The sequence below is a fragment of the Azospirillum thermophilum genome (assembly GCF_003130795.1).
GTDB lineage: Bacteria > Pseudomonadota > Alphaproteobacteria > Azospirillales > Azospirillaceae > Azospirillum > Azospirillum thermophilum.
The window spans coordinates 1-113,336 of sequence record NZ_CP029358.1 but is presented as its reverse complement, the minus strand read 5'-3'; the positions used below and the strand labels follow the sequence as shown (position 1 = coordinate 113,336).

Sequence of the window (113,336 nt, the reverse complement as noted above, 5' to 3'; positions counted from 1 at the left end):
ATGGCCGCCCCCACCGCGATGACGAAGGCGCGGTGCGCCGGAATCGCCTTCGGCCCGAGCTCGACGACTCCCACCAGCATGTCCGGCAGCGGCACCCGCTTCAGCGTCGGTCCGAAGATGTAGTTGATGCCGGCGACGATCACGAAGGTCAGGCCGATGGTCAGCAGCACCTGCTGCAGTTCGTTCGCCGAGCCGTAGATGCGGCGGTAGAGCAGCTTCTCCATCGGCAGCGTCGCCACGACGGTCAGCACCACCGCCACCGCGATCGCCGCCGGATAGGGCAGCCCCAGCCCCTGCGCGGCATAGGAGGCGACATAGCCGCCGACCATGGCGAAGGCGCCGTGCGCCAGATTCACCACGCGCATCAGCCCCAGCGTGACCGACAGCCCGACCGAGATGATGAACAGGATCATCCCGTAGGCGACGCCGTCCACGGCGATGCCGAACAAGGTTTCCATGATGCGAACTCCCATGGGGACGGCTCTCTCGGCTGGGGGTGGCAGGGCACCACCCTAACCCGAGCCGTTGTCCGGGGGGAGAGGCCGGATGACGGGCGGGCAGCGCGCCGGCCCGCCACCCCTCGCCCGTCCTTACTTCCCGGCCTTGTAGCCGTAGTCCGGCTGATTGGGGAAGGCGGCGACCTCCTTGTTGATCAGGCGGCCGCCCTCCTTCTCCACCACGCGCAGATAGATGGTCTGGGTGACGTGCCGGCTGTCGGGATCGATGGCGACCGGGCCGCGCGGGCTCTCCCAGCTCAGCCCCTTGATCGACTCCACCGCCTTGGCGCCGTCCATCTTGCCGGGACCGACCTTGCCCCCCGCCTTCTCGATCATCCGGTAGATGACCTCGACCCCGTCATAGGCGCCGACCGAGGTGAAGGTCACGGTGTCGGAAGAGCCGAACAGCTCCTTGTGCCTGGCGAGGAACCTGCGGTTCTTCTCCGAATCGTGGGCCTGGCTGTAGTTGAAGGTGGTGGTGAGGCCGAGCGCGGCATCCCCCAGCGCCGGCAGGTCCGGCTCCTGCGTCAGGTCGCCGGGCCCGAAGAACTTGATGCCCCTGTCCTTCAGCCCGTTGTCGTTGAAGGCCTTGACGAAGGCGAGCGTCGTCGGGCCAGCCGGCAGGAAGGCGTAGATCGCCTCGGCGCCGGAATCGCGGATGCGCTGCATGAAGGGGGCGAAGTCGGTGGACTTCAGCGGCATGCGGATGCTGTCCACCACCTGCCCGCCGGCCTTCTCGAAGGTGGTCTTGAAGGCGGTCTCGCCGTCGATGCCGGGGCCGTAGTCGCTGACCGCCGTCACCACCTTCCGGATGCCCTGCCTGGCCATATGCTCGGCCAGCGGCACCGTGTTCTGCCACAGCGTGAAGGAGGTGCGGACGTAGCGCGGCGACTTCTCGGTGATGGCGGAGGTGGCGGCGTTGAAGATCACGCAGGGAATGTTCGCCTCGTCGATCAGCGGGGCGACGGCGAGCGCGTCGGGGGTGAAGAAATAGCCGGCCAGGAAGCCGACCTTCTCCTTCACCACCAGCTCCTGCGACAGGGCCTTGCTCTGCGCCGGGTTGGCCTGGTCGAGGTCCTTGAAGACGAACTCGACGGTGGTGCCGGCGACCTCCTTGCCATGCTCGGCCTGATAGACGGCGATCGCCTCCTTGAAGGTCTTGCCGACCATGGCGAAGGGGCCGGAGAAGGGGGCCACGACGCCGACCTTGACGGTCGCCGCCCATGCCGCCCCGCCGGCAGCGCCGCAGGCCAGCCCGAAGGCGGCGCCGAAGGCCGTGGCGAGCAGCGCTCCACGCAGATAACCCCTCATGTTCCCTCCCGTTCGTGGTGCCGGTGCCGGCGGCCCCTGTCCGCCGCCGTCCGATCCTGTCGTCCGTCCCGCCGCCGCCCGGCCGTTCCCGGCTGTCGCGGTGACGATCCTGCGGACCATCGTTCATTGGGTCTGCGAATGGTAGTGTCACCGAACAGAGCCGTCAAGTGCGATATACAAACGTTCGTTCGATAAACGCCCATTACGGCCGCCCCTCCCCCTCCGGATTGCGATCATACCGCCTGTCCACCGGAGATTCCCTGGCATCTCCTGCCCGCCCGACAGGACATCCCCTCCAGTTTGTGCGATTATCGTACGTTACTCACGTTTTCCGCACTTGACAGTGTGGGGTGACAGGATCATCGTGGGCGCAAACGGAATTCAGGGTGCGGTATCCGCACATCAATCCGCACATCAATCCGGTGAGCGCCGGCACGACATGGTGGCCGGACGCACCGTCGGGAGGGTTTTCATGGCGTCCATCACGCCTCTGCGCGACGCGGTGGCGGGCCTGATCCGGGATGGCGACACGGTCGCGCTGGAAGGCTTCACCCACCTCATCCCCCACGCCGCCGGGCACGAGATCATCCGCCAGGGAAAGACGGACCTGACGCTGGTCCGCATGACCCCGGACCTGATCTACGACCAGATCATCGGCATGGGCTGTGCCGCGAAGCTGATCTTCTCCTGGGGCGGCAATCCCGGCGTCGGGTCGCTCCACCGCTTCCGCGACGCGGTGGAGCAGGGCTGGCCGCACCCGCTCGCCTATGAGGAGCACAGCCACGCCGGCCTCGCCAACGCCTATGTGGCGGGGGCCTCCAACCTGCCCTTCGCGCTGCTGCGCGGCTACACCGGGTCCGACCTGCCGAAGGTCAATCCCAACATCCGCTTCATCGAGTGTCCCTTCACCGGCGAGACGCTGGCCGCCATCCCGTCGATCCGGCCGGACGTCACGGTGATCCACGCCCAGAAGGCCGACCGCCGCGGCAATGTCCTGCTGTGGGGCATCATCGGCGTGCAGAAGGAGGCGGTGCTGGCCGCCAAACGCTCCATCGTGACGGTGGAGGAGGTGGTGGACAGCCTCGACGCCCCGCCCAACGCCTGCGTCCTGCCGGGCTGGGCGGTGTCGGCGCTCTGCCCGGTGCCGGGCGGCGCCTATCCCTCCTACGCGCAGGGCTATTCGGCGCGCGACAACCGGTTCTACAAGGAATGGGACCCCATCGCCCGCTCGCGGGAGGGCTTCGCCGCCTGGATGAAGCGCCACGTCCTCGACACCGACGACTTCGACGGATTCAAGCGCGTGCTCGCCGAGACGGCGGGCCGGGAGATCGGCTGATGACTGACCGGCAACCGGACTTCACCGCCACCGAGATCATGACGGTGGCGGCCAGCCGCCTTCTGCGCGACGGCACGGTCTGCTTCGTCGGCATCGGCCTGCCCTCCACCGCGGCGAACCTCGCCCGGCTGACCCACGCGCCGGACGTCGTGCTGATCTACGAATCGGGACCGATCGGCGCCAAGCCGACCGTGCTGCCGCTGTCGATCGGCGACGGCGAGCTGGCGGAGACCGCCGACACGGTGGTCGGCACGCCGGAGATCTTCCGCTACTGGCTGCAGGGCGGGCGGATCGACGTCGGCTTCCTCGGGGCGGCCCAGGTCGACCGCTTCGCCAACATCAACACCACGGTCATCGGCCCCTACGACAAGCCGAAGGTCCGGCTGCCCGGCGCCGGCGGCGCGCCCGAGATCGCCGCCCAGGCCAGGGAAGTCTTCATCGTCCTCAAGCAGAGCCCGAAATCCTTCGTCGACAAGCTGCCCTTCATCACGTCGGCCGGCTATCTCGACGGCGGCGACGCCCGGCAGAAGGCGGGCATCCCCGGCGCCGGCCCGACCGCGGTCATCACCGACCTCGGCATCCTCACCCCGGATCCGGTGACGCGCGAGCTGACCTTGACCAGCATCCATCCCGGTGTGACGGTGGAGCAGGTGACGGCGGCAACCGGGTGGGACCTGAAGATCAGCCCGGATCTGCGGACCACCCCGGCGCCCGAACCCGACGCGCTGGCGGCCCTGCGCGACCTGCAGGACCGCACCGCCCGCGCCCATGGCCAAGCGGCCGGCGGCGAGGGCTGACGCGGCGGCAGACACGAAGACCAAGAACGACGAAGAGGAACACGCCATGACCGACGCCTTCATCTGCGACGCGATCCGCACGCCCATCGGGCGCTATGCCGGCGCGCTGTCGTCCGTGCGCACCGACGACCTGGGCGCCGTGCCCCTGAAGGCCCTGATGGAGCGGAACCGGTCGGTGGACTGGGCCGCGGTGGACGACGTGATCTACGGCTGCGCCAACCAGGCCGGCGAGGACAACCGCAACGTCGCCCGCATGGCCTCGCTGCTGGCCGGCCTGCCGGACGCGGTGCCGGGCGCCACCATCAACCGGCTGTGCGGCTCCGGCCTCGACGCCGTCGCCACCGCGGCCCGCGCCATCAAGGCCGGCGAGGCCGAGCTGATGATCGCCGGCGGCGTCGAGAGCATGAGCCGCGCCCCCTTCGTCATGGGCAAGGCGGAGAGCGCCTTCTCCCGCTCCGCCGAGATCTACGACACCACCATCGGCTGGCGCTTCATCAACCCGCTGATGAAGGCACAGTACGGTGTCGATTCCATGCCGGAGACGGCGGAGAACGTCGCCGACGACTTCGGCGTCGCCCGCGCCGACCAGGACGCCTTCGCCCTGCGCAGCCAGCAGCGCGCCGCCCGCGCCATCGCCGACGGCACGCTGGCGCAGGAGATCGTCCCCGTCACCATCAAGGGCCGCAAGGGCGAGACGGTGGTCACCACCGACGAGCACCCGCGCGCCACCACGCTGGAGACGCTGGCCGGGCTGAAGCCGGTGGTGCGTCCGGGCGGCACGGTGACGGCCGGCAACGCCTCCGGCGTCAATGACGGCGCCTGCGCGCTGATCATCGCCTCGGAAGCCGCCGCCAGGCGCCACGGCCTCACCCCGCGCGCCCGCATCCTCGGCGGCGCCACCGCCGGCGTGCCGCCGCGCATCATGGGCATCGGCCCGGCCCCGGCCACCCGGAAGCTGCTGGAGCGTCTCGGCCGCCCGCTCTCCTCGGTCGACGTGATCGAGCTGAACGAGGCGTTCGCCGCGCAGGGCCTCGCGGTGATGCGCGAGCTCGGCCTGCCGGACGACGCCGAGCATGTGAACCCCAACGGCGGCGCCATCGCGCTCGGCCACCCGCTGGGCATGAGCGGCGCCCGCCTCGCCACCGCCGCCCTCTACCAGCTCGAACGCACCGGCGGCAAGACCGCGCTCTGCACCATGTGCATCGGCGTCGGCCAGGGAATCGCCCTGATGATCGAGCGGGTGTAACGCCCCGCTCCCCGGGGAGGGGCGGCATCCCCTCCCCCTCGCACACCGGGGAGACACCCCATGCCCTTCATCGCCGCGAACGGCATCACCGTCCATTACGACCTCGCCGGACCGGACGACGCGCCGGTCCTGCTGTTCGCCAACTCGATCGGCACCAGCTTCCACATCTGGGACGCCATGGTGCCGGCGCTCGCCCGGCGCTGGCGGCTGCTGCGCTACGACATGCGCGGCCACGGCCTGACCGAGGCGGCGCCGGCCGGAGAGGGCGACGGGACCGGCGGCTACAGCATGGATCTGCTGGCCGACGACGTGCTGACGCTGATGGACGCGCTCGGCGTCGCCAGGGCGCATGTCTGCGGCCTGTCGATCGGCGGCATGGTCGCCCAGCGCCTCGCCGTCAAGGCGCCGGAGCGGGTCGACGCGCTGGTGCTGTGCGACACCGCCGGGCTGATCGGCCCGCCGTCGGTCTGGACCGAGCGCATCGCGGCGATCCGCGCCCGCGGCCTGCCGGCCATCGCCGAAGGGGTCATGGCCCGCTGGTTCACCCAGCGCTTCCGGACGGAGCGGCCGGACCTCGTGCGCGGCTACGTCACCATGCTCGGCCGCACCGACCGGGAGGGCTACATCGGCTGCGGCATGGCAATCCGCGATGCCGACCTGCGCGCCGACAACGCGCGCATCGCCGCCCGCACCCTGGTGGTGGTCGGCGACGAGGATGCCGCCACCCCGCCGGCCCTGGCGCGCGAGCTTGCCGAGGGCATCCCCGGCGCCATCCTCGCCGCCATTCCGAACGCCGCCCACCTGCCCTGCGTCGAGCAGCCGGCGGCCCTCGCCACCATCATCGACGATTTCCTGACGAGGGGAGCCGGCCATGGCCGATGAGACGCCGCCGATGCCGGATCGCGACCTCGACCGGGACCTCTACGGCCGCGGCATGGCGGTGCGCCGGTCGGTGCTGGGGGCGGCCCATGTCGAGCGCGCCACCGCCCGCGCCACCGACTTCGACCGCGACTTCCAGGACTTCATCACCCGGCAGGCCTGGGGCTCCGTCTGGACCCGGCCGGGGCTGGATATCCGGACCCGCAGCATGCTGACCATCGCCATGATGGCGGCGCTCGGCCACGAGGAGGAGCTGAAGCTGCACATCCGCGCCACCCGCAACACCGGCGTGACGCTGGACGAGGTGAAGGAGATCCTGATCCAGGTCGCCGTCTATGCCGGCGTGCCGGCCGCCAACACCGCCTTCCGCCTCGCCCGCGAAGCCTATGAGGAGATGGCGGCCGATGACCGGATGGCGGACCGGCAGGCCGGGACGGCGCGGGGAGACTGATGCCATGGGCAGCCCTTACGCCGACCCGCTGCTCGACCCGCTCTTCACCACCGCCGAGGCGGCCGACGCCTTCGGGCCGCGCGCCCGGCTGCAGGGCATGCTCGACTTCGAGGCGGCGCTGGCGCGGGCGGAGGCCAGGGCGGGCGTCGTCCCCGCCGCCGCCGTTCCCGCCATCGCGGCGGCCTGCGACGCCGCCCTCTACGACCTCGACGCGCTGGGGGCCGAGGCGGCGCTGGCCGGCAACACCGCCATCCCGATGGTCGGGCACCTGACCCGCAAGGTGGCGGAGGCCGATGCCGAGGCCGCCCGCTTCGTCCATTGGGGGGCGACCAGCCAGGACGCCATGGACACCGGGCTGGTGCTGCAGCTCCACCGCTACTGCGACGGGCTGGAGGCCGACCTTGCCCGGCTGGCCGACGGGCTGGCGGCGCTTGCCGACCGGCACCGGGCGACGCCGATGGTGGCGCGCACCTGGCTGCAGCACGCCCTGCCGACCAGCTTCGGGCTGAAGGCGGCGGTGCTGCTCGACGCGCTGGGCCGCGACCGGCAGAGGCTGGCGGCAGCGCGCGGCCGGCTGGCGCTGCAGTTCGGCGGGGCGGCGGGCACGCTGGCGGCGCTCGGCGACGCCGGGCTGCGGGTGGCCGCGGCGCTGGCGGCGGAGCTGTCGCTGCCCCTGCCCGCCCTGCCCTGGCATTCCAGCCGCGACCGGGTGGCGGAGATCGCCGCGGCGCTCGCCATCCTGGCGGGGACGCTCGGCACGCTCGGCCGCGACGTGTCGCTGATGATGCAGATGGAGGTGGGCGAGGCCTTCGAGCCCGCCGGCCCCGGGCGCGGCGGCTCCTCCACCATGCCGCACAAGCGCAACCCGGTGTCCTGCGCCGTCCTGCTGGCGACGGCGTCGCGCGCCCCCGCCCTGGCCGGCGGCCTGCTCGCCGCCCAGGTGCAGGAGCATGAGCGCGGGCTCGGCGGCTGGCACGCCGAGTGGCAGGCCCTGCCGGAGCTTGCCCGCCTGGTCGCCGGGGCCACCCGCCACGCCGCCGGGCTGGTCGCCGGGCTGACCGTCGATGCGGAGCGCATGCGCGCCAACCTCGACCTCACCCGCGGCCTCATCATGGCGGAGGCGGTGACCATGGCGCTGGGGGAGCGGCTGGGCCGCATGGCCGCCCACGAGCGGGTCGCCGAGGCCAGCCGCCGCGCGGCGGCCGAGGGGCGCCGGCTGCGCGACCTGCTGGCGGAGGATCCGGCGGTGGCGGCGGTGCTCGACGGGGCGGCGCTCGACGCGCTGTTCGACCCGCTGCACTACACCGGCTCCGCCGCCGCCTTCATCGACCGTGCGCTGGCCGGTCATCGCGGGGGCTGATCCCTCCGCGCACATATCCGGTCCGGTCTTCGTGCTTCTTGGGAAACGGGCCACCGGTCCGCAGTCGCAGACAACCAAGCCCCGCCAGGGGAAGACCATCCAGAGGAGGAGACGTCCATGACGGACAGCACTGCCGCGGCGCCGGGCGGCTTCGCCCCGCGCGACTGGGCGCAGCATCCGCCCTATCTGTCGCCGGAGTACAAATCGACGGTCCTGCGGTCGCCGCGCAAGCCGCTGATCCCGATGGCGCAGACGCCGTCGGTTCTGACCGGCCCGGCGTTCGGCCAGGACGCGGTGGATCCGCTCGACGCCGACCTGACGCGCAACGGCCGGGTGAACGGCGAGCCGCTGGGCGAGCGCATCATCGTCACCGGCCGCGTGCTGGACGAGGACGGGCGCCCGGTTCCCGACACCCTGCTGGAGATCTGGCAGGCCAACGCCGCCGGCCGCTATGTCCACAAGTGGGACCGGCACGAGGCGCCGCTCGACCCCAACTTCTTCGGGGCCGGGCGCTGCGTGACCGACGGCCAGGGGCGCTACCGCTTCACCTCGATCAAGCCCGGCGCCTATCCCTGGGGCAACCACCACAATGCCTGGCGGCCGGCCCACATCCATTTCTCGCTGTTCGGGCCGTCCTTCCTGACCCGGCTGGTGACGCAGATGTATTTTCCCGGCGATCCGCTGCTGCCGCTCGACCCGATCTACAACGGCATCCCGGACGGAGCGCGCGAGCTGCTGATCTCCCGCTTCTCCATCGACGTGACCGAGCCGGTGTGGGCGCTCGGCTACGAGTTCGACATCGTCCTGCGCGGCCGCAAGGCCACCCCGATGGAGGGTTGATCCATGCCGAGGCAGACCCCGTCCCAGACCGTCGGCCCCTATTTCGCCTATGCCCTGACCCCCGGCCTCTACGGCCGCCGCGCCATCGCCGGCAACCGCCTTGCCCTCGCCGATGCGCCGGGCGAGCCCATCCGGATCGAGGGGCGGGTGCTGGACGGCAACGGCAGCCCGGTGATCGATTCCCTGGTCGAGATCTGGCAGGCCGGCCCGGACGGCCGCATCGCTCCGGGCGCCGCCGGCTTCGGCCGCTGCGGCACCGACGACACCGGCACCTACCGGTTCGAGACGGTGAAGCCCGGCGCGCCGGGCGACGGGCAGGCGCCGCACGTCATGATGACCGTCTTCGCGCGCGGCATGCTGTCCCACGCCTTCACCCGCCTGCTCTTCTCCGACGAGGAGGAGGCGAACGCCGGCGATCCCGTCCTCGCCGCCGTACCGGAGGAGCGCCGCGCCACCCTGATCGCCCGCCGGCAGGAAACGGCGGCCGGTCCGGTCTACCGCTTCGACATCCATCTCCAGGGCGAGGCGGAGACCGTCTTCTTCGACGCCTGACGGCCGTTCCGGGGGAGAGGGGCGCGGCCGTGCCCGCCCCCTCCGTCCGCCTGCGGGTCCGCCCGGCGGTCAACTGACGGTCGAGACCACGCAGACCGCCTGGTTGAAGCCCGGCCCGCCCTCGTCGTTGAAGCCGACGACCGCGACGACGCCGTCGTCCCGGATCACCGCCATCGGGCTCTGCCGCCAGGGATAATCGCCGGCGTCGCTCGCTTCCGGCGAGATCAGCTTGTGGTATGCGACGAGCCCGACGGCCGATATGCGGCCGATGTCCGTTACGAAGTCGTCCCTGCTTCTGAAGTAATTGCCCCTGTTCTGCAGCAGTTCCCGGGTATTGGCGTTGCAGATCCAGATCATGTTCTCCCACGCCGCGTTGAACTGAAAGCTCAACCGCAGGAACTTCCCCGGAGGAACCGGTCGGATGAACTGCCAAGCCGGGCTCGCGATGATCCCGCTCGGCCCGTTGTCGAAATCCTCAGCCATGTCCGTTCTCCCATAGTGACGAAACAGGAACAGATCGCCTCACCTCACGCTGAATCCTGGAAAGGCCGCGATACATTTGGGGAAAGCCACCAAAACGACGTCGTATCCGGGCAAGTCGATGGGCATGCCGCTGCGGACAAACTCCGCCGGCAGATCGGTCATCCCACGATCCGTCATAAAAGATGCTTCGGGCCATACGGACCTGTCCTGAGGCCGGTCCGCATCGGGTCGCGACTTCACTGAACCGGAAAGGATTCCTTCCGACTGTTCCGGGATTTCGCCAATTCACAAGCCCTTGAATACATAGAGGAAGACCAGCAACCAGAAGTTCGCAAGCTCTCAATGGTTATAGATGAGCCGCAAACGCCGACTCTTCCGGGAATGACCCGGACGCGGACCGCCCGTGACGGCCTCCGCCGTGACCGAGAGAAACCCCCGCGGGTCATAACCGGACCTGGCCCGTGCCGGATTATTGCCAGCTTCGGACCTCCCGGGAAGAATTCGCACCGGTACCGGAAATAATCGCTCGCAGAACGCCCAATAGAGGGAATCCGCCCTGCGGCAGCTTGCAGCTAACCGATCCCTAACCTTTGTGATAAATCATCCGCGCTATGCGCCCTGCAGGTCGCCGGCACACCGCCGCCATCGGCCGGCGGCACGGCGGCCGCGGACGGCGTTCCTCCGGCCGGGAACCACCCTGCGATGCTGAAGCGCCTGATCCTCGCTCTGCCTCTTCTCCTCGGTCTCCTGCCGGCGCAGGCGTCCGCCGCCGACCAGCCCCCCTTCAAGATCGGCATCGCCCCCCACACCAGCGCCCGCGTCATCGTCGAGCAGTACCAGCCGGTGCGCCGCGCGGTGGAGGCGGCGATCGGCCGCCCGGCGGAAATCGTCACCGCGCCGGACTTCACCGCCTTCGCGCGCCGCGCCATCGAGCAGGAGTACGACGTCGCCGTCACCACCGGGCACCAGGCGCAGCTCCTCCGCTCGGATGCCGGCTACCTGCCGCTCCTGACCTACAAGGCGGACTTCAAGGCGGTGGTGATCGCCGAGAACCTCGCCGGCAAGGGCGCGAAATACCCCAGCGCCGCCGACCTGCGCGGCACCACCGTGCTGGGGCTGAACCCCTCCTCGCTGGTCACGCTGTGGGGCCAGCACTGGCTGTCCGACGCCAAGGTGCCGGAGGTGCAGATCCGCTACGTCAGCGCCGCCGACAGCGTGGCGCAGATCATCCTGGCGGGCGACGCCTCGGCCGGCTTCATCTCGCTGGCCAACCTGCAGAAGCTGGCGCCGGAGGTGCAGGCCCGCCTGACCACCATCGCCCGGAGCGAGCCGATGGCCGGCCGCGTCTATCTGATGAACGGACGCAACGCCGCGCTGCGCGGTGCCGTGCACGACGCGCTGCTCGCCTTCGGCGCCACGGCGGAAGGCAGGGCCTATTTCGACACCAACGCCCTCGGCGGCTACCGCGAGATCACCGGCGGGGAGCTGGCCGCCATGGAACCGCTGGCCGACGAGGTGCGCGCCGTGCTGAAGTCCGGCGCGAAGACGGGCAACTGAGCCGTGCTGCGCTTCGCTCCCTGGAAGACGCTGCGCGGCCGGATGCTGGCCGCCGCGATGTGCGTCGAGGCGGTGATGCTGACGCTGCTCGTCGCCAACAGCGTCCGCCTGCTCTACGGCAGCCTGACCGAGCAGGCGCAGCTCCACGCCAGCCAGGTGACCCCGGTGCTGAACGCCGCCCTGGTGGCCCCGCTCGCCCAGCGCGACTACGCCACGGTGCAGGCGGTGCTGGACGAGAGCCGGGCGGCCGGCGGCGTCGAGTATCTCGCCGTCCTCGACAGCAGCGGCAAGCTGGTGGCGCTCAGCGGCTGGCCGCGCGACCGCGCCTTGCCGCCGCCCGAACAGGCCCTGTCGCTGGCGCCCAAGGAAGCCGGCAGCGGGACGGAGTACCGCTACGACGTGCGCCAGCCGGTGGCGCTGGCCGGGCAGGCGCTGGGCACCGTGCAGTTCGGCCTCGACCTCGGCCACATCGTGTCGGCGCGCAAGGACCTGCTGACCCAGGGCATCGCCATCGCGGTCATCGAGATCCTGCTGTCGGCCGGGTTGCTGACCCTGCTCGGCCTCTGGCTGACCCGCCACCTGACCCTGCTGACCCGCGCCAGCGAGGCGATGGCCGCCGGCGACGACGCCCCGCCCGTCATGGCGGAGGGGAACGACGACATCGGCCGGCTGGGGGCCGCCTTCAACACCATGTCCCGCGCCATCCGCGAGCGGGTGGACCAGCTCACCGTCTCGCGCGACGAGCTGGAGGCGCTGGCCCGCGACGTCGACCAGGAACGGGCCCGCCTGTCGTCGCTGCTCGCCGCGATGGATTTCGGCGTGCTGTTCGTCGGGCGCGACGGCCGCATCGCCTTCGCCAACCCGGCGGTGGGCAAGCTGTTCGGCATCGCCGAGCTGCCGATCGGCGCCACGCTGGAGAGCGCCTTCGCCGGAGCGGGCAACGCGGCGCGCGACGCCGACCTCGCGGCGCTGGCCGCCGTCGACGCCGACGAGCTGCGCGAGATGGTGCTGGCCGACGGCCGCATCGTGAGCTGGCACAATGTGCCGGTGCGCAACGCCGGCGGCGCCCAGGCCGGCAAGCTGTGGCTGTGCGTCGACGTGACGGAGCCGCAGCGCGCCGCCCGGCAGCTCCGCCAGGCGAAGGAGGAGGCGGAGGCCGCCAACCGCGCCAAGACGGAGTTCCTGGCGACCGTCAGCCACGAGCTGCGCACCCCGATGAACGGCGTGCTCGGCAACCTCTCCCTGCTGACCGACGGCAATCTGCCGGCGGAGGAGCGGCGGCTGGCCGACGTCGCCCACCGCTCGGCCGAGACGCTGCTGCGGCTGCTCGACGACATCCTCGACCTGTCCAAGCTGGATGCCCGGCGGATCGAGCTGGAGGAGGCGGACTGCGTCGTCACCGATCTGGTGGAGGGCGTCATCGACGTGATGCGCCCGCGCGCCGCGGAAAAGGGGCTGGCCCTGTCCTGCCACGCCCTGCCCACCGTGCCGGAGGTGATCGTCACCGACCCCGCACGGCTGCGCCAGGTCCTGTTCAACCTGATCGGCAACGCCGTCAAGTTCACCGAAACCGGCCATGTCGCGGTGCGGGTCCGCCGTGGCGCCGCCGTGGACGATACCCGCTTCTTCCTGGAGTTCGAGGTCGAGGACACCGGCATCGGCATCGCCCCGGACGCGCTGCGCATCCTGTTCGACCGCTTCACCCAGGCCGACAGCTCGATCACCCGCCGCTACGGCGGCACCGGCCTCGGCCTCGCCATCTGCCGCGAGCTGTGCGCGATGATGGGCGGCAGCATCGACGTCGACACCGCTCCCGGCCGCGGCAGCGTCTTCCGCTTCACCATCGTCTGCCGCCTCGGCGACCCGTCCGCCCTGCGGCCGGTCGAACGCGACATGGAGGAGGCGGCGCGCAGCGTGGAGCTGCCGCCGCTGCGCGTGCTGGCGGTGGACGACGTCGACATCAACCGCGACATCGTCCGCGGCATGCTGGAACGCGCCGGCCACAGCGTCACGCTGGCGGCCAGCGGCAGCGAGGCCCTGCGGCTCGCCCGCGACACCGAGTTCGACCTGGTGCTGATGGACATCCAGATGCCGGGCATGGACGGGCTGACCGCCACCCGCATGGTGCGCGGCATGGCCGGCCCGCGCGGACAGGTGCCGATCATCGCGCTGACCGCCCACGCCTCCGGCAGCTCCCGGCCGGAATGCCTGTCGGCGGGGATGAACGGCTTCGTCACCAAGCCGCTGCGTCCCGCCGCGCTGCTGGCGGAGATCGCCCACATCCTTCACGGGCCGGACCACGCCGGCCCCGCCCCGCAACCCGCGCAGCAGCCGTCCGCCGCCGCCCCGGCCGCACTGCTCGACGACGAGCAGATCGGCGTGCTGCGCGAGGTGCTGAGCCCGGAGGAATGGCATCATTCGCTGAGCGAGTTCGCCATCGCCGCCCGCGCCGAGATCGCCGCCATCGCCACGGCCGCCACCGCGGGCGAAAGCCACCGGGCGCTGGCCCATACGCTGAAGGGCATGTCGCTGAATGTCGGGGCCGCCGCCCTCGGCGCCATCGCGCGGGACCTGGAACACGCCCCCGCCGCGGCGGCGCTGGAGCGGCATGCGGAGATGGAGGCGGTGCTGGAACGAACGCTCGGCGCCATGGCGGCCTGGACCCCGCGTCAATCCGCCTCAGCATCCTGACGCGACCGCTTAACGAATTTTGTTCAACCCCGGCGGTAGCGTCGGCGGCCTTTCGTCAAACCGGTTCACCGAATGAACCTCGATCCAGGATACGGCCGGCTCCATCTGATGGTGGTGGAGGATGTCACGCACACCCGTCAGGTGCTGCGCGGGATCCTGCGCCACCTCGGATTCCCGCGTGTCAGCGAGGCGTCCTGCGCCGCCGAGGCCTTCGACCTCGTGCGGGCGGCGCCGCCCGACATCATCCTGACCGACTGGGAGATGCCGGGGGGAAGCGGGCTCGACCTCGTGCGGATGGTTCGGACGCGCGCCGACTCCCCGGATCCGATGATCCCGGTGATCATGCTGACCGCCCATGGCGGGCTGGAGCACGTCATCGCCTGCCGCGACGCCGGCGCCACCGACTATCTGGTGAAGCCCTTCTCCCCCTCGCGCATCGCCACGCGCATCGTCGACGTGGTGTCGCGCCAGCGCCCCTTCGTCTGCGCGCCCGGCTATCGCGGCCCCGACCGGCGGCGGGCCCGGCGGCCGGTGCCGGCGGACCGCCGCTCCCCCATCGCCCCGGCGCCGGGGGTCCGGCTGCTGCCACCGGACGGGCTGCTGGCCGCCAAGGTGGCCGGCGACCCGGCGGCCGTCGACCGCGCCGTGCTGCTGCGGCAGGAGCTGCTGCTCAGCGTCCAGCCCGACCCCACGGCGGAGGCGCCGGGCCTGGCCCTGCTGGACGAGATGGCGGCGATGGCGCTCGGCGCCTCGGACCGGCTGGCCGATGCGCTGCGCCGCATGGCGGGGCCGCTCGACCTGCTGCGCTGCCGGCCGGGCGGCCTGTCGACCTCCGCCACCCGCGTGGTCGCCTCGCTCCAGCGCATCGTCGCCGATCCGGCCTCGGCGATCGCCTCGCAGGATGCGGTGCGGCTCCACCTGATGGCCTTGCGGGCGATCCTGCGCGCGGCGGACGATCCCGCCGCCGAGCGCACCGCGGAGGAGCTGGCCAGCCAGATCGAACTGCTCGGCCGCGCCGGCCGGTGAGCCCGCCCGCGGCACAAGCGGCCCCCGCCGGTGTTCCCTTGCATGACGGCGACCTGCGCAAGGGAAGGGTGTGAGATGACTCAGATGCTCGGCAATGCCTCCTGGCTGGCCGGGACGGGCCGGCCGGCGGCGGACGGGATCCGGCCGGCGGTGCGGATCGTGATGGCGGAGGCCGGCTTCCGGCCGATCGACACCGGCAACGGGCGGCCCGCCTGGTTCCGGCGGGCGGGCGACGGCACGCACCACGCCCTGATCTCGTTCAACGGCGGCCTGGACGGCGATCCGCAGGCGGCGGGCTGGGTCGCCGGCGTCTATGGCGAGCGCGGCGGCATCATCGAGGTCGCCGGCATCACGCTGGCCCGCGCCATCGACGCGGCCGACCAGTTGCCCTCCCCCGTCCGCGCCGACGGGTCGCTGATCGAGGCACTCTACCCCTCGCTCGATCAGGCGATGGACGACCTGTCGTGACATCAGAGGGTTATGAACTCCGACACTCACCAAGGTGGGAATAGACATTCCGCCACGCTTCGCCCAAAGCTCCGCGGTATATCATTTCACCGCAGCGAGCGATCCCGCATGACCCCCACCCCGCCGCCTCCCTTCCGCGTCCTGCTGGTGGAGGACGAGACGCTGGTCGCCATGGCGGTCGAGGACGCCCTGTCCATGCACGGCGTCGAGGTGGTCGGCCCGGCCGACAGCGTGCCGCTCGCGCTGGAACTGGTCGAACGGGGCGGTTTCGACGGCGCCCTGCTCGACGTCAACCTGCGCGGCGAACGGGTCGATCAGGTGGCCGACGCGCTGGCCGCGCGCGGGCTGCCCTTCATCTTCACAACGGGCACCGGGGCGGACGGCGTGCCCGAAGGACACCGCCACCGCCCCGTGCTGACCAAGCCCTTCCGTGATGCCGAGATGTCGGCGGCGATCGACGAGCATCTGCGGCCCGCCTGATCGCCGCCCTCCCCCAGTAGGGTCAGCCCGGCCGGCCGTCGGCCCGCGGCGTCAGCAGGATGGGGGCATAGACGGCGAGGAAGAGGGCGAAGGCCGCCACCCAGACCACACCGGCCGCCAGCAGCGCCGGCCAAACCAGACCGGCCGGCAGCAGCGGCGAGGCGACGCGCAGCAGGGCGGCAGCGGTCACCAGCCAATAGGCGCCGACCGTCAGCGGGGCCGCCACCAGCGGCCGGCCGGTATGGCCCAGCGCCGCCCGGCTCATCACCGCCAGGATCATCGTCCCGAAGGCGCCGGCGGTCAGCGCATGGATGCCGGAGGAGGCCGGCACCACATCGCCGACCAGATGCAGGCCGGTCAGCGCCAGCCCGGCGACCACCCACAGATAGCCGACATGCAGCACCCACAGGATGGGCTGCCGCCGCGCCTTCCACCCCTGCCAGCCGAACAGCCGAACGCCGTGCGCCGCCGCGGCGACCAGCGCCAGCAGGCCGGTCGCGACCGCGTCGGGGATCAGCACCGTCGCCGGGATCAGCGCGGCGGTGGAGGCCAGCGTCACCCGCTCCACCCAGGGGCGGGACACCACCGTCGCCGGGATGCGCTGCGCCGCCAGCCCGTTGCGGGTGAAGGCCGGCAGGATGCGGCCGCCGATCACCGCCACCATCATCAGCACCACGCCGATCGCCAGCGCGAGCCCCCGCGCGCCGCCGTCCTCCAGCACCGCCATCCACTCCAGATGGATCAGCAGGTTGGCGAGGAACAGCAGGACCAGCAGGACCAGGAAGGCGCTGTTGCGCAGCTTGCCCGCGCGGATCAGCGGCCGGGCGAGCGCCACCCCCAGCGCCGGGAAGAAGGCGAGGTCCAGCAGGGCGGCGGCCGGCGCCGGCACGCCCGCCCAGGGGAACACCGCCACCCGGCCCGCCAGCCACAGGACGGCCAGCAGCATCAGCGGCCGGCCGGACAGCGCGACGGTGCCCGTCCAGCTCGGCACCGCCGTCAGCAGGAAGCCGGCGACCGCCGCGGCGGAAAAGCCGAACAGCATCTCGTGCGCGTGCCAGATGCTCGGACCGATGGGGCCGTCCGGCCAGGTGCCGGTGACGAGCACGGCGAGCCAGGCGGCGAGGAATCCGGCCGCGGACAGGCCGGCGGCAAGGAAGAAGGGGCGGAAGCCGTAGCGGAAGAGGACCGGCAGCGGATCGGCGTCCGTCCGGTCGGTGGGGGAGATGCTGTGCAGGGACATGGGGCGCAAGCCTCCGGAGGGCCGGAATGGGAACAGGTCTGCGGCCGACCTTGCGCCGGGGGGACCGGTGTCGCCTTGACCATCGTCAACCCTTTTCCCGCCTTGCCGAAGCGGCGGCGCCGTCCCACACTCAGGACATCATGACCGGCGACCCCCGCGACGACCGCATCCGAGCCCTGGAGGACGCCCTGCGCGACGTGGCGCGGGAGGCCGCCTCGGCACGGTCGGCGCTGTGCGAGAACGAGTTGGTCATCCGGCTCGACACCATCCTGGCGCGCAGCCTGGGGGCGCTGAAGGAGACCGGCAGCGGACCGGAAGCCTGAGACGCGGTATTGTTCGCGTCACCAGCATAATTCACGAAACCGCAATATCCCTGACACGGCACCGTCACCGGCGGCCATTAACCTTCCACCGGATTTTTGCGCCCTCCTTGGCATCCGGTGATCATGAGCACGGAACACATCGTCCGGTCCTTCGCGCAGGAACTGCAGCGGCTGTCCAACCTGGTCATGCAGATGGGCGGCGTGGCGGAGGCGCAGGTCGAGGCGGCGGTCAGGGCGGTGGCGCGGCGCGACGTCGGCCTCGCCACCCAGGTGATGCAGGCGGACCAGCGGCTCGACGCCTACGAACGGGACATCGACACGGAGGCGATCCGGCTGCTGGCGCTGCGCCAGCCGATGGCGCAGGACCTGCGGGAGATCGTCTCGGCCCTGAAGATCTCCGCCGACCTGGAGCGGATCGGCGATTACGCCGCCAACATCGCCAAGCGCTCGCTGGTGCTGGCCCAGGTGCCGGCGGCGCGGCCGGCGGTGGCGATCCCGCGCATGGGCCGCATGGTCGAAACGACGATGAAGGACGTGCTCGACGCCTATATCGAGCGCGACGTCGCCAAGGCCGTTGCCGCCTGGGAACGCGACGAGGAACTGGACGACCTCTACACCAGCCTGTTCCGCGAGGTCCTCACCTACATGATGGAGGATCCGCGCAACATCACGCCCTGCACGCATCTGCTGTTCATGGCGAAGAACCTGGAGCGGATCGGCGACCACGCGACCAACATCGCCGAGACCATCCATTTCCTGGTGGTCGGCACGCCGCTGTCGATGGCACGGCCGAAGAACGACGCCAGCAGCTTCGCCATCGCCGACCACGACGACGCCATCCTGCCCGTCGGCCTGGGCGACGATTCGCTGGACGGTTCCTCCGCCGACGCCGGCTGATCCGGCCCGCCCGTCTTCACGCGCCGCCGGTCGACGCCCCCCGCTCAGCCGACATTTTCCGGGATCTGGTTGATCGCCCGGCACTTCGCCTCGAACTCGGCGGAGATGAAGGGCGGGCGCTTGAAGAAGCCGGCGATCCAGCTCGCCAGCAGGCACAGCTCCTCCAGCTTCACCAGCTCGTCCAGCGTGCCCTCGGGGAAGCGGATGCCGAAGCTGTCGGAGATGTACTCCAGCACCTCCTCCACCTGCTCGATGGTCAGGCCGCAGTCGGTCTCCAGAGTGGCGGTCCGGGTCAGCTTGGCCTCGTCGATGCCGTACACGTCGCGGATCAGCTTCACGATCCAGCGGAACATGTTCATCCAGTTGGAGACGCCTTCGACCGATATGCTCATCTCGCCACTCGCCGGGGAAAGCGGAGCCCAGTCCTTTCGGTACTAGCTCTTTCGGGAGAGAACTATACACCAGCGGAGGGCAAGAAGAACCACCGGATCGACGCCGATCGCCGGCAACGCCCCGTCGAAATTGCCGCAGCGTCTGCCGCCAAAGCGGGCATAATCGGTGGCGCATGCCTGTTTTGCCGCCGCCGGCAGCGCGTCCTCCTCAGCCTGACGATGCGCCGGCCGCGGCCCGCCTGCCATGGCATGCCCGATGCACCGTCCGACGCCTCGACAACGGGGTTCGGCGAACGAAGGCGAGGCGACCATGACGGCAAGGACGGTTCATCCGGTGGACGAGGTGCTGCCCCCCTGGCGGCTGCTGGCGCTGGGGCTGCAGCATGTGCTGGTCATGTATGCGGGGGCGGTCGCGGTGCCGCTGATCATCGGCGGCGCGCTGAAGCTGCCCAAGGACCAGGTGGCGCTGCTGATCAACGCCGACCTGTTCGCCTGCGGGCTGGTCACGCTGATCCAGTGCGTCGGCTTCTGGAAGTTCGGCATCCGGCTGCCGGTGATGATGGGCGTCACCTTCGCGGCGGTCGGCCCGATGGTCGCCATGGCGGGCAACCCGTCGCTCGGGCTGCTCGGCATCTACGGCGCGGTGATCGGCTCGGGGGTGTTCGGGCTGCTGGCGGCGCCGCTGATCGGCCGGCTGCTGCCGCTCTTCCCGCCGGTGGTCACCGGCAGCGTCATCGCCATCATCGGCATCTCGCTGATGCGGGTGGCGGTCAACTGGGCGGGCGGCGGGGTGGGCAATCCCGGCTTCGGCGACCCCACCTATCTCGCCATCGCGCTGTTCGTGCTGGTGGTGGTGCTGGGGGTGATGAAGCATGGCCGCGGCTTCCTGCGGAACATCGCGGTGCTGCTGGGCATCGTCGCCGGCATGGTGGTGGCCTCCGCCCTGGGCATGGTCAGCTTCGCCGGTCTTGCCGAGGCGCCATGGGTGGACGTGGTGCGGCCCTTCCAGTTCGGCTGGCCGGTCTTCGATCCCCTGGCCATCGTCACCATGTCGCTGGTGATGATCGTGGTGATGATCGAATCCACCGGCATGTTCCTGGCGGTGGGCGACATGGTGGGCCGCCCGGTGAGCACGGAGGATCTGACGCGCGGCCTGCGCACCGACGGGCTCGGCACGCTGATCGGCGGCGTCTTCAACACCTTCCCCTACACCTCCTTCTCGCAGAATGTCGGGCTGGTCGGGGTGACCGGGGTGCGCAGCCGCTGGGTCTGTGCCGCGGGCGGGGTGATCCTGCTGGTGCTGGGGCTGCTGCCGAAGCTCGCCCATGTGGTGGCGTCGGTGCCGGCCTTCGTGCTGGGCGGGGCCGGCATCGTGATGTTCGGCATGGTCGCCGCCACCGGCGTGCGCATCCTGTCCCGCGTCGATTTCGCCACCCGGCGGGAGAATCTGGTGATCGTCGCCGTCAGCGTCGGGATCGGGCTGGTGCCGCTGGTCTCCGACAAGGTCTTCCAGAAGATGCCGGGCTTCCTGTCGCCGCTGCTGCACAGCGGCATCCTGCTCGGCACCCTGGCCGCGGTCCTGCTGAACTGGTACTTCAACGGGCTGGACTCGGACGGCGAGGCCCGCCACGGCGTGGCCGCGGCGGCGCAAGGCGCGGAAGCCTGACCGCGCCCGGCGGCCGGTGACCCGATCGGCGGCCTGATCGGCCGTCCAGGTCAGGCCGCGCGGGTCGGGCAGCCTGGGTCAGGCCGCCAGCCGCTCCGGCTCCTGCAGGTCGGACTCGTTCCAGGGGAACAGGTCCTGGCCGTCGAAGGCGAGCCGGTCGGGCTCGACCCGGCCGATGACGCGGGTGCCCTCGGCGGCGATGCGGATGACGTCGCCGTCCTCCGGCACCAGGGCCCGCTCGACGCCGCAGTCGCGGGCGAGGCGGGCGTGCGCCTCCAGATGCTCCAGCGTGCCGTGGACCGGCACCGCGAAGCGCGGGCGCACCAGCCCGTACATGCGGGCGAGGTCGTCGCGCTTGGGGTGGCCGGTGACGTGGACCGGCGCTTCGGCCGGGGTCACCACCTCGACGCCCATGGCGCGCAGATGGGCCTGCACCGCGCCGATGGTGTCCTCGTTGCCGGGGATGGCGCGGGCGGAGAAGATGGCGGCGTCGCCCTCCTCCAGCCACAGCTCGCGATGGTCGTTGCGGGCGATGCGGCTGAGCGCGGCGCGCTCCTCTCCCTGGCTGCCGGTGCAGAGCAGGACGAGGTTGCGCCGGTCGGTCCAGGAGGCCTCGCGCAGGCTGATGAACTCGGGCAGCCCGTCGAGGTAGCCGCAGGCCCGCGCCGCCTTCTCCATGCGGATCATCGAGCGGCCGACCAGCACGACCTTGCGGTCGTGGGCGGCGGCGGCCTCCAGCACGGCGCGCATGCGGGCGACGTTGCTGGCGAAGCCGGTGACGGCGATGGCGCCGCGGCGGCCGGCGAAGGCGGCCATCAGGCCGGCGCGGGCGTCCGCCTCCGACCCGGCGGTGCCGTCGACGTTGGCGTTGGTGCTGTCGCACATCATCGCCAGCACGCCCTCGTCACCCAGCCGCTTCAGCGCCGCCAGGTCGGCGGTGCGGCCGACCAGCGGGTTCGGGTCGAACTTCCAGTCGCCGGTGTGCAGCACGGTGCCCGCCGGGGTGCGGATGGCGACCGACATCGGCTCGGGGATCGAGTGGGTCATCGCCACCGTCTCGACCCGGAAGGGGCCGATCTCCAGCGCCGCCCCGACCGGGAAGGTGTGAAGCTTGACGCGGCGGTGGATGCCGGCGTCCTTCAGCCGCTCGCGGATCACGGCGGCGGCGAAGGGGCTGGCGTAGATGGGGCAGTTCAGGCGCTTCCACAGATGGTGGATGGCGCCGATATGGTCCTCGTGCGCGTGGGTGACGACCAGGCCGACCACATCGTCCATCCGCTCCTCGATGAAGCGGGGATCGGCCATCACGGCGTCGATGCCCGGAGCCTCGTCGCCCATGAAGGCGACGCCGGCGTCCACGATCAGCCATTTCCCGGCATGGCCGTAGAGCGCCATGTTCATCCCGATCCGCGAACAGCCGCCGAGCGGCAGGAACAGGATCTCGTCAGCGCCCGGCACCGGGCCGGACGCCGCACCGCGACGGTGCTTGCTATCGAATGTCATTGGGTGTGCGTGCTTCCTGTGCAGTCATGGTTTACAAGGTCCGGCATTCGACGCTGCCGGCGGGCGTGCATCGCTGGGCGACGCGGAATTCCGTGGAGTCCGTGGGGGGAGTCCGTGGCGGTGTCGGGGTCGATCGCGATCACGTCTCGATGCACGGGCGCAGAGCCATTGCAGGCGCGCCGCATGTCGCGATTCATGCCAACGGGGGCCAACCCGATCCGAAGCGACCTGGACCGGCAGGGCCGGTCGTCCGGACGGCCGCTCCGGACTGGTTCGAGATATGGGGAGAAGGCGGCCCGGGTCAAGGGCTTATGACGAAGGCGTCCCTGCCCTGCGCCGCACGCCGGTCGCGCCGGCCCCGCCGGCGGGGGAGCCGTGCCCGAAAACCGTGCCCGAAAACCGTGCCTGGAAATTTGCGAGCGGGGCGGCTGCCCCCCAGCGTGCCGCCCCGCTCACGGGACGGCCACTACAACGCGGCGCCCACCCTCGTCCCCTGGGCGATGGCGCGCTTCGCGTCGAGTTCGGCCGCCACGTCGGCCCCGCCGATCAGGTGCACCGGCACCCCGGCGGCGGTCAGCGGTCCGTGCAGGTCGCGCAGCGGCTCCTGCCCGGTGCACAGCACGATGGTATCGACCTCCAGCAGCCGGGGGGTCTCGCGCTTCTCCCCGAAGCTGATGGTCAGGCCGCGGTCGTCGATGGCCTCGTAGTTCACGCCGGCCAGCATCTCCACCTGCTTCATCTTCAGCTGCGCCCGGTGGATCCAGCCGGTGGTCTTGCCGAGCCCGGCGCCCGGCTTGGTCGCCTTGCGCTGCAGCAGGGTGATCTGGCGCGGCGAGGGCGCCGGGCGCGGCGCCACCACGCCGCCGCGCGCCTCGGCCGGGTCTGCGACTCCCCACTCCGCCAGCCACTGCGACAGGTCCTGGCCCGGCGCCGGCGCGCCGTGGCCGTCATGCGTCAGGTACTCGCAGACGTCGAAGCCGATGCCGCCGGCACCGATCACCGCGACCCGCCGGCCCACCGGCTTGCGGTGGCGCAGCACGTCGATGTAGGTCAGCACCTTGGGGTTCGACTGGCCGGGAATCCGCGGGTCGCGCGGCAGGACGCCGGTCGCCAGCACCACCTCGTCCCAGCCGGCCGACAGCTCGGCCACCGTCACGCGGCGGTTCAGGTGCAGGGTCACCCCCGTCTCGGCGATGCGGCTGGTGAAGTAGCGCAGCGTCTCCGCGAACTCCTCCTTGCCGGGGATGCGCATCGCCATGGTGAACTGGCCGCCGATCTCGGCCGCCGCGTCGAACAGATGCACCTCGTGCCCGCGCTCGGCCAGCGTGGTGGCGCAGGCGAGCCCGGCGGGGCCGGCGCCGACCACCGCGATGCGCTTCGGCCGGGTGGCCGGCTCGATCGTCAGCTCCGTCTCGTGGCAGGCGCGCGGGTTGACGAGGCAGCTCGCCCGCTTGCCGGAGAAGACATGGTCCAGGCAGGCCTGGTTGCAGGCGATGCAGGTGTTGATGGCGTAGGCGCGGCCGGCCGCCGCCTTGTTGACGAACTCCGGGTCGGCCAGCAGCGGCCGCGCCATGGAGACGAGGTCGGCGCTGCCGTCGGACAGGATACCCTCCGCCACCTCCGGCGCGTTGATGCGGTTGGTGGTGCAGAGCGGAATGCCGACCTCGCCCTTCAGCTTCCTCGTCACCCAGGCGAAGGCGCCGCGCGGCACGCTGGTGGCGATGGTCGGGATGCGCGCCTCGTGCCAGCCGATGCCGGTGTTGATGATGGTGGCCCCCGCCTGCTCGATCGCCCTGGCGAGCTGCACCACCTCGTCCCAGCTGCTGCCGTCGGGGATCAGGTCCAGCATGGACAGCCGGTAGATGATGATGAAGTCGCGCCCCACCGCCTCGCGCATGCGCGACACGATCTCCACGGGGAAGCGCATGCGGTTGGCATAGTCGCCGCCCCAGCGGTCGGTGCGCTTGTTGGTGTGGGCGACCAGGAACTGGTTGATCAGGTAGCCCTCGCTGCCCATCACCTCGACGCCGTCATAGCCGGCGTCGCGCGCCAGCTCGGCGCAGCGGACGAAGGCGCGGATCTGCCGCTCGACCCCGCCGGCGCTCAGCCCGCGCGGCGTGAAGCGGGAGATCGGCGACCGGATGGGCGACGGCGCGACCGACAGGGGGCTGTAGCCGTAGCGGCCGGCATGCAGGATCTGCAGCGCCACCTTGCCGCCCGCGGCATGCACCGCGTCGGTCACCATCCGGTGCGGCGTGACGGCGCCGCGCCGCGCCAGCGTCGAGGCGAAGGGCGACAGCCAGCCCTCCACGTTCGGCGCGAAGCCGCCGGTCACCATCAGCCCGACGCCGCCGCGCGCCCGCTCCGCCAGATAGGCGGCCAGCAGCGGGAAGTTGCGCTTGCGATCCTCCAGCCCCGTATGCATCGACCCCATCACCACCCGGTTGCGCAGGGTCGTGAAGCCGAGGTCGAGCGGCGCCAGCAGATGCGGGTAGGGAGCGGTCGCAGGGGCGGTCACGGGCGGCGGGCTCCTGGTCTGGAACGAGGCGCCCCCCTGGGAGCGGGACGCCCTCGGGGGGAACGCGGTGGGACGGATGATCCGTCGCCCCACTCCTACCGTTGCTTGACCTATACGTCAATCCCCTTCCGCTAGAGGGCTCAGCGCTCCAGCTTGGTGGAGAGGATGATGGACGACATGGTCTTCTCCACCCCGGCGATGCGGCCGATGCCGTCCAGCACGGCGTCCAGCGCGTCGTGGCTGTCGGCGCTGACGGTGGCGCACATGTCGTAGATTCCGCTGATGGTGTGCAGCCGCGTCACCTCCGGCATCTTGCGCAGCGTGTGGACGACGCGGTCGGCCAGCTTGGCGTTGACGCTCAGCATGACCAGCGCCGACACCGTGCGCCGCGGCGCCGGCGTGCCGTAGCGCAGCGTGTAGCCGGCGATCACCCCCTGCCGTTCCAGCCGCGCGATGCGGTCCTGCACGGTGGAGCGCGACAGGCCGAGCGCGCGGCCGAGGGCGGCGGTGCTGGTCCGCGCGTTCATCGCCAGCAGGTCGAGAAGCTGGCGGTCGATGTCGTCCAGGGGCGGGTTGGGCAGGTCCGGCATGGCCCCTGTGATATCCGGCGCAGGCGGTGCGGTAAAGCGCCGCGCCACCCCGGCCTCCGGCGTTCCGGCGAAATGCCGGACCGGCCGGCGTTCCGCCGGAAATCGGCGGCGTGACCGGCGCTTTGCCCGGTGGCTTCCGGACAGCCGCCCCTGCGACCCTGGGGGTGCGACAGGATGTCGCCAAGCGAACAGGGAGAACAGGGACGATGGGTGCCATGAAGGTTCTGGTCCTCGGGGCCGGCAAGATCGGGTCGATGATCGCCACGCTGCTGTCCGGGACCGACGACTTCCAGGTGACGGTCGGCGACCGGGACGAGGCTCTGCTGGCGCGGGCCGAGCGGATGGGCCTGCGCGTCCGCCGGGTGGACGTCGAGGACGAGGAGTCGCTGCGCGCCGCCGCGATGGGACAGGGTGCCGTGCTCAGCGCCTGCCCCTATACCCTGACGCCGAAGATCGCCGCGGTGGCGGTCGCCTGCGGCGCCCATTACCTCGACCTGACGGAGGACGTGGCCGCCACCCGCGCGGTGAAGGAGCTGGCGGAGAAGGCCGGCACCGCCCTGATCCCGCAATGCGGCCTGGCGCCCGGCTTCATCTCGGTGGTCGGCTACGACCTCGCCCGCCGCTTCGACACGCTGCACAACCTGCACCTGCGGGTCGGCGCCCTGCCGCAATATCCGACCAACGCCCTGAAATACAACCTGACCTGGAGCACCGACGGCCTCATCAACGAGTACTGCAACCCGTGCGAGGCGATCGTCGACGGGGTGCGGCGCGAGGTGATGCCGCTGGAGGGCGACGAGGCCTTCGCGCTCGACGGCATCGGCTACGAGGCGTTCAACACGTCGGGCGGGCTCGGGTCGCTGTGCGAGACGCTGGACGGCAAGGTGCGCAACCTCGACTACAAGACCGTGCGCTATCCCGGCCACCGCGAGATCGTCCGCCTGCTGATCCGCGACCTGAAGCTCGGCGAGCGGCGCCACCTGCTGAAGGACGTGCTGGAGACGGCGGTGCCGCTGACCCTGCAGGACGTGGTGCTGGTCCTGGCGACGGCGACCGGCGTGCAGGACGGCGAGCTGCGGCAGGAGACCTTCGCCACCAAGATCTACAGCCGCGAGATCGCCGGCCGCACCTGGAGCGCCATCCAGATCACCACCGCCGCCGGCATCTGCGCCGTGCTCGACCTGCTGCGCGAGGGCTCGATCCCGCAGGCGGGCTTCGTCCGCCAGGAACAGGTCACCCTCTCGGCCTTCCTCGCCAACCGCTTCGGCGGCCACTACAAGGGCTGAGGACGGCCATTCTCGGAACGCCGCGGGGCGAGCGGCAGCGCGATGGTGAAGCTGCTGCCCTTGCCCAGCTCGCTCTCCGCCCGCACCGTGCCGCCGTGGAGCTGGACGATGCGGCGGACGATGTTCAGCCCGACGCCGCTGCCCGACGCCGTGGCGTTGGAGGCGCGGACATAGCGCTCGAACACCAGGTCGATCTCGTCGGGCGGGATGCCGATGCCGCTGTCGACCACCGACACGGTGGCGAGGCCGCCGGGGCCGGCCGGAAAGCGGGCACGGATCAGCACGCGGCTGCCCTTGGGCGAGTATTTGACCGCATTGCTCAGCAGGTTGCGGATGCAGAGGTCGAGCAGCTCGGCGTCGCCCAGCACGTCGGGGGCGAGCCCGCACCGCTCCGGCCGGTCGATCTCCAGCTCGATCCGGTGGTCGCGGCCGTCGGCGGCACCGTCCTCCATCTGCTCGGCGACCAGCTCGAACAGCAGCCCCTCCAGGTCGACCGGCACCAGCCGCAGCGAGAAGGAGGCGTTGTTCAGCCGCTCGTCGGCCAGGCAGGTCTCGATGGTGATGACCTGCCGGCGCACCGCGGACCGGATGGTGCGCAGCCGGTGGATGAAGTCCGGCGCCCCCTGCTCCGCCTTCAGCAGCATCATCTGGGCGGCGCTGTCGATGATGGCGAGCGGCGTCTTGAACTCGTGCGCCGCCATGCCGAGGAACTGGTGGAGCTCGCGCCGGGCGCTCTGCTCGGCGGCGAGCAGCCGTTCCGCCTGCAGCCGGGCGGCGTCGAGCGAGCGGATCGTCTCCTCCAGCCGGGCCTCCGCCCGCTTCAGATGGGTGATGTCGCGCAGCAGGAGAAGCTGGCCGACGCGCCGGTCGGCATAATGCAGCGTCTCCCGCTTCACCTCGAAGTACCGGCCCTCCGTCCCCAGGGCGACGACCCGCGGCGCCTCCCCCGCCAGCGGCGGGCGGTCGCCCAGCGCGTCGCCCAGCGGCGTCGCCGCCAGCCTCTGCCCGACGATCCCGTCCGCCGCCAGCGCGCGGGCCGCCCGGTTCGCCTCCACCACCGTTCCCTCGGCGTCGGTCACCAGCACCGGGTCGGGCACGGCGTCCAGCAGGGCGCCGCGCGCCACCGGGACGAGGTCGAAGAGCTGGCGCCGGGTGATCAGCCAGTAGAAGGTGCAGCCCATCGCCAGGAAGCCGAAGGGCGTCGGGTCGAAGTCGAACAGCGTGACGTTGCCGGTGATGTAGCTGATGTTGGCGATCCACGGCACCGCCATCACCAGCAGGAATCCCAGATAGTGGCTGCGGTAGACGCGCGGCGCGCGGACGATGCCGTTCGCGGTGACCGCGATGGCGACGACCATGAACAGGTAGAGGTAGACGGTCGTCAGGTAGAACCACAGCCCGTGCTCGTAGACGATCGCCGCCCCCGGCTCCGCGCTGATCGGCCGGGTATCGACGTAGAGCAGGCCGTGGCTGTCGTTGGTCAGCGCCAGGATGCCGGTCACCAGCCCCATCGCCAGCGGCGGCGGCCGCCACAGCGGCGACAGGTGGCCGTGGATGTAGGACCAGATGAACAGCGCCCAGAAGCTCGGCCCCGGCACGATGCCGAACCACGCCATCTCCGCCCAGAACACCTTGGCGTCCGGCGTGGGCACGATGTTCTCGATCGCCGCGGCGGTCGACCACCAGACGGCGGCGAGTTGCATGGCCACGAAATCGCCGCGGCCGGGAAAGCGGGGCTGCCGCAGGCTCCTGTAGGTGGTCCACAACGTCACCAGGACGGTGGCCAGCAGAAGGATTGCCGGAAAATTAAGCATGAGCCCCGCCAAAGGCGCCGCAGTCGGCCGCGCAGACCATCGTAGTCTTCGATGTCAGCCGCCGCGGCGCCTGTCAACGGCGATCCACCGCGGCATCTTGCTTTCGCCTGCGCAACGTCCGGCCGGGACGGCGGACCGTTTCGGGGTCAGCGCGTCCGCAGGGCGGCGAGGTCGGAGGGGCCGGTCATGCACAGCCCGACCTCCTGCTGCACCTCGTCGGCCAGCGCGCGGATCGTCTCCTCGATCACCGAGCGGTCGCCGACCGCCAGCGCCGCCAGGCCGCAGGCCAGCACCGCCCCGGCGGCGGCAGGGCGCAGCCGCAGCCGGGCCGGCGGCAGCGACCGGATGCTGAGCGCGAAGGCCAGCGCCGCGGCGGCCCCGACCGAGAGGCCGATCAGCACCTCCAGCTTGGTATGGGCGCGCAGCAGGATCCGCGACAGGCCGATGGCCGCCACCAGCCCGGCGGTCCCGGCCATCAGCAGGGTGCGGCGCCAGGGAATGTCCACGGCGCGCAGCATGACCGCGGCGAGCGAGCCGTAGAACAGCGCGGAGAAGGCGGCGTGACCGCTGGGGCTGACCACCCGCCGCAGCAGGATCGGCAGCCCGCAGGCATGGCCGTAGAGCTTCAACGCCGCCATGCCCAGCAGGCAGGCGCCCAGCACGGCGATCCAGCGCAGCGCCAGCCGCGCCGAATGCTGCCGCCACAGCACGGCCGCGAGGAGGACCGAGAGGGGGAGGAGGAGAACGCTGCTCCCCAGCAGGGTCACGGCAGCGCTCACATCACGAAGCATAGGCGTATCATCCGCCGGGTGGATCGAAGGCAGTTTAGCACGGCAGGCCGGATTCGCCATGCGGCTGTACCCGCGGACGGTCGGCCGGCCATGCGGCGTCGCAGCATTAACGGACTGCGGCACCATTCATTCAGGGCGCAGGGTACGTACCCCGGCGGTGGCACCGGGATTGCCGGCCTTGCCTAGCCCGACGGGGGCTTGAACCCGTCACATCCCCACCCCGCCGGCGAGCTGCCCGCCATCCACCGCCAGCCGGCCGGCCACCACGGCGGCCTGGGTGCGGCTGACCACGTTCAGCTTGCGCAGGATGGTCGAGACATGGACCTTCACCGTCTGCTCCGACACGGCGAGGTCGGCGGCGATCTGCTTGTTCAGCTTGCCGTCGACGATCATCATCAGGATGCGGAGCTGCTGCGGCGACAGCGAGGCGAAGCGGCGGGCCAGATCGGCCTCGTCCGCTTCCGCCGGGATGACGGCGGAGGCCGGCGGCGCCCACACCTCGCCCGACAGGATGGCGCGGATCGCCTCGGCCATGGCGGCCATGCTCAGCGACTTCGGGATGTAGCCCGACGCGCCGAAGGCCAGCGCGCGGGAGATGGTGCCGCCGTCCTGCAGGGCCGAGATGATGGCGACCGGCACCGTCGGGTGGTGGGCCTGCATCAGGAACAGCCCGGCGAAGCCATGGGTGCCCGGCATGTTGAGGTCGAGCAGGACGAGGTCGATGGCCTCCGGCCGCTCCGCCACCGCGGTCATCACGCCGTCCAGCGTCCCGCATTCGATGATGGCGACCTCCGGCATCGCCTTGCCCAGGGCATCGCGCAGCGCCGCCTGCACCAGGGGATGGTCGTCGCCGATGACGATGGTGACCGTCCCGTCGCGGCTGCTCTCCTCGCCGCATTCCTCGATGGCCATATGCTCCCTCCCCTGCCCGGTCCCTTCAGCGCACGGCGCTCGCCTGCAGCGCGGCCCCGTTCACGAACCGGCGCAGCGAGGCGGGCTTGACCGGCTTGTAGAGCAGGCCGCAGCCGGCCCGCTCCGCCTCCTCCCGCACCTGGTCGCTGCGGTCGGCGGTGATCAGCAGCGCGGGCACCGGCCGGCCCCACCGGCCGCGCAGCGTCTCCAGCAGGCCGAGGCCGCTCGGCCCCTCGCCGACATGGTAATCGACGCAGACCAGGTCCGGAACCCGCCCGTCGAGGGCGGCCAGCGCCCCTTCCGCGTCCCGGGCGGCGGCGACGCGGCAGCCCCACTGGCCGAGCAGCGCGCCCAGGCCCTGGAGGATGGCGTCCTCGTTGTCGAGGCACAGCACCAGCAGGCCGCCGGCGAGGCTGTCCGGCACGGCGCGGGCCGGACGGGCGATGCGGTCCGGCCGCCGCTCGGCCAGCGGCACCTCGACCGCGAAGCCGGTGCCCCGCCCGACGGTGGAGCGCAGCGAGATCGGGTGGCCCAGCAGGCCGGCGATGCGGTCGACGATGGCAAGGCCCAGCCCGAGGCCCCCGTCGGCCCCGCCGCCGGTCCCGGTGCCATCCCCGCCGCCGCGGCTGGCGGGGCCGAGGCGGCGGAACTCCTCGAACACCTCCTGCCGCTTGTCCTCCGGAATGCCGGGGCCGGTGTCCCACACTTCGATCCGCAGCGCCCCGCCGCTTCGCCGGCAGCCCAGCAGCACCCGTCCCCGCTCGGTGTAGCGCACGGCGTTCGACAGGAAGTTCTGCAGCACCCGCCGCAGCAGTTGCGGGTCGGACCGCACGGCGGCGCCGCAGCAGACCACCCGCAGCGTCAGTCCGCGCTCGCGCGCCAGGGCGGAGAATTCCACCGCCAGCCCCGACAGCAGCTCGTCGATGGGGAACTCCCGCACCGCGGCGCGGACGTTGCCGGCATCCAGCGACGAGATGTCGAGCAGCCCGCCCAGCAGCAGCTCGGTCGAGCGCAGCGCATTGGCGGCGTTCTCCACCATCGCCCGCTCGGCCGTCCGCTGATCCGGATCGGGCTGCGGGCTGCGCACGCTCTCCTCCAGGGCCGAGACGAACAGCCGCGCCGCGTTCAGCGGCTGCAGCAGGTCGTGGCTGGCGGCGGCGAGGAAGCGGGTCTTCGACAGGTTGGCCTGCTCGGCCTCCGCCTTGGCGCGCTGCAGCGCCTCGGTGCGCTCCCGCACGCGGCGCTCCAGCGTCTCGTTGGCCTCGCGCAGCGCCTCGGCGGCGCGGTAGCGTTCGGTCACGTCGGTGAAGGTGGAGACGTAGCCGCCCTCCGGCATGCGGTCGTAGACGATCTCCAGCACCGTGCCGTCGGGGCGGCGGCGTTCGTAGACGTAGGGCCAGCGCTGGCGGCTGGGGTCGCGGTTGGTGACCAGCGCCTTCAGGTCGCTCGCCGCATACTCGCCGCGGCGGGTGTTGAAGGTCACCACCTCGGTCAGCGGGGCGCCGACCCGCACCAGCTCGGCCGGCAGGTCCAGCAGTTCCAGGAAGCGGCGGTTCCAGGCGGCGAGGCGGAATTCGGAATCGAACACGCAGATGCCCTGGCCGACGCTCTCCAGCGTCGCCTCCAGAAGCTTGCGGTTGAAGTGCAGCGCCTCCGACGCCTCGTCCAGCATCGCCATGGCGGCGCCGCGCGACAGCGACCGGCCCTGCAGCGCCGCCGCCATCACCACCCGCGCCGACGCCGCCCCGATGGCGCCGGCGATCAGCCCCTCGGTGAAGCGCAGCGCGTCGAAATCGGCGGGGCCGCCGGCATGGCCGCCGCGGGCGGCGACATAGCCGTCCATCGCCGCGTTCCCCCGCTCCGCCCCGACGAAGCGCACGGCCAGCGCCCGCAGATCCTCCAGCCGGGTCACGGCGCGCGGCTGCGGCCGGCCCGCCTCCGCTCCGCCGGGCGGCCCGACGACGACGGCGAAGGCCTCCGCCTGCGCCCGCTCCACCGTGCTCGGCCGGGCGAGCAGGCTGCCGGCGAGGAAGGCCAGCAGGTTGGCGCCCAGGCTCCACAGCGTGGCGTGCGAGATGGGGTCGAGCCCCTCCAGCCCGAACAGCGCCTGCGGGCGCAGCCAGACGATGCCCCAGGGGCCCCGCTCCAGCAGCGCCGGCGGCACCGCCGCCACCTCGCCCAGCGAGGGCACCAGCAGCGTGTAGGTCCACAGCGCGAAGCCGGCGGCCAGCCCGGCCAGCACCCCCGTCCGGTTGGCCCGCGGCCAGAACAGCGCGCCGAAGAAGGCCGGGCCGAACTGCGCCACCGCGACGAAGGACAGCAGCCCGATCACCGTCAGCGGATAGTCGCGGTCCACCATCCGGTGCATCGCATAGGCGAGCAGCAGGATGCCGAACACCGCCAGCCGCCGCACCAGCAGCAGCGTCGCCACCATGTCGCGGCTGCCCGCCCGCGCGCCGAAGCGGGGATGGCGCAGCAGCAGCGGCATGACCACGTCGTTGCACACCATGGTGCTGAGCGCCACCGCCGCCACGATCACCATGCCGGTCGCCGCCGACAGCCCGCCGATGAAGGCCAGCAGGCTGACCCCGCCCTCCCCCGCCGCGATGGGCAGCGTGATCATGAAGGTGTCGGGGCTGACCGTCCCGCCGCCGAAGGTGACCAGCCCGGCCACCGCGATCGGCAGCATCAGCACGCTCAGCGCCAGCAGATAGCCGGGATAGAGCCAGACGGCGGAGCGGACATGGCGCGGGTTCTCGTTCTCCACCGCCAGGACGTGGAACTCGTGCGGCAGACAGAGGAAGGCGATGGTGGCGATCACCGTGTTGGACAGCCAGGACGGCTCCAGCGGGTCGAGCCGCAGCATCGGCGCCGCCTCCGCCCGGCCCATCAGGTCGGTGAAGCCGTCGAACATGCCCCAGACGATGAAGCCCGCCACCGCCAGGAAGCAGGCGAGCTTCACCAGCCCCTCGAAGGCGATGGCCAGCATCAGGCCGCGGTGATGCTCGGCGGCATGGATGTGGCGCACGCCGAACAGGATGGTGAAGACCGCCATCGACAGCGCCACCGCCAGCGCCGTGTCGCCCCAGGGCGGCGGCTCGCCGGCCGGCGCCGCGAACAGCGAGGGTGCGGTCAGCACGTCGAAGCTGGCCGCCACCGCCTTGAGCTGCAACGCGATGTAGGGCAGCACGCCGACCACCGCCGTCACCGTCACCAGCGCCGCCACCGACTGGCTCTTGCCGTAGCGGGCGCTGATGAAGTCGGCGATGGAGGTGACGTTCTGCGCCTTGGTGATGGCGATGGTCCGGGCGATCACCGCGCCGGAGGCCAGCGCCAGCAGCAGCGTCGGCCCGACATAGATGGCGGCGAAGTTCAGCCCGCTGGCCGTGGCGCGGCCGACCGACCCGTAGAAGCTCCAGGAGGTGTTGTAGACCGCCAGCGTCAGCGCATAGAAGACCGCCGCCCGCCGCGAGTCCGCGGGCAGCAGCGGCCGGTCCCCGGCCCGCCGGTCGCCCCACCAGGCGATGGCGAACAACACCCCGAGATAGGCCGCCGAAACGGCCAGAACCAGCCAGCTCTGCACCGGTGTCCACCCTCCAGCGCCGTCCCGCGGCGCCGGCCGAACGGTAGCGGATCCGACCGCGCGCCGCCAACCGTCGGCGCGGCAGTTGCCCAGGAAATAGGCAGCAATGAACCAAGGTAGGGGGCGCGCCGGCCACGGCATTCGCGATACCTCTTCAGCCAAGGGCGCGAACCCGGCCTCTCTCCCCCGCTGGCCGCGTCCCGCGGCATCCCCGCGGCAAAAGCGGGCGGACCGGCCGCACCTGCCGGACCGCCGGCCCGGGGATACGGAACCGGCCGGCGCCGCCATCCTCCTCTTCCGGCGGCGCCGGCCGCTTCACGCGCCGTGCGGCGCGGTTGGCCGTTTCACGCCTCCAGCCATGCCGTCCGCGCAACCCGGGACCCGGAACCCCACCGGGCTTGTCGGGTTCCTGTTTCCGTAAGCTTGCCTTCCGGCCGACCGCGGGGCGCGGATCGGGCCTATCACGGGAGAGACGGGACAATGGTGCAGACGCAGGCGGATATGCCGCTGTCGGCAGGGGCGGGGGAGACGGCGGCGGCCGCGGAGTCGGGGACCGACGTCCGGCGGAGGGTGCTGGCGATCGTCGGCGCCTCGTCGGGTAACCTGGTGGAATGGTATGACTTCTATGTCTATTCCTTCTGCGCCCTCTACTTCGCGCCGTCCTTCTTCCCGGCCGGCGACACCACCACGCAGCTCCTGAACACGGCGGGCGTCTTCGCCGCCGGATTCCTGATGCGGCCGATCGGCGGCTGGGTATTCGGCCGCATCGCCGACACGCGCGGGCGGCGGACGGCGATGATGATCTCGGTCTTCATGATGTGCGGCGGGTCGCTGGTGATCGCGCTGCTGCCGACCTACCAGACCATCGGGGCGGCGGCCCCCGTGCTGCTGCTGCTCGCCCGGCTGGCCCAGGGCCTGTCGGTCGGCGGCGAGTACGGCACCAGCGCCACCTACATGAGCGAGGTGGCGGTCAGCGGCCGGCGCGGCTTCTACGCCTCCTTCCAGTACGTCACGCTGATCGGCGGGCAGCTCCTCGCCCTGCTGGTGCTGGTGTCGCTGCAGTTCGCCCTGCCGGACGAGGCGTTGCGCGCCTGGGGCTGGCGGATTCCCTTCGCCCTCGGCGCGGTGGCGGCGCTGGTCGCCCTGTTCCTGCGCCGCTCGCTGGACGAGACGACGACGGCCGAGACCCGCGGCCACAAGGAGGCCGGGACCATGGCCGGCCTGATGCGGCACAAGCGCGCCCTGCTGACGGTGCTGGGCTTCACCGCCGGCGGTTCGCTGATCTTCTACACCTTCACCACCTACATGCAGAAATACCTGGTCAACACCGCCGGGATGGAGGCGCGGACCGCCAGCACGACGATGACGGCGGCGCTGTTCGTCTACATGCTGCTGCAGCCGCTGTTCGGCGCCCTGTCGGACCGCATCGGCCGCAAGCCCTCGATGATCGCCTTCGGCGGGCTCGCCACGCTCTGCACGGTGCCGCTGCTGCACGCCCTGCGCACGGTGCAGAGCCCGGCCATGGCCTTCGCGCTGGTGCTGGCGGCGCTGGCGGTGGTCAGCTTCTACACCTCGATCAGCGGCCTGGTGAAGGCGGAGCTGTTCCCGCCGGAGGTGCGGGCGCTGGGCGTCGGCCTGTCCTACGCCATCGCCAACGCCGTCTTCGGCGGCACGGCGGAATATGTGGCGCTGTGGATGAAGTCGGTGGGGAACGAGGAGATGTTCTTCTGGTACGTCACCGTGCTGTGCGGCATCGCCTTCCTGGTGTCGCTCGGCATGCCGGACCCGCGGCGGCACGGCCATCTGCGGGACGATCCCCGCCAGCAGTCCCGCTGACGGCTGGACACCAAAAAAGGCGACCCGATCATGCGTGCAAGCCCGACCCGCTCCCTCATTCTGCTCTGCATCGCCGGCGCCGCGCTCGCCGGCTGCGGAGCCGGGCGGGTGATCGCCCGCGACCCCACCCCCGCCTATTCGCCGGCCGAGGCCTCCTACGCCGCGTCGGGGCGCGACCTGCGGGTGACGGTGCAGGGCGACCCGTTCGGCGGCGACCGGCAGAGGCTGACCGCGGCGGTGGTCCAGGCGCTGCAGGGCACCATCATGGGGGTCGCCACCAACTTCACCGCGACGCCGGGCCCGACCGCCCGGCGCGACTATGGCGTGGCGGTGGTCTTCAACCCGACGACCCCGGTGCTGGGCAGCGAGATCTGCGGCGGCGTGCCGGTCCCGACGGCCCCGCCCTCCCCCGGCGCGCCGATGCGGGTGGAGGCCGCCTTCTGCCGCGGCGGCGCCCTGACCTCGTCCTTCGGCACGCTGGAGGGGGCGACGGGGCCGGACGACCCCGACTTCCGCGGCTTCATCGCCTCGCTGGGACGCTCCCTGTTCCCCCCGGCGCGCGTCGAGTCCTGCGGCGGCGTCCCTGACTGCTGAGCGACGCCCGTCCCTTTCGCGGGCTGGCGCCGCCCGCCGCTTTTCCGCATCATGCCGGCGCGAAGCGGTGGAAAATGCGGAGGCGGGCGGGATGGCGGTGCGGATGGAGCAGGTGGCCCCGGTGTTGCCGGTGCGGGACCTGCAGGCGGCGCTCGCCCACTACCGGCGTCTCGGCTTCGAGGCGAGCGCCTATGACGACACGGCCGCCGATCCCGACTACGGGTTCCTCTCCTGGGGCGGCGTGTCCCTGCATCTGGCGCGCGTTCCCGACCTCGACCCGGCGAGTTCGGTTTCGGCCTGTTATCTCTATGTCAGCGACGCCGACGCGCTGCATGCGGCATGGCTGGCGGCCGGCGCCGGTGGCCGCCTGACCGCGCCGGCCGACACGCCCTATGGCCTGCGCGAATTCGCCCACATCGACCCGGACGGCAACCTGCTGAGGCTCGGCGCGCCCCTGCCGCCGGACGGCCCCTGACTCCCGCGGCGACGGCGGGTCAAAGAAGGGGCATCGGGAGGGACGCCGGCGGGCGGCTATGGGAAAGCCTGCCGCGCGGGCCCATCTGTGTCATGATGGGTGGTCCCGGTACCGCCGGCGGTGTACAAGCGCCGTCCGGCGGGCCGGCTGCCCGCAACGGAAAACGGACGCCCGCCAGCATGAAGATCGACGCCTATCTGGGATTCCGTATCGGGGACGTGGTCCTCGACGGTGCGGAACTCACCGCCGGCACCGCAAAGATCAAGGAGATCCACCTTGTGCCCAGCGACTGGGCGCATGGCCTGACCGCCATCGCGGTGATGGAGAATGGCGCCGAGCGCTTCATCGTGCAGCTCAAGAAGGTCCATCCGACCGCCGAGCGCGCGGTGGAGAACAACATCCTGCCGCTTCGCCACGGCGCGCGCTGAGCGCGCCCCGGGTCCTGTGCGCGGCCGGCCCGGCCCGATCGCGGGGGCCGGCCGGGGGGATCAGTCGTAGGCCGGCAGCTTCGCCAGGAAGATTTCGCTGATCAGGCCGCGGAGCTGGCTGATGGGAAGCTGCTCCATCGCGACGCTGGCGGTCCGCGCATAGGTCTCGCAGATGTGCCAGACGACGTCCGGCTCGGTCATCAGGCGGCGCGCGAGGTCGGTTTCGTCGGCATTGGGAAGACCGGCGGCGGTCTTCTCGACGGCGAGCGTGGTCTGCACCATCGTGTTGGCCAGAGCATGCAGGTTCATGATCGACACCATCCGTTTGTACGTCTTGCGTACAGTTTCTATGCGATAGGCGGAGGCACTGCAATCCGTCTTATGACCTAGGGCCTGTCGCGGGTCGGGCGACCGAGACCAAAGGCGCAGGACAGACTGTCGCGCCGACTGCTTTCCGAAATGTAAACGTTCCCGGCCGCGAGACCCTTCCATCCGAATATCTTTCGGGAGGGGTTTGCCGTGCGGGGGTGCGGGGGGTGTCGATCGACTGATGTCCGCTCGTAGCGCATGTTGCTAAAGGACTTCGCACCCTGGCGGTCGGTCTATCGGCGGCCCGCCGCCTGCTCCGCCGCCTCACAACCTGGCCGCGCCTGCCCTGTTTCTCAATCGGCCTGCTAAAGCCCGATTGCCCTGGCGTACCGCAGCAGGGCCCAGAGCTGGTCACCGAGACCGCCACCGACATGGGCGAATATGTCCTGCTGCTGTTGCGCCTCGACATAGCCGGCGTTGATGACCTCCCCGCCGGCGTCCAGGATTCCGGCCGCCCGCATCGCTCCGGTCACTTGCTGGCGCAGGGCCAATGCCGCTCCCGGCGCCAGGCCGAGCGCGATCACCCTGGCGAATGCCTCATCTGGATGATCGCGGAACTCTTCGAACTCGGGGCTGTAGGTGCCATGGCCACCCGCCCACGCGATCCCCTCACCAGCGTGCACGACCAGATCGGCAAGATTGAGCGGATGCAGGGGAGCCTGCCAGGCCGGAGCTCCCGCCCCGCCGCTGCCGCGCGTCCGGCTCGTGCCGGCATTGCCGGTCGTGCCGCGATGGTCCTCCGAGACCGCACGCTCGGTCTGCTCCATCCGGTCCTGAGCGTCATTGCGGCCTGTGCCGCCTGTGCCGCCTGTGCCGCCTGTGCCGGCGGAGGATCGGCCGGTTCGCGACGTCACCAAACTCGGCCGCGGACGCCGTGTCCGATCCATGGCTCGTGCCGCGTCCCTGATCGCTGCCAACAGTCTGCTGTTGCCGAGCAGGGCTGCATTCACTGCACTCTGCAAACCGCCGCTTCGATGTTCGACCAGCACCCGCGGCCGGCCGGAGCTGGCGTCGCGCAGCGGCGGTTGAAGCTTCTCGGCGACGGCGCGGAATCCCTGCGCCGCATCCGGATTGTTCGGATCAAGGCTTTGGCCCTGCATGGTCGGAAAAGCACCATTGCGACGAATCTGGCCAGCCACGGTTCGGATATCGCCCAGGGAAAAGCGGGTTCCCCCGCCGACTGTCACGGCGTTTGCCACCTGGGTGCCGCGCCGCCCGGCGATTGCCTGCTCGTCGGGGACCGCCAAGCGCGAATCCGCGGCGATCAGCGATTCGATCGGAGTCTTGACCGTGACGCGCTCTCTGTTGCGTCCACGGGTCGAGGTATCGATTCGGTCACCGCCGGCAGCCGAAGTACGGGCGGCCAAGCGATCGACCAATCCTTGGGCGCTGGTCACTCCCGAGCCGTGCATGAACAGCAGGGCCTGCCGCGCCCTGCTGATGCGCGAAAAGGCATCGATCTCGATCGAGGTCGTGGCGTGCTGGGCAAGATCCTGCACCTGATTGGTCGAAAGCCGCGAAGAGGTCGTTGCGCAATGCATAAGGGCCTGAACGCGCGGGCTTCGCAGCGTCTCGCTTGGGGTCCAGGTCAGAACAGGCGCGACCTCTCGTGCAGGTGTCCCGCTCCGTCCCCGGGGTAGGGACGCAGACCGGAGTGGGGCTTGCGGAGTGCCGTGATGTCGCGACTCCTGCGGCGCTTGGAAGATCCCGATCGGAAAGGAGTGGATGGCTTCGCGCACCAAGCGGTTCAATTGCGGAGTGATAGCCGCGAATTCCAAAGGCGGGGTACGGAATTCGATCTGTACGCGCGTTCCGCCCTGTTCCTGGCGCGGGTCATCGACCAGCATTTGGAGAATCTCTCGCCCATTGACCGAACAGGTTGCCAATGTACGGTTGATCACCGGCTCGAGATCTTCGGGAGTTGTGTTTGGGACCAGGTAGGATCTGGCAATTTCGACCTCGAACCCGACCCGCGTGCGACTCTCGCTGGACATGGGGGGGATTTGGCCGGCAATTTCCGCCTGCTCCCCCCGACGCTCCACCAGCTGATCTTGCCGGTCAGGGCGCCCGTCCGTCTGGCCGGTCCGCCCCCGCCCTTCGGTGGTCGTGCCGGACCGCCCGAGGGGCGGGAGCCTGAAGGTCCGGCTACGGGGACCGGTGGTTTGCAGGCCCCGGTTCCCGTCGGTCTGTCGGCTATCGGTCAAGGCGGAAGAGACGGCCTCCCGCCCTGCCAAGGTCCGGGTCCGCGGTTGCGCGACCGGCGGCAGGCTGTCGCTGCGTGCCGCTCCACTCACGCGAACCAAGCGCTGCACCACCGCCTGTCCGTTGGCCTCGGCCGACACCGCGTGCAGTTGCGCGACCCGCGAGCTTCGATTGAATGCCTCTGCCAGCGCCGTCGTGTCGGCACGTGGCGGATGAACGGCCTGAGCCATGCCGCCGGTCGAATCCGCCGCCACGGACCGGAGCCCCTGCTCCTGATGGCGGGTGGTCGTTCGGGTGACTGACGACATCCGCTCTCTCCGGTCTCTGCCATTCTCATCGGTGTGACACGCTAACAGATTCCCATGCGCGTCGCCATAAGGGGACGCGAAATCAATGCGGCGGCCATGCTGGTCTTCGCACCCGCCACCGCACAAATTTCAGGAACCGTCCGGGCTCATGATGACTCGGAACGGGCAACCGCCCTCTCGTCGATGATACAGCGAGCATTTTGATTGGCGAGACCGCGGGAGTTTCGTTTTCATACTCCGGAAAATTGATGGAACACGACGTAATTTACTTATGAACACCTTCGTGTGGATTCCGATGACGTTGTGTGTCCTTGACCGCCATGATAAGCCTTGACGGCTGCTTCCCCCTGCGGCGGGCTCGGCCTCCACCGCTCCCGTTCCACACTCCGTGCCGGCCATATGACGATCTTCATTTCGATCGCCGCCTATCGTGACTCGGAACTGGCGCCCACCATCCGCGACTGCCTTGCGCAGGCGCGCGACCCCCTGGCGCTGCGCTTCGGCATTTGCTGGCAGCATGGCGACGACGAACAGCCGCTGCCCGAGTTTTCCGATCCGCGCTTCCGGGTGATCGCCGTCCCCTGGCGCGAGAGCGCCGGAGCCTGCTGGGCACGCGCCGAGATCATGAGGCTGTGGAACGGCGAGGACTTCTTCCTGCAGATCGACTCCCACCATCGCTTCGCGCCGCATTGGGACGCGGTGCTGCTGGCGCAGGCGGCGCTCTGCGGCACGTCCAAGCCGGTGCTGAGCACCTACGTGGCGGCCTACGACCCCATCGCCGGCGCGCGGCAGCCGGCCGAACCGATGCAGATGGAGTTCGACCGTTTCGACGAGGACGGGATTCCGCTGTTCCGCTCGCACGCGATCGCCCCGGCGGAGCGGGCGCGCGGCCCCCGGCGTGCCCGCTTCCTGTCCGGGCACTTCCTGTTCGCCCCGGGATCCTTCGTGCGCGACGTTCCTTACGACCCGTCGCTCTACTTCATCGGCGAGGAGATCACGCTGGCCATTCGGGCCTTCACCCACGGTTACGAGCTGTTCCACCCTTCGGAGCACGTGCTGTGGCACGAATACTCCCGACTCTACAGGACCAAGCATTGGGATGACCACGTGGCCGAGCGCGGCGTGCCGGAGCCCTGGCACCTTCGGGATCGGTCCAGCCGGACCAGGGTCTCGCGGTTCCTGTCGCAGCCGGACGTCGGCCCGTTCGGCTGCGGCACGGTCCGTTCCTTCGCCGGGTACGAGGCCTACGCCGGGCTGGATTTCCGGCAGCGCGTCGCGCACCCCGCCGCCCTGCGCGGAGAGGAACCCCCGCGGTGCCACCCGGCAAGCGAGTCGACGGCGGCGCGGCGGTGGGACCTGCGCATCGTTCTGAAGCGCGCCGACCTGCCCGCTGCGGCGCTGGCGGACCCGCAGTTCTGGTACGTCGGCTTCCACGACGATCACGGCGCGGAGATCCATCGCTCCGATGCGGACGGTCCGGAACTGCGCGCGCTGGTGGCGGGCGACTCGCCCGAGATCGTGATTTCACGAGGCTTCCTGTCGGCACGGCCACCGACGCGCTGGACCGTCTGGCCGGTCAGTCACTCGCAAGGCTGGCTCGACAAGCTGGTCGGCGCGCTGTGACCGTCCGCGGCGCCGGATGCTCGGCAACACACCCGCGCATGCCCCGGACGCCCTGAAATAGAGTCACATACCGTAGTATTTATTATTTAATGTTGAATATTGCTTTCGGTATTGACCAAAACCGATTGCATATGAGTAGATCATGACATGGATACGATTCGCCAAACGCTCAAGGTGATTCATCAGCTTATAAACGAATATCTTCGTAATATTGATGGGCGCAGCGACGACTGGGTCGCGCTCACCAATATTGTTGGTCACGACGGAAGCATAAACGATTCCGCAAAGGATAAGGTCGTGATGACGGTGTACAACATCACGAAAGAGACCGTGATCAGCACCTACACGCCTGCCAAGCCGGGCGGAGAGTCCTTCGCCATCGTCCAGCCGCCGATCTACATCGACGTCCATCTGATGTTCATGGCCAACTTCTCGGCCCAGACCTATTCCGACGGCCTCGGCGCGATCTCACGCGTGATCTCGTACTTCCAGCAGAACCCCTGGTTCAGTCAGGCCAACGCGCCCGACCTCGGGGCGGACATCGAGAAGATCACCATGGAACTCGAAAGCCTGGGTCCGGTCGAAGTCAACTACATCATGGGCATGCTGGGCACGAAGTACCTGCCGGCCGTGTTCTACAAGCTGCGCATGCTGCCCTTCGCCGCGCCGGCCATGCAGAGCCGGACCTACCCCGCCAAGGGCGGCTCCATCGCCGAATCCCCCGATGCGGCGGCCCGGCCATGAGCGGGGCGGCCGGTTCCAACCCGCACAGATCCTTCCGGTACACACCGGGCAGCAGCGCGAATACCTTCGAACGGCTGTTCAGCGTGGTGGTGACGCACACCTATTACACGCAGGAGGCCGGCCTTTGCCGCGACCTCTGCTTCGCGCCGGATGGCGCGACGGCAAAACTGATGACGTCGCTCGGACTGCTGTTCAAGGCGGAACGAACGGGCTTCAGCGTCCTCGTTCAGCGGTCCGCCGTCGCCGGCCTGGCCGACTACCTGCGCCGTCAGGCGCGGGACGGCGCGGGGCTGCCCGAATACTGGTCCCGACTGACCTTCCTGATGACCATGGACAACCCGCTGTTCATCGGGATCACGGCACTGCCGATCGACACCAAGCCGACCGCGGTCAATCTCTACGGCAACAACATGAGCGCGCACGTCGAAGGCGAAACGGCCGTCCTGCCGCCGGGCTCCTTCATGGACGCCGGCGCGCTCTACCCGGTGGTCGGAGCCGAGCTGTCGCTGACGGTTCCGCCCGATGCCCGCATCGTCACGCTCGCCGACATTTCCGGAACCATCGTCCACCGCTATCGAATCGGCCACAGAGGCGGAACCGGCGACCGCCAGATCACCATCGACCTTGGCCAGTTCACGCACGGCTTCTACACGATCGACATCCGGGGGGCCCTTCATCAGCCGGTCCGGACCGGCGACTATCCGCGCTCCGTGCTGTATGTGCCGACGCGTCCGCTGACCATGGGCGTCCTGGACTTCCTCTTCACCCGGCCGACGCCGGAGGCGGGCGGCGTCTATCCGCTGCCGCCGCTGACCGGTTCCGGGCCGGTCACCCTGCCGGCGAAACCGCCGGTCTACCGCCTGCCGTTCGACGCGCGGTCGACCTACTGGCAGTATTACGTCGTGTCGCAGGATCCCGCCGGCGACCTCGAGCACCTGAGCATCAAGGACATGACCGCCGTCGGGAAGGGCACGAGCTTCCGGCAGCACAGCCACCCGGTCCGGCTGCCCGACGGCGCATCGGCGATCCTGTTCGAGGCGCAGGATGCGCTGCCCCTGCGCCAGAAATCGCCGCAGAAGTTCCGCCTGACCGGCCAGCGGCGCGATTCGAATCATCACGTGAACGACATCCTGGTCAGCCGGCTGCCGGTCGCCCCGCCGTCACCGGTCTGGCCGGCACCGGACACCGGCCAATCCGGCGGCTCCCTGTCCGACGGTCAGGTCTCCCGCAGCCCGGCCACAGACGGCCTGTCGGAAATTTTCGTCTACGTCTGAACCGGCGGCCAAGGCCGCCTCCTCAAGCTCCAGCGCGGAAGGATAAGGCGCCATGGCAGTGACCACCCTTCAGAAGAACCGCAAGACACCGGGTGTCTACGTTACAGAATTCACCTCCTTCCCGCCGAGTATCGTCGGGGTGGCGACGGCGGTGCCGATCTTCATCGGCTATACCGAGACGGCCGTGGATCCGTCCAGCAAGAAGCAGGTCTTCATGCAGGCGATCCAGCTCAATTCCATGGCGGACTACCGCAGTTACTTCGGCAAGGGCTACAACACACAGTACATCGTCAGCGACCTGACGTCGGCTCCGACACCGACACCGACGCCCACCCCCACCCCGACACCGACGCCGACACCCACCCCGACGCCGACGCCGACGCCCCCGGCGGCGGGCACCGACTACGACTTCGAAGCGCCCAGTTCAACCGGCACGACCGTCGGGAGCCAGACCATCGCGGCGTCGAAATACCTGGTGGGGGTCAGGGGAAACAGCGGCACCATCGTTCCGCGCTTCAACCTCTACATGGCGATGCAGTTGTTCTTCGCGAACGGCGGCGGCTCCTGCTTCGTCATCTCGGTCAACAACTACTGGGGCAAGCAAAGCGTCGAGCCGACGCCGAACGATACGGCGACCACGATTTCCAAGCAGGATCTGCTGAACGGCCTGACTGTCGCCCAGGACACGCGCGGGGCGACGATGCTGGTGATCCCCGACGCCTGCCTGCTGCCCGACACCGACTATGGCGCCGTCGCCGTCGAGATGCTCCGCCAGTCGAGCACCCTGCAGGACCGTGTCGCGATCCTCGACATGCCGGGCGCCGTCAATCCGGCGACCTGGAGCAAGAACGCCATGGCCCTTCAGGCCGACGCGTTCTACACGGCGATCGCGCCGGCCCAGCCCTATATCAGCTATGGCGCCGCCTACGGCCCGGCCGTCGAGTCCTCGGTACTGGGGTGAGCGACGTCGACTACACCAACCTGCAGGGATCCGCCAGCAGCTCGCTGGTGATGAACAACCTGCTGACCACGCAGGCCCTCGACCTTTACGCCACCAAGAACCCCAACGGGACGTTCGCCCCGACCGACACCTTCAACAAGGTGACGATGCGGATCGCGGCGGCGTTCCCGGCGGGAACCCCCACCCCCACTCCGACCCCCACTCCGACGCCGGCGCCGACGGACAACCCCGAACCCACGCCGACGCCGACCCCCACTCCCACTCCCACTCCCCCGGTCTCGGGAACGTCGACGCGCACCGGCGTGGTGAGCGGATACCTGGTGTCCCTGCCGGACCCGAGCGTGCCGACGCCGGCCACGCCGGAGGGCGTCGCCTCCCTCGAGCAGTATCTGCTCAACGCCGTGCCGCTGCTCGGGCAGGTGCAGCAGATCCTGGTGAGCAAGCTGAACGTGGCGCCGCCCAGCGGCATCATGGCCGGCATCTGGACGCAGAACGACGCGACGCGCGGCGTCTGGAACGCCCCGGCGAACCTCGTGCTCAACGAGGTCATCGCGCCGAAGGTGCTGCTGACCGACGCCGAGCAGGGCGACTACAACGTGCCGCTGAACGGCCACGCCATCGACATCCTGCGCGCCATGGTCAACCGCGGCACGGTGGTGTGGGGGGCCCGGACACTGGACGGCAACAGCCTGGACTACCGCTACATCCAGGTGCGGCGCACGCTGATCTACATCGAACAGTCGATCAAGGAGACGCTGGCCGGGTTCGTCTTCGCGCCCAACGACGCCGGCACCTGGGCGACCGTGACCGCGACCATCTCGAACTTCCTGACGCAGTTCTGGCAGGCCGGCGGGCTGATGGGCGACAAGGCGAGCGACGCCTTCACCGTCCAGTGCGGCGTTCCCAACACCATGACCGGCCTCGACGTGCTCAACGGCTACATGATCGTCAACGTGTCCGTCCAGCTCATCCATCCGGCCGAGTTCATCGAGCTGACCTTCACCCAGACGATGCAGGGCGTGTGATCGCCGCGGCACAAGGCATTCCGATTTAGGAGACGACGATGGCAGGCGAAAAGCAGAACTCCACTTGGCCGTTGCCAAAATTCTACTTCTCGGTCACCGGCCTGCCGGGCGGCCCGGTCAGCTTCCAGGAGGTGACCGGGCTGGAGACCGAAGTGACGCCGATCGAGTATCGGCACGGCGACAGCAAGAGCTTCTACCCGATCAAGATGCCCGGCCTCGGCAAGGTCGGCAACGTGACGATGCGCAAGGGCATCTTCGTCAACGATGCGTCGCTGTGGAACTGGTTCAACCAGATCAAGATGAACACCATCGCCCGTGTCACGGTGGTGGTGAACCTGCTGGACGAGACCGGCGCGCCGAAGATGGTCTGGACCCTCAACAACGCCTTTCCGATCAAGGTCACCGGCACCGACCTGAAATCGGAGGGCAACGAGGTGGCGGTGGAGAGCGTCGACATCGCCTTCGAAACCATGACCGTCTCGGCTCCGTAATGGGCGTCGACGTCTACTGCCCGCCGCCGGGGTTCTCCTTCAGCGTCTCGGTGGCGGGTTCCGGTGCGTCCCTGCAGTCGGCGAGCGCGGTCGACGGCAGCTTCCAGGAGGTTTCCGGCCTGGACGCCACGGTCGAGACCGAGACGGTGACCGAAGGCGGCGAGAACCGTTTCGTCCACCGGCTGCCGGGTGTCACCAGATACCCGAACCTCGTGCTGCGTCGCGGTTACGTGACGCAGCCGTCGTTTCTGTCCGAATGGGCGGCCCAGACGGTCGGCTCGACGCTGAACCAGGCGATCCTGACGCAGACGCTGGTGGTGATGCTGCTCGGCGCCGACCGGGCTCCGCTGGTCGCCTGGAACGTGGCGCAGGCCTGGCCGGTGCGCTGGGTGACCGGCCCGTTCGATTCGATGAAGAACGAGTACCTGACCGAGGTGCTCGAGTTCTCCTACGCCTACGTCACGCGCATGCCGAAGAACGAGGCCGCCAGCATGGTCGGGCGGGTCTCCTCCCTGATCGGCGGCAGGTGAGCGGGGCGGTACCGGTCCGACTGGAGGAGTGCAGCATGTCCCTGGAGATCAGCGAGATCGGCGTCCGCATCGTGGTTCAGGACGTCTCGGGCGGCGTCAGCGGCACCGGCGCCGGTGCGCCGCCCGGCGCGCTGGCCCCGGCGGAGAAGGCGCAGATCGTCGATCTGTGCGTGCGGGAGGTGCTGCGCACCTTGCAGATGAACGAGGCGCGCTGAGATGCCCGGCAGCCTGGAACGGTTGGTCGTCACCGCCTACAGGGACTCCAACTACAACACGCCGGTCGGCAAGCCCTTCACCGCCTGGATCAACCCTGGCACCTACAAGCACGACTACTCGATCCTCTACACCGACCGTCAGGCGCCCGGCGCTCCCGGTCCGTCGCCCGAGTTCAACCGGGTCGGGCCGGAAAGCATCTCGTTCGAACTGGTCTTCGACACCACCGGCGTGATCCCGCCGCCGGTTCCGGGCACGCCGCTGCCGTCCGACGGCGTCGCCGGGCTGATCAACCGGTTCCGGGCCCTGGTCGGAACGACCAACGGCTCGACGCACCGGCCGAACTACGCCAAGGTCTCCTGGGCGCAGCTCCAGTTCCAGGGCGTGCTGAGCCAGATGAACACCGTCTATTCGCTGTTCAAGCCCGACGGCACCCCGATCCGCGCCAAGATGTCGGTGACCTTCCTGGCCTTCACCAACGAGGTGCAGCTCGCAAAGAAGGCGAAGTTGGAGTCACCCGACATGACCCATCTGGTCACCGTGGTCGCCGGCGACACGCTGCCGCTGCTGTGCCATCGGATCTACGGCGACAGCCGCTACTACATCAGCGTCGCGGCCTACAACGACCTGCCCGATTTCCGCCGGCTGCAGCCTGGCACGCAGATCCTGTTCCCACCACTCGCCGGACCCGCCGCATGACCGCCCCCTCCCCCGTGCAACTGGCCGGCGCGCTCGTATCCTGGACGATCACCGCCGGAGGCAAGCCGCTGGACAGCTCCTTCCAGGTGGTGTCGATCGACGTGTGGGCCGACGTGAACAAGCTGCCCAAGGCGCGGCTGGTCATTTCCGACGGCGATCCCGCGGCGCAGACCTTCCCGATCAGCGAGTCGGAGGCGCTCATCCCCGGTGCCGCGCTGGAGATCTCGCTGGGCTACGACCAGGACGTGGCGCTGGTCTTCTCCGGCATCGTCTACCGGCAGGGGCTGGAGGTGACGCAGAACGGCTCGTCCCGGCTGGTGGTCGAGGCGACCGACAAGGCGATGGCCATGACGCTGGCCCGGCGCAACGCAGTCTTCGAGCGGGTGACGGACAGCCAGCTGATCCAGACGCTGATCGGCCAGTCCGGCCTGACCGCCAAGGTCAGCGCGACCGGCACGGTGCAGCCGGTCATCGTGCAGTACTACTGCTCGGACTGGGACCTGATGCTGACGCGCGCGCAGCTCAACGGCATGGTGGTGAGCGCCGCGGGGGGCACCGTGACGGTGGCCGCCCCCGACACCGCCAAGGCACCGGTGCTGACGCTGGCCTACGGCGAGTCCATCCTGGATTTCCGCGCCGAGATGGACGCCTCCACCCCGTATACCGCCTCGGCGATCAAGAGCTTCTCCTGGGATCCGGCGACGCAGCAGGTCGCCGCGTCGGGCCAGGCGAGCGCCGACGTGACGACGCCCGGCAACCTGTCCTCCGACCAGCTCGCGAAGGTCTTCGGCATCGGCCGGTACACGCAGCAGTCCGCGGGCACGCTGCAGCAGGCCGACCTCACCGAATGGTCCTCGGCGGAGCTGCTGAAGGCGCGGCTCAGCAAAATCCGCGGCAGCGTGCGCTTCCAGGGCAGCGCGCTGGTTACGCCCGGCGCCATGGTGACGCTGGCCGGGCTGGGCGACCGCTTCAACGGCAACGGCTACGTTTCCGGCCTGCACCACCGGGTGGCGGACGGGCTGTGGCTGACCAGCGTCGAGCTCGGCCTGTCGCCGCTGTGGTTCGCCGCCACCGCGCCGCAGCTCGCCGCCCCCGGCGCCTCCGGCCAGCTTCCGCCGGTCTCCAACCTGCAGACCGGCCTGGTGCTGAAGACCTCCGGCGACCCCGACGGCGAGTTCCGCGTGCAGGTGCAGCTGCCGCTGCTGCAGGCGGGCGCCTCCGGCGTCTGGGCCCGGCTGGGCAGCTTCTACGCGTCGAACGGCATCGGCGCCGAGTTCTACCCCGAGGTGGGCGACGAGGTGGTGGTCGCCTTCATGAACGGCGACCCGCGCTTCCCGGTCATCGTCGGCAGCCTCTACAGCAAGAAGAACCCGCCGCCCGTGACGCCGGACGCCAAGAACAACCAGAAGAGCATCGTCACCCGTTCGAAGCTGCGCATCGACTTCTTCGAGGAGACCAAGGCGGTGGCGATCACCACGCCCGGCGGCCACAGCGTCCGGCTGGACGACGACGCCAAGACGATCACGGTGAAGGACCTGAACGGCAACTCGGTCACCCTGGCGCCGGGCGGCATCACCGCCAGCAGCGCCGCCGACATGACGCTGACGGCCAAGGGCAACATCGCGGTCACGGCGCAGGGCAACCTGTCGCTGAAGGCCAACGCCAACGTGTCCGTCTCCGGACTGCAGATCAAGGCCGACGCCGACACCACCTTCGCCGCGCAGGGTTCGGCCGAGGCCAAGCTGACCTCGGCCGCCATGGTCCAGATCCAGGGCGCCCTGGTGAAGATCAACTGAGCGCCGACCAACGGAGGTTCCCGGCATGCCGCCCGCCGCCCGCCTGTCCGACATGCACAGCTGCCCGATGCAGACGCCGGGCGTGCCGCCCATTCCACATGTCGGCGGTCCCGTCACCGGTCCCGGAACGCCCACCGTGCTGATCGGCGGCATGCCCGCCGCCTGCGTCGGCGACCTGTGCGTCTGCGTCGGCCCGCCCGACACCATCGTCAAGGGCTCGGCCACCGTGCTGATCGGCGGCCGGCCGGCGGCGCGCGTGGGCGACAGCACGGCGCACGGCGGCACAGTCGTGCTCGGCTGTCCCACCGTGCTGATCGGAGGATGAGGCATGGCCGACGACACCGGGGCCGACGACACCGGGGCCGGCGGCGCGGAGCCGGACTTCCTCGGGACCGGCTGGAGCTTCCCGCCGATCTTCAACCGGCACAGCGCCACGGTCGTGATGAGCAGCGACGTGCGGAACATCAAGGAATGCCTGTGGGTGCTGCTGTCCACCAGCCTGGGCGAGCGGATCATGCTCGCCACCTACGGCACCAACCTGCGCTACCGGGTGTTCGACAGCCTCACCGAAACGCTGATCAACGAGATCAAGTCGGACCTGACGAAGGCGATCATCGACTGGGAGCCGCGCATCGACGTCCGCTCGATCTCGGTGCAGGAGGAGGCGCCGCTGGAGGGCCGCGTCGCCATCCTCATCGATTTCGTGGTCCGCAGCACCAACGTGCGCAGCAACCTGGTCTATCCCTTCTACCTGACCGAGGCGACGCTGCCGCCACCGGATCTGTGAGGACCGAGCGATGATCGCCCGCGCCGACATGCTCGTCCTGAACGATCTGGCGACCAGCCAGAGCGACCGTCTGCTGGCGGCGCCGGCGCCACGGCGGGTGAAGGTCGACGGGCGCACGCTGCCGCAGCTCCTCAACTTCGCCGTGGAGTACGGGCGGCTGATCCGGTTCTACGATCTGGCCGACCTGCCGGACGGCGACTGGTCGGAATTCTTCTCGGGCAACCCCGGCATCGCGCTCGCCATGAAGCTCGGGCTGGACATCCGGAACGTCGAGGCCGAGTTCGACCGGCTGACCGCCGTCCTGCGCAGCGCCTCCAGCCTCGACGCGCAACGGCGGGCCGCCGACGCGCTGATCGCCGCCGTGCTGCGGCTGGTCCGGCTGGTCGAGGCCGACGCCGACTCCAGCTCCGTCGAAAGCACGCTCGGCGCCGCCATCGCGTCGCGGCACCGTGGCCAGCTCGCCGATCCGGCCCGGCGGCTGATCGCGCATCTCGGCGGCAACGCCGTGGAGCATGGACTGCGCCGCGCCTGGAGCGGAACGGCCAGGGGCTGGGACGGCGAACTGGCGGAGGTTCTCGGCGACCTGGCCGAGGCGTTGCTGAGCGTGATCGAGCAGGATCGCGCCACCGACTCCGCCCGGTTCCAGGACGCGATGCAGGCGGACGGCCACGCGCCCCAGGCGGCGCTCTACAACGCGTTCGTCACGCTGTTCCGCCACGCCCAGGATACCGTCAACGATTTCCCGTCGCGGCTGGTGCGCTTCTACGACGAGCAGGTGCTGCGCCAGCACAGCCGCGTCGGCAGCCCCGACCAGGTATACCTGGCATTCTCCCCGGCCAAGGGCGTCACCCTGACCTCCGTGCCCAAGGGCACCGTCTTCCCGGCGGGCACCGACGCGAACGGCACGGCCATCCGGTACACGCTCGACCAGGCCGTGTCCGTGGGCAACACCGCCGTAACCGGCCTGCGGACGCTGGGCGTGACGCGGACGCCGCTCCAGCCCGCGGCGGACCGCTCCGCCATGCCGCCGGCGGATCAGGTGCTGAGCGGCGTCGCCGCGCTGTCCGACCAGCCGCCGCTGATCGCCAGGCCGTTTCCCCTGTTCGGCGCGGAACGGACGGCCCCCGGCAGCACGCTGGACACCACCACCGCCAGCCTCGGCTTCGCGCTGGCCAGCCCGACCCTGATGCTGACCGGCGGCGGGCGGACCGTGACCCTCGGCCTGACCTTCACGCAGGCCACGCTGGACGCCGCCATCGCGGTGCTGGAGCCGCTTTGCGACGATCCGCTGGACGCCCTCGCGCTGGTCCTGAACGCCGGCTTCACGCTGCGCTACACCACCACCGGCGGCTGGGCGCCCGTCAAGGGATATGCGGTGCAGCCGCCGGCCGACGCCACGGGGGCCTTCACGCTGTCCTTCTCGCTGGCCGCCGACGCCGCCCCCTTCGTCGCGCCGGCGCGCCCGCCGGAGGCCGAGAGCACCCCACCGCCCCCTGGCGCGGCGTCCGACGACGGGCTGCCGGTTCTGGCCGGGGACCTGGTCCAGGAGCTGGTGACGGTCGGCCAGCCGCCGTCATCGGTGACGCTGTACCCCTACGGCGTGCTGAGCGGGCTCGCGCTGTCCGGACTGTCGATCGGCGTGACGGTGGACGGTCTCACCGACCTGACTCTGACGACGCCGAACGGCGCCGCCTCCGCCTCGCAGCCGTTCCCGCCCTTCGGTTCGCCGCCGGTGCAGGGCGCCGCGTTGGACGTCGCCGCACAAGAGCTTTTCGTCAAGACGCTCGGCCATCTTTCGATGCGGATCGGCTGGTACGGTCTGCCGGTCGCCTCGACCGGCTTCTACGGCTACTACTACGCCTACGTCATCGATGCCGACGGGGTGAAGCAGCCGCCCGGCAAGCTCTTCGACAACCGGTCGTTCCGGGCCTCCCTGACGGTGGTGAACCCCGGTCTGTGGACGATCGGCCAGGACAAGACCCCGGACAAGACCCAGACCCAGAGCGCGCCGGACTACCTGTTCCGCACGGTGGCGGATGACCGGACGGCCGACGGCACCGGATCCGACGACACCGGATCCGGCGACGCCGGCGCGCAGGACCCCGCGCCCGCCCCGCAAGGCCGGCTGGTGCCGGCGACGACGCTGACGGCGCCCGCCCTCGCTCCCGCGACCCCGCCCACCTACTACGACCCCGCGTCCAGCGTCCTGCGCCTCGCCCTGACGGCGCCGGACTACGCGTTCGGCAACACGCTCTACGCCGCCAACACCATGGCCGCTTCGGTCGAGCTGACCGCGGCGGCGGCGGCATGTGCCCAGAGATGCAGCCGCCCCGGCCTGTCGCTGGCGGCGATGCTGGACTCGCTGCTTGCCACCGTCGGGCAGGCCCCCGACAAGACCGTCCAGCAGGACGTGGCGACGGCGCTGCAATCCCTGCTGCCGCAGATGGCCGCCACCGGTGTGACCGCCGCCCAGGATGCGATCTCGAACAGCGGCGCTCCGCCCGCCCGGCAGGCCGACTGGCGGAGCAGCCTGTCGGCCGCGCTCAACCAGCCGGCGGAGGACAAGACCGGCAAGCGCCGTTCCACCGCTCCGGCGCCCGATGCCACGGCGACGCTCGGCCGGCTCTCCGCCTGGATCGCCGGCAACGGTGCCGCCCTCGGCCCCGGCGCGCAGCCGGATCTGGGGCTGGCGCGGACGATGGCCGCCGACGGCGGCATGCTGGCCGCGACCGCGGAGACGGCGCAGGGGCAGCCGACGGCGGAGGCGCGCCAGACGATGGCCGCCGCGGTGCAGAAGACGCAGGCCGACCTGCAGGCCGCCGAAACGGGCCGCGCGAACGGCTGCCTGGAGCGCTGCATGCAGGGCCAGCCGCAGAACGGCTTTCCCAACCAGCCCTGGCTGCCGCAGATGGCGAGCCTGAGCGTTTCCTACGACGCCGCCAGCGCGCTGCCCGGCGATCAGGCCAGCCGCTACTTCCACCTGATGCCGTTCGACGAGGTCGCGGCGGTGGACTGGCCGCCGGGCAAAGCGGTGCCGCTGCTGGCCCCGATTGCGGCGGCGGGCGAGCTCCGGATCGAACTGGCGGAGCCGATCACCGAGCTCGCGCTGCTGTTCACCCTGGCGCCCAGCCGGGCCGGCTGGCCGGAGGCGGTACCGCCGGTCACCTGGTCGCAGGGGACGGGCGGAGCCTGGACGCCGCTGACTCCGCTGCGCGACGGCACCAACGGGCTGCGCAACTCGGGGATCGTCACCTTCGAACTGCCGGACATGCCGGCCGACGCCGCACCCACCGCGCCGGTGCCCGGTTCCGCTCCCAAGCTGTGGCTGCGTGCCTCCGTGGCCGCCGATCCGGACGCCTTCCCGCTGCTGGCCGACCTCGTCGCGAACGCCGCCACCGCGAGCTGGAGCGGACCCGGCGGCGCGCCGTCACTGGGCACCCCCCTGAAGGCCGGCACGATCACCGCCGGGGCCGACCCGCTGCCCGGCGTCGCCACCGTCGCACAGCCCCTGCCGTCCTTCGGCGGCCGGCCGGAGGCAACGGACCGGAGCTTCGAGATGTGGATGGCGGAGCGGCTGCGCCACAAGGGCTTCGGCATCCAGTCCTGGGATTATGCGCGGCTCGCCCTGTCGGAGTTTCCGGCGCTGTGGCAAGCCGCCGTGGTTCCGGCCTCCGATGGCGACGGAACGCCGGCACCCGGCCGGGTCTGGGTCGTCGCGGTGCCGGGACCGACCACCCCGGGCATTGCCGACCCGAGCATGCCGGCCTGCGACTCCGCCACGCTCGGCCGGATCCGCGACATGCTGGCGGCACGCATCAGCCCCTTCATCCGGCTCAGCGTCACCAGCCCGCCTTACCAGCGCATGAAGGTGACGGCCAAGCTGGTGTTCAGCGACGACGACACCGCCGAGGCCAGCGCCCGGCGCCTGAACGACGAGCTGGTCCGCTTCCTGTCGCCGTGGCCGGATCCGGCGCCGGCGCCGCGGCCGAGCGACTACTACACGGCCGACGCGGTCGCGCACTTCATCCGGAACCGGCCCTACGTGCTGGGCATCCTGTCGTTCGACTACGCCCCCGACCCGCCGCCGAAGACCCCCGGCTGGTGCTACCTGACCTCGGCGACGGAGCACGCCCTGAGCGGCGAGACGGCACCGTCGCCCGCGCGCCGCCGCCTCGCAGCGGCCGAGGGCCGGCCATGAGCCGCCCGACCAGGAGCCGCGACACCGGCACCATACCGCGCGCCCTGCCGGACGCTTCAGGCCTCAGCTACACGGAGCTGCGCGCCGAAGGCACGCGGCTGGTGCAGGCGATGTCGGGCCGGATCTGGACCGACTACAACTACTCGGACCCCGGCGTCACCATCCTCGAGCAGCTCTGCTACGCGCTGACCGAGCTGTCGTTCCGCGCCGACGCCCCGGTGGCCGACCTGCTCGGCGCGCCGGACACCGGCACGCTGTCGCTGTGGCGCCACGCCCTCTACCCGGCGCGCGCCATCATGCCGGTGAACCCCGTCACCGTCGCCGACCTGCGCCGGCTGATCATCGACCGGGTGCCGGGCGTCGGCAACGCCTGGTTCACGCCGTGCCCGCCGGACGGCACGAAGGGTGTCTCCGGCCTCTACCGGATCACGCTGCTGGTGCCCGCGCAGGACCCGTGCTGTGCCGGCGGCAACGCCCGCCTGCACGCCATCCTGCGCCGCGCGCGGGCCACCTACGCCGCTCACCGCGCCCTGTGCGAGGATGTCGAGAGCATCGCCATCCTGAAGCCGCTGCCCACCGTGGTGGAGGCCGACGTGCAGCTCGACGGGGAGGCCGACCCAAGCGCCGTGATGGCGCGGCTGCTGTTCGCCCTCGGACTGCACCTGGCGCCGGAGCCCGAGCGCGAGTCCCTGGACGCGCAGCGCGCCGCCGGGCGGACGACGTCGGAGATCTTCACCGGCCCGCTGATGCTGCGCGGCTTCATCGGCGCCGACCAGCTGACGCCCTTCCCGGCCGTGGTTCCGGTCGACGAGCTGCTGCAGGTGACCGCCGAGACGGCGGGCGTGCTGTCGGTCTCCGGCCTGTCGGTACGGGTGGAGGGCGCCCCGAGGGCCTTCGCATCCGGCGACGTGATCGCGGTGCCCGACGGCCGCGTGCTGTGGCTGGCCGACACGCCGGGGGACGATGCCTTTCCCATCCGGCTGTGGCGCGGCACCATGCCGTGCCATCCGAATCCCGGCAAGGTCCGCCGGCGGCTCGACCGGCTGTGGGCGGCGCAGCGGCGCACCTACGACCTGTGGCCCGAATACGCCGGCCATTACGCGCCACCCCGGGGACGGCGGTGGAACCCGGCGGCCTACAACTCGGTGCAGGACCAGTTCCCGCAGGTGTACGGAATCGGCGGCTACGGACTGCCGTCCAACGCGACCGCGGTCCGGCGCGGCAGCGTCAAGCAGCTCAAGGGCTATCTGATGGTCTTCGACCAGCTCATGGCCAACTACTTCAGCCAGCTTGCCTTCCTGCGCCGGCTGTTCTCGGTCGAGGCGGGAGGGGATGCCACCTACGCCTACCAGTCGCTGGCGACCATCGTGCCGGACGCGAAGCCGTTGCTGGGCGCCGGCTACGAGGCCGGCCTGGCGCGGATCGTCGCGGCGGACGACCCGGTGGCCGCCCGGCAGTCGGATGTTCTGGACCTGCTGCTGTCGCTCTACGGGGAATCGCTGGCGGCGCCCGCCCACGCGGCCTGCTGCTCCGGCGCGTCGCCGACGGCGGCACTGCTGGACGCGAAGCGTGCGCTGCTCGCCCGTACCGTGCGTGCCACGCGCAACCGTGGACGCGGCGCCGACTACCAGCGGTCCCGGCCGGGCGACGAGACCGCCGGGCTGGAGGTCCGCGCCCGCATCGAGCTGGCGATGCTCCGGGCGTCGCTGGGAACCGACGGACCGCGGACGGTCACCGATCCGGACGACGCCGATTTCGGGCGCCGCCTGATGGAGACCGAGGCGGCGGCGGTGGAGCGCACGTTCCTGCCGGTCGTCGGCGGCGACGGCGACGACGAGGAGCCGGAGGGCGTCCCGCCACTGGTCGGCCGGCGCGTCGCCGCTGCGCTGTGGCCGGCGCTGGCCGATGCAGGGCGTTACCGCGTCGGGCTGCTGCATCGCCATGGCCCGGTCTGCCTGACCTGCCAGGACGCCGGCGGGGCGTGGTGGCTGCTCGGCGAACATCCCGGGGTCGTCGAGGCGATCGGGGCCGCCCACCGGCTGATCCGCGCCGCCGGAGGCCATCGCTCGCAGCTCACCATCGTCGAATGGACGCTGCTGCGCTACGCGCTCGACGAGCCTGCGCGCGACGGTGACGGCGGACAGGAACTTGGACGCCAGGCGCACCGGGATGACGGGGCCGGTTTCAGCTTCCGCGTCAGCGCCGTGCTGGCCGTCCATGAGGACGAGCGCCGGGCCGCCGGCTGGCGCAGCGGCGCCGAGGCCATTCTGCGCACGAATGTTCCGGCCCACATCGTGCTCGACTGCCTGTTCCTCGGGCACCACCGCTTGCGCCGGTTCCACAAGCTCCACAGCGCCTGGGCCGAGGCGTTGCGCTCCGGCACTCCGGCGCGCCGGACGGAAGCGAGCCGGCGGCTGGCGCATTTCCTGGACAAGGCGTCGCACCGCCCCGCGCCACCGCAACCGTCGCCGGCACCGGCGCCGCCAGCACACACTCCGACACCGACGCCGACACCGACGCCGACACCGGCGCCCCCGGCGCCCTCCCCGACTCCGGCGCCCCTTCCGACGCAGCCCCCGGCGCCAACTCCAGGCCCGACGCCACCCCCGATCCCGATGCCCGTGCCGCCCCCATCCCCGACGCAGGCACCGATACCGGCACTGGCACCGACACCGACACCGACACCGACACCGACACCGACACCGACACCGACACCGACACCGAAGGGGACCCGGAAACGCCGCTGGTGGCAATTCTGGCGTTCGCCGGCCCCGGACACCGCCGCGCCGGACCGGCCACCGGCGACACCGGAACCGACCCCGGCCGCTTCCGACCGCCGCTCCGCGTCGCTGGCGGGCCGGGTGGTCGCGGCACCTCCGGGCGCGACGGGGTTCGACACCGACACGGCGCTCACCGCCGGCACCGCACAGGCCTTCGCCGCGGCCGGATTCCAGTTCGCCATACGCTATCTGACGCGCGACGCGGTGCAGGCGAGCGGCGACCTGACGACCGCCGAGGCCGAGGACATCCTGCAGGCCGGGTTGGCGCTGATGGCCGTGCAGCACGTGGCGCCGGCCGGCTGGACGCCCAGCGGGGCGCTCGGCCGCCGGAACGGCCTGTACGCGGCGATCAACGCGCGCCGGATCGGCCTGCCGTCCGGCATGACCCTGTGGCTCGACCTGGAAGGCGTGGCCGCAGGCACGCCGGCCGACCAGGTCGTCGATTACTGCAACACCTGGTTCGGCACCGTGACCGCCGCCGGCTACGGCGCCGGCCTGTATGTCGGCGCCAACTGCGGCCTGACCGGCGAGCAGCTCGCCACGACGCGGATGCTGTATTTCTGGCGCTCCGGCAGCACCGTCCCGGACATCCCCGGACGCGGCTACTGCCTTGTGCAGACGATCACCGCGGACACCGTGCTCGACGGTGTCGCCTACGACGACGACAGCGTGCGGGCGGACCAGTCGGGCGGCACGCCCTTCTGGCTGACCCGGACGCCCGCCGCCCAGCCCGAGGAGGACAGCCGATGACCGACCATGCGATGCAGCGGCGCGCCGACGCGCGGCCGACGTCCGAGGCGTGGCACGTGGTGCAGCAGGCGCAGGGACGGGTGCGGCAGACCGTGGCGACCGGCGATGGCATCCCGGTGAACGACGACGCCGGCCTCGAGCGCGTGGCCGAGGTCATGGGGGCGAAGGCGATGCGATGACGCCGCGATCCGCCTTGCCACGCTTCGGGAACCGGTCCTCTTGCCCTCCTCCACACACCACGTCAGGCGCCTGACCGTCGACTGCGCCGTGTCCGACCTCGACACCGCGCTGGCGTTGCGCGCGCGCGTCGAGGATCTGGCGCGGGCGCAGATGCCGCCGATCCTGGAGCGCGTGTTCGACGCCCTGGTGCCGGCCGACCGCCACCTGCGCCTCGACCGGCTCGACCTCGACCTCGGCGTCATCCCGGCCAGCCGGCTGGAACAGGACCTGCCCGCCGCGCTGGAACGGGCGCTGGGCGCGGCCCTGGCCGACGCCGTCGCCGCTGCCTCGCACGCACCCGACCGGACAAGGCGGTTCATGACGCCGGGCGAGGCTCTGCTCGACCGTTTCGACGCCTATCTGGCCACCGGGGCGTCGCCGCCCGGCGGCGACGCCTTCGATCCCGCCGCGCAGTTGCGCCTCCTGCTGGCCGAGCAGCCGGCGGCGCTCGTGGCGCTGCTGCACCGCCGCGCCTCCGACCGCCACGCGCTGGAGCGGCTGGTGCTGCAGGCCGGCGCGGCGGAGCTGCGCACCCTTCTGGCGCGGCTGGTCCCCGCCGACGCCACGGTCGTCCTCGCCTATCTGGCCGAGCTCCTGCGACTGCACCGCGCCGCGCCGGCGCTGCCGGTCTCCGGGTCGGCGCTGGAACGGCGGCTGTGGCTGCTGACGCTGGATTACCTGCTGCGCGATGCGGGAACCCGCTTCAACCGCCGGGTCTATCTGCGGTTCCTGGTGGCCGGCGCCGCGCTGGCCGAAGGCGTTCCCTACGGTGGGCTGCTGCTGGCCCTGCGCGCCGCGGCGACGCGGACGCGGCGGCGCCCGACCGCCGCGGCGGCGCCCGCCGGCTGGCCTGGGCGCGGCTGCTGACGGTGCTGGCCGGGCCGCGGGCATCGACACTGCGCGCCGGCGCCGGCCGGCTGGTCGCCGGGTTCGGCGGCGATGGGCCGGGGGGCGATGGGCCGGGGGGCGATGGGCCGGGCGCTCGTGGGAACCCGGACGCCGACCCGGCGACGGCGGCCCGCGTGCTTGCACGGGCGCGCGACCTGGCCCGTGACGGCGGCTATGCCGGGCTGTCCGTCTTGCTGCAGCCGCGCCAGCCGCGCCGCCAACCGCGGAGCCCCGGCCGCAGCCGCAACCGCATGGACGACGCCGAGACGGGCGAGCCGCTGTATGTCGACAACGCCGGGCTGATCCTGTTCAATCCCTTCCTGCCGCTCTTCCTGGAGCGGCTCGGGCTGCTGGCTCCCGACGAGGACGGCGTGCCCCGGGTTACCGGGACCGAGGCGGCTTCGCGCGCCGTCCATCTCATGCAGTACCTGGTCGACGGGCGCTGCGACCGGCCCGAGCCGCAGCTCGTCCTGAACAAGCTGCTCTGCGGGCTTGCCCCCTCGGAGCCTGTCCTGCGGGCGATCGAGCCGGACGAGGCGGACCGCGCCGTCTGCGACGGGGTGATCCAGGCGGTCATCGACAACTGGACGATCATCCGCAACACCTCGCCGGCCGGCCTGCGCGAGACGTTCCTGCAGCGCGAGGGGCGGCTGCAGCGGGACGCCGATCGCTGGACCCTGCAGATCCAGAGGAAGACGGTCGACATCCTGGCCGATCAGATCCCCTGGAACCGCTCCGTCGTCTATCACCGCTGGATGACGGCGCCGATCCACGTGGTTTGGTGAGCACGACCATGACACGCCGCCCGGAACACCCTGCGCAACCGCCCGTCACCGCCCCGGCGGCCGCGATCGAACGGGAACTCGCCTGGTTCGAGGAGGTGGTGCGCCACCGCTTCGCCCTGTACTTCGGTGAAACCGGCGACGAGACCAGCGGCGAGGCGGGCGGCGAGGCGGGCGGATGGCCGGCTCCCCCCGACCAGGACGGCGACGGCAGCCCCTTCGCCGGGGAGCTGCGCCGCCTCGACCCGACGCCGGCCGAGCGGCTGGTGCTGATGCTGGCGCTGGCACCCCATCTGGCCCCGGAGGTGCTCGACCCGTTCCTCCTGCAGAACCAGGCGACCGGGCGGCGGTTCAGCGAGTTCGGCGGTCTGATCGGGCAGTCGCACAACGGTTTCCTGCCGACGGTCGAGACCGCGCTGTTCCTGCTGGCCGGTTCGGACCGCGCGGCGCGCATCGCGGCGCGGTCGCTGTTCGCGCCCGGCCACCGGCTGGTGCGGCAGGGGCTTCTGACCATCGGGCACCGCCATCCGGAGGAACCGCCGGGGGCGGCGGCGCTCGGGCTGTCGCGCGACCAGTTGGAACGGATGCTGACCGGCGCCGCCTACGTCTGGCCATCCGGCGAAGGCTTCCCGGCCGAGCGGATCGGCACGCCGCTCACCTGGGACGACCTGGTGCTCGACGGCGCCACCCGCCGGCAGATCGCGCTGATCGACAGCTGGATCCACCATTCCCATACCCTGCTGCACGGCTGGGGACTGGCGCAGCGCCTCAAGCCCGGCTACCGCTGCCTGTTCTACGGCCCCCCTGGTACCGGCAAGACCCTGACCGCCTGCCTGCTCGGCAAGCACCACGACCTGCCGGTCTACCGCGTCGACCTGTCGCGGGTGATGTCGAAGTGGGTCGGCGAGACCGAGAAGAACCTGGCCGGGCTGTTCGACCGGGCGCAGCACCACAACTGGATCCTGTTCTTCGACGAGGCGGAGGCGCTGTTCGGCAAGCGCACGGACGCGCAGTCGGCCAACGACCGGGCCGCGAACCAGCAGATCGCCTACCTGCTGCAGCGGCTGGAGGACTTTCCCGGCGTCGTCATCCTGGCGACCAACCAGCGCGGCCACATGGACGAGGCGTTCGCCCGCCGCTTCCAGTCCTCCATCCTCTTCCCGATGCCGGACCGCGACTCACGCCGGGCGCTGTGGGAAGGGATGTTCCGCACCCCCGGCATCCCGCTGGCCGCCGGCATCGACTTCCAGTCCCTGGCCGACCAGCACGAGTTGGCCGGCGGGGCGATCGTCAACGTCCTGCGGCACGCCTGCCTGCTCGCGGTGGAGCGCGACCCGCCCTGCGTGCAGCTTGCGGACATCATGAGCGGCATCCGCCAGGAACTGCGCAAGGAGGGTCATTTCTTCAACCGCTGACGGTCCGGCCGGGCCGCCCCGGCGCCCGGCGCCACGCCCAGGAACGTGACCCCGCGGCAGGCCTGCGACTTCGACGGGCCTGCCTTTGAAACAGGTGTCAAACGGCTCCCAGCCGCCGAAGGATGCTGGGCTTTGCCCGGTCTTTGCCGCAGCCGAACTCTGCAACGGCATCCATCCGCGCACATACAATAATATTATCGCACGCACGCTATAGTGTGATAAAGATACTCCCAAGATCAGACACCGGCGTATACTTTGATTTATAATGTTTAGGTGTCTAAGTATTGGTTGAAAAAATGACGTTGACATGAACGTTCATTAAGCGATTATTGTTTACACAGAGGCACGCAGACTGTTCCACGTGGCGCTGTCGATCAGCAGCTTGCTGCTGTTACCCACGATGAAAGTCCGCGCAAGATCTGAAAATCCAGCGCGCACGCTCTCATTGACGGGTGCAGATGGGGCTCACGTCCTGAACGCTCAAGAGTCCGTGTCATGACGATGTGAAAGCAGACCCCTGCTGGCCGACCCGGGATTCATTACAAGAAATTATAAAATTTCGAGAGGACGCCCTATGAAGAAAACGGAAAATCTCAGACGAATATTAACCTGTGACGACTTGTCGTTCATCATGGAAGCGCACAGTGCCCTCAGCGCCAGGATCGCGGAAGAAAGCGGCTTTGAAGCGTTGTGGGCCTCCGGTCTTTCCATTTCGGCGTCGTTGGGTTTGTCGGACCGGAACGAGGCATCCTGGACCCAGGTTCTGGACATCGTCGAGTTCATGGCCGATCACACCAAGGTTCCGATACTGCTCGATGGTGATACGGGGTACGGGAACTTCAACAATGTGCGGCGCTTGGTTCGCAAACTTTCGCAGCGGGGAGTTGCCGGTGTCTGCCTGGAAGACAAGGTCTTCCCCAAGATGAATTCGTTCATCGGAGCGGAGCATGGCTTGGCAACGATCGGTGAGTTCTGTGGAAAGCTGCGCGCCGCCAAGGACAGCCGGCAGGACCCCGACTTCTGCATTGTCGCACGCGTCGAGGCCCTGATCAGCGGCTGCTCAATGGAAGAAGCACTCGCCCGTGCCGACGCGTACAGCGAGGCGGGCGCCGACGCCATCCTCATTCATTCCAAGAAGAGCGACGGCCAGGAGATCCTGGAATTCTGCAGACGGTGGAACCGCCGCTGTCCCATCGTCATCGTGCCGACGAAGTATTATAGGATCCCGACGAGTGTCTTCCGGGACGCCGGCGTCTCCTGCGTTATCTGGGCCAATCACAGCCTGCGCGCTTCGATCAGCGCCATACGGTCGATCACCCGCAAGATTCACCGGCAGCAGGCGGTCGCCGACGTCGAGCACGAGATCGCGTCCCTGGACGACGTCTTCTTCCTGACCAACGAGTTCGAGGTGCAGGAAGCCGAGCGGAAGTATCTCGCCTGCTGAGAACGCCTCCGCGCGTCCGGCACGCCTGGACGGCGCGGAAGGCCTGCCGAGAAAAGAACATGATCAAAGCAAGCGTCTTCGTCGATCAGCTGGTCGCGCAGGGCACGACCTGCTTCACCGGCGTTCCCTGCTCCTACCTGACCCCGTTGATCGACGAGGTGATCGGACGGGACGGGATCCGGTATGTGCCGGCCTCCAGCGAGGGCGATGCGGTGTCGATCGCCGCGGGCGTCTGGCTGGCGGGCGGGACCGCCGTCGTGCTCTGCCAGAACTCCGGCCTGGGCAACATGGTCAACCCGATCACGTCGCTGAACGACCCCTTCGGCATCCCGGTGTTGCTGCTGGTCACCTGGCGCGGCAGGCCCGGCGTGAAGGACGAGCCGCAGCACGCGCTGATGGGACGGATCACCCCGGACCTTCTGACGCTTCTGGGGCTGGACTGGGCGGTGCTGCCCGACGACGGGGACGGTGCCGCAGCCGCCCTCCGGACCGCCTGCGAGTCCATCCGCCGGACGCAGCGCCCCTACGCCCTGGTGGTCTCCGGCGACACCTTCGGCGCCGGGCCTCGGGACGCGTCCGTTCCCCCGACGACCGGCCGGCCAAGTCGCGAGGAGGTTCTTGCCGCATTCCTGGCGGTCGTGGACGAGGAGGCGGCGGTGATCGCGACGACCGGCAAGACCGGGCGCGAGCTGTTCACCCTGGCCGACCGCCCCGGACATCTCTACTGCGTCGGGTCGATGGGCTACGCCAGCTCCGTGGCCCACGGCGTCGCCCTGACCAGCCCGCGGCCCGTCTACGTGCTGGACGGCGACGGCGCGGCCATCATGCACCTGGGCAATTTCGCCAGCATCGGCGCCGAGGGGCCCCGCAACCTCGTCCACATCGTGCTGGACAACGGCTGCTACGATTCGACGGGCGGGCAGCCGACGGTGTCGTCCACGGTCGACTTCGTCGCGACGGCCCGCGGCCTGGGTTACCGCGACGCGCGGAGCTGCGGTTCGTGCGCCGAGTTCGCGGCCGCCCTGCGCGACGCCATGGTGCCCGGCCCGCGCCTGCTGCACGTGCCGGTCAGCGCCGGCTCGATGGCCCGCCTGGGCCGACCGACGGTCTCGCCCCACGACGCGGCGCGGCGCCTCCGTCGCTTCCTCACCCTTCCCTAGCCTGCCCGGCCTCTGGCCGGCCCGGGACACGGCGCCGGGACAGGGCGCCGGGGCCCGTGACGGCCTGACCGGCGCGCCGCCCCCTTCACACGTCGAGGACAGAACGATGCAGAGCAACCGCCGTCCCGCGCAGCACCCTCTCAACCCCACGCTGCTGGGCATGGACGTCTATGCCTCCAAGGCCATTTCGCTGCGCGCCAAGGCCGATCCCGACATCGCCAACCTGAGCTTCGGCGAGCCGGTGTTCGGTCCGCCGGAGCACTTGCTGGACGACATCGCCGCCGAGGATCTGTCGCGGACGGCCTTCCTCGACGCGGGCAAGCGCTACGAGGAGCCCCGTGGCAGCCTGGCGCTGCGGCAGGCCATCGCCGCGTGGTATCGCGACCGCTATGGGCTGGCCGTGGATCCGGAACGGGATATCATGGTCACGCACGGCGGCGTCGAGGCGATCACGCTGGCGCTGCTGGCCGTCACCGGGGAGCGCGACAAGGTCGCGGTCAGCGATCCCTCCTACATGCTGTACGCGCGCACCGTCCTCACGCTCGGCCGGCAGGCGTGCCGCATCGCCCGGCCGGCCGGCGGCGACGAGTACGCGGCCATGCTGGCCGACGGGGACCGGCTCGCCGGTGTCCGGGCGCTGATCGTCAACTCCCCGGAGAACCCGACCGGCTACGTCGCCAGCCTGGAGGATTGGGAGCGCATCGGCGCCCTCGCCGCGGCGAACGGCACCTGGATCATCCATGACGAAGTCTACGACGTGATGGACTTCGAACGGCCGCACCGTCCCGCCCGCACGGTTCCGCCGCTGGCCGACAACGCGATCCTGATCAACAGCTTCTCCAAGAAGTTCGGCCTGCCCGGCCTGCGGATCGGCTGGATGGTCGCCCCGCCCGCGGTCATCGACCTGGCCGCCAAGGCGCACGACTACCTCTACCTCGGGGTCAACATCCAGTACGAGCGCATCGCGCGGCGCCTGTTGGAGGACCCGCGGAAGGCCGAATGGCTGGCGGGCGTCACCCGCCTCGTGCAGGGCCGTTGCCTGACGGCGCTGAAGACGCTCGGCGCCGCGGCCGGCTATGCTTGGCCCAGGCAGCCGCTGGGCGCGATGTTTCTGTTCCCCGACGTCAGCGGTCTCCATCGCGCCATGCCGGCGCACTACCGCGCGTCGGGCGAGGCCATGGGCGACGCCGTGGCGCGCTACCTGCTGGAAGAACGCAAGGTCGCGGTCGTCCCGGGCTCGGTCTACGGCCGGCAAGGCGACAGCCACGTCCGCCTGGTGCTGTGCACCCAGGAGGACGTCTTCGATGCGGCCATGCGGCGCATGGCCTGAACGTCCCGACCGGATCCACGACCCGAGGAATTCCCATGGCGGCCCTACGTGAAGATTTTCGCCGGAACGGCTACGCGCATCTGCCGAGGGAGCAGGCGCGGATCGATCTGGCCCGTCTGGAGCGCGAATTCTCCGCCCTCGCGCGTCTGGCGGAGGACAAGCTCGCCGGGTCGCCGGAGGGCGAGGCGGCCTGCCGCGACAGCGGCCTGATCGTGGTGCCGGAATCCGGGGATCCACGGCAGCTCTGCCGCATCGAGTACATCGCCGGTGCCTCGCCCTACATCCGGACCGGCCTGGTCACCCGGCTGGCGGCGTGGATCGAGACCCTCGTCGGCGAGCCGGTGACGCTGTTCAAGGACAAGTGCAACGTCAAGAATCCCGGCGGCGGCGGCTTTCCCGCGCACCAGGACATCCCCGCCTATTACGGTTTCGGCACCCGCTACCATGTGACGGCCGCCGTGATGCTGGACCCTGCGCTGCCGTCGAACGGCGGGCTGGAGATGGCGCCGGGCCTGGAGGCCGCGCCGGAGGGCACGCAGGTCGAGGACACGCCGCGCGGTCCCCTGGCCGTCCTGCCCCATTACGCGGGCGGGCGGCGCAACGGCGACATCGTCGACGAGCTGTCCGCCCGGATGACATGGACCCCGGTCGAGGCCGCGGCGGGCGACGTGCTGTTCTTCGACTCGTACGTGCCGCACCGCTCGCACGCGAACCGGTCGGACGCCACGCGCCGCATCCTGTTCTTCACCTTCAATCTGGCGGGCGAGGGGAGCGGTACGAAGCATATTATCGGGCGAAGCGGGAAAATCCGGACAACCCGATCTTCCACGTCTCCACCCCCACGCTGCACAGCGGCCTGGACGCCGCCGCCACGGTCCGGCGGACGCTGGACGCCGGATCGAGGAACGGAGCGTGATGCGCCCCGCGCCCCGCCTGTTCACCCCCGGACCGCTCTGCACGTCGCCAGCGGTCCGGGCCGCCGCCGGCGTGGACCTCGGCTCGCGCACCCCGCGGCCGTCGCGCTGACCGCCCGGCTGCGGGCGATGATCGCCGCGGTCGCGGGCAGTGGCGACGCCTGCAGCGTCGTCCCCCTGCAGGGCAGCGGCACCTTCGCGGTGGAAGCCATGCTCTGTTCGGTGCCGGACGCCGAAGATCACCTGCTGATCGTCGAGAACGGCGCCTACAGCGCCCGCATGACCGAAATCTGCGCGGTGCACGGCATCCGGCACAGCGTCTTGCGTTGCGACCACACGCGCTCCTTCGACCTTGCGCGGGTCGAGGCCCGCCTGCTCGAACTCGGCGACGTCACCCACGTCGCCGCCGTGCATTTCGAGACCGCGCTTGGTGTCCTCAACGACATCGACGGCCTGGGCGCGCTGGCGGCCCGCCACGGCGCGCGGCTTCTGGTGGACGCCATCAGCACCTTCGGTGCGTTGCCGCTGGACGTCACGTCCGGCCGCCTGGCGGCGGTCGCGCTGTCCGCCAACAAGTGCCTGCACGGTCTGCCCGGCCTGTCCTTCGTCATCGCCGACCGCGCCACGCTGGCACGCCCGTCACGGCCGCGCACGCTGAGCCTGGACCTGCGGGCCCAGCACCGGAGCTTCGAAGCCGACGGGCAATGGCGCTTCACCCCGCCGCTCCAGGCGATGCTGGCGCTGGAGCAGGCCATTCGGGAGTACGAGGCGGCCGGGGACGGGAGGCCCGCTTCGGCCGTTACGCCGCTCTCGCCGACCGGCTGGTGCGCGGCATGGCGGCGCTCGGCTTCCTGCCGCTGATCGACCAGCCCCACCGGGCGCCGATCATCATCACCTTCGCGCCCCGGCCGGATGCCGCGTGCGACGCCGCGGCGCTCGCGGAGGCGCTGGCCGAGCGTGGGCTGGTGATCTACCCGAGCAAACACTGGCGCCGGGATTCCTTCCGGGTCGGCGTCATCGGCGCCATCGGCGAGGACGATATCGACGATCTGCTGGCCGCGATCGGAGATTACCGTGCCGCAGCCGGACAGGACAGGCACCGGGCCGTCCGGCACGAGACATGAGGACACTCATCCCATGCCCCTGACGATCACCCACCACGGGCGGATCGACGCCATCGACGCGGACGCCCTCGCCGGCCTGTGGGAGGACTGCGGGCGGCCGGCCTTCTATCACCCGGCTCTGCTGCTGGCCGCCGAGCGGCACCCGCTGCTTCCCCTGTCCGGCGCCCATTACCTGGCGGCGTGGGAAGGCGGGCGGCTGGACGCCTTGCTGATCGCCTACCAGCAGACCGCGCCCGATCCCTTCGGCACGCTGGCGAGGACCACGGGCATCGTCTTCGCCCCGCCGGAGGGCGGGTTGCTGGGGCACTTCGCCCATTGCTACGACAGCCGCATCCTGATGCGCCCGGGATCAGCGGCGGGGGAACCGCTGCTCCTGCGCCTGGAGGCGGTGGCGGCGGAGCTGGGGGTTCCCGGCTGCGGCATCACCAACCTGGCCGACCCGGAATCCCTGGCCGCCGCCGAACGCGCCGGGTACGCCGTCAACGTCATGCACGACCGCTTCATCATCGACCTCGGCCCCTACCGCGACTTCGACGACTACGTCGCGCACCTGCCGCGCCACGGTCGCCAGGAAATGAGACGCCAGCTGCGCAAGTTCGCGGCGGAGGGCGGCGGCACGGCCGTCCTCCGACCCGGCGACGCCGGCCTGGAGGACGCGGTCCGGCTCTGTCACCTGACCAGCGCCCGGAACGGCACGCCGCACTACTATCCGGTGGACAGCTTCACCCGCTTCCTCGAACTGTGCGGAGATCTCGTCAGCGTCGTCTCGGTGTGCATCGGCGACCGGCGGGCTGCGGCGGTCATCTGCCTGGACGAGCCGGGGCGCCTGCACATGTGGGCCGGCGGCGTCGTCTACGAGCATTCCGACTTCAGCCCATACACGCTGATGTTCGCGGCCTGCGTCCGGCATGCCTTCGCGAGCGGCGTCCGCTTCGTGGAGGCCGGCCGCACCAACCCGCGCATCAAGGAGCGGCTCGGCTGCGCACCCAAGCCCTTGTATTCGGCGCTGCGTTCGGCACCGTACCGCAGCCCGCAAGCCACGGAACCGAGGCCCGCCCATGCCGACCGCATCGACTGATCCTCTCGTGGCAGGCTCGCCGCTGGCCAGGGGGCACGCCATGACCCTGGCCTACATCGCCCTGACCGCGTCGTCGCAGGTGTTCCTCAACCATGTCGGCGGCGCAATACCCCCGGCCGTCGGGCTGTTCTACATGGCACTGGCGGCCAGCCTCGTCTTCAACCTCGCCGAACGCCGCAACGCCGCGCGCAACCACCGCAGCCTGCTGCGCCATTGGCGGAGCTACGCGGCGCTGTCGGTGGCGTTCGTGCTGAACTGGCTGTTTTCGTACCACAGCGTCACGCACGCTCCGGCGGACTTCTTCATCGCCGTGTTCTTCCTGTCGTCGGCGCTGTGCAGTTGCGTGGCGAAGCGGCGCCGGGCGAAGGCCGCCGTCACTGCCGCGGCGATCCTCGCCATGCGCCAGCTGTCGGGCGTCGGCTTCGAGCTGCTGGCGACCTCCATGCTCGCCGGCGTCGCGATGTACGTCTACTACGTCAGTTCGCTGCGCTTCAGCACGGACAGCGGCCTGGGGCCGGTGGCGGTGGTGTCGATGCGCTGTTATGCGCTGCTCGCGGGCTGCGCCGGCTTCCTCGCGGCCACCGGCACCGTCCATGAACTGGCGGTCGCGCCGCCCGTTGCCGTCGATCTGCTGATCCTGGTCATCGCCAACATGGTCCTGCCGTCCTTCCTGTCGCAGACCTGCCTGCAACTGGTGGGGGTGACGGCCTTCACCTTCATGAATTCGCTGATCCCCGTGCTGACCTTCGGCCTGCAGTCCGTCGTGGCGGACCGCTGGCAGGGCGGCATGCTGCTCGCGGTGATGATCGCCACGGCGGCGCTGAACTACGATGACCTGCTGCGCCACCTGCGCGCACGCGCGCGCGGCGACGCAGCGTGAGCGCCCCCGCCGCGCACAGGCCCCCTTTCCCGCGACCGCGCCCGGACCGCCCGCCATGCCCCGCATCAACAGCTACCTCGCCGCGGCCAGCCCCGTCTCCTCCAAGGCGATTTCCCAGGCCGCCAGGGAAGACCCGGCCATCCTCGACCTCAGCCTTGGCGAGCCCGACTTCGGCCCGCCGCCGCACCTGCTGGAGGCCATCCGCGACGAGGAGTTGCGGCTTGCGACCTTCCTCGACTCCGTGAAGCGCTACGAGCATTCGCGCGGCGCACCGGAACTCCGCCGGCTGGTGGCCGAGTGGTACCGGCGCAACGGCGGCCTGCATATCGATCCGGAGCGCGAGGTGATGATCACCCACGGCGGCATCGAGGCGCTGAACCTCGCCCTGCTCGCCGTGACGGATCCCGGCGACCGGGTGGCCGTGGCCGAACCGGCCTACACGCTGTACATGCGGTCGATCGCGGTGACCGGGCGGCGCGCCGTTCCGATGCCGCGCCCGGCCGGCGAGGACGAGTACGCCGCCGCGCTGGATGGCGGACCGCCGGCGGGGCTCCAGGCGCTCGTCGTCAACTCGCCGGAGAATCCGACCGGTTATGTGGCGAGCGAGGCGGACTGGCAGTCCATTGCCCGGTCGGCGGAGCGTGAGGACTTCTGGGTGATCCAGGACGAGGTCTACGACGTGATGGCCTTCGCCCGCCCGCACCGCACCGCCCGTTCGGTGCCGGGGCTGGAGCCTCGCGCCATCCTGATCAACAGCTGCTCGAAGAAGTTCGGCGTTCCCGGGCTGCGGATCGGCTGGCTGGTCGCCCCGCCGCCGGTCATCGACGCGGCGGCGAGGGTGCACGACTGCCTTTGCCTGGGTATCAACATCCTGGCCGAGCGGATCGCGATCCGTCTGCTCGGCGATCCGGAGATGGCGGCGTGGTTCGATACGCAGCGCGCGCTCCTGGCGGAACGCAACGCGCGCGCCATTGCGCGGCTCGATGCCGGGCTCGGCTACCGGTGGCCGCGCCGCCCGATGGGCGGCATGTTTCTGTTTCCCGACGTTCGGGACCTCCACGCCGCCCTCCCGGAGCGGCATCGGTCGCGGGATTCGAATGCTGGAACCGCCGTGGCGCACTACCTGCTTGAGGAACGGCAGGTCGCGACCGTCCCAGGCGCCGTCTACGGCCGGAACGCCCGCGATCACATACGGCTGGTGAACTGTGGCCCCGGCGGCGTCTTCGATGCCGCCGTCGACCGGCTTGCCCGGAGGGCCGACGGATGATCCCGGCCCTGGCCTCGCCGCCCGTTTCGAAGGCCTGGAGACAGACGCACTTATACGTCATCGATCGCCACAGCCACTTGGCTTTCTCAGATCAGCGTACGACGATTGACCGCGTACCGGGCATTGGCACGCAAAGCGTCTGCCTCCTCCACGGGTTCGATCCCGTTCAAATCCAGAAGCGCGCGGTCAGCACGCCACCCACTCTCAAAGATTGAATCGCGCCCGGTTTCCTGGAGGCACGATTTCCTGAGAAGCCAGGGTTGCCATGACGACGTCCCGTGGCCCCCGTCACGTCTTGATCAGCCCCGGCGTCCCCTGCGTCTGCGTCGGGGCGTTCGGGTCCGCCGGCGGGGTGGCGGGCGGAGTTGCCGGCTTGCCCGGGATCGCCGGCAGCTCCAGCGTGTCGAGCGCGCGCTTCAGGGCGTCGAGGCCGGCGCCGGCCTTGTCGCGCGTCTCGTTCATCGCGCGGGTTATGGCGCCGCACAGGGCGGCGCGGCGGGCGGGGTCGTTGCGGCTGGCCTCCAGCTCGCGGGCCACCTCGTCCGTCGACTTGTCGGCGCCGCGCTCGCCGGGGGCCTGCGGCGGCACCGTCTTGGGGTCGATGCCCAGCAGCGGCAGAAGATACTCCCTGCCCTTCTCGCGGGCGAGCGCGGTGGCCCGGTCGCCGAACTTCTCGGCGGTCGCCATGCCGGCGTCCCAGGTGCCGAGCACCGCCGACACCGTCGGGCTGCACTCCTGCGCCGGGGCGGGGGGCGGCGCCTTGTCCGCCGGTGTGTCCTGGGCGAAGGCCGCGGAGGACGCCGACAGCAGGGCGGCGGCGGTGAGGGCGCAAAGGATGGTCTTCATGGCGGTCGTCCCCGGGCAAGGCAGTGCTTCGCACATTTAGGGAGGCAGCCATGCGCTGTCCACCGCGCCCTTCTGTCGCGGCCGGACGATGCGAAAGACGCGGAAAAATGACGATATGGCGTCGTATTTGTTACCGGTCTGTGACGGAACCACGCTGCATCCCACGCGAACCCGTGCTATGAGCGTCGCCGTCCGTCTATCCGCATCCTCGCGAGAACCCGTCCCATGTTGCTGCGCGCTTTCCGTTCCCTGATGCCGAAGGAGGAACGCTTCGTCGACCATTTCCTCGCCCAGGCCCGCCACATCGCCGACGCGGCGAAGGCGCTGGACGCGGTCATGCAGGCGGATCCGGAGGAGCGGCCGGCCCGCATCGCGGCGCTGAAGCGGGTGGAGAAGGACGCCGACCGGGTGGCGAAGGAAGCCGGCCGCGGCCTGCACCGCGCCTTCATCACCCCGTTCGACCGCTCGGACATCCTGGCGCTGATCAACGCGCTGGACGACGCGATCGACCTGATGGACGAGGTGCCGCGCCACGCCGCCCTCTACGGCATCGAGTCGTTCGACGAGCCGATGCACCGCTTCGTCGTCCTGATCGGGCAGCAGGCGGAGCTGCTGGTGGAGCTGATGCCGCTGCTCGGCGCCATCGCCCGCAACGCCGAGCGGATCGGCCAGCTCTGCGGCCGCATCTCCGACATCGAGGACGAGGCCGACAACATCCTGCGCGAGGCCCTGCAGTCCCTGATCAAGGAGCGGCCGGAGATGATCGCCTTCCTCGGCCGCCGCGAGGTCTACGAGATGCTGGAGGCGGTGACCGACCGGTGCGACGACGTCGGGGACCTGGTCGAGGGCATCACGCTCGATCAGGTGTAAGGCCGCTGCCATGGAAGCCCTTCAGCTCGGCCTGCCGGCCATCATCCTGATCGTCGTCGTGGCGCTCGCCTTCGACTTCATCAACGGGCTGCACGACGCGGCCAACTCCATCGCCACCGTCGTCTCCACCCGCGTCCTGTCGCCCAAGCTGGCGGTGGCGTGGGCGGCCTTCTTCAACTTCATCGCCTTCCTGTTCTTCGGGCTGCACGTCGCCTCCACCATCGGCACCGGGCTGGTGGAGCAGTCGGTGATGGACCCGGCGGTCATCCTGGCCGCCCTGATCGGCGCCATCGGCTGGAACGTCTTCACCTGGTGGCTCGGCCTGCCCTCCTCCTCCTCGCATGCGCTGGTCGGCGGCATCGTCGGGGCGGGCGTCGCCAAGGCCGGCTTCTCGGCCATCGTCGTCGCCGGCTTCACCAAGACGGCCGTCGCCATCGTCGTGTCGCCCACGGTCGGGCTGGTCCTCGCCCTGCTGCTGATCCTGGTGCTCTCCTGGATCCTGCGCCGTGCCGTGCCCTTCGCGGTGGACCGCCAGTTCCGCCACCTGCAGCTCCTCTCGGCCGCCCTCTATTCGCTGGGCCACGGCGGCAACGACGCGCAGAAGACGATGGGCATCATCGCGGTGCTGCTGTTCAGCCAGGGCATGCTGGAGGGCGGCTTCCACGTCCCGCTGTGGGTGGTGCTGACCTGCCAGGCGGCGATGGGGCTCGGCACGCTGATGGGCGGCTGGCGCATCGTGCGGACCATGGGCTCGCGCATCACCGACCTCAAGCCCTACCAGGGCTTCTGCGCCGAGACGGCGGGCGCCATGACGCTGTTCGGGGCGACCTATCTCGGCATCCCGGTCTCCACCACCCACACCATCACCGGCGCCATCGTCGGCGTCGGCTCGGCCCGCCGCACCTCGGCGGTGCGCTGGGGGATGGCGGGGCGGATCGTCTGGGCCTGGGTCCTGACCATCCCGGCCTCGGCCAGCGTCGCCTATGTCAGCTACCTGATCGCCGCGGCCCTGCTGGTCCGCTGATCCAAGCGCCCGGCCGGTTCAAGTGCCCGAAAGTGGGGGAAAAGAGTTTTTTTCCCGCGGGTTACACCGACGGAAGCGAAGGCGGCGCTTGACCCGGGGCGCTCGCCGGGCGAGAATCGGAGCCCAGGGTCACAGGGCTCCGGTCATGCCGCACATCGAACGTACCGAGCAAGGCGAGCAATATGTGCTGCCCGGCACCGAACGCCGGACAGCGCCGGGCTTGCCCTATGCCGCGGAGCCGGACGGCCAGCTCGCCCTGCACTTCTACGCCCCGCCCAGCCCGGACGAGCGGCGGCGGCGTTCCGCCGTCACCCGCGGGCTGAAGTCCGCGGTCCGCCCGGCGGCGGAAACGGCCGCCGGCCTGTTCAGCGGCGGCCTTGTGCATTTCCCCCACGCCTTCGACGCGGCCTGACGGACCGCCGCCACCGCCGGCCGACTCCTCAGGCGGTCATCCCGCCCAGCCGCTGGTCGCGCTCCACCGCCGACTGCTGCTCGAACAGGCGGCGGTAGAGGCCGCCCGGCCGGTGCAGCAGGGCCGCGTGGCTGCCTTCCTCGACGATGCGGCCCTGGTTGAAGACCAGGATGCGGTCCAGCGTCCGGACGGTGGACAGCCGGTGGGCGATGACGATCGTCGTCCGGCCGACCATCAGCCGCTCCATCGCGTCCTGGATCAGCGCCTCCGACTCCGAATCCAGGCTGGAGGTCGCCTCGTCGAGGATCAGGATCGGCGCGTTCGCCAGGAAGGCGCGGGCGAGCGCCACCCGCTGCCGCTCGCCGCCCGACAGCTTCACCCCGCGTTCGCCGACCAGCGTGGCATAGCCCTTGGGCAGCCGCATGATGAAGTCGTGCGCGTTGGCCTGCCGCGCCGCCTCCTCGATCTCCGCCAGCGAGGCGGTGGGCCGGGCATAGGCGATGTTCTCGGCGAGCGAGCGGTGGAACAGGATGGGCTCCTGCTGGACGATGGCGATCTGCGAGCGCAGCGAGGCCTGGGTCGCCCCCGCCAGATCCTGCCCGTCGATCAGCACCCTGCCCTCCGTCACGTCGTAGAGGCGCTGGATCAGCTTCACGAAGGTCGTCTTGCCGGAGCCGGACGGGCCGACCAGCCCCACCCGCTCGCCGCCGCGGATCGTCACCGACAGGTCGTGGTAGAGCGGCACCGGATGGCCGCCATAGCGGAAGGTCACATGGTCGAACCGCAGCTCGCCCGCCGCGACGCGGATCGGCCGCGCCCCCGGCCGGTCCTCCACCCCCAGCGGCTCCGCATGCATCGCCACCAGTTCCTCCATCTCGTTGACCGAGCGCTGCAGGTGGTTGATGTGCATGCCGATGTCGCGCAGATAGCCGTGCACGACGAAATAGGTGGTCAGCACATAGGTGACGTCGCCGGGCGTGGCATGGCCGCGCCACCACAGCCACAGCGCGGTCGCCACCACGCTGGAGCGGATCACCAGCAGAAGCGCCAGCTGCAGCGTGGCGTTGCGGGTGTGGCGGGTCCAGGTCCGCCGGGTGCGCCGCCGCCACTTCGCCACGACGCGGCCGAGCTGCGCATCCTCGCGCGCCTCGGCGCCGAAGGACTTGACCACCGCGTTGCAGCCCAGCGCGTCGGCCAGCGTGCCGCCCAGCCGCGTGTCCTGCGCGTTCGACAGCCGGGCGGCCGGCGCGATGTAGGCGACCGACAGCGCGACCGTCAGCGCCACATAGGCGATCGAACCGGCGGCGACCACCAGCCCCAGCAGCGGCCAGTGCAGCCCCAGCAGCACCACGCTGCTCGCCAGCACCACCAGCGACGGCCAGAGCGCCAGCAGCAGCGTGTCGTCCAGCGTGTCGAACGCCCACATGCCGCGGGTGATCTTGCGCACCACCGATCCGGCGAAGCTGTTGGCGTGCCAGTCCGTCGAAAAGCGCTGGACCCGGTGGAAGCTGTCCTGCGCCACGTCGGACATGATGCGCAGGGAGAAGGGGATCACCGCGCTCCAGGCGATATGGCGCAGCACCACCATCCCGGCCCCCAGCGCCACCATGGCGCCGAAGGCGTGCAGCGCCAGCTCCAGCGCCCGGTCGCGGTCCTGCCCGACCAGGGCGAGCGCGTCGATGAGCTGCCCGGCGAAGATGGGGATCACCACGTCGGCAAAGGTGGCGAGCGCGATCGTCCCGGCGATCAGCGCGGCCAGCCTCCACTGGCGGCGCCAGTGGCGGAAGGTGAAGGAGAGGACGGTGCGGATGGCATCGGCACCGCGGGTGCGTCGGTCAGCAGACATGCATTCTCCCGGCGCGCCGCCGCGCCGGCTCCGGAACAGCCGGCATGCCGCGGGCTCCGGGACGGAGGCGGCATCCGGTCGGGGGACGGTGGTGGACGGCCGGGGCTGCGCCCCGCGAACGAGCGGAGAGGACGGTACGCCGTCGATCAATCCGCGGTCGGATATATATGTGCACCAGGACGATCCGGCAAGCCGGCACCCGCCGGTTGCGGGCGCATGGCTGCCCTGAGGCGGAGACGGGGCCTCAGCCCTGCCGGGCCAGCGGCAGCGGCGGCTGCTCCCCGGCTTCGAGCTGCCGGGCGCGGCGCAGGCGCAGGTCCGCCGCCTCGCCGGGCTTCAGCGGCACGAAGCCGTCCGGCCGGCCGGTGGAGCCGGTGACGGCGGCGATGGCCTCGACGTTGGTCTTCTGCACCCGATGGCCGCGGCGGACCTGCTCCAGGAACTTCGCCGACGGGGTCAGCAGATAGTCGATGGCGTCGATCCGCTTGCCGACCTTGGTGAACTCCTTCTCGGCGCTGTCGAGGATGCCCTCCTCCACCAGCGCATCGACCGCCGCCGTCACCACGCGCAGCGTGTCGCGGCGGCGCGACCACTCGTTCATGCCGCTGTTCTTGATGATCTCGTCCGCGCTGATCACCATGGGCCGGGCGTCGTCGGCGGTGTCGTATTCGATCGACAGGCGGTTGTAGAGCCAGCGGGACACCGGCGACTTCAGCTTCATCAGCCAGGCGTAGGAGATCGGCTTGAATTCCAGGTCGCGGATGGCGGCGGAAACCAGCGGATTGAACTCCAGATAGGTCTCCTCGACGCCGCCCTCCTCCTCCATCAGGTCGGGGCGGGAGCGGATGGCCAGCACCGGGAAGGCGGTCGATTCCAGGATGTTCTGCCCCCGGCTCTTCTTCCCCGGTTCGGCCGGCGCGCCGGTGGAGATGATGATGCGGGACCGTGCCAGGATGGTCAGGGATTCGCGGATGTCCTGGATCGACAGGGTGTGGCTGACCGCCCGCAGTTCCCTCTGGATCTCGTAGAGACTGAAGCGCATCTGCACCTTGTCGCGGTTCTCGCCGGTCAGCGACAGGCGCGAACGGTCCATGGCGAGGCGCCGGACCACCTGCTCCACCACCTGCTCCCGCTCGGACGGGAAGATCTCGACCTCCACCACCTCCGCGGCGGCCTGGGTGCCCGAGGCCTTCTCCTCCTTGCGCATCGGGTTGTTGCGGTCGATGCGGGCGGGCTGGACGGTCAGGCGGTAATTGCGGCCGCGGAAGGAGAACTCGCGCCGCACCGACTTGATGAAGCTGTCCTTGGAGACCAGCTCGCCCTTGTCCTTGGCGTCGTTGTCGCGGGAGACGAAGACGAAGCGCGGCGCCAGATCGTAGAGCGCGATCAGGTGCGACTGCGAGCGGTCCTCCAGCTCGAACAGGACAAGCTGCGCTGCGCTGACCGGGGCCACCTTGCTCATGAAAACCGTCTCCGACTGCCGGCCCTCAACATGGCGCAGCCGGCCCGCCGCGGCAATGGATGCGGCGGCGCTTCGCCCTTCGGCATGGAGCAACAGCCCGCGGGTATGGAGCCTTTCCTCGCGATCCATGGAGCAACAGCCCGCGATTGCGCCATGCGCCTGCCCGACGTCCCTGCGGCCCCGACGACTCGGCGGACCCGGGACGGTGCAGGACCAGCGCCAGGACAGGGCGCGCCGGTGGCCAAAGCTGCCGGGATCCTCTGGCAAACCATTGTTTCTAAACGAACTCTCCGAACCGCGGCCAACGACTCCATTCCCTGCTCCCTGCCCCCTGCCCCCTGCCGAGAATCGCGGGCAAAGGCTCCATGCCGGCCCTTCGACCCGCCGCGATCCCCCTGGGGCGACGCAATGCGGGGACCTCGCGGAGGCGGATTCGCCTCCCGGCACGTGCCCGGCCGCCCTCCTGCCCCGGCAGCACCGGCCGGGGCGCTATCGCGGGCAAAGGCTTCATAGCGGATGGAGTCGGAGCCCGCGATAGGCCCGGCAACCGGCCGGCGGGACCGCGAGCAAAGGCTTCATGAGCGCGACGAAGGGCTTCAGGATTCCGATTCGCGCGGCAAAGGCGGGCTGTTGCTCCAGCAGCGCGGGCTATCGCTCCATGGTCGCGGGCCGTGGCTCCTGAAGCGCGGGCAAAGGCTCCATAGTCCTCCATGGAGTGCTTGCCCGCGATTCGACATTCCGCCGCCGGCTTTCGAATCCTGCCCGCACTTGCGTGTGGAGGCAGAGGAATGAGCGCGACCCAACAGGACCCTTCGGCGGCGGGCGGCAACGCCCGGTGGGGACGGATTCCCGCCTGGTGGCTGGATCATCCCGATCTCGATGCCGACGGCTTCGCCGTGCTGGCCGCCTTGAGCACCTATGCCGACGAGGCCGGGGTATGCTGGCCGTCGCAGGCGACGCTGGCGGCGAAGCTGAAGCGCAGCCGGCCGACCGTCAACCGCATCCTCTCCCGCCTCGAAGCCGCCGGGCTGGTGACGATCGAGCACCGCAGTTCCTCCACCGGCGGGCGGCTGACCTGCCGTTACCGTCTGCGGCTGACGCCGGACGGGGCTGTGCCGGCCGCCGACAGCCCTGACTCGTCCACGCACATCCCCTGTCCGCCGGCGAGTCAGGAACAGCATCAACCAGAACAGACTCCGGACTCGCTCCAGGGGCGCGGGCGCGAGGGGCATTCCACGGATGGCGAGGATGCCCGGGAACGGACGCAGCCGGCTGCCGAAGTCCCCGCCGACTGGCAGCCTGCCGCCGGGGATCGCGCCTGGGCCGCCGAGCGCTTTCCCGGCCAGCCGATCGACCTCGACGCTCATGCCGAACTGTTCGTGCGCCGCTGCCAGGCCCATGGCTACCGCTACCGTGACATCGGCGCTGCGTGGCGGGCCTGGCTGCTGCAGGACGTTCAGGCGGGCAAGGCGCCGGTTCGCGCCGGACGTCCACACTCCTCCGCCCGCCCCTCGTGCCGCAAGCCGGAGGCCGAACAGCGTCTGGCCGCCTGGGCCGCCGTCGCCGCGCGGCTCGATGCCGCCCCCCTGCCCCGCCCGCCACCCCCACCTGGAGCCAGCCGTGATCAACATCCAGCCCTTTCCCGACCGCTCCCCCCTGCCCTTCGATCCGGCGATGGCTCCGGCGGACCGGCGGCGCCTGTTGCAGGATGCCCTGCCCGACCCGCTCCGCCGCATCCTGGACGCCGGGCATATCGAACGGCGCAGCCGCTTCGCCGATGACGGCTTCACCGGCGTGGCCGAGGTCTGGGTGCCGCCGGCCGACGTGACGGCGCGCGAGGCGGCGATGGCCCGGCGCTCGCTCGACGATCTGAACGCCACGGTGCTGGCGCCGGCCGCTGCGAACCATCTGCTGGCGCGGATCCTGGCGCTGCTCAGCCATTATCCGGCCAAGAGCCTGGGACCGGATGTGGAGCAATTGGTCGCGATGGACTGGGCGGAGGACCTCGGCGAGTTTCCCGCCTGGGCGATCGATCAGGCGGCGAGGCTGTGGCGGCGCTCCCGCAAATGGCGGCCGAGCATCGCCGAGATGCGCAGCCTGTGCGAGGAGGCCTGTGCCGGTGAGCGGGCCTTGGCCGAGCGTCTGGCCGCCGTCGCCATGGCCGGGCAGGGGGCCGGCCCCCTGCCGCCGCGCGGCACCGTCCACCGCCTGACCGCCGGCGCCGTGCGCCGCATGCCGTAAGCGACGGGGCCGCGAGCAAGTGGTATGCCCACTGCCTTGCCAGCGGTTGGGCTCGGGAGTATCAGGGAGGTCCTCCACAGCCCCCGGGGCCAAATGTTCGACAGTTTCCTCCTCGCCTTCCCTGCCCTGTTTTCGATCGTCAATCCGATCGCCATGGCACTGATCTTCAGTCAGGTCACCACCGGCCGCAGCGCGCGGGAGCGGGCGCGGCTCGCCGGTCTGGTCGCCGCCTATTCCGCGGTGGTCATGCTGACGGCGCTGTGGGCCGGGGCCTATGTCCTCAACTTCTTCGGCATTTCGCTGGCGGCGCTGCGGATCGCCGGCGGCTTCGTCGTCGCCGAGCGTGCCTGGGCCCTGCTGACCGCCCCCGAGGCGCACGAACAGAAAAAGCAGGAACAGGCGGCCCCGGCGGAGGATGTGTCGGAATCGGCCTTCTTCCCGCTGACCATCCCCTTCACCACCGGGCCCGGCACCATCTCCGTCGCCATCGCGCTCGGCGCCACCCGGCCGGCGAGCGGTCCCAACATCGGTCCCTTCTTCATCGGCATGTCGGCGGCGGCCATCGCCATCGCCCTGCTGATCTGGCTGTCCTACCGCTCGGCCGACCGGCTGGTCGCCCTGCTCGGCCCGACGCGCGCACGGGTGATGACGCGGCTGTTCGCCTTCCTGCTGTTCTGCGTCGGCGTGCAGATCCTGCTGACCGGCCTGCTCGACGGCTTCGCCCCGCTGTTCGGCCAGTTGGAGCGCTGACGGGCGTCTTTGCGACGTCGCAAAAAGGGCTGCCTGGAACAGCAGCAACGAAAAAGGCCCCTGCGATCCGGCAGGGGCCTTTTTCGTTGTCCAGGGGGCTTGGTCCGCGACCGGGAACTTTTGCGACGTCGCAAACCGCCTCAGCGGCGATGGCGCAGCAGCGCGTCGATCTGGTCGCGCAGCGCCTGCAACGCATCGACCTCCGCCTCGTTCAGCGCCGCCGCGTCCAGTGCCGCCAGCCCCTTCGCCACCTTGGGCAGCGTGCGCAGGATCGGCGCCGGCGTGGTGGAGCGTGGCGGCGGGGCGGTATCACGGCGGACGGCGCGCAGGGCCTTGATCGGCGCCCCCTCCTTGGCGCGCTGCCACAGCTCGCCCTGCAGAGCCCGCGGCGCCTCGGCGATCTCGAACATGGCGTTGATCGACACTTGCCCGGACTGCTCCGGATACTCCTCCAGGATCGCCGCCGGCAGGTCGAGCAGCTTGAGCGCCCGCGACACGAAGCTGTCGGACTTGCCGAGCAGACGGGCCACCTCGCGTTGGGTCGCATGATGGTCGAGCATGGAGCGCACGCCGGCCGCCAGTTCCAGCGCGTTGAGGTCGGCGCGCTGGATGTTCTCGACCAGCGCCACCACCGACGGGCTGGCGCTGCGGGTGACGACCGCCTTGATGCTCGTCTTGCCGGCCAGCCGGCTCGCCCGCACGCGCCGTTCGCCGGCGATCAGTTGATAGCGGTCGCCGACGCGCGTCACCAGGATCGGCTGGATCACCCCGACGGCGGCGATCGAGCGGGCGAGGTCGTCGAGGTCGGCCGGATCGAAGCTGCGGCGCGGCTGGTTCGGGTTCGGGTCGATGAGGTCGAGCGCGACGACCTTGAGGAAGTCGCCGTCGTCGTCGGCGAACAGGCTGACCGCATCGGCGGTCTGCTTCACCAGATCGTCCACCTCGTCCAGGTTGGCGGTGTTCAGCTTACGCGGCGGCATTCTGCGTCTCCACGGTCAGGGCGATGATCGCGTCGGCGATCTCCGCATAGCTTTCGGCCCCCGCGGCCTTGGGGTTCAGTTCCAGCACCGGCCGCCCGGCGAGGAACGACTTGCCGTAGTCGGCGGCGTCGCGCACCGGCGTGAACAGCCGCACGTTCAGCTTCTCCGCCTGACGCTGCAGCCGGCCGAGAACCTCCTGGTCGGCGATGCGGCGCGCATTGTAGAGGGTAGGGAGGATGCCGAGCAGCCGGATGTTCTTCTTGGCGAAACGGCGCACCTTGTCCACCGTGCTGAACAGGCTGGCGATGCCGGCATAGGCCAGCCCCTCCGTCTGGCAGGGCACGATCAGCGCATCCGCCGCGGCGAGTGCGGTGACCGAGATATAGCCGAGGTTCGGCGGGCAATCGAGCAGCAGCACGTCGTAGCGGTCGACCACCTCCTCCAGCTTGCCCTGCAGCACGCCGCCGGCCAGCGGATTGGTGACCAGCGACGCCTCGGCCTCGGCCAGCGAGATGCTGCTGGGGATCAGGTCGAACTGGCCGTCGCACACCGGCACGATGGCCTCGGCGGTCGGGGTGTCGCGGGTCAGCAGCCAGGTCAGCGTCTTGCCCTGCTCGTCCAGCTTCAGCGGCTTTTCGCCCAGATGCAGCGTGGCGCTGCCCTGCGGATCGCAGTCGACCAGCAGCACGCGCTTGCCGCGCTGGGCCAGCAGGATCGCCGTGTTGAGCGCGCTCGTCGTCTTGGCGACGCCGCCCTTCTGGTTGGCGAAGGCGACGATGCGCGCCGGACCCGACGACGGGCGGCTGCGGCTGGTCAGGGCGTCGCGCACCACCGTGCTGACCAGGTCGGGGATCGGCGTGCTGCCCGTCTCCCAGGCGCTGACCTTGTTGCGGTCATAGCGGCGGTTCAGCCGCTCGTTCAGCCAGGCGGCCAGCCCCGCCTGATCCAGTTGCCGGTTCTCGCGATAGGCGCGCAGCTCGGCCCCGCTCATCTTCTCCGCCATGGCGGCCCCCTGTTGTCCCCTGGTGACGCGGCGACCCTGCGCGCGGGCGGGGCGGGGCGTCAATGAAAAACTACCGGTTTCGCAAGAAAGATATTGCGGTTTCCGCTTCCGCCAGACGACGCGCCGCGCCGGGCGGGAAGAAGTGGGGGGCGGCAGGTTGCGCTTGAGCGTCCCGCCCGCTCTCCCCCACCATGGGACGTCAAGCGACCAACGGGCGACCAAAAAGGGGAGGGAACATCATGTCGGTCATCGCGGATCTCGCGCGGCGGCTCGCCGCCGGCCAGCCGCTGTTCAGCGCCTGGTGCGGCACGCCCGACGCCGGCATCGCCGAACTGCTGGCGGGGGAGGGGTTCGACGCCGTCGTGCTGGACATGCAGCACGGCCCGATCGGCTTCGAAACCATGACGCAGATGATCGCCGGCGTCGCGGCGCTCGGCAGGCCGTCCATCGTCCGCGTCCCGGTGGAAGCCTTCGCCACCGCCTCGCGCGCGCTCGATGCCGGGGCCGCCGCGGTCATCGCGCCGATGATCAATTCGGTGGAGGATGCCCGCCGCTTCGCCTCCTTCGTCAAGTTCCCGCCGCTCGGCAGCCGGAGCTGGGGACCGCACCGGGCGCAGCTCCTCTCCGGCCTGTCGGTCGGCGACTATGTGGCGCAGGCCAACGGCTTCTCGCTGGCCATCGCGATGATCGAGACGCGGGCGGCGCTGCAGGCGGTCGACGCCATCCTGGACGAGCCGGGGATCGACGGCGTGCTGGTCGGGCCGGCCGACCTGTCGATCGCGCTGTCGGACGGCGCCGGCCTCGATCCGATGGGACCGGCGGTGCAGGAGGCGCTGCGCCACGTCGCCGCCTGCTGCAAGGCCAGGGGCAAGTTCGCCAGCGTCTTCTGCCACAGCCCGGAACGCGCGGTGGAGCTGTCGGAGATGGGCTACCGCCTGATGGCGGTGATGAGCGACCGCATGATGCTGCGCGCCGCGGCCGGGCAGGCGCTCGCCGTGGTGCGGACGGGCAGGGCGACGTAACCCCGCCGCCGGCTGCGGGCGCGGTGGTATGATATCCGTCCGCGGCCACCCGGCGCCCGCCCCGGATCGCACAAGCTGAGGGTGCCTTGCCGTATCGCGGCAATGCGGCCGATCATCAGCCGTTCCGGGGGAGCGAGATGCGCTACAGACGGGATGTCGACGGGCTGCGCACCGTCGCTGTCGTGCCGGTCATTCTGTCCCACGCCGGCATTCCGCTGTTCGGCGGCGGCTTCGTCGGGGTGGACGTGTTCTTCGTCATCTCCGGCTTCCTCATCACCGCGCTGATCGCCGAGGAGATCCGGGAGGGCCGCTTTTCCCTGCTGTCCTTCTACGAGCGGCGGGTGCGCCGCATCCTGCCGGCCCTGGCGGCCGTGCTGCTGGTCTCCTGGCTGCTCGCGGCGGCGATCCTGCTGCCCAACGATTTCCGGGAGTTCGCCGGCAGCGTCGTCGCCGCAGCGCTGTCGGTCTCCAACATCTTCTTCTGGCGGCAGTCCGGCTATTTCGACGATCAGGCGGTGTTCAAGCCGCTGCTCCACACCTGGTCGCTGGCGGTGGAGGAACAGTTCTACATCCTCTTCCCGCTGCTCCTGCTGCTGGTCTGGCGCTTCGCCAAAGGGCGCTGGAGCGTCGCGCTGCTGCCGGTGCTGGCGGCCTCCTTCGCGCTCGCCGTCTGGGGGGTGGCGCACAAGCCGGACGCCGCCTTCTTCCTCGCGCCGACGCGGGCGTGGGAGCTTCTGCTGGGCGCCCTGCTGGCGGTGGGGGCGGTGCCGCCGCTGCGCAGCCGCATCCTGGCCGAGGGGGCGGGGCTGCTCGGGCTCGGCCTGATCGGGTGGAGCGTCCTCACCTTCCACGGCGCCATGGAGTTCCCCGGAATCAACGCGCTCTATCCCTGCCTGGGGGCGGCCCTGCTGATCCACAGCGGGACCCGGGACACCGCGGCGGCCCGGCTGCTCTCCACCCGGCCGATGGTGTTCACCGGGCGGATTTCCTACTCGCTCTATCTCTGGCACTGGCCGCTGCTGGTCTTCGCGGGCTATCTCGCCTTCCGGCCGCTGACCGGGTGGGAGACCGCGGGCGTCATCGCGGCGACCGTCCTGCTGTCGGTGCTGTCCTGGCGCTATGTCGAGCAGCCCTTCCGCCGCGGCGCTCCGCTGCTGCCCGGCCGCCGGGTGTTCGCCGGGGCGGCGGCGGCGCTGCTGCTGGCCTGCCTGGCCGGCGCCCACGGCCTGACGACCGGCGGCTGGACCGGCCGCTTCGCCCCGCAGGTGGCGGAGGTGAGCGCCGTCGCCGGGATGCGCGATCCGGAAGCGCTCGCCTGCCAGGACCGCAGGCCGGCGGACATCGCGCAGGGGCGCCTCTGCGTCATCGGCGCGCCCGAGGCGCAGGAGACCTGGCTCTATTGGGGCGATTCCCACGCCATCGCCTTCCAGCACCTCTATGACGAGGCCCTGCGCGCCACGGGCAGGAAGGCGCTGGTCGTCGGCTACAACGGCTGCGCTCCGCTGTTCGGCATCCACCGCGCCGACTACCCGCTGCCCTGCCACGCGGTGGCCGAGGCGGTGAAGGCGCTGATCGGCCGGACCGGCATCCGCACCGTCGTGATGACCGCCTTCTGGACCGGCTATTACCACGACACGGTGCAGAGCGACGGCAGCGGCGCCGACACCGCGGCGGTGCTCGACGCGGCGGTGGCCCGCACCCTGCGCGATCTGGCGGGGCAGGGGGTGCGGGTGCATCTGGCCGATCCGGTTCCCGGCGCCCGCCACAACGCCCCGCGCGCCATGGCCGCCAGCCTCGCCTGGCACCGCCCGATCGACGGCGGCTTCACCGCCGCCGAGTACCAGGAGCGCAACCGCCGCCTGCTGGCGGCCATCGAGCAGAACGGCGCGAGCCTGCACGCCCGCCTGTCGCTGTGGCGGCGGCTGTGCGGCGAGGGCACCTGCCGCTATGGCGAGGACGGGCTGCCGCTCTATTTCGACGACAACCACCCGGCAAAGGGCCGTTTCGCCTTCGCCCGCGAGGACATCCGCCGCTTCGTCGCCGGCGGCTCCGCCCTGGCCGCGAAGCAGGATTCGGCGAAACCGGAGTAGGGGGGCCGGAGCAGGGGAGGGCGCCTTTCCCCCCTCCCCTCTTCAGCCCGGCGCCGTCCCGTATCGCCGGCGCAGCGCCACGCGCTGCAGCTTGCCGCTCGGCGTCTTGGGCAGCTCGTCGAGGAACTCGATGCGGCGGGGGTATTTGTAGGGGGCGATCTGCGCCTTCACATGGTCCTGCAGGCTGCGGACCAGCGCGTCGCCGGTGGTGATGCCCGGAGCGGCGACGACGAAGGCGGTCACCACCATGCCGCGGTCGGGGTCCGGCGTGCCGATGACGGCGCATTCGGCGACGGCGGGATGGGTCATCAGCGCGCGTTCCACCTCCGGCCCGGCGATGTTGTAGCCGGCCGAGACGATCATGTCGTCGGAGCGCGCCTGGTACCAGAAATAGCCATCGGCGTCGGCGACATAGGTGTCGCCGGTCCAGTTCCAGCCGTCGCGCACATAGCGCGTCTGCCGCGGATCGTCGAGATAGCGGCAGCCGGTCGGCCCGCGCACCACCAGATTGCCGGGCGTGCCGGGTGGGCAGTCGCGCCCCTCGTCATCGACGATCTTCGCCTGGAATCCCGGCACCGGCTGGCCGGTCGATCCCGGCCGGATGCGGTCCGGCGGGCTGCCGATGAAGATGTGCAGCATTTCGGTGGCGCCGATGCCGTCCATCAGCGGGATGCCCGTCACCTCCGTCCAGGCGGTGAAGGTGGCGAGCGGCAGATGCTCCCCGGCGGAGACGCAGCGCCGCAGGCTCCTCAGCGCGTCCGGCGCCCGGCGGGCCAGCAGGGCGCGATAGGCGGTGGGGGCGGTGAACAGGACGGTCGCCCGGAAGCGCGCGATGGCCTCCAGCAGGTCGTCCGGCCCCACCCGTTCCAGCAGCACGGTGGAGGCGCCGACCGCCAGCGGGAAGATCACCAGCCCGCCGAGCCCGAAGGTGAAGGCCAGCGGCGGCGACCCGATGAAGCGGTCCTCCGCCGTCGCCCGCAGCACATGCCGGCCGTAGGTGTCGGCGATGGCCATCACGTCGCGGTGGAAATGCATGGTCGCCTTCGGCCCGCCGGTGGTGCCGGAGGTGAAGCCCAGCAGGCAGACGTCGTCCTGCGCGGTGTCGCAGGCGGCGAAGTCGGGCGGGGCGTCGGCCATCATCCGCTCCAGCTCCGCGTCGGCGCTGCCGAAGGAGACGATGCGGGCGAGCCGCGGCGCCGAGTGCCGCGCCGTCTCCAGCTCCTCCATCAGCCGGTGGTCGCAGAGCGCCAGGGCGACCTCCGCCTTTTCGATCGGCAGCACCAGCTCCCCGGCGCGCAGCAGGGGCATGGTGGCGACGGCGATGCCGCCGGCCTTCATCACTGCGAGATAGGCGGCGACCATCATCGGCGTGTTGGCCCCGCGTAGCAGCACCCGGTTGCCCGGCACCATCCCGAGCCGCCCGACCAGCACCGAGGCGATGCGGTTCACCCGCTCCGCCAGCTCGCCGTAGGTCCAGGCTTCGGTGAGGGAGAACAGGCAGGGCCGCCCGCCCCAGCCCTGGGCGATCCGCTCGTCGAGCAGCCGGACGACGCAGTTCAGCCGCTCCGGATAGGTGACGTCGGGATTGTCCAGCAACAGCTCCGGCCACAGGTCCGGCGGCGGCAGGCGGTCGCGGGCGAAGCTGTCGACGTGGGCAGAGGCGAACATGCGGGACGATCCTCCCTTCCTCGCGCCCGGCCCGTCCCCGGCCGGGAGGGCCGCTTGAGGCGCGGAAATTCTACGTCTCGATATTTAAGCTTTAAACTATTTCTGCGTCAAGACGCCGCGGGGAGGGGGGAGGTGATTGGGGGAGGCTGTTTTGCGCCAGGAGCGGTCATTGATCATCCCACCCAAAAGCTCGTCCGACGAACTACATGTTCGGGAAACCATTGTAAACGTGGGGTGACGGACAGATTGGGGGTTGGCAGGCAAGGGACCGTTTGCGGGGCGAAGGTTCGACGAACCGATCTATTGGCTCTACGCCCGAAGCGGCAATTTTCGTCATCGAGTTGGAATGGCTGAGCTGGGCCAGATGCTGCGTGTCCACCTTCCCCCACCAACGCTGGTCGGCTGGCCTCTTGTATTATTTAACATATTCCTTTAAAGGAATTATTATGTCGTGTGACTCTCGAGGGGAATGGTGTGTATGAGGTCGGATGAGCGCGCATTTGTCGATGCTGTCCGGGTTGGGGACGGCGACGCAGGGCGCGTCGTCGGCCAATCTCTCAAAGCGTTGCGACAAGCTGCAGGGCTAACCCAGTTTGAGATGGCCCAACGTCTAGGCATTGGCCAAGCTGCAGTCTCCAAAATCGAACAGCGAGGGGATGTCCAAATCTCCTCTCTACAGCGCTATGTCGAGGCTCTTGGCGCTAGTCTGCGCATAGATGCGGTGTTTCCAGTTCATTCTGAGCTTGGCGTGCGAATTCAATCCGAACTTGGTGGGCATGCTGATGGTGGGGCTCAATATATTCTTCCAATTTTTGAGGATCAGATTGAGGAACAATCTGCGAAGCGCGACATAATACTCAGCATAAAGCCAATATACTCAAAAAAAATATTCCAAGGCATTAAAACTATTGAATTGAGGCGGCGCTTCCCACTATCTGGTGCGGAAGGCTCTATAGTTTATATTTATTCGACCTCCCCGGAAATGGCGTTGATTGGAGCCGCTAGAATAGACAATGTCGAACGCCTTCCGCTTGCCGCCTTGTGGAGGAAGCACGGAAAATCTGCATCAATTCAGAAATCTGAATTTGATAAATACTTTGGTGGCCTTGACGAGGGTGTTGCATTAAAGCTTTCAGAAGCACGCCAGTTTACGCGACCATTGGGCTTGCCGGAGTTGAAGGAACGGTTTGGATTCAAGGCTCCGCAATCTTTTTTCTACGCCAAGCCCAATCTTCAAAAGGCGCTCCGAAATGAGCACACAAACTTATCTGATTGATACAAATGTGATCATTCATCTTGAAGACAATAGAACCGTAGAGCCGGCCTTTTCTGCGTTCACAAGCCTTGCGGCAAAGCACAAAGTTGATATTTTTGTTCATGAGGCCGCTCGTGATGATGTTAGCCGCGATAAAAATGCCGCTCGCCAGGCTATTTCACTAAGCAAATTAAATAAATTCCAAACTTTATCAAAGGTACGCGGGCTAACTATTGCGGATCTTTCGCGCTATTTTGGGCCCCTGCCGAAACACAATGATATTGTGGATGCCACTCTACTACATGCACTCCACATTGGCGCAGCCGATTTTCTTGTCACACAAGACAGAGAATTGCACGAACGGGCAAGGCGACACTCAGCCGAACTCGGGCGGAGAGTGCTTTACGTAGCAGATGCGGTCCACCTTCTTCGAACTACCTTTGAGCCTATTGAAGCCCCTGTAAGATTTATTGATGAAGTCCATGCTCATTCCATTCCTCTGACAGACTCTATTTTTGACAGCCTCCGAGAGGACTATGCCGGCTTTGATATGTGGTGGACAGAGAAGTGCGTAAAGCAGCGGCGCTTATGCTGGATCATTGAAGATGAGGGTGTTGCCGGGCTCCTTATTAGAAAAGATGAAACAGGAACAGATACTGACGCAACCGAGAAAGCCAACAAGATACTCAAGATCTGCACACTTAAGGTTCGGCCGGAGAGGCGCGGCCTCAAGCTTGGCGAGCTTCTTCTGAAGAAAGTATTTTGGTTTGCTCAAAAGAATAAATATGATGTAATTTACATTACTACATATGTTGGCCAAACATCTCTGATTGACTTGCTTGAATATTTTGGCTTTAGGCACACCGCCACAAAACATGATGGCGAAAGAATATACGAGAAGCGCATGTCAGGATGCATTTTCATCCCAGAAGGCGATCAAAATCGCTTCGACATCCACCGTCTGAACTACCCACGCTTTGTGATTGATCAGAATACAGCGGCATTCGGCATTCCGATCAAAGAAGGTTACCATGATATCCTTTATCCAGATCTACGGCAGCAAGCTCAGTTAGATCTTTTTGGGGCGCTTGGAATGGGAGGAGGTCCACGACGCCCAGGTAATACAATACGGAAAGTGTACCTTTGCCGAGCCCCGTCCAACTTAGGGCCGCCCGGCTCGATTTTATTCTTCTACAAAGGAAAATCCCAATGGCCGCCGTCACAGGCTATATCAGCGGTTGGCGTGCTCGAAGACGTTCGTTATGCCCGATCTACTAGAGAATTACTTCAGATGACCGGCGGAAGGTCGGTGTATAGTGAAAAAGATCTCGAAGGCTGGCATGCATCTTTCGAATCCCCTGTCAAGGTAATCAATTATTTGCTTGCGGCATATGTTGATCCGCCTATTGGCCTGAAGAGGTTGAAGGAGTTGAATGTTATTTCGCAGCACCCTCCGCAGTCAATATTCCGGATATCACACTCTTGCCTTGATGATCTTCTTGCACACATTGATCTTGGATATAAAACATGAACAGGAGAAGAGTTGTAGCTTTGGTAGGCCTATCGGGTGTTGGGAAATCTACGCATCTCAAAGCCGCTCGGGGCAAAATAGTGTTCGAGCATCTACAAGCTAGCGAGCTTATAAAGGAAGAGAGAGAAAGACAGAATAACGAGCCTATCGATCGCGACCTCCTGCGAGGGGGAAATATTGATGAAAATCAGGCCCTTCTGGTATCAGGATTTATGAGGCGCGCACCAAAAGAAGGGTTAGTTGTCCTCGATGGCCATGTTGTTATTGATACACCGACCGGCTTGACGGAAATCCCGCCGTCTGTTTTCTTATCCATCGGCGTTTCTCGTTTCTTGGCTTTGGTTGATGACGTTAGAAATATTGCGTTGCGACGCTCATCGGATAGCCAAAGAAAAAGGCCTCTGCGATCGATAGAGGAATTGGCTGAGCATCAGGAACGATCTGTTCTCGCCGCCTATCGCGCTGCGCTAGCTCTTGGTGCACCCTTGTTCGTTCTCCCCTTAACTGAAGATCTAGATATTGCCGCGCTTCTTGATCTATGATTTAAATGTGCTATCAGTATCATGTGTAAACTATCTGGGCATCGTCACTATACCACCGTGTTTCTCAGTATATAGTGGACTGATCCCGTTGTTCTGCTCAAGCCAGTGTAGATAGCCGCCTATTTCAGGTCCGCCGAGATTTATTGCAAATTCTACTCCAAACAAAATCATGACAAAAAACCACTCACTTTGGTCAGTTGCAAGAAAATCAAACTCATGAACGATCTGCTCAAGATCTCCGTTTATGCCATGTATTTTACCATTCGGAGGATATATAGTTCTTATGTGAATTGGCCAGGAGTTAATGCGCCCATTTCGGGCGTGATTACGTAAATCATCAAGCTGCACCTCATCGCAAATATACGAAAGGCCTTCTGTGTACTCTACTAGGCGCAAAGCCATTGCCTCTAACGCAATCTTTGCAACAAAACGAGAGACAACTGGTGTTTCAGGAAGACTATCGGCCATAGGAAAAAGCAACGTTCCTTGCCCAGCTTGCAGGATTCTTGGCAAGGCTGGCTCAGGAACCTGGATCGAAGTGAAATTATACTTTGGATATCGAGTAAGTAGCGCCGGTATATCCGGCGCAATTACGCCATCTATCTGTGGAATAGTACCGCGCTTGCTTTCAAGATCCTGATGAAAGCGCAATTGCCGAACGGCAGGTAGATCAAGAAACGGCTTCTCAACCTTTCTAGAAAAATAGTTATTGCAGATATCACATACGACGCCCCGAGGCAAAATATCAGGGCCACGAGGCAGGGCTCCGAATCCAGGTTAACGGATTTTGGCGGCAAGGATGGCGTCGAGGTAATCGGTGTCCCATCCCGCCAGCTTTCGTCGGAGCTTGATGCTTGTCGCTTTGGGTTTGGCCGGTTTTTTGGTGGCGCGCCGCAGTCCCGAGCGCGGCCGGGCGGGTTCCTCGGCCTTGCGGACGAGATTGATGGCGAAATGGCGGACGACGGCCATGTTCTGAGCGCCATGTCCCTTGCGCAAGCGGGACTGGTCGTCGGTGAAGACGACGTCGAGAACCCAATGCAGCCGGTTCTCGATGCCCCAATGCCCCCGAATGGCCTCAGCCGCTGCCTGGGCGCTCAGCGTGGCGGAAGAAACGTAGTAGCGGGTGTCGAAGCGGCAGCGGTCCTTCAACTCGGCTTTGCTGCCAACCCGAATGATCGAGGCGACGGCGGGCAGACGCACCTCGCCGGGGAAGCGGCGCTCGCCGGTCAGCCAATCGACCTCGCGGGCGACCGTGACCGTGCGCTGCTCGATCCGGCCATGGCCCTTGTCGATGTCGGTGGCGTGCTCGAGGGCCACGTCCGGGGCCTCGGCGAAGTAAGTTTCGATCTCATCGCGCAGGGTCGGCTGGTTGGCCTTGACCGCCAGCAGGTAGTCGGCCCCGGCGTCGCGGATGGCTTGGGCGATGGTGGCGTTGCAGGCGATGGCGTCGATGGTCACGATCGCTCCCGTGAGGCCGCCGTCGGCCGCCAGGCGCTCCAGAAGAACGGGAATGGCCGCGAGTTCGCCAGCCTTGTCTTCGACGGCTTCCTGCCCGAGCACCAGACGGCTGGTGGTGGCGAAGGCCGACACCAAGTGGAGAGGGGCTTGAGCGCGGCTGCGGTCATGGCTGCGCCGCGAGGTCTTGCCGTCGATGGCGACAAGCTCGGGGCGGTCGGGCCAAGCCTCGCGCACCCAGGCTGTGAAGCAGTCCTGGAACAGGCACGGGTTGATCCGGTTCATGAACACGGTCAGCCAGCGTCCGCTCGGCACCCCGTGATGGTAGGGCTGAAACCGCCGCAGAAAATCGAGCCGGGCTTCGCCCCACGCTGCGATCGCCTCATAATCCTCACAATCGGCGATCGTCCCACAGACCGCCAGAAGCAGAATCTCCGGCAAGGGATAGGCCACCCGCCACGGATCGCGCGGATCGTCGATCAGCGAAAAATGATCCAGCAGCGCCTTCAGACGCGATTTCTGACCAAATTCGGCTGCGATGGAACTCATGGCACGGCACCCCCGATCCGGTTCGGCCCCACCGAATCAGAAACCGTGCCGTTCGTAAACCAGCGTTAACCCGACTTCGGAGCCCTGGGCCACGAGGTCAGGTTAACGGTTGACGGTGCCGGATTCCCTGTTGGCCGGGAATGTGATTGATGGAGGGCGTGAACCATCACGGGAAGGTCCCCCATGTCCGGCGAGATCGATGAGGCGTTCCGTCCGTCCCGGCTGCGCAGCCTGCTTGACCATTTTGCGGTGATCGAGGACCCGCGCGAGCCGCCGAAGGTCCGGTATCCGCTGCGTGAGGTGCTGTTCCTGGTGGTCGCCGCGACCATTGCGGACTGCGAAGACTACGATGAGATCGCGCTGTGGGGCCGCAACCATTTGGATTTTCTGCGACGCTTCTCGGAATTTCATTTCGGAACACCGTGCGCGGACTGGCTGCGGGTGGTGATGAACCGGATCGCGCCTGAGCTGTTTCAGGCCTGCTTCACCGACTGGGCGTTGGCCCTGCGCTCCGACGCGCCGAAGCTGATCGCCCTTGACGGCAAGACGTCGCGGCGCAGCCATGACCGGGGGGCCGGGCGCAAGGCGCTGCACCTGGTTTCCGCCTGGGCCACCACCGAGCGCCTGGTGCTGGCGCAAGAGGCGGTGGACGAGAAGGAGAACGAATGCGCGGCGATCCCCGACATCCTGGATCGCCTCGCCCTGAAGGGGGCGGTGGTCACCATCGACGCCATCGCCTGCAATCCGGCCATCGCCAAGGCGATCACCGACCGCGAGGGCGATTACCTGCTGGCGGTCAAGGCCAACCAACCGACGCTGTTCGCCGAGATCGGCCGCTATTTCGACGATCCCGAGGCCCGCGTCGCCGTCCACACCGACGTCGACAAGGGCCATGGCCGTTTGGAGACCCGCCGCTACGCCGTCAGCCAGGAGGTCGACTGGCTGTCCGGCGACCGCCGCTATCCCGATGAGCCCCGCTTCGCCAAACTCGCCTCCATCGCCCTGGTCGAGAGCACCGTCGAGAAGGCCGGCAGCGTGACCGCCATGCGCCGCTTGTACCTCAGCTCCGCCGTGCTCACGCCGCAGCGCCTCGAACAGGCCGTCCGGGGCCATTGGGGCATCGAGAACTGTCTGCACTGGGTGCTCGACGTCACCTTCGGCGAGGACCAATCCCGCCTGCGCAAGGGGCACGGCGCCCTCAACATGGCGGTGGTGCGCCACTTCGCCATCAACGCCGTGCGCCTCGGAAAGGGAAAACACTCCATCAAGACAACACGCAAGCTCGCAGGCTGGAACTCCAACGTCCTCGCCGACCTACTCACTCCAACCAGCCGTTAACCTGGACTCGTTGCCCTGGGGATTTCCCCGCCACCCTTGCCCCAGCCCCGCCGTCCGTCTACTCTCTCCCCATCACCGTCAGAGCTGCGCCCATCGCGCAGCCGCGCCCCATCCGCCCCCACCGCAGGAAGGACCAAGCCGCCCGCCCCCCACGGCGGAGCACGGCCGGATTGTGCAGTCGGCGCACAACGTACGCCTACGGTCGATCACGCCCAAACCCCTGACGCAGAACGAAAAACCCCCGCTGCACCGCATTGTGCAGCAAAAACGCTCTGCACAATTGCACAGCCGGGGGCGCTGCGGCGGGGGTCAGCCGGTCTGGGCGCGGGCGGGGGTGGCGGCGGACTGCAGCAGGGTCCGCCAGGCGCGCAGGGCCAGCAGGGTGGAGTTGCGGTCCGGCCGCTGGTAGGCGGAGAAGCGGCGGTCGCGGACCTGGGCGCGGACGGTCGTCCAGGCGGCCTCCCAGTCGATGGTGCCGTGGGTCAGCAGCCGCTCCTCGATGGTGTGCAGCAGGGCCTGGTTGATCTGCGAGGTGCCGATGTTGCTGGTCGCCAGAACCAGCGCGTCCGGCGCCTGGTCCAGCGTGGCGCGCAGCCGCTGGTGGCCGCCGCAGGAGCCCCAGAAGACCAGCGCGGTGCCGGGGCCGATCTCCGGCATCGTCTCGTCCTCGTGATAGCTGTGGCCGCGGTGGATGACGATGCTGGGGGCGCGGCCCTGCTCCGCCAGCCAGGCGCGCACCGCCTTGCGGCCCTCCTCGCCGGCCCAGGGGATGTCGGCGGCGATGACGATGCGGCGGCCCCGCCGCTCGGGGCTGCTGACCAGGACGAAGCCCGGCCGCTCCTCGACGGTCCAGCCGGCGCCGCGGTGCAGCGAGAGGAAGCGGCGGAAGGTCGCCCGGCCGTCCGGGTCGTCGTAGAAGGTCATGCGCTGCAGGTTGACGCCGCCGCTGAACAGCCGCTCCTCCGCCAGGGTCGGGACGGCGGGGATCGGCAGCGGGTCGCCGGTCAGCGGCGACGCCAGCAGCACGGCGGCGGGGGAGGGCGCGGGCCGGCCGGCATGCTGCTGGGCATGGCGCTGGGCATGGAGCCCGGCGGCGAGCGCCACCGTCGCCGTCACCGACGGGCTGCGCGGGGCGGCGGACTGCTCGGCCATCGCGGCGGCCAGGGCGGCGCGGGCGTCCTCGGATCGCGCCTCCATGGCGTCGGCCAGGGCGGCGGCGATGATCGGCGGGTCGGGCGCCCGCTCGGCCGCCAGCAGGGCGCGCACGCTCTCCGCCGCCAGCCGGCGCGGGTCGCCGGCCGCGGGGCCGAACAGCGTGTCGGCCCGGCCGCCGGCCACCGCCGCGACGAAGAAGTCTGCCCACAGCGGCGCCGTCTCCGGCTCGCCGGCCAGGGCGAGGAAGCTGCGGCGCTGCCGCTTCAGCTTGGCCTCCAGCACGTCGAGGATGCCGTCGAAGGAGGAGGTGTAGAGCTGCGGGCCGATGCGGGCGACGATCTGGTAGAGATGCTCGGCCGGCAGGGCGGCGACGATGCGGAAGCGGTCGGTGGAGGGGTCCTCGTCCATGCCGTCGACCAGCGCGCCGATGCGGGCGGCGAAGGTGACGGGATCGCGGGCGAAGGCGGCGGTCAGCGCGTCGCCGGCCCGGATCTCCAGCAGGCGGAAGGCCTGCGGCGGCAGCAGCCTGCGCAGCTCGTGCCGGGTCTCGAAGAAGGGCAGGCCGCTGTCGAGCGCGCGGGCCAGCAGCTCCGGCCGCAGCGCCGCCGCGACCACCGCGCCGCCGCCGGGGCGGCGGAAGAGCTGGTCGGCCGCCCCCACCGCGTCATAGGGCGACTGCGGGGCGGCCTCGCGCAGGGCGGCGGTGGCGGCGGGGCCGGGGAACAGGGCGGCGCAGCGGAACCCCTCCTCCGGCCGCTCGCGCAGGAGCTGGACGAACCCCTCGTCCCCGGCGGCGAGCGCGGTCAGGGCGGCCGGCCCGGCGGCCTCGCCGTCGCCGCAGACCGGCCGTCCGGCGGCGTCCAGCCCCGACAGCGGCGAGCGGGGCGGCGGCTCGGCGAGCCGGGACAGGGGGGGCCGATGCTGGGCGGTCCGGTGCTGGGCAACGCCACGCGACGCCGGGGCGACCTGTGCTGCACCGGCCGGGGCCGCCGACTGGGCGTGGGCGACGCCGCTCCAGCCCGCCAGGGCCAGGGCCGCCGCCGCGGCCACGGGAAGTAGAACGGGCCGGAGGCGGGGCCGCGGAGGAGGGTAGGCATGCCGGGAGTCGGTCGCAGGGCTGTCGTCTCGTGTAAAGCGCTTTATCAGTCCTGCAACCGCCGCCCGTCAATGCCGGTGCTTCTCTTCGCCGCGACGCCGGCTGCAGGGCGGGGGAATCGCCGGGACGGCAACCTGTCTTTGCACGAGTACAACCAGTACTCCTGCAGCCCGCGCCGGCCGCCGCGGCGGGCGGGCCGGGCTTAAAAGCGGCCTTAAACCCCGGGGTTTATCGTCGGAGGTCGACCGCCACCTGACGGAGCAGCTTCCGATGAGCGCCACCACGATCGCCGAGGTCGCCGGACCCGTGGCCACCCGCCAGTCCATCCCGGCGGCGCAGCCCGCGACGCCGGCCGTCAGCGATGCCGCTGCCGCCGCCGGCACCGCGAACCCGGCCACCGCCGTGGCGGCGGTGGAGGACGGCAGCTCCTCCAACGGGGCGAGCAACAGGAGCGACCCGCAGGCCGCCCGCCGCAAGGCGGAGGAGAACCTGAAGGCGGCCCGCGTCCGGCTGAAGGCCGCCGAGACGATGCTGAAGGCGGCGGAGGCCAAGCTGGCCGCCGACGACATGGCCTCGGCCGCCAAGGACGTCGTCACCGCCGACCGGGTCGACGTGCAGATGAAGAAGACGGAGGTCGAGGAGGCCAAGGAGGCGGTCCGCAAGGCGGAGGCGGAACTGGCCGCCACCCCCTACGCCGACCACAGCCTGTGACCGCCGGCCTGCGGGACCGGCGTCACACCCCGAGATAGCGTTCCTTCAGGCCGGGATCGGCCAGCAGGTCGGCGGAGCGTCCGGTCCAGACCAGCCGGCCCTTCTCGATGACGTGGTGGCGGTCGGCCAGCTTGGCCAGCGCCGCCACCGTCTTGTCGACCACCAGGATGGCCTGCCCCTCCGCCTTCAGCCGGGCGAGGCAGCGCCAGATCTCGGCGCGGACCAGGGGGGCCAGCCCCTCCGTCGCCTCGTCCAGGATCAGAAGCTTGGGGTTGGTCATCAGGGCCCGGCCGATGGCCAGCATCTGCTGCTCGCCGCCGGACAGGGTGCGGGCGAGGTTGCCGGCCCGCTCCTGCAGCCGGGGGAACAGGGCGTAGACCCGTTCCACCGTCCAGGGGTCGCGGCGGCCGTGCCGGTTGGCCGCGGTGGCGACGAGGTTCTCGCGCACCGTCAGGGTCGGGAAGACCTGCCGCCCCTCCGGCACCAGGGCGATGCCGGTGCGGGCGATGCGGTGGGGCGGCAGCCCGGCGAGGTCCTGCCCGTCGAAGCGGATGCTCCCGCCCGACGGCCGGACGAGGCCGAGCAGCGAGCGGATGGTGGTCGTCTTGCCCATGCCGTTGCGGCCCATCAGGGTGGCGACCTCGCCGGCGCCGACCGCCAGCTCCATGCCGAACAGCACCTGGCTCTGCCCGTAGGCGGCGGTGAGGTTGGAGACCTGCAGCATCACGCCACCTCCAGGCTGTGGTCGTCCAGCTCGTCGCCGAGATAGGCCTCCCGCACCGCCGGATCCCGGCGGATCTGGTCCGGCGTGCCGCTCGCCAGATCCTTGCCGCGGACCAGGACGGTGATGCGGTCGGCCAGGGCGAAGACCGCGTCCATGTCGTGCTCCACCAGCAGGATGGTGACGCCGCCCTTCAGCTCGGCCAGCAGCTCGACCATGCGGTGCGACTCCTCGGGGCCCATGCCGGCCATCGGCTCGTCGAGCAGGAGCAGCCGCGGCCCGGTCGCCAGCGCCATGGCCAGCTCGAGCTGCCGCTTCTCGCCATGGGCGAGCGCGGAGGCCGGCGTGGCGGCGCGGGCACCCAGCCCGACCCGCTCCAGCACGGCGCGGGCCGGCCCGGCCAGCCGCGGGTCCCGCCCGGCGTCCCGCCAGAAGCGGAAGCTGTGCCCGGCATGGGCCTGGACCGCCAGGGCGACATTGTCCAGCGCCGTGAAGCTGGGGAAGATCGAGGTGATCTGGAAGCTGCGGGCCAACCCGCGCAGCGACCGCTTGAAGGGCGGCAGCCGGGTGACGTCCCGGCCGTCGAACAGGATGCGCCCCTCGCTCGGCGTCAGCTCTCCCGAAAGCTGGGCGATCAGGGTGCTCTTGCCGGCGCCGTTGGGGCCGATCAGCGCGTGCAGCTCCCCCTCCGCCACCGACAGCGAGAGCCCGTCGGTGGCGGTCAGGCCGCCGAAGCGCTTGACGAGGGCATGGGTTTCCAGAAGCGGCCGGCTGGTCATGATGCGCGGCTCCCGGCCAGCAGGCCCCACAGGCCCTTGCGGGCGAACAGCACCAGCAGGAGGAGCACCGGCCCCAGCACGATCTTCCAGTGCTCGCCGAGCCCGGCATGGGCGAGGTCCATCACCTCCGGCACGAACTCCTCCAGCAGAAGCAGGGCCGCCGCCCCCAGCACCGGCCCGATCAGCGTGCCCATGCCGCCCAGCACCACCATCACGATCAGGTCGCCCGACCGGCTCCAGTGCAGGTACTGCGGCCCGATGAACAGGGTGGCGTTGGCCAGCAGCGCCCCCGCCAGGCCGGCCAGCATCCCGGAGAGGACGAAGGCGGCCAGCTTGTAGCGGGTGACGGGGAAGCCCAGGGCGCCCATCCGCCGCTCGTTGTCCTTGGCGCCGCGGATGACCCGCCCGAAGCGGGAGTTGACCAGCCGCCAGCCCAGGACCAGCGCCGCCAGCAGCAGCGCCAGCGTGACGTAGTAGAAGCTGGTGTGGTCGGCGAGGTTCGGCCCCGCCGGCAGGGTGGAGCGGCTCCACAGCGCGATGCCGTCGTCGCCGCCGTAGGCCTTCAGCCCGGTCATCAGGTAGAACAGCATCTGGGCGAAGGCGAGCGTGATCATGATGAAGGGCACGCCCGTGGTGCGCAGCGAGATGGCGCCGATCGGCAGCGCCGCCAGCCCGCCCACCAGCATCGCCAGCGGCCAGACGACCAGCGCGTTGGTCGTGCCGGGCAGCCCGAACAGGGTCGAGCCGTCCGCCTGATGGGCGAACAGGATGCCGACGACATAGCCGCCGATCCCGACGAAGGCGGCGTGGCCGAAGCTGACCATCCCGCCGAAGCCGAGGATGAGGTCTAGGCTGACGGCGGCGAGCGCGAAGACCAGGATGCGGGTGGCGAGCCGGATGTAGAAGGGCTCGCCCGCCCACTCCGCCAGGGTCGGCAGGGCGAGGGCCGCGGCCAGCAGCAGGATCAGGATGAGGCGGGAACGGGTCAGGGCCATGGTCGTCGCCTGAGGGGAAGGGGAGGGGGCGGGCTCAGCCCGCCGGGAACAGGCCGCGCGGCCGCACCGCCAGCACCAGCGCCATCAGCACGTAGATCGCCATGGAGGCCGCGGCGGCCCCCGCGGCGTTGGCGCTGGCCGCGTCGAGGACGAGCCGGAAGCCGGCGGGCAGCAGGGCGCGTCCCACCGTGTCGACGATGCCGACCAGCAGCGCCCCGGCAAGCGCGCCGCGGATCGACCCGATGCCGCCGATGACGATGACGACGAAGGTCAGGATCAGCACCTGCTCCCCCATGCCGACCTGCACCGCCAGCACCGGTCCGGCCATCGCCCCGGCCAGCCCGGCCAGCCCGCAGCCGAGCGCGAAGACCAGCCCGAACAGCAGCCGGACGTCGACCCCCAGCGCCATCACCATCTCGCGGTTGGTGGCGCCGGCCCGGATCAGCATGCCGACCCGCGTGCGGGTGATCAGCAGCCACAGGAAGGCGGCCACCGCGATGCCGACGCCGAGGATGGCGAGCCGGAAGGCCGGATACTTCAGCCCCCACAGGTCCACCGTCCCGGCCAGCGCCGCCGGCGGGTTGAGGAAGATCGGCACCGGCCCGAACAGGATCTTCACCAGCTCGTTGAAGAAGAGGATCAGGCCGAAGGTGGCCAGCACCTGGTCCAGATGGTCGCGGCGGTAGAGGGTGCGCAGCGCCACCGCCTCCACCACCAGCCCCAGCAGGGCGGTCAGCAGCACCGCCGCCGCCAGCGCGGGGAGGAAGCCGCCCAGCACCGGTACCAGCGCCGCCGTCAGATACGCCCCCACCATGTAGAAGGAGCCGTGCGCGAGGTTGATCAGGTCCATGATGCCGAAGACGAGCGTCAGCCCGGCCGCCATCAGGAACAGCATCACGCCGAGCTGGAGCCCGTTCAGCCCCTGTTCGACCAGCAGAAGCGTATCCATGTTCCGCTTACTTCAGTCCGCAGTCCTTGGCGTAGGCATCGGCATGGTCGGTGAAGACCGTGCCGGCGAGCCTGTTGGTCACGGCGCCGTCCGGCCCCTTCACCACCTCGCGCAGGTAGATGGTCTGGATGGGGAAGTTGTTGGTGTTGAACCTGACCGGGGCGCCGCGCAGGCCGTCGAACCTGGCGGTCTTGAAGGCGGCGCGCAGCTTCTCCTTGTCCTTGACGGCGCCGCCGGTGGCCTTCACCGCCGCGTCGATCAGCAGGGCGGCGTCATAGCCCTGGGCGGCGTACATGGAGGGCAGCCGGTTGAACTTCGCCTTGAAGTCGGCGACGAATCGCTTGTTGGGGGCGTTGTCGAGGTCCGGGCTCCACTGCGCGGAGTTCTTGGCGCCCAGCGCCGCGTCGCCGACCGCGGCCAGGATGTCCTGGTCGAAGGAGAAGCCCGGGCCGAACAGCGGCACCGATCCCTTCAGCCCGGCCTGCTCGTACTGCTTGATGAAGTTGATGCCCATGCCGCCGGGATAGAAGGCGAAGACGGCGTCCGGCGCCGCCGCCTTGAGCTGCGCCAGCTCCGCCGCATAGTCGAGCTGCCCGACCTGGGTGTAGACCTCGCCCGCCACGTCGCCCTTGTAGAAGCGCTTGAAGCCGGCCAGCGAGTCCTTGCCGGCCGGGTAGTTGGGGGCCAGCAGATAGACCTTCTTGAAGCCGGCGTCCTGGACATGCTTGCCCATCGCCTCGTGGATCGTGTCGTTCTGGTAGGCGACGTTGAAGAACCACGGATTGCACTGCGAGCCGGCGAGCTGCGAGGGGCCGGCGTTGGGGCTGACGAAGACGGTCTGCCCGCCGGCCAGCGTCGGCATCATGGCGAGCGCCAGGTTCGACCAGACCACGCCGGTCACGACGTTGACGCGGTCGCGCTCCACCATGCGGTTGGCGAGGCCGACGGCGACGTCCGGCTTCTGCTGGTCGTCCGCCTCGACCACCGTGGTCTCCTGTCCGCCGAGCTTGCCGCCGAGATGCTCCAGCGCCAGCGCGAACCCGTCGCGGATGTCGATCCCGAGGCCGGCGCCCGGTCCCGACAGGGTGGTGATCATGCCGACCTTGACCGGCTCCGCCGCCGCCGGGGCGGCGAGCAGGGCGAGCGCAGGGGCCACGATCGGTGCGAGGGCCAGCAGCGAACGGGTCATGACGGGGAAGCCTCCGGATTTATGGTTATGGAAGCATGATCTTAAGCGGAACCGCGGCCCGGTTGGAATCCCGGCCTTGGGCTGGCGATCACCATCGGTCGCGGCGCGTTCGCCAGTGATTGAATTGGATAAATTTGAATACTAAACAATCTGCATCGTCAAGTATCACGAGGGGTGTCCTGAGGGGGCGGCGGCGCGGGGCGTGCCGCCCGGCCGGGGGTGCCGGCAGGGCCCGATTGTGCGCGTTGTGCGGCGTTCATTTGGCGCACAATGCGAAAACCGCTATTTTGTCGTTCCGGAACAACGACTTGGTGCGTTGCTTCGCACACGAACATTGTGCGCCCGTTGCACAACGGACAGGAGGCCGGTGGACGGGAGGGCCGGCGGGCGGAAGGATCGGCAGGGCGGTGGCGTTGATGCGCGAAGAGTAGCGGCCGGACCGGACCGGGGCAAGCCCGCCCGGAAAACCAGGCGGTGCCGGCCTGCTTCGTCCCCCGGCCCGTCCTACTCGGTGATCTTGTCCAGCCGGTGCTTGAGGTCGCCCAGCCCGTCCAGCAGGGCGGTCTTGGTCTCCGGATCGAGGTCGGAGAGCAGGCCGACCAGCCAGCCCTCATGCTCCCGCGCCATGGCGAGGAAGCGGTCGCGGCCGAGCGGCGTCAGGCTGATGATGTTGGTGCGGCGATCCTGGGGATGGGCCTCGCGCGAGACGAGCCCGTCCTCGACCAGCCGGTCCACCAGGCTGGTGGTGGCGCCGTTGGTCACCATCATGCGGCGCGAGACCTCGGTCATCGTCAGACCCTCGCCGGCGCGTTCGAGCTGGGCGAGCAGGTCGAAGCGGGCCAGCGACAGGCCGAAGGCCTTGTTCAGCCGGCTCTGCAGGATCGATTCGATGCGGTTGGCGCAGAACAGCAGGCGAAGCCACAGCCGGATCTCGGCATGATCGGCCCGCCCCGGCCGCGTTGCCCGGCCCTGCGACGGCGAGGGATCGGCGGGCGGCTCGGCAATGGTCGCCTCCGGCGGACCGGCGAGCACCGGTTGCGGCGCCTGCCGGGCGAGCTGGGGATTGCGCGCCGTCGGCGCGCGTCGGGGGCTGGTGGCTTTCGAACCCATGGAAGATCCTCGATGCGAACAGGCCCTGTGGCGACGGGTTGCGGACGAGGCGCCGGCCTCGGATCCAGTCCCTTCTGAACGGCCCACTCCTTTATTCGGTCATTGTCATTCTTTGAAGCTGAAAAGTCGAGAGTTCAACGAATTGTGGTGGAAGATCCACCAAAAGCCATCAACTTACCACCGATGATATAGGTTGCCGTGCCCGCATACCGTTCGGGCAACCGACGGAGGCGGCAACTTGTGGAGGCAGCGTCCCGGGCGCCGGCCCGAGGTCGACTCACTGCGGCCGGCCGGCACCGCCCGTCCATTCTACATATCACCTCTAAAAAGTTGACGGCTAAAATATCTGCGGTACGCTACATATGCAGATGCACTTGCATATGCAAATGACATCCTTCCTTCGACCCGCATCGAAGCCAGATGGCCGCAGAGGAGAATCTCATGGAAATCGCGGTTCTGGGGGGTGGGAACGGCTGCTACGCGGCAGCGGCGGCCTTGTCGGAGCGCGGCCATGCCGTCCGCTTCTGGCGCCGCGACGCGGCGGCACTCCGTCCCGTGCTCGACAGCCAGTCCATCCGCATCAGGGATCACAGGGGCGAACGCGCGGTCGCCATCGCGCGGCCCACCACCGACATCGGCGAGGCGGTGCGCGGGGCGGAGCTGATCGTCGTTCCGACCCCGGCCTTCGCCCAGGCCGACATCGCCGCGGCGATGGCCCCGCATCTGTCCGACGGGCAGGTGGTCTTCCTGCCGCCGGGAACCTTCGGCAGCGTCGTCATGGCGAAGCGCCTGCGCGAGCTGGACTGCGTGGCGAAGGTCGCTTTCGCGGAAACCGGCACGCTGCCCTGGCTGGTGCGCAAGCACGGCGACGCTGCGGTCGCCATCAGCGCCACCGCCACCCGTCTGCCGACCGGCGTCTTTCCGGCGAGCGCCACCGACCACGCGCTGGAGGTCATCGGCCGCGCCTTCCCCGGCGCCGTCGAGCGGTGCGAGGATGCGCTGTCCGGCGCCCTGATGAATGCCGGGCCGGTCATCCACCCGCCGCTGATCCTGATGAATGCCGGCCCGATCGAGCATTTCGAGCGGTGGGACATCCACAACGAGGGCACCCAGCCGAGCATCCGCCGGGTGACGGACCAGCTCGACGCCGAACGGGTGGCGATCCGCGAGGCGCTGGGCTACCGGGCGCCGCACTTCCCGCTGGCCGACCATTACGCCAGCGAAGGGCCGGAATGGATGTACGGCCGCACCGGCCATGAAAAGCTGGTCGATTCCGGCGACTGGCGCGAGCGGCTGGACCTGAAGGCCCACCGCTACATGCTGGAGGATGTCGGCCACGGTCTCGCCTTCCTGGTGTCGGTCGGCGAATGGGCGGGCGTCCCGTGCCCGGTGGCGGCGGGGCTGCTCGCCATCGGCTCGGCGGTCGCCGGCCGCGACTTCCGGCGGACCGGCCGCACGCTCGGCACGCTCGGCCTCGACGGGCTCGACCGCGCCGGCATGGCGCGGCTCCTGGCGCAGGGGCTGTGAGGATGGGCGCGCGGGAGAGCGTCCCGGACGGCGGACCGTCCCCTGCCGGCACGGGGAAAGAGGTGATCGCCTGCGTCGGAGCGGGACGCATGGGGGCGGGCATCGCCCACGTCTTCGCCTATGCCGGCCATCCCGTCCGGCTGATCGACGCCAAGCCGAGGCCGGAGGAGGAGTTCCGCCGGCTGGCGGCGGAGACCCTGGCGGGGATCGCCGACGGGCTGCGCGCGCTGTCGGAATTCGGGCTGCTGGACGAGGACGACATCGCCCGCATCCTGCCGCGCATCACGATCCTGCCGCGCGGCCGGGTCGCGGAGGGGCTGGCCGATGCCCGCTTCGTCTTCGAGGGGGTGCCGGAGGTGCTGGAGGCCAAGCGCGAGGCCTTCGCGCTGATCGGCGCCCATGCGGCGGCCGACGCGGTGGTGGCGTCCACCACCTCCACCTTCCTCGCCACGACGCTGGCCGGGATGATCGCGCGGCCGGAGCGCTACCTGAACGCCCACTGGCTGAACCCGGCCTATCTGGTGCCGCTGGTCGAGCTGAGCCCGGCGCCGGCGACGGGGGAGGACGCCATCCGGGCGCTGGAGGGGCTGCTGGAGGCGGTCGGCAAGGTGCCGGTGCGCTGCGCCGCCTCCCCCGGCTACATCGTGCCGCGGCTGCAGGCGCTGTGCATGAACGAAGCCGCCCGCATGGTGGAGGAGGGGGTGGCGACGGCCGAGGACATCGACCGCGCCGTGCGGGTCGGCTTCGGCTTCCGCTTCGCCGTGCTCGGGCTGCTGGAGTTCATCGACTGGGGCGGCGGCGACATCCTCTATTACGCCAGCCGCTATCTGGTGGAGGCGACGGGGCAGGAGCGCTTCGCCTCGCCGGCGATCGTCGGGCGCAACATGGCCGAAGGGAACATCGGCCTGAAGACCGGCCGCGGATTCTACGATTTCTCGACCATGGACGTGCCGGCCTACCGCAAGGAGCGGCTGGGCCGGTTCCTGGCGCTGCTGCGGCACGGCGGGATGGCGCGGCCCCCGGCCTGAGACCGCCCCGGCTTGCCGGGAACAGGGGAACTGACGGCTCCGGCGCCGTTGGGGCGCCGACCTTCCGCCCGGCCGGGCGGACAATGATAAGGGAGGTTTTCCAATGGATCTGGAGCATGAGCACGCAACGCCGGCCCGCGGCCGGCGGGGACGGATCGAGACGGCGCGGCGCGTCCTCGCCGCGGCGGCGGCCGTCCTGCTGGCGGCCGGCCTGGCGGCGCGCCCGGCGACGGCGGAGGAGACGCTGCGCGCCGTCACCGCCTTCGCCAAGCCGGTGGCCTTCACCCAGTCCTTCCTGCGCTTCGTGGACAAGGTGAACACGGCGGGCAAGGGGGTGGTGAAGATCACCGTCATGGGCGGACCGGAGGTCATCCCGCCGGCCCAGCAGGCGGAGTCGATCCGCCGCGGCGTGGTGGACATGCAGTACGGGCCGGGCACCTACTATCTCTCCGACGTGCCGGAGGTCGACGCCTTCGTCGGCAGCACCGTCACGCCGGAGGAGGCGCGCAGGTCCGGCGGCCTGAAGATCATGCAGGACGTCTACCGGAAGAAGCTGGGCGCCCATCTGCTCGGCCATTTCGACGCCGGCATCAATTTCTACATCTTCACCATCAAGGAACCCAGGCGAACGCCGGACGGCGGGGTGGACCTGTCGGGGATGCGGCTGCGCAGCCAGCCGATCTACCGCGAGCTGTTCACCGCGCTGAACGCGCTCTCCGTCTCGATCCCGGCGCCGGACGTCTATACCGGGCTGGAGCGCGGCATCGTCGAGGGGGTGGGCTGGCCGCTGGTCGGCGTCACCGACCTGTCCTGGGACCGCTACCTGAAGTACCGGATCGAGCCGGGCTTCTTCCAGGGCGACCTGGTCGCCATCGTCAACCAGAAGAAGTGGGACAGCCTCTCGCCCCAGGCGCGAGAGATCCTGGAGAAGGCGGCCACCGAGCATGAGGCGGAATCGCGCACCGCGATGGCGGAGCTGGGAGCCGCCACCGACCGGAAGATCCAGGCCGCCGGCTTGAAGGTGGTGACGCTGGAGGGGACCGCCGGCGAAGCCTTCCGCCGGCAGGCCTTCGAGACCGCCTGGTCCCGGCTGAAGGCGAGCAATTCCCCCGACTACGACGCGCTGCGCAAGGCCTACTACGCGAAGTAGGGAGGCGGGAGGGGGCGCGGGACGCTCGCGCCCCCGATGGACAACCCGGACGGAGGGACCTCCCCGATGGGGTACACGACGATGTCGCATCGCGAGGGCGTGAGGCCGCGCATCCGGGCGGCGGCGCCCGTTCTGCGGCTGTATGACGGGATGATCCATGGCCTCGCCGTGCTGGGCGCCCTGTGCCTGGCCGGCGTGGTGCTGGTGATCCCCGTCGATGTGGTCATGCGCAACGCCGGGCTGCGGCCCATGCTGTGGGTGAGCGCCGGCGTCGAATACGCCATGCTGGTCTCGGCGGCCTGCGCCGGACCCTGGCTGGTGCGGGTCCGCGGCCATGTCGCGGTCGATTCCTTCGTCACCATGCTGCCGCGCGCGCCGCGGCGGGCGGTGGAGGTGCTGGTGCAGCTCCTCGCGGTCGGGGTCGGGGCGCTGCTGTCCTGGCGGGCCGGGCTGATCGCGCTGGAGCAGTACGGGCGCGGGGCGGTGGACATCCGGGCGGTCGACATTCCCGGCTGGATTTCCTACGCCAGCCTGTCGGTCTGCTTCGGGCTGGTGGCGCTGGAGTTCCTGCGGCTCCTGCTGCGCGGCGAGGGCCATGGCGGGACGGGAGGCACGGCATGATGGCCTGGACCGCGGCGTCGGCCATGATGGCCGGCGGCATCATGGCGCTGATGGCGCTCGGCACGCCGATCTTCATCGCCTTCCTCGCCGTCAACCTGCTGGGGGTGGTGGTGTTCATGGGCGGTATGGCCGGCGTCGACCAGCTGATCGCCAACGCCACCGACAGCCTGACCACCTTCACCCTGGCGCCCGTGCCGCTGTTCCTGGTGATGGGGGAGCTGTTCTTCCACACCGGGCTGGCCATGCGGGTGTTCGACGCGCTGGACAAGTGCCTGGGCGGGGTGCGGGGCCGGCTGTCCTATCTGACGGTGGCCGGCGGCACGCTGTTCGCCACCCTGTCGGGCTCCTCGCTCGCCAACACGGCGATGCTGGGCAGCCTGATGGAGCCGGAGATGCGCAAGCGGGGCTACAAGCCCCACATGATCACCGGGCCGATCGTCGGCATCGGCGGGCTCGCCATGATCATCCCGCCGTCGACGCTCGCGGTTCTGCTGGGCAGCATCGGGCGGATCGACGTCGGCGCCCTGCTGATCGCCGGCATGGTCCCCGGCCTGCTGCTGGCCGTCTTCTACCTGCTGCTGATCCGGGTGCAGGTCGCGCTCGATCCCGACGCCGCTCCCGGCTATGTGGCGGAGCGGGCGGGCTGGGGCGAGGCCCTGCGGGCGCTGGCGGTCAACGTGCTGCCGATGGGGCTGGTGGTCTTCTCGGTCATCGGGCTGATGCTGCTGGGCTGGGCGACACCGACGGAATCCGCCGCCTTCGGCGCCCTGTCGGTGGTGGTTCTGGCCGCCCTCTACCGGGTGCTGAGCTGGAAGGTCGTCGTCGCCTCGCTGAAGGGGACGCTGCAGGTGACGGGAATGATGTTCCTGATCATCCTGGGATCCTCGACCTTCAGCCAGCTCCTCGCCTTCTCGGGCGCCACCTCGGGGCTGATCGGCTGGGCGACCGGGTTCGAGGTCAGCGGCCATGTCATGCTGCTGATCATGCTGCTGGTGCTGATCCTGCTCGGCATGTTCATGGACCAGCTTTCCATGATGATGCTGACGCTGCCGATCTTCATGCCGCTGATCGCCGCCTACGGCTTCGATCCCGTCTGGTTCGGCGTCGTCATGCTGCTGGCGCTGGAGCTGGGGCTGGCGACGCCGCCCTTCGGCATGCAGCTCTTCATCATGGTGGGGGTCAGCCCGCCGGGGACCCGGCTGGGCGACGTCGCGCGGGCCTGCACGCCCTATATCCTGTGTACGCTGGTCATGATCTTTCTCCTTGCCCTTTTCCCGGATCTGGCGCTGATGCTGCCGCGGGCGATGTCGTGAGGATGGAACGCGCAACCATGCCGAAGAGCGCGGCAGCGGTCCCGGCGGAGCCGGCGGCGAACGAATCGGGCAGGGACGGGGAGACGGCGGGCTTCGACCCCGCCGGGCCCGACCCTGCCGGCTTCGATCTGGAGGGCTTCCTTCCCTACCAGCTCAACCGGCTGGTCGGGCTGCTGAACGCCGACTATCAGCGCATGCTGCACCGGCGCAAGATGACCCTGAACCACTGGCGCGTGCTGGCCGCCCTGCAGCTGCGCGAGCCGATGATGGCGGGGGAGCTGGCGCGCATCGCGGTGGTGGACCAGACCACCCTGTCGCGCCTGCTGGTCCGCATGGAGGAGAACGGGCTGATCGTCCGCCGCAGCCGGCCGGACGACGCCCGCTTCCTCGACGTCACCCTGACCGACCGCGGGCGCGAGGAGTTCCGCAACCTGCGGGCCATCGCGCTGCGCGAGTACGGGCGGCTGTTCGACGGCATGGCGGAGGAGGACCGCGACCGGCTCTCCGCCCTGGTCGCGACGGCGATCCGCCACCTGGAGCGGGAGTAGCGGCGGCCCCCCGGATCAGTCGGCCGCCAGCCGCCGGTCCTGCCCGGCGGCGGCGCGGATCGCCCGCAGCGCGTCGTCGACCGAGCGGCGCAGAGCCTCGGCCTGCTGGGAGAGCTGCTTGCCGGAGGCGAGCACGTCGGCGGTGGCGGTCTCCGCCTCCTGCACGGCGGTGGAGACGGTGGCGATGTTGCGCGAGACGTCGCGGGTACCGTCGGCCGCCTGCCCGACGTTGCGGGCGATCTCGCGGGTCGCCGCCCCCTGCTCCTCCACCGCACCGGCGATGGTGGTGGCGACCTCGTTCATCGTGGCGATGGTGCGGCCGACGTCGGCGATGGCGCCGGCGGCCTCCTGCGTGGCGGCCTGGACGGCGTCGATCTGGCGGGTGATCTCCTCCGTCGCCTGGGCGGTCTGGTTGGCGAGGCTCTTCACCTCGGTCGCCACCACGGCGAAGCCCTTGCCGGCCTCCCCGGCGCGCGCCGCCTCGATGGTGGCGTTGAGCGCCAGAAGGTTGGTCTGGCTGGCGATGGAGTTGATGAGGCCGACGATCTCGCCGATCTTCTGCACCGCCTGGACGAGCGCCTGGATGCGCTGGTTGGCGTGGTCGGCCTCGCCCACCGCGGTGGTGGCGATCCCGGAGGACTGGGACACCTGGCGGGAGATCTCGCCGATGGAGGCGGAGAGCTCGGTCGTCGCGGCGGAGACGGTCTGGACGTTGCCCGACGCCAGTTCCGCCGCTTCGGCGACGGCGCTGGCGCCGTCGGTCGCCAGCCCCACCGTGCGGGCCATGCCCTCGGCCGTCGCGACCATCTGGGTCGAGGCCGAGGCCAGCCCCTCCACCACCTGTCCGACCCGGCTCTGCAGATCGTCGGCGATCCGCCGCATGGCCGCCTCCCGCTCCGTTTCGGCGCGGCGGCGCACCTCCTCCTGGTCGTCGCGCAGGCTGCGGTTCTCCTGCGCCTGCGTCTTGAAGACGGCGACCGCCCTGGCCATCTCGCCCACCTCGTCGCGCCGCGCGGTGCCGGGAATGTCGAGCGCGAGGTCGCCCTCGGCCAGCCGGTGCATCCGCCCGGTCATGGCGATCAGCGGGTTGCTGATCGAGCGCGCCATCAGCCAGGCCAGCGCCAGCCCGGCGGCGAGCACCGCCCCGGCGATGGCGAGGGCGGTGTTGCGCGCCTGCGTATAGCTGGCCGCGAACTCGCTGGTGTCGATGATGATCTCGGCCACCGCCGCCGGCCGGCCGGAATAGTCGGCGACCGCGGAGATCAGCGAGGTGTGCGGCGCCCCGTCCAGCACGGCGCGGCGGATCTGCGGCTGGCCCGCCAGGGCGGCCCGCCGTGCCGCGTCGTCGGCGATCTGCGGGTCGTGGGTGGCCGCCAGCTTCTTGAAGGTGCCGTCGGCCTGCTCGATGAAGACGGCGGCGTCGGCGCCGTAGCGCGTCTTGAACTCGTCGACGAAGGACTGGCTGAACTCCATGCCGAACTCGACGGTCCCGATGTGCCGGCCGGCCAGGGCCACCGGCACCACCGACCGGACGCCCAGCCCGCCGACCCCCTTCTCCAGCCCGACCACCGGTTTCCGGGTGCCGTTGGCCTCGACCACGGTCTTGCGGAAGGAGGAGAGGTCGTCGCCGAACTTGGCCGGCATGTGCAGCCGCAGGAAGGAGGTGGCCGGCGGCGTGTGGAACTGGAACTGCTCGACCCCGTAGCCGGTCTTGAGCGCCTTGAAGGGCTCCGCGAACAGGGCGGCCAGCCCGTCGCGGTCGCCGGCGGCGACCCGGTCGGCCACCCCCGGCGTCGCGGCGACGAAGGCGGCGAGGGCGCTGCCGGAGCCGGCGCGCATCGCGGTCACCGCGTTGAAGGCGTGCAGGTAGCCCTGCAGCTCGCGCTCCTCCGCCCGCTCGGTGGCGCGCGAGAGGTTGCCGAGCATCACCGGGACCAGAACCCCCACCGCCAGCAGAAGCAGCGTCGCGAAGGCGAGCGTGACCCTGGTCCTGATGGAAAGACTGCCGAGCATGGAATCCTCCGTCCGCGACATCGTCCGCATCGGCGGACAGCGGCCCGCCGAAACCGGGAGGCGTCACGATCCATCCTGCGCCGGCAGGGTAGAGGAGGATTTGCTGATTAGTCGTGACCGCCCTGCAGCCGACGCCCGCGACGGATGGTCGCCGGACCGGCGGTTGAAAAACCCCATTTGCCGGAGGGGATGAAGACACCCTCCGGCAATGGGGCGGCAACCGGCTACTGCAGCAGCTTCCAGTTGCCCTTCTCCAGCTTGACGACGACGCGGGAGCGCTCGTCGGTGCCGTAGCGGCTGTCGGGGGTGAAGCTGTAGACCCCGTGGGTGCCGACGAGGTCCCTGGTGGAGTTGATGGCGTCGTGCAGGGCGACGCGGAACTCCGGCGTGCCGGGCTGGGCCTTGCCGATGGCGCGCCCGGCGGCGTCGGCCAGGATCAGCCACGCGTCGAAGGAATAGGCGGCGAAGGCGTCGGCCGGGGCTCCGGGGCTGGTCTTGGCCATCGCCTCGCGGAAGGCGAGGCCGATCTTCTTCATCGGGTTGTCGTCGGGAAGCTGCTCGGCCACCACCACCGGGCCGGTCGGGGCGATCAGCCCTTCCACCGCGGCGCCGCCGACCCGCACGAAGTCGGGGTTGATCAGGGCGTGGGTGCCGTAGATCGGACCCTTCCAGCCGCGTTCCGCCAGGGCGCGATAGGCGAGCGCGCCCGGCGCGCCGGAGCCGCCGCCCAGCACCACGTCCGGCCGCGCCGCCACCACCTTCAGCGCCTGGGCGGTGGCGGAGCTGTCGGCGCGGGCATAGCGCTCGTTGGTCAGCACCTTGATGCCGGCCTTCTCGCCCGCCTGGTTCATGGCGTTGTAGACGAGGTCGCCCCAGGCGTCGGAGAAGCCGATGTAGCCGACCGTCTTCACGCCGTTCTTCTTCATGTGCTCCGCGATGGCGGAGATCATCAGCGGCGCCTCCTGCGGCACGGTCACCATCCAGGCGCCGTCCTCGCCGGACAGGTTGGCGTTGGCGATGGAGATCAGCGGGGTCTTCGTCTCCCGCGCGACGGCGGCCATGGCGAGCGAGGAGGGCGAGCCGGCGGAGCCGATCAGCACGTCGACCTTCTCCTCCTCCACCAGCTTGCGGGCGTTCTTGGAGGCGGTCGAGGGGTCCGAGGCGTCGTCGAGCGTGATCACCCGCACCTTCTGCCCGGCGATCTCCGGCATGTAGGCGACCGCCGCCTGGATGCCCCGGGCATAGGGAATGCCGAGCGAGGAGACCGGCCCGGACTGGGCGGTGACGAAGCCGACCGTGATGTCCGCGAGCGCCGGACCGGCCGTGATCGAGACGAGGCTGCCCATCAGCGCTCCGACCAGGGCGGAACGCGCGATCTTATCGTTCTTCTGCATGAAGTCCTCCGCTGCCGCTGGGCCGGGGCATTTTCCCCTTGCCCGCAAAAACATTTTAAACATAGAATATTGAAGCTTGCAACACTCGGACGGCCGGGTGTTCCGGGCATCCGGCGCCCCAAGATCCCCGGGACATCTCCCGCCGGCACGGCCGGACGGAAGGGACGGGCGGACCCCCAGCCAACCGCGGGGCCGCAGGCGCAGCCGGTAACGGCGGAGGCGACACTATGAGCTTCGACATCGCGCTCATCCTCGGCGTCGACGGCATTGCCAACGGCGCGATCTATCTGCTTGCGGGCCTCGGGCTCGTCCTGATCTTCTCGGTCACCCGCGTGGTCTTCGTCCCCTTCGGCGACATCGCCGCCTTCGCGGCGCTGACGCTGGCCGCCTTCCAGATCGGACAGGTGCCGGGGACGGTCTATCTCGTCGCGGTGCTGGCCCTGCTGGCCTGCCTGATGGAGTCGGCGACCCTGCTGATGCGGGGGGAGGGGCGGGCGATCCCGCGCACCCTGCTGCTCTTCGGGCTGCTGCCCCTGATCCCCTGCGCGCTCGCCTATGGGTTCGGCGCCGCGCCGCTGCCCGAGCCGGCGCGCATCGCGCTCGCCCTGGCGCTGGTGCTGCCGATCGGGCCGCTGCTCGACCGCATCGTCTTCCGCAAGGTGGCGGACGCCTCGACGCTGGTGCTGCTGATCGTGGCGCTGGCGCTGCATTTCGCGCTGACCGGGCTCGGCCTGATCTTCTTCGGGCCGGAGGGCTTCCGCACGACGCCGCTGGTGGATGCGGTGTTCGACCTCGGCGGCGGTCTGGTGGTGACCGGGCAGGTCCTGCTGATGCTGCTGATGGCGGCGCTGCTCAGCCTGTTCTTCTTCCTGTTCTTCGAGCGGTCGATCACCGGCAAGGCGCTGCGCGCCACGGCGGTCAACCGGGTGGGCGCGCGGCTGGTCGGCATCCGGCCGGAGCGGACGGGCGCCACCGCCTACCTGATCGCCTCGGGCCTTGCCGGGGTGGCCGGCATCCTGATCGGGCCGATCACCACGATCTCCTACGATTCGGGCTTCATCATCGGGCTGAAGGCATTCGTCGGCGCCATCATCGGCGGGCTGGTCAGCTATCCGATGACGGCCTTCGGCGCGCTGTTCGTCGGCGTGCTGGAGAGCTTCGCCTCCTTCTTCTCCAGCTCGCTGAAGGAGGTGGTGGTGTTCAGCATCCTCATCCCGGTGCTGATGTGGCGGTCGCTGCGGCTGGCCCATGGCGGCGACGATGAAGCCGAGGTGATCGACGCATGACGCGCTCTCCCAATTTCTCCGCCGGGCCCTATTTCCTCATCGGGCTGGGCTTCGCGGGCCTCGTCCTGGTCCTGCCCTTCGTCCTGCCGCTCTTCGCGGTGACGCTGATGAACTACATCGGCATCTCGGCGCTGGTGGCGCTGGGGCTGGTGCTGATGACCGGTATCGGCGGCATGACCTCCTTCGGGCAGGCGGCCTTCGTCGGCATCGCCGCCTACGCCACCGGCTGGGTCACCACGGCGGGCGGCCTGTCGCCCTGGGTCGGGCTGCTGCTGGCGCTGGTGCTGACCGGCCTCGCCGCGACGGCCATCGGGGCGCTGACCCTGCGGCTGGGCGGCCATTTCCTGCCGCTGAGCACCATCGCCTGGGGCATCTCGATCTTCTACCTGTTCGGCAACATCGAGGCGCTGGGCAGCCACACCGGCCTGTCCGGCATCCCGCCGGTGACGCTGGGCGGCCTGTCCTTCCTGGACGCCCGCGCCATGTACGGACTCGTCTGGGTCTGCGTCCTCGGCGCCATGCTGTTCACCGTCAACCTGCTGGACAGCCGCGAGGGCCGGGCGATCCGCACGCTGTGCGGCGGCGCGCAGCTCATGGCGAGCGTCGGCATGAACGCCTTCCGCACCCGGCTGAAGGTCTTCGTCGCGGCGGCGCTGATGGCGGCGCTGGCGGGATGGCTCTACGCCCACATGACCCGCTTCATCAGCCCGGCCCCCTTCGAGATCAAGCCGTCCATCGAGTATCTGCTGATGGCGATGACCGGCGGCGCGCGCTACGTCATGGGGGCGGTGGTC

99 protein-coding genes and 1 pseudogene (1 of these 100 running past the window's edge) are annotated in these 113,336 nt (G+C 69.9%); 68 read left to right on the top strand and 32 right to left on the bottom strand.

Annotated features, from left to right (window positions below; translation table 11 throughout):
* On the bottom strand, positions 1 to 458 hold the 5' portion of the coding sequence (locus DEW08_RS28290) for a branched-chain amino acid ABC transporter permease (protein WP_109334149.1). 412 nt of this gene lie to the left of the window's left edge; only the first 458 of its 870 coding nucleotides appear in the window; it begins with the start codon at positions 456 to 458; its stop codon lies off the left edge, out of view.
* A 132-nt stretch (positions 459 to 590) separates the two neighbouring features.
* Entirely contained in the window at positions 591 to 1,808 is a 1,218-nt protein-coding gene (locus DEW08_RS28285; RefSeq protein ID WP_109333690.1) for an ABC transporter substrate-binding protein, read from the bottom strand.
* A gap of 472 nt (positions 1,809 to 2,280) precedes the next feature.
* Between DEW08_RS28285 and DEW08_RS28280 the strand changes: the two genes are divergently transcribed.
* The 8 genes from DEW08_RS28280 to pcaG all read left to right on the top strand — a co-directional run bounded on the left by DEW08_RS28280 (position 2,281) and on the right by pcaG (position 9,269).
* A complete protein-coding gene (locus tag DEW08_RS28280) occupies positions 2,281 to 3,144 on the top strand; it encodes a CoA transferase subunit A (RefSeq protein ID WP_109333688.1) in 864 nt (287 codons plus the stop codon).
* Positions 3,144 to 3,941, top strand: coding sequence for a CoA-transferase subunit beta (locus tag DEW08_RS28275; protein WP_109333686.1), 798 nt, complete (start codon positions 3,144 to 3,146; stop codon positions 3,939 to 3,941). The genes DEW08_RS28280 and DEW08_RS28275 overlap by 1 nt, the downstream gene beginning before the upstream one ends.
* A gap of 46 nt (positions 3,942 to 3,987) precedes the next feature.
* Positions 3,988 to 5,187, top strand: coding sequence for a 3-oxoadipyl-CoA thiolase (gene pcaF / locus DEW08_RS28270; protein WP_109334147.1), 1,200 nt, complete (start codon positions 3,988 to 3,990; stop codon positions 5,185 to 5,187).
* A gap of 60 nt (positions 5,188 to 5,247) precedes the next feature.
* Positions 5,248 to 6,069: a 3-oxoadipate enol-lactonase gene (gene pcaD, locus DEW08_RS28265; protein WP_109333684.1), complete on the top strand. Its 822-nt coding sequence runs from the start codon at positions 5,248 to 5,250 to the stop codon at positions 6,067 to 6,069.
* Positions 6,059 to 6,517, top strand: coding sequence for a 4-carboxymuconolactone decarboxylase (pcaC, locus tag DEW08_RS28260; RefSeq protein WP_245987058.1), 459 nt, complete (start codon positions 6,059 to 6,061; stop codon positions 6,515 to 6,517). Before pcaD ends, pcaC begins: the two co-directional genes overlap by 11 nt.
* A 4-nt stretch (positions 6,518 to 6,521) precedes the next feature.
* The gene (locus DEW08_RS28255; protein ID WP_109333682.1) at positions 6,522 to 7,877 is read left to right on the top strand and encodes a 3-carboxy-cis,cis-muconate cycloisomerase; all 1,356 of its coding nucleotides are present in this window, start codon (positions 6,522 to 6,524) and stop codon (positions 7,875 to 7,877) included.
* 117 nt (positions 7,878 to 7,994) lie between these two features.
* A complete protein-coding gene (gene pcaH / locus DEW08_RS28250) occupies positions 7,995 to 8,717 on the top strand; it encodes a protocatechuate 3,4-dioxygenase subunit beta (RefSeq protein WP_109333680.1) in 723 nt (240 codons plus the stop codon).
* A gap of 3 nt (positions 8,718 to 8,720) precedes the next feature.
* On the top strand, positions 8,721 to 9,269 hold the full coding sequence (pcaG, locus tag DEW08_RS28245) for a protocatechuate 3,4-dioxygenase subunit alpha (protein WP_109333678.1): 549 nt from the start codon (positions 8,721 to 8,723) through the stop codon (positions 9,267 to 9,269).
* Between the two features lie 69 nt (positions 9,270 to 9,338).
* Here the strand turns inward: pcaG and DEW08_RS28240 are convergent, their stop codons facing one another.
* Together DEW08_RS28240 and DEW08_RS33365 are read right to left on the bottom strand one after the other, a co-directional pair.
* Complete coding sequence (locus DEW08_RS28240) at positions 9,339 to 9,752, bottom strand: hypothetical protein (protein WP_109333676.1); 414 nt, start codon at positions 9,750 to 9,752, stop codon at positions 9,339 to 9,341.
* Positions 9,753 to 9,791: 39 nt separating this feature from the next.
* Complete coding sequence (locus tag DEW08_RS33365; protein ID WP_281262084.1) at positions 9,792 to 9,914, bottom strand: hypothetical protein; 123 nt, start codon at positions 9,912 to 9,914, stop codon at positions 9,792 to 9,794.
* A 540-nt stretch (positions 9,915 to 10,454) separates the two neighbouring features.
* On the opposite strand from DEW08_RS33365, the gene DEW08_RS28235 reads away from it, so the two are divergent.
* The 5 genes from DEW08_RS28235 to DEW08_RS28215 all read left to right on the top strand — a co-directional run bounded on the left by DEW08_RS28235 (position 10,455) and on the right by DEW08_RS28215 (position 15,974).
* A complete protein-coding gene (locus tag DEW08_RS28235; protein WP_109333674.1) occupies positions 10,455 to 11,309 on the top strand; it encodes a phosphate/phosphite/phosphonate ABC transporter substrate-binding protein in 855 nt (284 codons plus the stop codon).
* A 3-nt stretch (positions 11,310 to 11,312) separates the two neighbouring features.
* The gene (locus DEW08_RS28230) at positions 11,313 to 14,000 is read left to right on the top strand and encodes a hybrid sensor histidine kinase/response regulator (RefSeq protein WP_245987057.1); all 2,688 of its coding nucleotides are present in this window, start codon (positions 11,313 to 11,315) and stop codon (positions 13,998 to 14,000) included.
* Positions 14,001 to 14,072: 72 nt separating this feature from the next.
* Entirely contained in the window at positions 14,073 to 15,026 is a 954-nt protein-coding gene (locus tag DEW08_RS28225) for a response regulator (protein WP_109333672.1), read from the top strand.
* Positions 15,027 to 15,101: 75 nt separating this feature from the next.
* Positions 15,102 to 15,494 (top strand): hypothetical protein, encoded by a 393-nt coding sequence (locus DEW08_RS28220; protein WP_109333670.1) that lies wholly within the window; start codon positions 15,102 to 15,104, stop codon positions 15,492 to 15,494.
* A gap of 108 nt (positions 15,495 to 15,602) precedes the next feature.
* The gene (locus DEW08_RS28215; RefSeq protein WP_109333668.1) at positions 15,603 to 15,974 is read left to right on the top strand and encodes a response regulator; all 372 of its coding nucleotides are present in this window, start codon (positions 15,603 to 15,605) and stop codon (positions 15,972 to 15,974) included.
* Between the two features lie 22 nt (positions 15,975 to 15,996).
* Here DEW08_RS28215 and DEW08_RS28210 read toward each other — a convergent pair whose 3' ends face one another.
* Positions 15,997 to 17,214 carry an NnrS family protein gene (locus DEW08_RS28210; protein WP_109333666.1) on the bottom strand — a complete coding sequence of 406 codons (1,218 nt, stop codon included), beginning with the start codon at positions 17,212 to 17,214 and terminating at the stop codon, positions 15,997 to 15,999.
* Positions 17,215 to 17,354: 140 nt separating this feature from the next.
* On the opposite strand from DEW08_RS28210, the gene DEW08_RS28205 reads away from it, so the two are divergent.
* Positions 17,355 to 17,537 carry a hypothetical protein gene (locus DEW08_RS28205; protein ID WP_109333664.1) on the top strand — a complete coding sequence of 61 codons (183 nt, stop codon included), beginning with the start codon at positions 17,355 to 17,357 and terminating at the stop codon, positions 17,535 to 17,537.
* A 123-nt stretch (positions 17,538 to 17,660) separates the two neighbouring features.
* On the top strand, positions 17,661 to 18,434 hold the full coding sequence (gene phoU / locus DEW08_RS28200) for a phosphate signaling complex protein PhoU (protein WP_109333662.1): 774 nt from the start codon (positions 17,661 to 17,663) through the stop codon (positions 18,432 to 18,434).
* 44 nt (positions 18,435 to 18,478) lie between these two features.
* Here phoU and DEW08_RS28195 read toward each other — a convergent pair whose 3' ends face one another.
* Positions 18,479 to 18,826, bottom strand: a complete 348-nt coding sequence (locus tag DEW08_RS28195) for an acyl carrier protein (RefSeq protein ID WP_109333660.1) — start codon at positions 18,824 to 18,826, stop codon at positions 18,479 to 18,481.
* A gap of 310 nt (positions 18,827 to 19,136) precedes the next feature.
* Here DEW08_RS28195 and DEW08_RS28190 point away from each other — a divergent pair, with 310 nt between their 5' ends.
* Positions 19,137 to 20,492, top strand: coding sequence for a nucleobase:cation symporter-2 family protein (locus tag DEW08_RS28190; RefSeq protein WP_109333658.1), 1,356 nt, complete (start codon positions 19,137 to 19,139; stop codon positions 20,490 to 20,492).
* A gap of 78 nt (positions 20,493 to 20,570) precedes the next feature.
* Here the strand turns inward: DEW08_RS28190 and DEW08_RS28185 are convergent, their stop codons facing one another.
* The 3 genes from DEW08_RS28185 to DEW08_RS28175 all read right to left on the bottom strand — a co-directional run bounded on the left by DEW08_RS28185 (position 20,571) and on the right by DEW08_RS28175 (position 25,103).
* A complete protein-coding gene (locus tag DEW08_RS28185; RefSeq protein ID WP_109333656.1) occupies positions 20,571 to 21,995 on the bottom strand; it encodes a ribonuclease J in 1,425 nt (474 codons plus the stop codon).
* A 466-nt stretch (positions 21,996 to 22,461) separates the two neighbouring features.
* Entirely contained in the window at positions 22,462 to 24,513 is a 2,052-nt protein-coding gene (locus tag DEW08_RS28180) for an NADPH-dependent 2,4-dienoyl-CoA reductase (protein ID WP_109333654.1), read from the bottom strand.
* A 140-nt stretch (positions 24,514 to 24,653) separates the two neighbouring features.
* On the bottom strand, positions 24,654 to 25,103 hold the full coding sequence (locus tag DEW08_RS28175; protein ID WP_245987056.1) for an Lrp/AsnC family transcriptional regulator: 450 nt from the start codon (positions 25,101 to 25,103) through the stop codon (positions 24,654 to 24,656).
* A gap of 215 nt (positions 25,104 to 25,318) precedes the next feature.
* Between DEW08_RS28175 and DEW08_RS28170 the strand changes: the two genes are divergently transcribed.
* Entirely contained in the window at positions 25,319 to 26,389 is a 1,071-nt protein-coding gene (locus DEW08_RS28170) for a saccharopine dehydrogenase family protein (RefSeq protein WP_109334139.1), read from the top strand.
* Here DEW08_RS28170 and DEW08_RS28165 read toward each other — a convergent pair.
* The 4 genes from DEW08_RS28165 to DEW08_RS28150 all read right to left on the bottom strand — a co-directional run bounded on the left by DEW08_RS28165 (position 26,377) and on the right by DEW08_RS28150 (position 33,489).
* Positions 26,377 to 28,203 carry a sensor histidine kinase gene (locus DEW08_RS28165; protein WP_109333652.1) on the bottom strand — a complete coding sequence of 609 codons (1,827 nt, stop codon included), beginning with the start codon at positions 28,201 to 28,203 and terminating at the stop codon, positions 26,377 to 26,379. The two genes, DEW08_RS28170 and DEW08_RS28165, sit on opposite strands and share 13 nt — an antisense overlap.
* 146 nt (positions 28,204 to 28,349) lie before the next feature.
* Positions 28,350 to 28,994 carry a phosphatase PAP2 family protein gene (locus tag DEW08_RS28160; RefSeq protein WP_168220547.1) on the bottom strand — a complete coding sequence of 215 codons (645 nt, stop codon included), beginning with the start codon at positions 28,992 to 28,994 and terminating at the stop codon, positions 28,350 to 28,352.
* 207 nt (positions 28,995 to 29,201) lie between these two features.
* Entirely contained in the window at positions 29,202 to 29,906 is a 705-nt protein-coding gene (locus tag DEW08_RS28155; RefSeq protein WP_109333648.1) for a LuxR C-terminal-related transcriptional regulator, read from the bottom strand.
* A 25-nt stretch (positions 29,907 to 29,931) separates the two neighbouring features.
* Positions 29,932 to 33,489, bottom strand: coding sequence for a PAS domain-containing hybrid sensor histidine kinase/response regulator (locus tag DEW08_RS28150; RefSeq protein ID WP_109333646.1), 3,558 nt, complete (start codon positions 33,487 to 33,489; stop codon positions 29,932 to 29,934).
* Between the two features lie 501 nt (positions 33,490 to 33,990).
* Here DEW08_RS28150 and DEW08_RS28145 point away from each other — a divergent pair.
* The 4 genes from DEW08_RS28145 to DEW08_RS28130 all read left to right on the top strand — a co-directional run bounded on the left by DEW08_RS28145 (position 33,991) and on the right by DEW08_RS28130 (position 36,822).
* Positions 33,991 to 35,325, top strand: a complete 1,335-nt coding sequence (locus DEW08_RS28145; RefSeq protein ID WP_109334137.1) for an MFS family transporter — start codon at positions 33,991 to 33,993, stop codon at positions 35,323 to 35,325.
* A gap of 30 nt (positions 35,326 to 35,355) precedes the next feature.
* The gene (locus DEW08_RS28140; RefSeq protein ID WP_109333644.1) at positions 35,356 to 35,919 is read left to right on the top strand and encodes a hypothetical protein; all 564 of its coding nucleotides are present in this window, start codon (positions 35,356 to 35,358) and stop codon (positions 35,917 to 35,919) included.
* Between the two features lie 91 nt (positions 35,920 to 36,010).
* Positions 36,011 to 36,394 carry a bleomycin resistance protein gene (locus tag DEW08_RS28135; protein ID WP_109333642.1) on the top strand — a complete coding sequence of 128 codons (384 nt, stop codon included), beginning with the start codon at positions 36,011 to 36,013 and terminating at the stop codon, positions 36,392 to 36,394.
* Between the two features lie 179 nt (positions 36,395 to 36,573).
* The gene (locus DEW08_RS28130; RefSeq protein WP_109333640.1) at positions 36,574 to 36,822 is read left to right on the top strand and encodes a hypothetical protein; all 249 of its coding nucleotides are present in this window, start codon (positions 36,574 to 36,576) and stop codon (positions 36,820 to 36,822) included.
* Positions 36,823 to 36,882: 60 nt separating this feature from the next.
* Here the strand turns inward: DEW08_RS28130 and DEW08_RS28125 are convergent, their stop codons facing one another.
* The gene (locus DEW08_RS28125; RefSeq protein WP_109334135.1) at positions 36,883 to 37,131 is read right to left on the bottom strand and encodes a hypothetical protein; all 249 of its coding nucleotides are present in this window, start codon (positions 37,129 to 37,131) and stop codon (positions 36,883 to 36,885) included.
* Positions 37,132 to 37,496: 365 nt separating this feature from the next.
* Positions 37,497 to 39,701, bottom strand: a complete 2,205-nt coding sequence (locus DEW08_RS30870) for a hypothetical protein (protein ID WP_146214781.1) — start codon at positions 39,699 to 39,701, stop codon at positions 37,497 to 37,499.
* Positions 39,702 to 40,100: 399 nt separating this feature from the next.
* Here DEW08_RS30870 and DEW08_RS28115 point away from each other — a divergent pair, with 399 nt between their 5' ends.
* The 26 genes and pseudogenes from DEW08_RS28115 (at position 40,101) to DEW08_RS27985 (ending at position 70,073) form a co-directional block, all read left to right on the top strand.
* A complete protein-coding gene (locus DEW08_RS28115) occupies positions 40,101 to 41,324 on the top strand; it encodes a GlcNAc-transferase family protein (protein ID WP_109333636.1) in 1,224 nt (407 codons plus the stop codon).
* 147 nt (positions 41,325 to 41,471) lie between these two features.
* Positions 41,472 to 42,068: a Pvc16 family protein gene (locus tag DEW08_RS28110; protein ID WP_109333634.1), complete on the top strand. Its 597-nt coding sequence runs from the start codon at positions 41,472 to 41,474 to the stop codon at positions 42,066 to 42,068.
* A complete protein-coding gene (locus DEW08_RS28105) occupies positions 42,065 to 43,342 on the top strand; it encodes a hypothetical protein (RefSeq protein ID WP_109333632.1) in 1,278 nt (425 codons plus the stop codon). Before DEW08_RS28110 ends, DEW08_RS28105 begins: the two co-directional genes overlap by 4 nt.
* Before the next feature lie 52 nt (positions 43,343 to 43,394).
* Positions 43,395 to 44,303 (top strand): hypothetical protein, encoded by a 909-nt coding sequence (locus tag DEW08_RS31600; protein WP_181449497.1) that lies wholly within the window; start codon positions 43,395 to 43,397, stop codon positions 44,301 to 44,303.
* Complete coding sequence (locus DEW08_RS28090; RefSeq protein WP_168220545.1) at positions 44,300 to 45,328, top strand: phage tail sheath family protein; 1,029 nt, start codon at positions 44,300 to 44,302, stop codon at positions 45,326 to 45,328. Before DEW08_RS31600 ends, DEW08_RS28090 begins: the two co-directional genes overlap by 4 nt.
* A gap of 38 nt (positions 45,329 to 45,366) precedes the next feature.
* Positions 45,367 to 45,819, top strand: a complete 453-nt coding sequence (locus DEW08_RS28085) for a phage tail protein (RefSeq protein ID WP_109333626.1) — start codon at positions 45,367 to 45,369, stop codon at positions 45,817 to 45,819.
* Positions 45,819 to 46,349, top strand: a complete 531-nt coding sequence (locus tag DEW08_RS28080) for a phage tail protein (RefSeq protein WP_109333624.1) — start codon at positions 45,819 to 45,821, stop codon at positions 46,347 to 46,349. Before DEW08_RS28085 ends, DEW08_RS28080 begins: the two co-directional genes overlap by 1 nt.
* Positions 46,350 to 46,384: 35 nt before the next feature.
* Complete coding sequence (locus tag DEW08_RS28075; protein ID WP_109333622.1) at positions 46,385 to 46,564, top strand: DUF5908 family protein; 180 nt, start codon at positions 46,385 to 46,387, stop codon at positions 46,562 to 46,564.
* Position 46,565: 1 nt separating this feature from the next.
* Entirely contained in the window at positions 46,566 to 47,261 is a 696-nt protein-coding gene (locus tag DEW08_RS28070) for a LysM peptidoglycan-binding domain-containing protein (RefSeq protein WP_109333620.1), read from the top strand.
* Positions 47,258 to 49,057 carry a type VI secretion system tip protein VgrG gene (gene vgrG / locus DEW08_RS28065; protein WP_109333618.1) on the top strand — a complete coding sequence of 600 codons (1,800 nt, stop codon included), beginning with the start codon at positions 47,258 to 47,260 and terminating at the stop codon, positions 49,055 to 49,057. The genes DEW08_RS28070 and vgrG overlap by 4 nt, the downstream gene beginning before the upstream one ends.
* 25 nt (positions 49,058 to 49,082) lie before the next feature.
* The gene (locus DEW08_RS28060; protein ID WP_109333616.1) at positions 49,083 to 49,382 is read left to right on the top strand and encodes a PAAR domain-containing protein; all 300 of its coding nucleotides are present in this window, start codon (positions 49,083 to 49,085) and stop codon (positions 49,380 to 49,382) included.
* A 3-nt stretch (positions 49,383 to 49,385) separates the two neighbouring features.
* Positions 49,386 to 49,844: a GPW/gp25 family protein gene (locus tag DEW08_RS28055; protein ID WP_109333614.1), complete on the top strand. Its 459-nt coding sequence runs from the start codon at positions 49,386 to 49,388 to the stop codon at positions 49,842 to 49,844.
* 10 nt (positions 49,845 to 49,854) lie between these two features.
* The gene (locus DEW08_RS28050) at positions 49,855 to 54,042 is read left to right on the top strand and encodes a baseplate J/gp47 family protein (protein ID WP_109333612.1); all 4,188 of its coding nucleotides are present in this window, start codon (positions 49,855 to 49,857) and stop codon (positions 54,040 to 54,042) included.
* Positions 54,039 to 57,572 (top strand): glycoside hydrolase domain-containing protein, encoded by a 3,534-nt coding sequence (locus DEW08_RS28045; RefSeq protein ID WP_109333610.1) that lies wholly within the window; start codon positions 54,039 to 54,041, stop codon positions 57,570 to 57,572. Before DEW08_RS28050 ends, DEW08_RS28045 begins: the two co-directional genes overlap by 4 nt.
* On the top strand, positions 57,569 to 57,751 hold the full coding sequence (locus tag DEW08_RS28040; RefSeq protein WP_109333608.1) for a hypothetical protein: 183 nt from the start codon (positions 57,569 to 57,571) through the stop codon (positions 57,749 to 57,751). Before DEW08_RS28045 ends, DEW08_RS28040 begins: the two co-directional genes overlap by 4 nt.
* A 40-nt stretch (positions 57,752 to 57,791) precedes the next feature.
* The gene (locus DEW08_RS28035) at positions 57,792 to 58,658 is read left to right on the top strand and encodes a contractile injection system tape measure protein (RefSeq protein WP_109333606.1); all 867 of its coding nucleotides are present in this window, start codon (positions 57,792 to 57,794) and stop codon (positions 58,656 to 58,658) included.
* 2 nt (positions 58,659 to 58,660) lie between these two features.
* On the top strand, positions 58,661 to 59,464 hold the full coding sequence (locus tag DEW08_RS28030) for a contractile injection system tape measure protein (RefSeq protein ID WP_109333604.1): 804 nt from the start codon (positions 58,661 to 58,663) through the stop codon (positions 59,462 to 59,464).
* A gap of 8 nt (positions 59,465 to 59,472) precedes the next feature.
* Positions 59,473 to 60,876, top strand: coding sequence for an ATP-binding protein (locus tag DEW08_RS28025; RefSeq protein ID WP_109334130.1), 1,404 nt, complete (start codon positions 59,473 to 59,475; stop codon positions 60,874 to 60,876).
* Between the two features lie 574 nt (positions 60,877 to 61,450).
* Positions 61,451 to 62,314, top strand: a pseudogene (gene aepX, locus DEW08_RS28020) (phosphoenolpyruvate mutase); the annotation flags it as partial.
* A 65-nt stretch (positions 62,315 to 62,379) separates the two neighbouring features.
* The gene (gene aepY, locus DEW08_RS28015) at positions 62,380 to 63,480 is read left to right on the top strand and encodes a phosphonopyruvate decarboxylase (protein WP_109333600.1); all 1,101 of its coding nucleotides are present in this window, start codon (positions 62,380 to 62,382) and stop codon (positions 63,478 to 63,480) included.
* A 106-nt stretch (positions 63,481 to 63,586) separates the two neighbouring features.
* Positions 63,587 to 64,810, top strand: coding sequence for a pyridoxal phosphate-dependent aminotransferase (locus DEW08_RS28010; RefSeq protein ID WP_245987055.1), 1,224 nt, complete (start codon positions 63,587 to 63,589; stop codon positions 64,808 to 64,810).
* Between the two features lie 35 nt (positions 64,811 to 64,845).
* The gene (locus DEW08_RS32965; protein WP_245987054.1) at positions 64,846 to 66,585 is read left to right on the top strand and encodes an aminotransferase class V-fold PLP-dependent enzyme; all 1,740 of its coding nucleotides are present in this window, start codon (positions 64,846 to 64,848) and stop codon (positions 66,583 to 66,585) included.
* Positions 66,558 to 66,848 carry a hypothetical protein gene (locus tag DEW08_RS32960; RefSeq protein WP_245987053.1) on the top strand — a complete coding sequence of 97 codons (291 nt, stop codon included), beginning with the start codon at positions 66,558 to 66,560 and terminating at the stop codon, positions 66,846 to 66,848. The genes DEW08_RS32965 and DEW08_RS32960 overlap by 28 nt, the downstream gene beginning before the upstream one ends.
* A gap of 13 nt (positions 66,849 to 66,861) precedes the next feature.
* Complete coding sequence (locus DEW08_RS27995; protein ID WP_109333598.1) at positions 66,862 to 67,926, top strand: GNAT family N-acetyltransferase; 1,065 nt, start codon at positions 66,862 to 66,864, stop codon at positions 67,924 to 67,926.
* A gap of 40 nt (positions 67,927 to 67,966) precedes the next feature.
* Positions 67,967 to 68,806, top strand: coding sequence for a hypothetical protein (locus tag DEW08_RS27990; RefSeq protein ID WP_245987052.1), 840 nt, complete (start codon positions 67,967 to 67,969; stop codon positions 68,804 to 68,806).
* 55 nt (positions 68,807 to 68,861) lie between these two features.
* On the top strand, positions 68,862 to 70,073 hold the full coding sequence (locus tag DEW08_RS27985; RefSeq protein WP_109333594.1) for a pyridoxal phosphate-dependent aminotransferase: 1,212 nt from the start codon (positions 68,862 to 68,864) through the stop codon (positions 70,071 to 70,073).
* Positions 70,074 to 70,361: 288 nt separating this feature from the next.
* Here DEW08_RS27985 and DEW08_RS32955 read toward each other — a convergent pair whose 3' ends face one another.
* A complete protein-coding gene (locus DEW08_RS32955; RefSeq protein WP_245987051.1) occupies positions 70,362 to 70,919 on the bottom strand; it encodes a hypothetical protein in 558 nt (185 codons plus the stop codon).
* A 225-nt stretch (positions 70,920 to 71,144) separates the two neighbouring features.
* On the opposite strand from DEW08_RS32955, the gene DEW08_RS27975 reads away from it, so the two are divergent.
* The 3 genes from DEW08_RS27975 (at position 71,145) to DEW08_RS27965 (ending at position 73,225) form a co-directional block, all read left to right on the top strand.
* Entirely contained in the window at positions 71,145 to 71,789 is a 645-nt protein-coding gene (locus DEW08_RS27975) for a DUF47 domain-containing protein (RefSeq protein ID WP_109333592.1), read from the top strand.
* A 10-nt stretch (positions 71,790 to 71,799) separates the two neighbouring features.
* Entirely contained in the window at positions 71,800 to 72,813 is a 1,014-nt protein-coding gene (locus DEW08_RS27970; RefSeq protein ID WP_109333590.1) for an inorganic phosphate transporter, read from the top strand.
* Positions 72,814 to 72,958: 145 nt separating this feature from the next.
* The gene (locus tag DEW08_RS27965) at positions 72,959 to 73,225 is read left to right on the top strand and encodes a hypothetical protein (RefSeq protein WP_109333587.1); all 267 of its coding nucleotides are present in this window, start codon (positions 72,959 to 72,961) and stop codon (positions 73,223 to 73,225) included.
* A 28-nt stretch (positions 73,226 to 73,253) separates the two neighbouring features.
* Here DEW08_RS27965 and DEW08_RS27960 read toward each other — a convergent pair whose 3' ends face one another.
* Entirely contained in the window at positions 73,254 to 75,071 is a 1,818-nt protein-coding gene (locus DEW08_RS27960; RefSeq protein WP_109333585.1) for an ABC transporter ATP-binding protein, read from the bottom strand.
* Positions 75,072 to 75,315: 244 nt separating this feature from the next.
* Entirely contained in the window at positions 75,316 to 76,533 is a 1,218-nt protein-coding gene (locus DEW08_RS27955; RefSeq protein WP_109334126.1) for a plasmid replication protein, read from the bottom strand.
* 788 nt (positions 76,534 to 77,321) lie between these two features.
* Between DEW08_RS27955 and DEW08_RS27950 the strand changes: the two genes are divergently transcribed.
* The 3 genes from DEW08_RS27950 (at position 77,322) to DEW08_RS27940 (ending at position 79,524) form a co-directional block, all read left to right on the top strand.
* Positions 77,322 to 78,314 carry a helix-turn-helix domain-containing protein gene (locus DEW08_RS27950; RefSeq protein ID WP_245987050.1) on the top strand — a complete coding sequence of 331 codons (993 nt, stop codon included), beginning with the start codon at positions 77,322 to 77,324 and terminating at the stop codon, positions 78,312 to 78,314.
* Positions 78,235 to 78,774 carry a hypothetical protein gene (locus tag DEW08_RS27945; RefSeq protein WP_181449496.1) on the top strand — a complete coding sequence of 180 codons (540 nt, stop codon included), beginning with the start codon at positions 78,235 to 78,237 and terminating at the stop codon, positions 78,772 to 78,774. The genes DEW08_RS27950 and DEW08_RS27945 overlap by 80 nt, the downstream gene beginning before the upstream one ends.
* A gap of 93 nt (positions 78,775 to 78,867) precedes the next feature.
* A complete protein-coding gene (locus DEW08_RS27940) occupies positions 78,868 to 79,524 on the top strand; it encodes a MarC family protein (protein ID WP_109333583.1) in 657 nt (218 codons plus the stop codon).
* A 140-nt stretch (positions 79,525 to 79,664) separates the two neighbouring features.
* Here the strand turns inward: DEW08_RS27940 and DEW08_RS27935 are convergent, their stop codons facing one another.
* Both DEW08_RS27935 and DEW08_RS27930 read right to left on the bottom strand, forming a co-directional pair.
* Positions 79,665 to 80,504 carry a ParB/RepB/Spo0J family partition protein gene (locus DEW08_RS27935; protein ID WP_109333581.1) on the bottom strand — a complete coding sequence of 280 codons (840 nt, stop codon included), beginning with the start codon at positions 80,502 to 80,504 and terminating at the stop codon, positions 79,665 to 79,667.
* Positions 80,491 to 81,507 (bottom strand): AAA family ATPase, encoded by a 1,017-nt coding sequence (locus tag DEW08_RS27930; protein WP_109333579.1) that lies wholly within the window; start codon positions 81,505 to 81,507, stop codon positions 80,491 to 80,493. Before DEW08_RS27930 ends, DEW08_RS27935 begins: the two co-directional genes overlap by 14 nt.
* A 239-nt stretch (positions 81,508 to 81,746) precedes the next feature.
* On the opposite strand from DEW08_RS27930, the gene DEW08_RS27925 reads away from it, so the two are divergent.
* Both DEW08_RS27925 and DEW08_RS27920 read left to right on the top strand, forming a co-directional pair.
* Positions 81,747 to 82,529: an HpcH/HpaI aldolase family protein gene (locus DEW08_RS27925; RefSeq protein WP_109333577.1), complete on the top strand. Its 783-nt coding sequence runs from the start codon at positions 81,747 to 81,749 to the stop codon at positions 82,527 to 82,529.
* Positions 82,530 to 82,666: 137 nt separating this feature from the next.
* Positions 82,667 to 84,619, top strand: a complete 1,953-nt coding sequence (locus DEW08_RS27920) for an acyltransferase family protein (protein ID WP_109333575.1) — start codon at positions 82,667 to 82,669, stop codon at positions 84,617 to 84,619.
* A 42-nt stretch (positions 84,620 to 84,661) separates the two neighbouring features.
* Here DEW08_RS27920 and DEW08_RS27915 read toward each other — a convergent pair whose 3' ends face one another.
* Complete coding sequence (locus DEW08_RS27915; protein WP_109333572.1) at positions 84,662 to 86,287, bottom strand: AMP-binding protein; 1,626 nt, start codon at positions 86,285 to 86,287, stop codon at positions 84,662 to 84,664.
* A 478-nt stretch (positions 86,288 to 86,765) separates the two neighbouring features.
* Between DEW08_RS27915 and DEW08_RS27910 the strand changes: the two genes are divergently transcribed.
* Genes DEW08_RS27910 through DEW08_RS27900 form a run of 3 tightly spaced genes read left to right on the top strand, consistent with a single transcriptional unit; the run spans position 86,766 to position 89,615 of the window.
* Complete coding sequence (locus DEW08_RS27910) at positions 86,766 to 87,563, top strand: helix-turn-helix domain-containing protein (RefSeq protein ID WP_109334122.1); 798 nt, start codon at positions 86,766 to 86,768, stop codon at positions 87,561 to 87,563.
* On the top strand, positions 87,538 to 89,073 hold the full coding sequence (locus DEW08_RS27905; protein WP_109334124.1) for a GNAT family N-acetyltransferase: 1,536 nt from the start codon (positions 87,538 to 87,540) through the stop codon (positions 89,071 to 89,073). The genes DEW08_RS27910 and DEW08_RS27905 overlap by 26 nt, the downstream gene beginning before the upstream one ends.
* Positions 89,070 to 89,615, top strand: coding sequence for an ATP-binding protein (locus DEW08_RS27900; RefSeq protein ID WP_109333570.1), 546 nt, complete (start codon positions 89,070 to 89,072; stop codon positions 89,613 to 89,615). Before DEW08_RS27905 ends, DEW08_RS27900 begins: the two co-directional genes overlap by 4 nt.
* A gap of 30 nt (positions 89,616 to 89,645) precedes the next feature.
* On the opposite strand, the gene DEW08_RS30860 is transcribed toward DEW08_RS27900, so the two are convergent.
* Positions 89,646 to 90,266: a hypothetical protein gene (locus DEW08_RS30860; protein WP_146214779.1), complete on the bottom strand. Its 621-nt coding sequence runs from the start codon at positions 90,264 to 90,266 to the stop codon at positions 89,646 to 89,648.
* 126 nt (positions 90,267 to 90,392) lie between these two features.
* A complete protein-coding gene (locus DEW08_RS27895) occupies positions 90,393 to 91,619 on the bottom strand; it encodes an ISAs1 family transposase (protein WP_109326513.1) in 1,227 nt (408 codons plus the stop codon).
* A gap of 183 nt (positions 91,620 to 91,802) precedes the next feature.
* On the opposite strand from DEW08_RS27895, the gene DEW08_RS27890 reads away from it, so the two are divergent.
* Entirely contained in the window at positions 91,803 to 92,957 is a 1,155-nt protein-coding gene (locus DEW08_RS27890; RefSeq protein ID WP_109333568.1) for an ISAs1 family transposase, read from the top strand.
* A gap of 309 nt (positions 92,958 to 93,266) precedes the next feature.
* Here DEW08_RS27890 and DEW08_RS27885 read toward each other — a convergent pair whose 3' ends face one another.
* Positions 93,267 to 95,162: a hypothetical protein gene (locus DEW08_RS27885; protein WP_109333566.1), complete on the bottom strand. Its 1,896-nt coding sequence runs from the start codon at positions 95,160 to 95,162 to the stop codon at positions 93,267 to 93,269.
* A 316-nt stretch (positions 95,163 to 95,478) separates the two neighbouring features.
* Between DEW08_RS27885 and DEW08_RS27880 the strand changes: the two genes are divergently transcribed.
* Positions 95,479 to 95,919 (top strand): hypothetical protein, encoded by a 441-nt coding sequence (locus DEW08_RS27880; RefSeq protein WP_109333564.1) that lies wholly within the window; start codon positions 95,479 to 95,481, stop codon positions 95,917 to 95,919.
* 22 nt (positions 95,920 to 95,941) lie between these two features.
* Here DEW08_RS27880 and DEW08_RS27875 read toward each other — a convergent pair whose 3' ends face one another.
* The 6 genes from DEW08_RS27875 to DEW08_RS27850 all read right to left on the bottom strand — a co-directional run bounded on the left by DEW08_RS27875 (position 95,942) and on the right by DEW08_RS27850 (position 101,662).
* A complete protein-coding gene (locus DEW08_RS27875) occupies positions 95,942 to 96,643 on the bottom strand; it encodes an ABC transporter ATP-binding protein (protein ID WP_109333562.1) in 702 nt (233 codons plus the stop codon).
* Entirely contained in the window at positions 96,643 to 97,419 is a 777-nt protein-coding gene (locus tag DEW08_RS27870) for an ABC transporter ATP-binding protein (RefSeq protein WP_109333560.1), read from the bottom strand. Before DEW08_RS27870 ends, DEW08_RS27875 begins: the two co-directional genes overlap by 1 nt.
* Positions 97,416 to 98,414 carry a branched-chain amino acid ABC transporter permease gene (locus DEW08_RS27865; RefSeq protein WP_109333558.1) on the bottom strand — a complete coding sequence of 333 codons (999 nt, stop codon included), beginning with the start codon at positions 98,412 to 98,414 and terminating at the stop codon, positions 97,416 to 97,418. The genes DEW08_RS27870 and DEW08_RS27865 overlap by 4 nt, the downstream gene beginning before the upstream one ends.
* Before the next feature lie 34 nt (positions 98,415 to 98,448).
* Complete coding sequence (locus tag DEW08_RS27860) at positions 98,449 to 99,363, bottom strand: branched-chain amino acid ABC transporter permease (RefSeq protein ID WP_109333556.1); 915 nt, start codon at positions 99,361 to 99,363, stop codon at positions 98,449 to 98,451.
* A gap of 7 nt (positions 99,364 to 99,370) precedes the next feature.
* Positions 99,371 to 100,552 carry an ABC transporter substrate-binding protein gene (locus tag DEW08_RS27855; RefSeq protein ID WP_109333554.1) on the bottom strand — a complete coding sequence of 394 codons (1,182 nt, stop codon included), beginning with the start codon at positions 100,550 to 100,552 and terminating at the stop codon, positions 99,371 to 99,373.
* A gap of 504 nt (positions 100,553 to 101,056) precedes the next feature.
* Positions 101,057 to 101,662, bottom strand: coding sequence for a MarR family winged helix-turn-helix transcriptional regulator (locus DEW08_RS27850; RefSeq protein ID WP_109333551.1), 606 nt, complete (start codon positions 101,660 to 101,662; stop codon positions 101,057 to 101,059).
* A 441-nt stretch (positions 101,663 to 102,103) separates the two neighbouring features.
* Between DEW08_RS27850 and DEW08_RS27845 the strand changes: the two genes are divergently transcribed.
* From DEW08_RS27845 to DEW08_RS27820, 6 genes are all read left to right on the top strand, one after another.
* On the top strand, positions 102,104 to 103,189 hold the full coding sequence (locus tag DEW08_RS27845) for an NAD/NADP-dependent octopine/nopaline dehydrogenase family protein (protein ID WP_109333549.1): 1,086 nt from the start codon (positions 102,104 to 102,106) through the stop codon (positions 103,187 to 103,189).
* A 2-nt stretch (positions 103,190 to 103,191) separates the two neighbouring features.
* Positions 103,192 to 104,217 carry a 3-hydroxybutyryl-CoA dehydrogenase gene (locus DEW08_RS27840; RefSeq protein ID WP_109333547.1) on the top strand — a complete coding sequence of 342 codons (1,026 nt, stop codon included), beginning with the start codon at positions 103,192 to 103,194 and terminating at the stop codon, positions 104,215 to 104,217.
* Positions 104,218 to 104,320: 103 nt separating this feature from the next.
* Entirely contained in the window at positions 104,321 to 105,367 is a 1,047-nt protein-coding gene (dctP, locus tag DEW08_RS27835) for a TRAP transporter substrate-binding protein DctP (RefSeq protein WP_109333545.1), read from the top strand.
* A gap of 66 nt (positions 105,368 to 105,433) precedes the next feature.
* Positions 105,434 to 105,988 carry a TRAP transporter small permease gene (locus DEW08_RS27830; protein ID WP_168220544.1) on the top strand — a complete coding sequence of 185 codons (555 nt, stop codon included), beginning with the start codon at positions 105,434 to 105,436 and terminating at the stop codon, positions 105,986 to 105,988.
* Positions 105,988 to 107,301, top strand: coding sequence for a TRAP transporter large permease (locus tag DEW08_RS27825; RefSeq protein WP_109334120.1), 1,314 nt, complete (start codon positions 105,988 to 105,990; stop codon positions 107,299 to 107,301). Before DEW08_RS27830 ends, DEW08_RS27825 begins: the two co-directional genes overlap by 1 nt.
* 17 nt (positions 107,302 to 107,318) lie before the next feature.
* The gene (locus DEW08_RS27820) at positions 107,319 to 107,849 is read left to right on the top strand and encodes a MarR family winged helix-turn-helix transcriptional regulator (protein WP_168220543.1); all 531 of its coding nucleotides are present in this window, start codon (positions 107,319 to 107,321) and stop codon (positions 107,847 to 107,849) included.
* 15 nt (positions 107,850 to 107,864) lie between these two features.
* Here DEW08_RS27820 and DEW08_RS27815 read toward each other — a convergent pair whose 3' ends face one another.
* Together DEW08_RS27815 and DEW08_RS27810 are read right to left on the bottom strand one after the other, a co-directional pair.
* Positions 107,865 to 109,862 carry a methyl-accepting chemotaxis protein gene (locus tag DEW08_RS27815; RefSeq protein ID WP_168220542.1) on the bottom strand — a complete coding sequence of 666 codons (1,998 nt, stop codon included), beginning with the start codon at positions 109,860 to 109,862 and terminating at the stop codon, positions 107,865 to 107,867.
* Positions 109,863 to 110,086: 224 nt separating this feature from the next.
* Entirely contained in the window at positions 110,087 to 111,256 is a 1,170-nt protein-coding gene (locus DEW08_RS27810; RefSeq protein ID WP_109333536.1) for an ABC transporter substrate-binding protein, read from the bottom strand.
* A 227-nt stretch (positions 111,257 to 111,483) separates the two neighbouring features.
* Here DEW08_RS27810 and DEW08_RS27805 point away from each other — a divergent pair, with 227 nt between their 5' ends.
* Positions 111,484 to 112,542 (top strand): branched-chain amino acid ABC transporter permease, encoded by a 1,059-nt coding sequence (locus DEW08_RS27805; RefSeq protein WP_109333534.1) that lies wholly within the window; start codon positions 111,484 to 111,486, stop codon positions 112,540 to 112,542.
* A partial coding sequence (locus DEW08_RS27800; protein WP_146214778.1) for a branched-chain amino acid ABC transporter permease occupies positions 112,539 to 113,336 on the top strand: 798 nt, incomplete at its 3' end. The genes DEW08_RS27805 and DEW08_RS27800, both read left to right, overlap by 4 nt.

Bases quoted from the DNA above. Each gene is read 5' to 3' on its own strand.
- DEW08_RS28285 (WP_109333690.1), bottom strand. From the start codon at position 1,808: ATGAGGGGTTATCTGCGTGGAGCGCTGCTCGCCACGGCCTTCGGCGCC.
- DEW08_RS28280 (WP_109333688.1), top strand. From the start codon at position 2,281: ATGGCGTCCATCACGCCTCTGCGCGACGCGGTGGCGGGCCTGATCCGG.
- DEW08_RS28275 (WP_109333686.1), top strand. From the start codon at position 3,144: ATGACTGACCGGCAACCGGACTTCACCGCCACCGAGATCATGACGGTG.
- pcaF (WP_109334147.1), top strand. From the start codon at position 3,988: ATGACCGACGCCTTCATCTGCGACGCGATCCGCACGCCCATCGGGCGC.
- pcaD (WP_109333684.1), top strand. From the start codon at position 5,248: ATGCCCTTCATCGCCGCGAACGGCATCACCGTCCATTACGACCTCGCC.
- pcaC (WP_245987058.1), top strand. From the start codon at position 6,059: ATGGCCGATGAGACGCCGCCGATGCCGGATCGCGACCTCGACCGGGAC.
- DEW08_RS28255 (WP_109333682.1), top strand. From the start codon at position 6,522: ATGGGCAGCCCTTACGCCGACCCGCTGCTCGACCCGCTCTTCACCACC.
- pcaH (WP_109333680.1), top strand. From the start codon at position 7,995: ATGACGGACAGCACTGCCGCGGCGCCGGGCGGCTTCGCCCCGCGCGAC.
- pcaG (WP_109333678.1), top strand. From the start codon at position 8,721: ATGCCGAGGCAGACCCCGTCCCAGACCGTCGGCCCCTATTTCGCCTAT.
- DEW08_RS28240 (WP_109333676.1), bottom strand. From the start codon at position 9,752: ATGGCTGAGGATTTCGACAACGGGCCGAGCGGGATCATCGCGAGCCCG.
- DEW08_RS33365 (WP_281262084.1), bottom strand. From the start codon at position 9,914: ATGACCGATCTGCCGGCGGAGTTTGTCCGCAGCGGCATGCCCATCGAC.
- DEW08_RS28235 (WP_109333674.1), top strand. From the start codon at position 10,455: ATGCTGAAGCGCCTGATCCTCGCTCTGCCTCTTCTCCTCGGTCTCCTG.
- DEW08_RS28225 (WP_109333672.1), top strand. From the start codon at position 14,073: ATGAACCTCGATCCAGGATACGGCCGGCTCCATCTGATGGTGGTGGAG.
- DEW08_RS28220 (WP_109333670.1), top strand. From the start codon at position 15,102: ATGACTCAGATGCTCGGCAATGCCTCCTGGCTGGCCGGGACGGGCCGG.
- DEW08_RS28215 (WP_109333668.1), top strand. From the start codon at position 15,603: ATGACCCCCACCCCGCCGCCTCCCTTCCGCGTCCTGCTGGTGGAGGAC.
- DEW08_RS28210 (WP_109333666.1), bottom strand. From the start codon at position 17,214: ATGTCCCTGCACAGCATCTCCCCCACCGACCGGACGGACGCCGATCCG.
- DEW08_RS28205 (WP_109333664.1), top strand. From the start codon at position 17,355: ATGACCGGCGACCCCCGCGACGACCGCATCCGAGCCCTGGAGGACGCC.
- phoU (WP_109333662.1), top strand. From the start codon at position 17,661: ATGAGCACGGAACACATCGTCCGGTCCTTCGCGCAGGAACTGCAGCGG.
- DEW08_RS28195 (WP_109333660.1), bottom strand. From the start codon at position 18,826: ATGAGCATATCGGTCGAAGGCGTCTCCAACTGGATGAACATGTTCCGC.
- DEW08_RS28190 (WP_109333658.1), top strand. From the start codon at position 19,137: ATGACGGCAAGGACGGTTCATCCGGTGGACGAGGTGCTGCCCCCCTGG.
- DEW08_RS28185 (WP_109333656.1), bottom strand. From the start codon at position 21,995: ATGACATTCGATAGCAAGCACCGTCGCGGTGCGGCGTCCGGCCCGGTG.
- DEW08_RS28175 (WP_245987056.1), bottom strand. From the start codon at position 25,103: ATGCCGGACCTGCCCAACCCGCCCCTGGACGACATCGACCGCCAGCTT.
- DEW08_RS28170 (WP_109334139.1), top strand. From the start codon at position 25,319: ATGAAGGTTCTGGTCCTCGGGGCCGGCAAGATCGGGTCGATGATCGCC.
- DEW08_RS28165 (WP_109333652.1), bottom strand. From the start codon at position 28,203: ATGCTTAATTTTCCGGCAATCCTTCTGCTGGCCACCGTCCTGGTGACG.
- DEW08_RS28160 (WP_168220547.1), bottom strand. From the start codon at position 28,994: ATGCTTCGTGATGTGAGCGCTGCCGTGACCCTGCTGGGGAGCAGCGTT.
- DEW08_RS28155 (WP_109333648.1), bottom strand. From the start codon at position 29,906: ATGGCCATCGAGGAATGCGGCGAGGAGAGCAGCCGCGACGGGACGGTC.
- DEW08_RS28145 (WP_109334137.1), top strand. From the start codon at position 33,991: ATGCCGCTGTCGGCAGGGGCGGGGGAGACGGCGGCGGCCGCGGAGTCG.
- DEW08_RS28140 (WP_109333644.1), top strand. From the start codon at position 35,356: ATGCGTGCAAGCCCGACCCGCTCCCTCATTCTGCTCTGCATCGCCGGC.
- DEW08_RS28135 (WP_109333642.1), top strand. From the start codon at position 36,011: ATGGCGGTGCGGATGGAGCAGGTGGCCCCGGTGTTGCCGGTGCGGGAC.
- DEW08_RS28130 (WP_109333640.1), top strand. From the start codon at position 36,574: ATGAAGATCGACGCCTATCTGGGATTCCGTATCGGGGACGTGGTCCTC.
- DEW08_RS28125 (WP_109334135.1), bottom strand. From the start codon at position 37,131: ATGAACCTGCATGCTCTGGCCAACACGATGGTGCAGACCACGCTCGCC.
- DEW08_RS30870 (WP_146214781.1), bottom strand. From the start codon at position 39,701: ATGTCGTCAGTCACCCGAACGACCACCCGCCATCAGGAGCAGGGGCTC.
- DEW08_RS28115 (WP_109333636.1), top strand. From the start codon at position 40,101: ATGACGATCTTCATTTCGATCGCCGCCTATCGTGACTCGGAACTGGCG.
- DEW08_RS28110 (WP_109333634.1), top strand. From the start codon at position 41,472: ATGGATACGATTCGCCAAACGCTCAAGGTGATTCATCAGCTTATAAAC.
- DEW08_RS28105 (WP_109333632.1), top strand. From the start codon at position 42,065: ATGAGCGGGGCGGCCGGTTCCAACCCGCACAGATCCTTCCGGTACACA.
- DEW08_RS31600 (WP_181449497.1), top strand. From the start codon at position 43,395: ATGGCAGTGACCACCCTTCAGAAGAACCGCAAGACACCGGGTGTCTAC.
- DEW08_RS28085 (WP_109333626.1), top strand. From the start codon at position 45,367: ATGGCAGGCGAAAAGCAGAACTCCACTTGGCCGTTGCCAAAATTCTAC.
- DEW08_RS28080 (WP_109333624.1), top strand. From the start codon at position 45,819: ATGGGCGTCGACGTCTACTGCCCGCCGCCGGGGTTCTCCTTCAGCGTC.
- DEW08_RS28075 (WP_109333622.1), top strand. From the start codon at position 46,385: ATGTCCCTGGAGATCAGCGAGATCGGCGTCCGCATCGTGGTTCAGGAC.
- DEW08_RS28070 (WP_109333620.1), top strand. From the start codon at position 46,566: ATGCCCGGCAGCCTGGAACGGTTGGTCGTCACCGCCTACAGGGACTCC.
- vgrG (WP_109333618.1), top strand. From the start codon at position 47,258: ATGACCGCCCCCTCCCCCGTGCAACTGGCCGGCGCGCTCGTATCCTGG.
- DEW08_RS28060 (WP_109333616.1), top strand. From the start codon at position 49,083: ATGCCGCCCGCCGCCCGCCTGTCCGACATGCACAGCTGCCCGATGCAG.
- DEW08_RS28055 (WP_109333614.1), top strand. From the start codon at position 49,386: ATGGCCGACGACACCGGGGCCGACGACACCGGGGCCGGCGGCGCGGAG.
- DEW08_RS28050 (WP_109333612.1), top strand. From the start codon at position 49,855: ATGATCGCCCGCGCCGACATGCTCGTCCTGAACGATCTGGCGACCAGC.
- DEW08_RS28045 (WP_109333610.1), top strand. From the start codon at position 54,039: ATGAGCCGCCCGACCAGGAGCCGCGACACCGGCACCATACCGCGCGCC.
- DEW08_RS28040 (WP_109333608.1), top strand. From the start codon at position 57,569: ATGACCGACCATGCGATGCAGCGGCGCGCCGACGCGCGGCCGACGTCC.
- DEW08_RS28025 (WP_109334130.1), top strand. From the start codon at position 59,473: ATGACACGCCGCCCGGAACACCCTGCGCAACCGCCCGTCACCGCCCCG.
- aepY (WP_109333600.1), top strand. From the start codon at position 62,380: ATGATCAAAGCAAGCGTCTTCGTCGATCAGCTGGTCGCGCAGGGCACG.
- DEW08_RS28010 (WP_245987055.1), top strand. From the start codon at position 63,587: ATGCAGAGCAACCGCCGTCCCGCGCAGCACCCTCTCAACCCCACGCTG.
- DEW08_RS32965 (WP_245987054.1), top strand. From the start codon at position 64,846: ATGGCGGCCCTACGTGAAGATTTTCGCCGGAACGGCTACGCGCATCTG.
- DEW08_RS32960 (WP_245987053.1), top strand. From the start codon at position 66,558: ATGGCGGCGCTCGGCTTCCTGCCGCTGATCGACCAGCCCCACCGGGCG.
- DEW08_RS27995 (WP_109333598.1), top strand. From the start codon at position 66,862: ATGCCCCTGACGATCACCCACCACGGGCGGATCGACGCCATCGACGCG.
- DEW08_RS27990 (WP_245987052.1), top strand. From the start codon at position 67,967: ATGACCCTGGCCTACATCGCCCTGACCGCGTCGTCGCAGGTGTTCCTC.
- DEW08_RS27985 (WP_109333594.1), top strand. From the start codon at position 68,862: ATGCCCCGCATCAACAGCTACCTCGCCGCGGCCAGCCCCGTCTCCTCC.
- DEW08_RS32955 (WP_245987051.1), bottom strand. From the start codon at position 70,919: ATGAAGACCATCCTTTGCGCCCTCACCGCCGCCGCCCTGCTGTCGGCG.
- DEW08_RS27975 (WP_109333592.1), top strand. From the start codon at position 71,145: ATGTTGCTGCGCGCTTTCCGTTCCCTGATGCCGAAGGAGGAACGCTTC.
- DEW08_RS27970 (WP_109333590.1), top strand. From the start codon at position 71,800: ATGGAAGCCCTTCAGCTCGGCCTGCCGGCCATCATCCTGATCGTCGTC.
- DEW08_RS27965 (WP_109333587.1), top strand. From the start codon at position 72,959: ATGCCGCACATCGAACGTACCGAGCAAGGCGAGCAATATGTGCTGCCC.
- DEW08_RS27960 (WP_109333585.1), bottom strand. From the start codon at position 75,071: ATGTCTGCTGACCGACGCACCCGCGGTGCCGATGCCATCCGCACCGTC.
- DEW08_RS27955 (WP_109334126.1), bottom strand. From the start codon at position 76,533: ATGAGCAAGGTGGCCCCGGTCAGCGCAGCGCAGCTTGTCCTGTTCGAG.
- DEW08_RS27950 (WP_245987050.1), top strand. From the start codon at position 77,322: ATGAGCGCGACCCAACAGGACCCTTCGGCGGCGGGCGGCAACGCCCGG.
- DEW08_RS27940 (WP_109333583.1), top strand. From the start codon at position 78,868: ATGTTCGACAGTTTCCTCCTCGCCTTCCCTGCCCTGTTTTCGATCGTC.
- DEW08_RS27935 (WP_109333581.1), bottom strand. From the start codon at position 80,504: ATGCCGCCGCGTAAGCTGAACACCGCCAACCTGGACGAGGTGGACGAT.
- DEW08_RS27930 (WP_109333579.1), bottom strand. From the start codon at position 81,507: ATGGCGGAGAAGATGAGCGGGGCCGAGCTGCGCGCCTATCGCGAGAAC.
- DEW08_RS27925 (WP_109333577.1), top strand. From the start codon at position 81,747: ATGTCGGTCATCGCGGATCTCGCGCGGCGGCTCGCCGCCGGCCAGCCG.
- DEW08_RS27920 (WP_109333575.1), top strand. From the start codon at position 82,667: ATGCGCTACAGACGGGATGTCGACGGGCTGCGCACCGTCGCTGTCGTG.
- DEW08_RS27915 (WP_109333572.1), bottom strand. From the start codon at position 86,287: ATGTTCGCCTCTGCCCACGTCGACAGCTTCGCCCGCGACCGCCTGCCG.
- DEW08_RS27910 (WP_109334122.1), top strand. From the start codon at position 86,766: ATGAGGTCGGATGAGCGCGCATTTGTCGATGCTGTCCGGGTTGGGGAC.
- DEW08_RS27905 (WP_109334124.1), top strand. From the start codon at position 87,538: ATGAGCACACAAACTTATCTGATTGATACAAATGTGATCATTCATCTT.
- DEW08_RS27900 (WP_109333570.1), top strand. From the start codon at position 89,070: ATGAACAGGAGAAGAGTTGTAGCTTTGGTAGGCCTATCGGGTGTTGGG.
- DEW08_RS27895 (WP_109326513.1), bottom strand. From the start codon at position 91,619: ATGAGTTCCATCGCAGCCGAATTTGGTCAGAAATCGCGTCTGAAGGCG.
- DEW08_RS27890 (WP_109333568.1), top strand. From the start codon at position 91,803: ATGTCCGGCGAGATCGATGAGGCGTTCCGTCCGTCCCGGCTGCGCAGC.
- DEW08_RS27880 (WP_109333564.1), top strand. From the start codon at position 95,479: ATGAGCGCCACCACGATCGCCGAGGTCGCCGGACCCGTGGCCACCCGC.
- DEW08_RS27875 (WP_109333562.1), bottom strand. From the start codon at position 96,643: ATGCTGCAGGTCTCCAACCTCACCGCCGCCTACGGGCAGAGCCAGGTG.
- DEW08_RS27870 (WP_109333560.1), bottom strand. From the start codon at position 97,419: ATGACCAGCCGGCCGCTTCTGGAAACCCATGCCCTCGTCAAGCGCTTC.
- DEW08_RS27865 (WP_109333558.1), bottom strand. From the start codon at position 98,414: ATGGCCCTGACCCGTTCCCGCCTCATCCTGATCCTGCTGCTGGCCGCG.
- DEW08_RS27860 (WP_109333556.1), bottom strand. From the start codon at position 99,363: ATGGATACGCTTCTGCTGGTCGAACAGGGGCTGAACGGGCTCCAGCTC.
- DEW08_RS27855 (WP_109333554.1), bottom strand. From the start codon at position 100,552: ATGACCCGTTCGCTGCTGGCCCTCGCACCGATCGTGGCCCCTGCGCTC.
- DEW08_RS27850 (WP_109333551.1), bottom strand. From the start codon at position 101,662: ATGGGTTCGAAAGCCACCAGCCCCCGACGCGCGCCGACGGCGCGCAAT.
- DEW08_RS27845 (WP_109333549.1), top strand. From the start codon at position 102,104: ATGGAAATCGCGGTTCTGGGGGGTGGGAACGGCTGCTACGCGGCAGCG.
- DEW08_RS27840 (WP_109333547.1), top strand. From the start codon at position 103,192: ATGGGCGCGCGGGAGAGCGTCCCGGACGGCGGACCGTCCCCTGCCGGC.
- dctP (WP_109333545.1), top strand. From the start codon at position 104,321: ATGGATCTGGAGCATGAGCACGCAACGCCGGCCCGCGGCCGGCGGGGA.
- DEW08_RS27830 (WP_168220544.1), top strand. From the start codon at position 105,434: ATGGGGTACACGACGATGTCGCATCGCGAGGGCGTGAGGCCGCGCATC.
- DEW08_RS27825 (WP_109334120.1), top strand. From the start codon at position 105,988: ATGGCCTGGACCGCGGCGTCGGCCATGATGGCCGGCGGCATCATGGCG.
- DEW08_RS27820 (WP_168220543.1), top strand. From the start codon at position 107,319: ATGCCGAAGAGCGCGGCAGCGGTCCCGGCGGAGCCGGCGGCGAACGAA.
- DEW08_RS27815 (WP_168220542.1), bottom strand. From the start codon at position 109,862: ATGCTCGGCAGTCTTTCCATCAGGACCAGGGTCACGCTCGCCTTCGCG.
- DEW08_RS27810 (WP_109333536.1), bottom strand. From the start codon at position 111,256: ATGCAGAAGAACGATAAGATCGCGCGTTCCGCCCTGGTCGGAGCGCTG.
- DEW08_RS27805 (WP_109333534.1), top strand. From the start codon at position 111,484: ATGAGCTTCGACATCGCGCTCATCCTCGGCGTCGACGGCATTGCCAAC.